At 45.2% G+C, this 83,544-nt stretch carries 51 protein-coding genes and 2 pseudogenes; 25 read left to right on the top strand and 28 right to left on the bottom strand.

All coding sequences use genetic code 11. From position 1 onward, the window contains the following. Positions 1–947 precede the first annotated feature (947 nt). From QUA03_RS09040 to QUA03_RS09025, 4 genes are all read left to right on the top strand, one after another. A complete protein-coding gene (locus QUA03_RS09040) occupies positions 948–1,235 on the top strand; it encodes an NfeD family protein (protein ID WP_333101688.1) in 288 nt (95 codons plus the stop codon). Between the two features lie 118 nt (positions 1,236–1,353). Then, positions 1,354–1,641, top strand: a complete 288-nt coding sequence (locus QUA03_RS09035; protein WP_333211416.1) for an NfeD family protein — start codon at positions 1,354–1,356, stop codon at positions 1,639–1,641. A gap of 127 nt (positions 1,642–1,768) precedes the next feature. Further along, on the top strand, positions 1,769–2,647 hold the full coding sequence (gene glyQ / locus QUA03_RS09030; protein WP_333082767.1) for a glycine--tRNA ligase subunit alpha: 879 nt from the start codon (positions 1,769–1,771) through the stop codon (positions 2,645–2,647). Positions 2,648–2,859: 212 nt separating this feature from the next. After that, the gene (locus QUA03_RS09025; protein ID WP_333211418.1) at positions 2,860–3,627 is read left to right on the top strand and encodes an ATP-binding cassette domain-containing protein; all 768 of its coding nucleotides are present in this window, start codon (positions 2,860–2,862) and stop codon (positions 3,625–3,627) included. 207 nt (positions 3,628–3,834) lie between these two features. On the opposite strand, the gene QUA03_RS09020 is transcribed toward QUA03_RS09025, so the two are convergent. Both QUA03_RS09020 and QUA03_RS09015 read right to left on the bottom strand, forming a co-directional pair. After that, positions 3,835–5,106 carry an MFS transporter gene (locus QUA03_RS09020; protein ID WP_333211413.1) on the bottom strand — a complete coding sequence of 424 codons (1,272 nt, stop codon included), beginning with the start codon at positions 5,104–5,106 and terminating at the stop codon, positions 3,835–3,837. Positions 5,107–5,395: 289 nt separating this feature from the next. Further along, positions 5,396–5,908 (bottom strand): DUF2808 domain-containing protein, encoded by a 513-nt coding sequence (locus QUA03_RS09015; protein WP_333211412.1) that lies wholly within the window; start codon positions 5,906–5,908, stop codon positions 5,396–5,398. Between the two features lie 562 nt (positions 5,909–6,470). Between QUA03_RS09015 and QUA03_RS09010 the strand changes: the two genes are divergently transcribed. From QUA03_RS09010 to QUA03_RS09000, 3 genes are all read left to right on the top strand, one after another. After that, positions 6,471–7,619, top strand: coding sequence for a Re/Si-specific NAD(P)(+) transhydrogenase subunit alpha (locus QUA03_RS09010; protein ID WP_333211410.1), 1,149 nt, complete (start codon positions 6,471–6,473; stop codon positions 7,617–7,619). A 352-nt stretch (positions 7,620–7,971) separates the two neighbouring features. Beyond that, the gene (locus QUA03_RS09005; protein WP_106150865.1) at positions 7,972–8,265 is read left to right on the top strand and encodes an NAD(P) transhydrogenase subunit alpha; all 294 of its coding nucleotides are present in this window, start codon (positions 7,972–7,974) and stop codon (positions 8,263–8,265) included. After that, positions 8,262–9,674, top strand: coding sequence for an NAD(P)(+) transhydrogenase (Re/Si-specific) subunit beta (locus QUA03_RS09000; RefSeq protein WP_333211408.1), 1,413 nt, complete (start codon positions 8,262–8,264; stop codon positions 9,672–9,674). The genes QUA03_RS09005 and QUA03_RS09000 overlap by 4 nt, the downstream gene beginning before the upstream one ends. 98 nt (positions 9,675–9,772) lie before the next feature. Here QUA03_RS09000 and QUA03_RS08995 read toward each other — a convergent pair whose 3' ends face one another. Further along, the gene (locus QUA03_RS08995; protein ID WP_333211406.1) at positions 9,773–10,135 is read right to left on the bottom strand and encodes a tetratricopeptide repeat protein; all 363 of its coding nucleotides are present in this window, start codon (positions 10,133–10,135) and stop codon (positions 9,773–9,775) included. A 62-nt stretch (positions 10,136–10,197) separates the two neighbouring features. Here QUA03_RS08995 and QUA03_RS08990 point away from each other — a divergent pair, with 62 nt between their 5' ends. Then, positions 10,198–10,677: a helix-turn-helix domain-containing protein gene (locus QUA03_RS08990; RefSeq protein WP_333211404.1), complete on the top strand. Its 480-nt coding sequence runs from the start codon at positions 10,198–10,200 to the stop codon at positions 10,675–10,677. Between the two features lie 65 nt (positions 10,678–10,742). Here QUA03_RS08990 and QUA03_RS08985 read toward each other — a convergent pair whose 3' ends face one another. Then, a complete protein-coding gene (locus QUA03_RS08985) occupies positions 10,743–10,943 on the bottom strand; it encodes a type II toxin-antitoxin system HicB family antitoxin (protein WP_333211403.1) in 201 nt (66 codons plus the stop codon). Positions 10,944–11,203: 260 nt separating this feature from the next. Here QUA03_RS08985 and QUA03_RS08980 point away from each other — a divergent pair, with 260 nt between their 5' ends. Further along, positions 11,204–11,899 (top strand): hypothetical protein, encoded by a 696-nt coding sequence (locus tag QUA03_RS08980; RefSeq protein ID WP_333211401.1) that lies wholly within the window; start codon positions 11,204–11,206, stop codon positions 11,897–11,899. A 20-nt stretch (positions 11,900–11,919) separates the two neighbouring features. Here QUA03_RS08980 and QUA03_RS08975 read toward each other — a convergent pair whose 3' ends face one another. Continuing rightward, complete coding sequence (locus QUA03_RS08975) at positions 11,920–12,261, bottom strand: hypothetical protein (protein ID WP_333211399.1); 342 nt, start codon at positions 12,259–12,261, stop codon at positions 11,920–11,922. A 219-nt stretch (positions 12,262–12,480) separates the two neighbouring features. On the opposite strand from QUA03_RS08975, the gene QUA03_RS08970 reads away from it, so the two are divergent. The 5 genes from QUA03_RS08970 to QUA03_RS08950 all read left to right on the top strand — a co-directional run bounded on the left by QUA03_RS08970 (position 12,481) and on the right by QUA03_RS08950 (position 19,437). Continuing rightward, the gene (locus QUA03_RS08970; protein WP_333211397.1) at positions 12,481–15,564 is read left to right on the top strand and encodes a type ISP restriction/modification enzyme; all 3,084 of its coding nucleotides are present in this window, start codon (positions 12,481–12,483) and stop codon (positions 15,562–15,564) included. 20 nt (positions 15,565–15,584) lie between these two features. Beyond that, positions 15,585–15,911, top strand: a complete 327-nt coding sequence (locus tag QUA03_RS08965; protein ID WP_333211396.1) for a DUF433 domain-containing protein — start codon at positions 15,585–15,587, stop codon at positions 15,909–15,911. 53 nt (positions 15,912–15,964) lie between these two features. After that, entirely contained in the window at positions 15,965–16,291 is a 327-nt protein-coding gene (locus QUA03_RS08960) for a DUF433 domain-containing protein (RefSeq protein WP_333211394.1), read from the top strand. 3 nt (positions 16,292–16,294) lie between these two features. Next, a complete protein-coding gene (locus tag QUA03_RS08955) occupies positions 16,295–16,636 on the top strand; it encodes a DUF5615 family PIN-like protein (protein WP_333163649.1) in 342 nt (113 codons plus the stop codon). 101 nt (positions 16,637–16,737) lie between these two features. Further along, positions 16,738–19,437, top strand: coding sequence for a protein-arginine deiminase family protein (locus tag QUA03_RS08950; RefSeq protein ID WP_333211392.1), 2,700 nt, complete (start codon positions 16,738–16,740; stop codon positions 19,435–19,437). Positions 19,438–19,569: 132 nt separating this feature from the next. Here the strand turns inward: QUA03_RS08950 and QUA03_RS08945 are convergent, their stop codons facing one another. Both QUA03_RS08945 and QUA03_RS08940 read right to left on the bottom strand, forming a co-directional pair. Continuing rightward, a complete protein-coding gene (locus QUA03_RS08945) occupies positions 19,570–19,749 on the bottom strand; it encodes a hypothetical protein (protein WP_333211391.1) in 180 nt (59 codons plus the stop codon). 19 nt (positions 19,750–19,768) lie between these two features. Continuing rightward, positions 19,769–20,290: pseudogene (locus QUA03_RS08940) on the bottom strand (RNA-guided endonuclease InsQ/TnpB family protein); the annotation flags it as partial. 239 nt (positions 20,291–20,529) lie between these two features. Here QUA03_RS08940 and QUA03_RS08935 point away from each other — a divergent pair. The 4 genes from QUA03_RS08935 (at position 20,530) to QUA03_RS08920 (ending at position 26,972) form a co-directional block, all read left to right on the top strand. Beyond that, positions 20,530–21,453: a hypothetical protein gene (locus tag QUA03_RS08935; RefSeq protein ID WP_333211389.1), complete on the top strand. Its 924-nt coding sequence runs from the start codon at positions 20,530–20,532 to the stop codon at positions 21,451–21,453. A gap of 85 nt (positions 21,454–21,538) precedes the next feature. Beyond that, entirely contained in the window at positions 21,539–24,514 is a 2,976-nt protein-coding gene (gene pruA / locus QUA03_RS08930) for an L-glutamate gamma-semialdehyde dehydrogenase (RefSeq protein WP_333211388.1), read from the top strand. A gap of 132 nt (positions 24,515–24,646) precedes the next feature. Beyond that, positions 24,647–26,317 (top strand): glycosyltransferase family 39 protein, encoded by a 1,671-nt coding sequence (locus tag QUA03_RS08925; protein WP_333211386.1) that lies wholly within the window; start codon positions 24,647–24,649, stop codon positions 26,315–26,317. A 175-nt stretch (positions 26,318–26,492) separates the two neighbouring features. Continuing rightward, the gene (locus QUA03_RS08920; RefSeq protein WP_333211385.1) at positions 26,493–26,972 is read left to right on the top strand and encodes a hypothetical protein; all 480 of its coding nucleotides are present in this window, start codon (positions 26,493–26,495) and stop codon (positions 26,970–26,972) included. A gap of 141 nt (positions 26,973–27,113) precedes the next feature. Here QUA03_RS08920 and QUA03_RS08915 read toward each other — a convergent pair whose 3' ends face one another. After that, positions 27,114–29,159 carry a S8 family serine peptidase gene (locus QUA03_RS08915; RefSeq protein ID WP_333211383.1) on the bottom strand — a complete coding sequence of 682 codons (2,046 nt, stop codon included), beginning with the start codon at positions 29,157–29,159 and terminating at the stop codon, positions 27,114–27,116. 384 nt (positions 29,160–29,543) lie between these two features. On the opposite strand from QUA03_RS08915, the gene QUA03_RS08910 reads away from it, so the two are divergent. Together QUA03_RS08910 and QUA03_RS08905 are read left to right on the top strand one after the other, a co-directional pair. Beyond that, positions 29,544–30,593: a UPF0104 family protein gene (locus tag QUA03_RS08910; RefSeq protein ID WP_333211382.1), complete on the top strand. Its 1,050-nt coding sequence runs from the start codon at positions 29,544–29,546 to the stop codon at positions 30,591–30,593. Positions 30,594–30,924: 331 nt separating this feature from the next. Continuing rightward, positions 30,925–35,439, top strand: a complete 4,515-nt coding sequence (locus QUA03_RS08905) for a DUF4347 domain-containing protein (protein WP_333211380.1) — start codon at positions 30,925–30,927, stop codon at positions 35,437–35,439. 172 nt (positions 35,440–35,611) lie between these two features. Here the strand turns inward: QUA03_RS08905 and QUA03_RS08900 are convergent, their stop codons facing one another. The 4 genes from QUA03_RS08900 to QUA03_RS08885 form a co-directional block, all read right to left on the bottom strand. Next, the gene (locus QUA03_RS08900) at positions 35,612–36,361 is read right to left on the bottom strand and encodes an amino acid ABC transporter ATP-binding protein (RefSeq protein ID WP_333211378.1); all 750 of its coding nucleotides are present in this window, start codon (positions 36,359–36,361) and stop codon (positions 35,612–35,614) included. Continuing rightward, entirely contained in the window at positions 36,327–37,790 is a 1,464-nt protein-coding gene (locus tag QUA03_RS08895; protein ID WP_333211376.1) for an ABC transporter substrate-binding protein/permease, read from the bottom strand. Before QUA03_RS08895 ends, QUA03_RS08900 begins: the two co-directional genes overlap by 35 nt. A gap of 266 nt (positions 37,791–38,056) precedes the next feature. Further along, positions 38,057–38,590 carry a DUF2726 domain-containing protein gene (locus QUA03_RS08890; RefSeq protein ID WP_333211374.1) on the bottom strand — a complete coding sequence of 178 codons (534 nt, stop codon included), beginning with the start codon at positions 38,588–38,590 and terminating at the stop codon, positions 38,057–38,059. Positions 38,591–38,611: 21 nt separating this feature from the next. After that, positions 38,612–38,884, bottom strand: coding sequence for a hypothetical protein (locus tag QUA03_RS08885; protein WP_333211372.1), 273 nt, complete (start codon positions 38,882–38,884; stop codon positions 38,612–38,614). A 361-nt stretch (positions 38,885–39,245) separates the two neighbouring features. Here QUA03_RS08885 and QUA03_RS08880 point away from each other — a divergent pair, with 361 nt between their 5' ends. Beyond that, positions 39,246–42,299 (top strand): NACHT C-terminal alpha/beta 1 domain-containing protein, encoded by a 3,054-nt coding sequence (locus tag QUA03_RS08880; protein WP_333211370.1) that lies wholly within the window; start codon positions 39,246–39,248, stop codon positions 42,297–42,299. A 542-nt stretch (positions 42,300–42,841) separates the two neighbouring features. Here QUA03_RS08880 and QUA03_RS08875 read toward each other — a convergent pair. Together QUA03_RS08875 and QUA03_RS08870 are read right to left on the bottom strand one after the other, a co-directional pair. Next, positions 42,842–43,762 carry a cation diffusion facilitator family transporter gene (locus QUA03_RS08875; RefSeq protein ID WP_333211368.1) on the bottom strand — a complete coding sequence of 307 codons (921 nt, stop codon included), beginning with the start codon at positions 43,760–43,762 and terminating at the stop codon, positions 42,842–42,844. Between the two features lie 155 nt (positions 43,763–43,917). After that, positions 43,918–44,916 carry an IS630 family transposase gene (locus QUA03_RS08870; protein WP_333211366.1) on the bottom strand — a complete coding sequence of 333 codons (999 nt, stop codon included), beginning with the start codon at positions 44,914–44,916 and terminating at the stop codon, positions 43,918–43,920. Between the two features lie 173 nt (positions 44,917–45,089). On the opposite strand from QUA03_RS08870, the gene QUA03_RS08865 reads away from it, so the two are divergent. Further along, complete coding sequence (locus QUA03_RS08865) at positions 45,090–45,437, top strand: hypothetical protein (RefSeq protein ID WP_333211364.1); 348 nt, start codon at positions 45,090–45,092, stop codon at positions 45,435–45,437. A gap of 114 nt (positions 45,438–45,551) precedes the next feature. Here the strand turns inward: QUA03_RS08865 and QUA03_RS08860 are convergent, their stop codons facing one another. Genes QUA03_RS08860 through mtnA form a run of 3 tightly spaced genes read right to left on the bottom strand, consistent with a single transcriptional unit; the run spans position 45,552 to position 48,000 of the window. Beyond that, the gene (locus QUA03_RS08860; RefSeq protein ID WP_333211362.1) at positions 45,552–46,409 is read right to left on the bottom strand and encodes a rhodanese-like domain-containing protein; all 858 of its coding nucleotides are present in this window, start codon (positions 46,407–46,409) and stop codon (positions 45,552–45,554) included. A 3-nt stretch (positions 46,410–46,412) separates the two neighbouring features. Beyond that, positions 46,413–46,889, bottom strand: coding sequence for a type IV pilin-like G/H family protein (locus QUA03_RS08855; RefSeq protein WP_333211360.1), 477 nt, complete (start codon positions 46,887–46,889; stop codon positions 46,413–46,415). Positions 46,890–46,938: 49 nt separating this feature from the next. Next, positions 46,939–48,000, bottom strand: coding sequence for an S-methyl-5-thioribose-1-phosphate isomerase (gene mtnA / locus QUA03_RS08850; protein ID WP_333211358.1), 1,062 nt, complete (start codon positions 47,998–48,000; stop codon positions 46,939–46,941). Between the two features lie 532 nt (positions 48,001–48,532). On the opposite strand from mtnA, the gene QUA03_RS08845 reads away from it, so the two are divergent. Beyond that, positions 48,533–54,052: an SdrD B-like domain-containing protein gene (locus QUA03_RS08845; RefSeq protein ID WP_333211356.1), complete on the top strand. Its 5,520-nt coding sequence runs from the start codon at positions 48,533–48,535 to the stop codon at positions 54,050–54,052. A gap of 558 nt (positions 54,053–54,610) precedes the next feature. On the opposite strand, the gene QUA03_RS08840 is transcribed toward QUA03_RS08845, so the two are convergent. The 9 genes from QUA03_RS08840 to petB all read right to left on the bottom strand — a co-directional run bounded on the left by QUA03_RS08840 (position 54,611) and on the right by petB (position 78,080). Next, a complete protein-coding gene (locus QUA03_RS08840) occupies positions 54,611–55,768 on the bottom strand; it encodes a M12 family metallopeptidase (RefSeq protein ID WP_333211354.1) in 1,158 nt (385 codons plus the stop codon). 613 nt (positions 55,769–56,381) lie between these two features. Beyond that, positions 56,382–56,927: a hypothetical protein gene (locus tag QUA03_RS08835; RefSeq protein WP_333211352.1), complete on the bottom strand. Its 546-nt coding sequence runs from the start codon at positions 56,925–56,927 to the stop codon at positions 56,382–56,384. Between the two features lie 266 nt (positions 56,928–57,193). Further along, positions 57,194–58,555, bottom strand: coding sequence for a cytochrome 450 (locus QUA03_RS08830; RefSeq protein WP_333211351.1), 1,362 nt, complete (start codon positions 58,553–58,555; stop codon positions 57,194–57,196). A 319-nt stretch (positions 58,556–58,874) separates the two neighbouring features. Further along, positions 58,875–65,903: an FG-GAP-like repeat-containing protein gene (locus tag QUA03_RS08825; protein WP_333211350.1), complete on the bottom strand. Its 7,029-nt coding sequence runs from the start codon at positions 65,901–65,903 to the stop codon at positions 58,875–58,877. 71 nt (positions 65,904–65,974) lie between these two features. Further along, positions 65,975–66,472: a hypothetical protein gene (locus QUA03_RS08820; RefSeq protein WP_333164199.1), complete on the bottom strand. Its 498-nt coding sequence runs from the start codon at positions 66,470–66,472 to the stop codon at positions 65,975–65,977. A gap of 260 nt (positions 66,473–66,732) precedes the next feature. Further along, positions 66,733–74,874, bottom strand: a complete 8,142-nt coding sequence (locus QUA03_RS08815) for a DUF7948 domain-containing protein (protein WP_333211348.1) — start codon at positions 74,872–74,874, stop codon at positions 66,733–66,735. A 463-nt stretch (positions 74,875–75,337) separates the two neighbouring features. Next, positions 75,338–76,234, bottom strand: coding sequence for a helix-turn-helix transcriptional regulator (locus QUA03_RS08810; RefSeq protein WP_333211346.1), 897 nt, complete (start codon positions 76,232–76,234; stop codon positions 75,338–75,340). Positions 76,235–76,744: 510 nt separating this feature from the next. Beyond that, the gene (petD, locus tag QUA03_RS08805) at positions 76,745–77,227 is read right to left on the bottom strand and encodes a cytochrome b6-f complex subunit IV (protein WP_333082815.1); all 483 of its coding nucleotides are present in this window, start codon (positions 77,225–77,227) and stop codon (positions 76,745–76,747) included. A 184-nt stretch (positions 77,228–77,411) separates the two neighbouring features. Beyond that, positions 77,412–78,080, bottom strand: a complete 669-nt coding sequence (gene petB, locus QUA03_RS08800) for a cytochrome b6 (RefSeq protein WP_015174799.1) — start codon at positions 78,078–78,080, stop codon at positions 77,412–77,414. Between the two features lie 257 nt (positions 78,081–78,337). On the opposite strand from petB, the gene QUA03_RS08795 reads away from it, so the two are divergent. Further along, positions 78,338–78,499 carry a hypothetical protein gene (locus QUA03_RS08795; RefSeq protein WP_333211344.1) on the top strand — a complete coding sequence of 54 codons (162 nt, stop codon included), beginning with the start codon at positions 78,338–78,340 and terminating at the stop codon, positions 78,497–78,499. A 25-nt stretch (positions 78,500–78,524) separates the two neighbouring features. Here the strand turns inward: QUA03_RS08795 and QUA03_RS08790 are convergent, their stop codons facing one another. Continuing rightward, positions 78,525–81,362 (bottom strand): CHAT domain-containing protein, encoded by a 2,838-nt coding sequence (locus QUA03_RS08790; RefSeq protein ID WP_333211342.1) that lies wholly within the window; start codon positions 81,360–81,362, stop codon positions 78,525–78,527. Between the two features lie 254 nt (positions 81,363–81,616). Here QUA03_RS08790 and QUA03_RS08785 point away from each other — a divergent pair, with 254 nt between their 5' ends. Continuing rightward, the gene (locus QUA03_RS08785; protein WP_333211340.1) at positions 81,617–83,236 is read left to right on the top strand and encodes a leucine-rich repeat domain-containing protein; all 1,620 of its coding nucleotides are present in this window, start codon (positions 81,617–81,619) and stop codon (positions 83,234–83,236) included. A gap of 45 nt (positions 83,237–83,281) precedes the next feature. Here the strand turns inward: QUA03_RS08785 and QUA03_RS08780 are convergent. Then, positions 83,282–83,544: pseudogene (locus tag QUA03_RS08780) on the bottom strand (hypothetical protein); the annotation flags it as partial.

Below are 83,544 nucleotides of genomic sequence, written 5' to 3'. Positions count from 1 at the left end.
CTGCCTCATTGTAGTTTTTTTTCCATGATTATGGGATGTTTGGTTTCACCCTTTTTTAATTCGCCAACAGTCTCTTGGGATGGAAGCTACACTTTTTCGGTTAGCTGGTCAATTGGAGTATGCTAAACCTTGGAGCCATCGCCTACCCATCATCAAGTTAACAAATCGCTGAACCGGAACGGAATGTAGAAAGAGGTAGGTACAAATCAATATCGCATGGAGAGGGCGGGTGAGTTGCCAAGTTTACTTAGCTTGTATCATAGATCCACTTACGGGCCGCTAATGGCGCACAGAGTGTCAGAAACCGGGTTTTTAGAGGTTTGGTGCGTAAGTTACGGACTAGATATTTATGGATATTCCGGATTGGGAGATCGAGACTGCGTAAGTTCATGATTCACCGTTTGCGGTAGTCCAGTTAGCTAAATTGGCACAGCTACAAGCCTGATAGCTAGGCAAAAACCGTTGCAAAACCGTTGTTTGCAGGTTGGAAAGTGTCCTGTGCCAGTACCAGACTCGGAAAGTGGACTGGCGATCGCACCAAAGACATTCGACTCCTGGCAAATTAGTAAGTGTAAAGCAAGTGAGTCACACCCCAATCAAAACATACAACCCAAAAATAAAACATTTTCACAGCAGTAGTAATGCGGAATCAGTCAATCTCTAATGTAGCTAACCACATCTACCCTTAAGGTAAATCCCACCAACGGCTCAACAACGAAATCCGTAATTCAATACCTCGGAATTACTGGATTTATACTCCCCGCAACCGCTTCTGAAATCCCCTCAACATTTCAAAAATTCTTGGGTTTTTATCCTGATAAAACCACGGAAGGCAAGAACAATGAAATATCAAGGTAATCAATCTTAACAGAGGAAATGCAGCCTCTCAAATAGCATAAACAGACAATTACACATCCCTATATTTTAACACCACAGGAGTAAATATCATGTTCAACGTAGTAAAAGCCTTCGGCTCTATTTTCTCTACCCAAGGATACAGCACAGCTAACAATATGCTTATCAAAAATTACGTCAACACCAATTTTAACTACTTCAACGAAGAAGCAGTCGTTGATGAATCGATTTACCCGAATCAAACAGGTCGCGTCCGCTTCCAAGGTAGCTGGTGGCCCGCACGGTGCGATCGCCAAATCACACTCACACCTGGAGACACGGTTTATGTCATCGGCGTTGACAACATCACTTTGTTAGTTTCCCTCGCTCCTGCAGACTAAATCAGAGATTGAAATACAAGGGCAACAAATAAATCTCAATCCGGGAAATGCAACCTCTTAAATAGCATAAATAGGCGATTAAACTTCGATATATATTAACACAAAAGGAGTCAGGAAAATGTTCAACGTAGTAAAAGCTTTCGGTTCTATTTTTTCTACTCACATCTACAGCACAGAAAAGAATATCATAATGGATAACTACATCAATACCAATTTTAACTATTTCAACGAAGAAGCAGTCGTCGATGAATCGATTTACCCGAATCAAACAGGTCGCGTCCGCTTTCAAGGTAGCTGGTGGCCCGCACGGTGCGATCGCCAAATCACCCTCACACCTGGAGACACGGTTTTTGTCATCGGCGTTGACAACATCACTCTGTTAGTTTCCCTCGCTCCTGCAGACTAAATCACAACTCGCTCCAAACTGCCTAACTTTTCACAACCATATCTGATTTCGGCAGGGTTTATGCAAATAAACCCTGCCTTTTATATGCTTAAATAAGTTGAGACACTCGCTAACCATATTTAAACCAGTGAACTTTCAATCAGTCATTGCCACCTTAAACAAATTCTGGAGCGATCGAGGATGCCTGATCGCCCAATCCTACGACACAGAAAAAGGTGCAGGAACCATGAATCCCCACACCTTCCTCAGAGCAATCGGCCCCGAACCTTGGTCAGTCGCCTACATCGAACCCTGTCGCCGCCCCACCGACGGACGCTACGGCGAAAATCCCAACCGCTTCCAACATTACTATCAATATCAAGTTTTAATTAAACCCTCTCCTCCCAACATCCAAGACATCTATTTAGACTCCCTCAGAGCATTAGGAATTAGCCCAGAAGACCACGACATTCGTTTCGTAGAAGATAACTGGGAATCGCCCACCCTCGGAGCTTGGGGCGTCGGCTGGGAAGTCTGGCTCGACGGCATGGAAATCACCCAATTTACCTACTTTCAACAGTGCGGTAGCATTGACTGTCGCCCCGTCTCCATTGAAATTACCTACGGACTAGAACGCCTAGCAATGTATCTCCAAGAAGTCGATGCCATGACGAAAATTCAGTGGAAAGATGGCATCACTTACGGCGACGTTCACCTGCAAGGAGAAATAGAACAGTGTACTTATAACTTTGAAGCTTCCAATCCAGAATTGCTGTTTACTCTATTTGGATTGTACGAGCAAGAAGCTGAACAATTGACCAAAAAAGGATTGGTTTTACCCAGCCTTGATTATGTGTTAAAATGTTCTCACACTTTCAATTTACTCGATGCTAGAGGCGTGATTTCGGTAACGGAAAGAACCCGCTACATCACCAAAATTCGCAACTTGGCGCGGCGAGTTGCTCAGCTTTATTTGGAACAGCGCGAAAAGCTGGGTTTTCCTTTAGAAAAATCTGTAAAAGTGTGAGAAGGAAAAGGATCACGACACGGATACACGGATGAATTTAGTTGCGATCGTCCTCGACTCATACCAATTTTATAGGTCGTTTCAGAGAATTCCGATCCCCCCTAACCCCCCTTAATAAGGGGGGGACAAGATTCCGATCAAAGTCCCCCTTCTTAAGGGGGATTTAGGGGGATCGAAATATGTGCAATTTTTTGGGATTTTTAATGAATTCAATGCCTAATTATTCGGAAAATAATACAGAAATAACTCCTCAACTGCGAATTGACGGTGTAAGTTTGAAAACACCGATCGCCTCAAGCTACTTATTGGAAAATATCTCGTTTCAGGTACACAAGGGATCTCGCGTGGCAATTGTTGGCCCTTCAGGTGCGGGGAAAACAACGCTGTTGCGACTGCTAAATCGGCTCAGCAGTCCTAGCAGCGGCTCCATTTATCTGGAAAATACAGAATATCGCCAAATACCTGCGATCGAACTCCGCAAACAAATCACCCTCATCCTGCAAGAATCCAAGCTTTTGGGAATGTCGGTGCGAGAAGCATTGGCTTATCCTTTGAAGCTGCGGGGCGTAACTTCATCAAACATTGCTGAGAGAATTAGCGGGGCGATCGAACAACTGCACATACCCCAAGAATGGCTCGATCGCACCGAATTGCAGCTTTCCACAGGCCAAAAACAGCTTGTGGCGATCGCCCGCGGCATCATCCTGCAACCAAAAATCTTGCTTTTAGACGAGCCAACATCCGCCCTAGACGCTGGAAAAGCCGCCCACCTTTTGCAAGTATTGACACAGCTAACAAACGGCCAAACCACCATTGTAATGGTAAACCATCAATTAGAATTAGCTGAGCAATTTAGCACGCGAATTCTGCATTTACAGCGCGGAAAGCTCATTGAAGATTTGCCCTCTCATCAAATAAATTGGGTGCAACTGCGGCAAAATTTAATCCAAGCAGAAGCAGAAGCCCAACAAGAATGGTAAACAAGCTCAAAAACACTTTCTGCGACGGGTTGCGTAATTAATTTGGATGTTTTAACCGCAGAGGGCGCAGAGGGCGCAGAGAAAGAGAAGATAAGAGGGAAAGAGAGAAGTTTACCAGTTGTTGAGGATTCCTAGAGAGAGAGACAGTCAGATATTAGCTTTGGGAATCTTGTTTAATGTTGGCATTTGTGATTTGACGCTAAATCGCTAGTGCGGAATTAAACCCATTTTTTGATAAAGTGGTCGGATTAGGTTTTTTAAAGCTGGCAACTGTTTGGTAAAAACTATGGAGCCTAAAATACAAATTATACCTCCAATGATGACTGTATAGGGAGCGCCGATATAATTTGCCAATCCGCCGGCAACTAAATTCCCAAACGGTGTCACTCCAAAAAATGCCATCGTGTATATGCTCATCACTCTTCCGCGTTTGTCGTCTTCCACAATTGTTTGCAAAAATGTGTTTCCTCCTGCAAATTGGATAATGAAACCAAACCCAACGAACAACATCATGATTAATGACAGCCACAAGACGCGGGACAAACCAAAACCTATTAATCCGAATCCCATAATTGCCGGTGAAATCGCAATCCATTTGCCGAGGCCAATTATACTTTTGCGCGAAATCAAATAAATCGCCCCCGCGAAGGCGCCGACTCCCGAAGATGCCATCAAAAAGCCGAGGGTTTGTGCGTCGCCGTGCAGGAGTTTGGTGGCAAAAATTGGGACTAAAACAGTGTGGGACATTCCGGCTAAACTGACTAATGCTAATAGCAGTAAAATTGCTCGAATCGGGGGAAACCCGAAGGCATAAACGAATCCTTCTTTTAATCTTTGTAAGGGTTTGGTATTAGTTGCTGCAATTTTACGGGGTTTGATTTGCATCGCTAATAAGCCTGCAATTACAGCAATGTAGCTGAGTCCGTCAATAAGAAAGCAATAACTTGCACCGACTGTAGCTATCAGCAAACCTGCCATTGCTGGGCCGATTAGTCTGGCTGCGTTGAACATCGAAGCATTAATGGCGATCGCATTTGCTAAATCTTCTTTCTTTTCTACAAGTTCCGGTACAAAAGCTTGCCGTGCCGGCGCGTCAAAGGCGTTAATTGCGCCTTGAAAGAAACTCAGTACCAGGATCTGCCAAATGTTAACGACTCCTGTTAGTGCTAAAAATGCTAGCGCTAAGGATTGAACCATCGCTAATATTTGAGTGGCAATTAGGACTCGGTGGCGGTTCCAGCGATCGATAAAAACTCCTGCAAAAGGCAGTAAAATTAATGTAGGTATTTGACTTGTAAATCCCACCACGCCGAGCATCCAAGGTGAATCGCTCAAATTGTAGACAAGCCAAATAGTAGCGACTTGCGTCATCCAATTCCCAATTAGGGAGATGCCTTGTCCTGCAAAAAACAGGCGATAATTTCTTGATCGCAGCGCTGGAGGAAGTTTTATTGTTTTGATTTTTGCTAGTAGATTCATGCTGCAAGTACGGCTAAAGCAATCCTATTTGATTGGTAAACATTTTTTAGGGTAGCGCCCCTGGGTCTACCCCTAATTAGCGAAGGGCAACCATCGGGAGACTGCCCCTAGACTCATTATTACCAATCATTGAGAATTGCGATATGAGCCGAAGGTTCTATTTTACTACTCCCGAAAACCCAGATTTGAGTATGGTTAAGTTTTTGCTCGAAGGAAAACGATCGCCACATTTAAATTTTTCTGTCGCGATCGCTTGACTAACGAGAAATTCCTTCCCCGAACTCTTCCCTCAATTAATGCTCAACAGCCAAGTACCGAGGTAACGCAGCAAGGGAACGTCCCCAGGGGTGCGGATGCGGACGTTGAAATGGTACATTCCGCCAGGAGATGGGTTTCTGACGTTGGAGAGTACAACCTCAACATTGTTGCCGGCGGCAATTGGTTCTTTGGGATAAATTTCTATGAATCGATTTTCTTTGTCCCAGATTACTTCTTGCAATTCTATTGTTTTGTTTTTGACGCGCACTTTAATGTCTTTTTGGTCAAATTCGCCTTTGTAGTAGTCTGGATAGGATATGTTCAGTTGGGCGATCGCCAAACTTACTTTCTTGGAAGGAATTCGCAGCCGATATCTATCGCCACTCATCCCGGCTGTACCGTAATCCAAGCGATAGCTTAATTGGTTGGCGCGATCGGGGCCTCCGAAAATCGTCAATCCTGGCATGGACTGAGCTAAACTGATGGCGGGTAATCCAGCCACCAAGCAACCTGTAACCGCTAGTGCTGAAAATAATCGTCGCATAACAACTCCTCTAATTAAACTCTTGGTGAACCTTAAATATTGCTCGCCCGAAATTTGCGATCGTGCCTACAATATATCGAATCTCTCAGCAATTTGATGAGGGCGAGGGACCGCCGGCTGAGGTCAATCGATTTTAGATTTTAGATTTTAGATTTTAGATTGACCCCACGGATAAATTCGGATACAGGTTTTTTATTTCTGGACGGATGAATCCGGGGGCTTGTATCCTGGATGCTTTCGGTCACTTTTTTTTGCGTAATTTTTGCGTAATACTGATAACAGACATTCAAACTACAGAATTAGGCGACATAAAATTATATCATAATCGGTGGCAAACTTAACCATTTAGCGAATTTGAATGTATAAGATAAGTTAAAGATACGGGTCGAATTTGGGCGATCGGCTTTAGTATCAACGAGAGAAGTTTAGGGCAACGGCTGCTTCAATGTAAAGCAAGGCATCGGGCGATTAAAAATCGCACTTCAAGAAACCTGCGGAGGCAGGTTTTGTCTGTGTAGGCGCGGTTTCAACCGCCCTGGGAAGGCTTAAATAAGGAGAGTTCATGAAATTAGCGATCGCAAAAGAAATAGCAGCAGGCGAACGCCGGGTGGCATTAGTCCCCGACGCTGTAGCCCGATTAGTCAAACAGGGCGTAGAAGTTTGGGTTGAGGCCGGTGCCGGCGCACAATCCTTTTTCTCGGATCTTGCTTACGAAGAAGCGGGAGCTCAGGTTGTCGCCGATACCGCTAGGGTGTGGGGCGAAGCCGATGTCGTCGTGAAAATCGGAGTCCTGCAAGAATCAGAAGTTCATCAACTCCGGGAAGGAGGCGTTTTCATCGGATTTTTGAATCCTCTGGGAGATCCAGCTTTAGTGCAGCGTTTAGCCGATCGCAAAGTAACTGCATTCAGCATGGAAATGATCCCGCGCACCAGCCGCGCTCAAAGCATGGATGCGCTGTCATCTCAGGGCAACGTTGCCGGTTACAAAGCGGTACTGATCGCAGCCGCAGCTTTGCCAAAGTATTTTCCGATGCTGACAACGGCGGCGGGTACAATTCGCCCCGCGAAAGTATTGGTAATGGGTGTGGGCGTTGCGGGCTTGCAGGCGATCGCCACGGCGCGTCGTTTGGGTGCGGTAGTCGAAGCTTTCGACATCCGCCCGGAAACAAAAGAACAAGTACAAAGTTTGGGCGCTAAATTCCTTGATGTCGAACTCAAGGAAGAAACCGTCGCCGCCGGAGGCTATGCAAAAGAACTATCAGAAGCAGCCAAAGAATACACCCGCCAAGTGCTCACCCAACACGTCAGCGCTTCCGATGCAGTTATTACAACCGCTCAAGTTCCCGGCAGAAAAGCACCTATTTTAGTTACTAGAGAAATGGTTTCTCAAATGAAGCCCGGATCGGTAATTGTTGACCTCGCGGGCGAACAAGGCGGCAATTGCGAATGCACGGAAGCGGGGAAAGATGTTGAATGGAACGGCGTTAATGTCATCGGCCCGATTAATGTGCCCTCGTCTATGCCTGTCCACGCTAGCGAAACTTACTCGAAGAATATCTCCTCTTTACTTCAGTTGATGCTGAAGGATAAGGAACTCAATTTGAATTTTGAAGACGATATCATTGCTGGTGCTTGCGTTGCCCGCGACGGTGAGATTAGTAATCAGCGAGTGCGGGATGCTTTGGCGGCTGAGGCTTCAGCCGTTAGTTAGTTAATAGTCAACAGTCATTAGTCATTAGTAGGAAAATGGGTGGTTTCATTAGTGTCAGCTTAAATCTAAAACCGTTGATAAATCTCGTTGGTAGTCAAGGCCAGATCCCCCTAAATCCCCCTTAAGAAGGGGGACTTTGAATGCTTCTTGTCCCCCCCTTCTTAAGGGGGGCTAGGGGGGATCTGATCTCGGCAGTAAACAGCAGTCTGTGAAGACGTTTGACCTGGTTTGGAAACGGTAAAGCTTTTACAGTTGATGACTAAGGACTAATGACTATTGACTAACAACTAACAACTAATGACTAATGACTAATGACTAATGACTAATAACCAATTACCAATTACCAATTGTCATGGCAGAAGGATTGATTGCAGGTTTAGTGGTGTTTACTCTAGCATCGTTTGTGGGATTTGAAGTAATTAATAAAGTCCCGCCGACGCTGCACACACCTTTGATGTCGGGTTCCAATGCGATTTCGGGAATTGCCGTTTTAGGTGCAATTCTGATTTCTGGCCAAGGCAATGTGACTGTTACTTCGATTTTGGGGACGATCGCGATCGCCCTGGCCACAATTAACGTTGTCGCCGGTTTCTTAGTAACCGATCGAATGCTGCAAATGTTCAAGAAAAAAGAGGTTAAAGCGTGAGCGATTTTCTGCCCAGTGGCATTCAACTAGGTTATTTAGTTGCCGCATCTTTGTTTATTATCGGTTTGAAACAGTTGGGTTCCCCTGCAACTGCGCGTCAAGGGAATGTGTTAGCTGCGATCGGGATGTTAATTGCGATCGTCGGTACGTTGCTGGAAAAGCAAGTAGTCAGCTACGAATTGATTGCTGTCGGAATTATCGTCGGTTCCATTTTGGGAACAATTATGGCGAATACCGTGGCGATGACGGATATGCCGCAGATGGTGGGTTTGCTTAACGGTTTCGGGGGCGCGGCTTCTGCACTCGTTGCTGTGGGCGAATTCTGGCGCTATCTCAGCATCCCGGAATCGCCAACTCCAGACGCGACAATCACTATCCTTTTGGGTGTGCTGATTGGCGGAATTACTTTCACTGGTAGCCTTGTGGCGTTTGCGAAACTGCAAGAATTGCTACCGGGTGCGCCCATGACGTTTCCGCTGCAACAGCCGTTTAATGCCATGCTGGCGATCGCACTTTTAGCCGGCAGCGGTTATATGCTGACGAATCCCGAAAATGTGCCGGTATTCCTCGGTTTGGTGGCGATTTCCAATATTCTGGGAATCATGTTCGTGCTCCCGATTGGGGGCGGCGATATGCCGGTGGTGGTTTCGCTGCTTAATTCTTATTCGGGGATTGCGGCGAGTGTGGCTGGGTTCATTTTGATGAACAATATGCTGATTATCGCTGGTGCATTGGTGGGCGCGTCGGGGATTATTTTGACGCAAATCATGTGCAAGGCGATGAATCGATCGCTTGGTAGTGTGCTGTTTAGCGCGTTTGGTAGCGGTGGCGGTAGTGCTGCGGGTGCTGCTGGGGCTGCTGGTGGTGCGATCGACAAAACTGTTCGCAGCATCAATCTCGAAGAAAGTGCGATGATGTTGGGTTATGCGCGATCGGTTGTAATTATTCCCGGTTACGGGATGGCTGTAGCGCAAGCACAGCACGCTGTGCGCGAGTTAGCCGACGGTTTGGAAAAAATGGGTGTTGACGTGAAATACGCGATTCACCCGGTGGCTGGGCGGATGCCGGGGCACATGAATGTGCTCTTAGCGGAAGCAAACGTGCCTTATCCGCAGTTGTACGATATGGACGATATCAATCCGCAGTTTGAAGAAACGGATGTGGCGTTGGTAATCGGGGCGAATGATGTGGTGAATCCGGCGGCGCGTCACGATACGGCGAGCCCGATTTATGGGATGCCGATTTTGGAGGTTGATAAAGCTAAGCATACGATCGTGATTAAGCGCGGGATGAGTGCTGGTTTTTCCGGTGTAGATAATGAGTTGTTCTACAAGGATAAGACGATGATGTTGTTTGGTAGCGCTAAGGATGTGGTTGCCAAATTGGTTTCTGAGGTGAAGCAGTTGTAGGATTTTGCAACCGCAGATGAACGCGGATTAACGCGGATGATTAAACCCGGTTTCTTGGAGAAACCGGGTTTTTGTTTGGAGTTTGTTTTGGTGTTGTTTTATGCAATGCTAGCTTTGTTCACATATTCACTGGAAATCGGTGTATGTGAAAATCCTTGTTCTCTGGCTTTTTGAAACCATTTTTCTGCTTCAGTGCGATCGGCTGTTACACCATCAGCACCGCATAGATAAATTCCTGCTAAGTTGTTTGAGGCAACACCATAGCCTTGCTCAGCGGATTTGATGTACCATTTAATTGCTTCTAATATCATCCTTTCTCGACCTAATCCTAAATGGTACATACTGGCAATTATGCACTGGGATTCAGCATTTCCTTGTTCTGCTAGTGGTTTTAACAAGGTAAAGGCTTGGGTATAATCTTGGTTATTAAAAGCGGCTAGACCTTTTTCTAAGTCAGGCATTAACGGTCATTAATAAATTCAATATACTATAATAGCATTAAACCAATTCAGGAAACATTACCATGAACAGACAAAAAATACTTCTAGATCCGGTTTTACCAACAGAAGCAGAAACAAAAGCTATCAAATTGTTGGATAAAATGCTATGTCTCAAGACAGAAAGTGGTGATGCTGAGACATCCAAAGTAAAATTGGTGGAAGTTGGCGGGGAAGCGATCGCACTTCCTGAATCACTCTATCAATTGTTGTGTCAAGCTGCACATTTAATGGCGGCTGGTAAAGCAGTATCTTTAGTGCCTATTGAGCAAGATATGACTGTTGAAGAAGCTGCGACTTTGCTCAATGTGTCGCCACAATTTGTAGTCAAATTGCTCGATGATGGGGAAATTGCCTATGGAAAAGTAGGAAACCAGCGGCGGATAAGTTTGGCAAGTGCGATCGCCTATAAACAGCAGCGTACTGTTAAGCGCCGTGAAATTCTCAAGGAATTAGCTCAGTTTAGCCAAGAAGAGGAATTGCATGAAGCCAGAGTATACAGCTAGCAGGTTGATTCCGATTTTTGCAGATAAGATTCAACGTTATTATCAGAATATTTCGTAGGTTGTACTTAAGGGCGATCGCTATGCAGCAAGTTTTTGAATTCAGAAGGATCTGCTGTCTCAAAAAATAGTTCCAACGCTTCGATCAGATTCCGTCGCGCTTCTTCTATATTGTCACCTTGGCTGGCAATATCGATTTCTGGGCAAAGGGATACATATCCGTCGCCTTCTCGTTCAATAATTGCTGTCAACTGTTGTGTTGACTTCATAATTTGAAGTGGCGGACTGCCAAGCTCAAACAATTATAGTTTTACTTGAGATTATATCACATCTTTCGCTGTTCGGTGTATAGGGCGATCGCCCTATACAATGCTAGCTTGGTTTAAATAGTCACGGGCGATCGGTGCTAGTCAAATATACCTGCGATCGGAGATTTTTTAAATATAATGAAATCCTAAAGAATTAATAGAGCTGCAAAAATTGTACTAACATTAGAGCTAACGTCAATTAAATTAAAAAATTTTCAACTATGTCAGATCAACCTTTTAATATCCGCCAACTAAATGGCCTAGATTATGACGAAGCAGAACCACTCCTGGAAGATTATCAGGAAACGCTAATCGAGCTATTTGTCAATTCTCCCGAAGGAGAAGAATACTGTAAAACTTATCCAGACGTTGGATTTTGGATCTCGCAGTTCATTTATTACGGTTTCGGCTATGAAGGTTTTACGCTGCCTAGCATGAAAGTGGAAGATGCGGAAACTGTAGTCGAAGAGTTGTTTCCCAGGAAAGTGAGTTTGCTTTCGCCGGAAGAAGGTGAAAATGCTATCCCGGAATTATTGGCGTTCTGGCAATTTTTGAAGCGAGAATTTAAACTGCGAAATGCCACTTCAATTATCAAATACCTGCGGGATATCGAGTCGGAATTTCAGGAAATTATGGAAGATTCCTCTAATTTTGGATTTGCCAAATCCTTTGTAACGCTAGGTCAGCAAGCAGGGTTTGATATGAGTACGGGGGAAGGTCTAACACAATTTCAGGAGATATATAATGCTAGCATTGCTCCTATAATGGCAGCTAAAAACTCCGATACATCGGGATTTTCCAGCAAACCGATAAGTGGTAGTGCTGTCAATGAATCTAAAGCAAGTAAAGAAAAACAAAAAAAAGCAAAAAATACGGCGGCTGAATCGAGAAAACGCAACCGCACTAAGAAAAAATGAGGTTTAGCAAGTATCTATCCTCACTTCACTCTTCTTCTGATTCTTCTCAGCATCCTGTTAGCTTCTTCCCTCCCGCGAAACTTCCAAACTAACAAATAACATATCAACTGAAACCCGAATATCCCTAATACGATCGCACTTTCTTCCGGTGAGTTGGTAGTTCGATCGAACTTCCCACTCTTCGGACTCGCGGGGATGTTATTCTTAGTTACATCGTCTGTTTGCAGCTTTAAACTAAGTTCTGCGATCGCATTACTATCTTTCAATGTGCGATCAATTTCTCGAAATGACGGCGGTGGCCCGCAGCTTGTTAAGGATAATCCAATAAGGATAAAAATTAAGAAATAACAGCGACATTTCATGATTTTTACCTTTCGGTCAGCGAAAAAGAGAATAAATCCATATAGGGCTTACTTACTCCGACAAAGAAACCGGGTTTTTATCTAATCTGTCGGTAGCCACGAAGTATTTTCCTAAAAAACCCGGTTTCTGGCCCCGTATCTCCAGGACTATTCTATCTACTATAATAGCATTAAACGAATTCAGGAAACATTTCCAAACTAAACCAGGAAACTGATTCAATGCCATCTATATCTTTTGATGCTTACCTCAAGTCGATTCAAAATAACCTGCAAAAAGGTAGCGAGCGCAGCCATTATCCAGCGCTGAAAGATTTGCTGGATGACTCAGACAAGGGCATTGATGCCGTCATTGAAGAAAAAGGAAACAAGGCAGGGATTCCAGACTTTACCGTGCGGCGGCGGGAACTACTGGTGGGTTATGTAGAAGCCAAAGACGTTGGGCTAGATTTGGATCAGATAGAAAAATCGGAGCAATTGCAGCGGTATATAGAAGCGTTTCCGAATCTAGTATTGACTAATTATTTAGAGTTTCGTTGGTATGTGAATGGGAAGCGCAGGCAGAAGGAAATTTTAGCAGATCGTAATGAGAATAAGCTGCAAGTAAGGGCTACAGAAAAGATTGCGGCTCTGCTAGATCAGTTTATCAATTATACAGGCGAGATTATCAGCAGTCCTGAAGACCTGGCGCGACAGATGGCGAGGTTGACGAAGGCAATTAGGTTAGCAACAACAACTGCGCTGGAGGGAGAAAGGAAAGACGGCGAATTGCATCAACTGAAACAGGGCTTTAGTGAGGTGTTGTTGCCCGATTTGAATGATGCTGATTTTGCTGATATGTATGCTCAGACGATTTCTTATGGGTTATTTGCGGCAAGAGTTGGTCATGCTCAAAATCCAGGGTGTGAACCGTTTACTCGGCGCACGGCGGGCACGTATATTCCGGCAACAAACCCATTTTTGAAGCGATTGTTTAATACGATCGTCGAAACGGATGCAGTCAGTCAGATCGATTGGGCGATCGACGATTTGGTGCAATTGCTGTCTCAGGTTGATATGGGTAGCATTCTCGAAAACTTTGGGCAGCGCACTCGGCAAGAAGACCCGGTGGTGCATTTTTATGAAACGTTTTTGGCGGCGTACAATGCAGCTTTGCGAAAGAGTCGAGGGGTTTATTATACACCGGAACCTGTGGTGTCGTTTATTGTGCGATCGGTTGATGCCATTCTCAAAGACCGCTTCGATTTGCCATTGGGATTAGCTGATAACGCCAAAGATCCAGTAACACAAAAGCCGAAAGTACAAATTCTCGACCCTGCAACGGGTACGGGTACGTTTTTGTATGAAGTGGTGAAGCAAATTTACCGCAATTTAGAAGAAATTGGCATGGCGAATCAGTGGGATAGCTATGTGCGAGACAATTTGCTGAATCGGTTGTTTGGATTTGAGTTATTGATGGCTCCCTATGCCATTGCTCACCTCAAGCTAGGGCTAGAACTTGAAGAACTTGGTTACAAATTTAAGGGCAAACAACGATTAGGTATTTACCTCACCAATACGCTAGATGAGGCAATGAAAAAGTCAGAGATTTTGTTTGGTCAGTTTGTGGCACAGGAAGCAAATGAAGCTTCGATGGTAAAACGAGATACACCTGTGATGGTGGTGTTGGGCAATCCGCCCTATTCAGGACATTCGGCAAATAAAAGCGAGTGGATCGCGGGTTTAGTTAAAGATTATTACTATGTGGATGGTGTGCCATTAGGTGAAAAGAATCCTAAATGGTTGCAAGATGATTATGTTAAATTCATTCGCTTTGGACAATGGCGAGTCAGTGAAACTGGTTATGGTGTTTTAGCGTTTGTTACTAATCACAGTTATCTGGATAATCCAACGTTTCGAGGAATGCGCCAGAACTTGATGCAAACCTTTACTGATATCTACATTTTAGATTTACACGGTAATTCTAAGAAGAAAGAAGTTTCTCCCGATGGTTCACCAGATCAAAATGTCTTTGATATTCAACAGGGTGTGAGTATTGGAATTTTTGTTAAAGCACCTGGAAAGGATACACCCGCTAAAGTTCACCATGCAGAGTTATGGGGCGATCGCGCATCTAAATATGAAAGTTTAAATTTGCTAGATATTGATGAAGTTGAATGGGAAATGCTTGAACCTCAGACACCAGAGTATTTTTTCATACAACAAAATTCAAAAGTAAAAGCTGAGTACAACACAGGCTGGCAAATTACTAAAATTCTTCCTGTGAACACTCTGGGTTTTCAAAGTCATCGAGATCATTTCGCGCTCAGCTTTTCAAAGGAGGAAATGAAACAGAGATTGTATGACCTTCAAAATCGCCAACTCACAGACAATGAAATAAAGGTTAAATATCTTATTGAAGATAGTCAGACATGGAACGTGGCAACTGTTAGAACTCAGGTACGTCAAAATCCCACTTGGGAAAGCTCAATTATTGAGTGCTTTTATCGCCCTTTTGATAAAAGATTTTGCTGTTTTAGTTCGATTATAATGGATCGTCCTCGATTGATTTTTCAGCAACATTCAATTTCAGAAAATTATTTTATCAATGTTTGTAGACAAACAAAAGCTGAAGAATGGGCGCATGCAATTATCTCTAACACCCCAACCCCAGCATTGTTTGTTGAGTTGAAAGATGGTAGTAATGCTTTTCCTCTCTATCTTTACCCTGACACTCAAAACAATCAAGGTAATTTATTTGTGGAAAAATCTCCGAATTTGTCATCGGATTTCATTAAAGCAATTCGTGAAAAACTTGGCTACGTCCCCACCCCAGAAGCCATCTTTTACTACATCTACGCCATCTTCCATAGCCCCACCTATCGCCAACGCTACGCCGAATTCCTCAAAATCGACTTTCCCCGTGTGCCTTTGACCAGCAACGACCAGCTATTTAAAGACTTGGGTGCAAAAGGTCAGGCATTGGTAGACCTGCACCTGATGAAATCGAAAAAGCTGAATAAGCTGATTACTAAAATGAGTGGCGATGGTGACAATGCCGTTACCGAAGTTACCTATAAACCCGCAGAACAACGAGTTTATATCAACAAAACCCGCTATTTTGAAGGCATCGCCCCCGAAGTTTGGGAGTTTAAAATTGGCGGTTATCAGGTTTTAGACAAATGGCTCAAAGACCGTAAGAAAGCCAAACGCACCTTATCTTTTGATGATGTACTGCACTATCAAAAAGTGGTAGTTGCGCTCAAAGAAACCATGCAACTGATGGTAGAAATCGATCTACTGATTCCTGGCTTCCCCATAGAGTAAAGTTTATGAGATGGTAAACAATGACACTGAAAGAATTAGAAAAACAACTCCTTGCCTTAACTCCCGCTGAAAAAACTCAGGCAATACAGCTATTAGTTCAAAGTTTAAGCAATACTTGGCAAGGAATAGAAAAAACTCAGGGCGTGTGCGGTGGCGATGCTAGAATTGCCAAGACTCGCATACCTATTTGGTCGCTGGTAAATTATCGCATTCTGGGTGCAAGTGATGTGCGGATTTTGCAAGACTTTCCTCATTTGAGTGCAGCAGATTTGGCGAATGCTTGGGCTTATGCTGAGGCACACCCAGAGGAAATTGAAGCTGCGATCACTAGAAATGAGGCCGCATAAAACATGGCGGGAATTTGCTATAATCTAGATAATATATTCCGGTGATCGCACTTATGACTATACAAGAATTAGAAACTCAAGTCTTAACCTTAAATCTCGCTGATAAAGCTAAACTAATCAGCATCCTAACTCAAAATTTAACTAACGGTTCTTTAGGCATTAAAAAGACTCCCGGTGTCTGTGGAGGGGATGCCTGTGTCGGCAATACTCGCATACAAGTTTGGGTACTGGTGGGTTATCGCCGTCTCGGATGCAGCGATGCGGAACTTTTTAAGTGCTATCCCCATTTGACTGCGGCTGATTTAGTCAATGCTTGGGCTTATGCTGATGCTTACCCAGAAGAAATTGAACAAGCAATCAAAGAAAATGAGGAAGCCTAAAACATGGCGCGACTTTATGCAGACGAACAGTATCCGTTGCCAGTAGTTGAGTTTCTTCGACCTTTAGGTCACGATGTTTTAACAGTTCAAGAAGCCGGAAACGCAGGATTAGGAATTCCTGATGAGGATGTATTGGCTTTTGCAGTGAGTAATGAGCGAGCAGTTTTGACTCTCAATCGAGGGGATTTCATTCGACTGCATCGCTCACAACCCAACCATGCTGGTATTATCATTTGTACTCAAGATAGCAACTGGGAAAGACAGGCGACCCGAATTAATGAGGCTATTTCTGCGATCGATACTTTGAACGGTAAATTGATTCGAGTTAACCGTCCTTCGACATGAAAAAAAGCCGATCGCCCTTCCCGACCCAACAACCTTATAATTAAATCCCCCATTGCTCCCAAGATTAGGTAAAATTATTGGCGTGTCTGAGGATAAACTATATGCGCTGGGTTCGATATATTGCGATCGCCATTATCAATGGTTTCGGTGTCGTCATCGGTATTATTTGGGTTGCAGTCCCCACAACAGTGGCTCAACCTTCCCTAAACTACCAACTCGCACTCTCTGGGCGACAGTCAGAGGGCGAAACTCCGCAATCCCTTTCCGAACTCTACAAATTGCGCGATCGGCTGAAAGTACAATTAGATAACCTTGCCAAAACTTCCGACAGCGCCCCGTTTCCTGGTGAACTTTGGAAATCAGCAATCCACCGTCAGCAATCCCAAACTCTGACGCAGCAACTCCAAAATGTTCAAAGTCAGATTCAAATAGAAGAAAGAGCCAAATATAATTGGGACGATGCTGCTAAATTAGCCGCCAAAGCAGTCGAAATTGGACGCACTTCTAATCCTTCTTCTGCTACTTGGGAACAGTCTCAGCGGCTGTGGGAGTTGGCTATCAATACGCTGCGACTCATTCCTCACGAATCTTTTTTGGCCGATGGGGCGATCGACAAAACCATCGAATACCAAGGAAACCTCAGTGTCGCTACCTATGAAATGCAAGTTGCACGTTCTATTGAGAAAATTAGAGCAGAGGAAGAAGAGATAAGAGAGCGAGCCCGCAAAGAGCAAGAGAAAAAAGAATTTGCTCGTCGAGAAATAGAGAGAAAAGAGCAAGAGAAAAAAGACCGGGCTAGACAAGAACTTGAAAGGCAAGAGTTTGAAAAGCAAGAATTAGCCCGTAAAGAAGTTGAAAGACAAGAATTAGCCCGTAAAGAACTTGAAAGGCAAGAGTTTGAAAGGAAAGAATTAGCCCGTAAAGAAGTTGAAAGGCAAGAATTCCAAAGGCAAGAGTTAGCCAGACAAGAACTTGAAAGGCAAGAATTAGCTCGTAAAGAAGTTGAAAGACAAGAACTTGAAAGGCAAGAGTTAGCCCGTAAAGAAATTGAAAGACAAGAACTTGAAAAGCAAGAATTAGCCCGACAAGAACTTGAAAGGCAAGAGTTAGCCAGACAAGAATTAGCCCGACAAGAACTTGAAAGACAAGAGTTAGAGAGAAATCAGCAAGCAACTCCTCAACCAACTCCTGAATCAACTGTAACACCAACCCCCACCCCAGTTACACCCGCCGCGTCGTCGCCGAACTTTTTCTTTGCGGGAGATACCAACCGAGATGGCCAAATTAACGAGCAAGACGACGCCGGAAAAGAACAATGGTCTTTGTCCAAGGGCGCGCTAATTTTATTTAACGATCGCAATAACGATCGCGGCAAGATACCGACTTGGAAACAAACCAAAGTTAGCGCTCCCCGCCGTGCAGCAATGCTTTCTCAAGTTAACTTGAACCTGTCTGAAAACTTCAAAACCTCTCAGTTATTTATCACGGCTGACAGCATTGCTAGCCCTCACATCAGCGTTTTCCAGAAGACGGGCGACGGCTGGCAACCTGTAGATATATCCGGTGCTAAACCTCTAGTTTTCAGCACGAATATTGTTTTAGGTGTCGAAGCTAAACAATTTGCCGATCGCAACTGGAACGGCACTGTTAATCTTAAAGCAACTGCCCAAAACAACGGTCAAGAAATCGCATCTACAACTATTCAAATGGGCGTTAGTCCTTGGATGATAGCGCCCAATACAGCACCAGTAACTGAAGTTCAGGTCAGCGACAGAGGCGCGGTCAACAGCGAATTTATCTCGCAACTAAAACAAGCAGTAGAACCCACGGGCGCCAAAGTAAAAATTCTCCAGGGCGATCACACTTGGATGCAAGATACCCAGAAAAACGGCTACGTTCAACTCCCCGAACAATCGGAAGTACGCCTGTTTAATGTAGCCCTAAAAACCAATAGCGAGCCAGAGAAAAACCCGCCTATTAAATCAACTCAAAACCGGGATTGGAAAGTAGTAAAAATTGGCAATCCACGTTCTTTAGACCCTGTAAGTCAGTGGTCTGACGGATACGGCAACTTGCAGGTGACACCGCCGATTCCCGGACACCCAATGGGTCGAGTTTATTATGGGAATTCGGGAAATGCTAGTTTTAATCCAGAGGTACTTGATTTCATTCAAGCTCAGAGAATTCAAGGGCCGCCAGTGGATATTGATACTTCTTGGCTTTTGACTCGCCAAGTCGATGAAATTATCAATTTTATTCCCACTCAAACTCCCGGACAATATGTAATGGCGATCGCCAGTCCCGAAGCCGGAGTTAAGCTGTTGGAAGAATTGGAGGGAAGAGGTTACGGCGATGTGGCGATCAATCGTGGTTTGAGCACTCAAACAACAGTCAGCGCCGCCTTGCAAAATCGCGCTTTAATTCAACACAATCTCTATTTGCAAAATCAGAAACTTAATCCGATTATAGAGAAGTTGAAAAGAGAGTTTTTACTCGGAGACGACCAAATTATTCAAGTTCCGGTGATGTTTGGCTACAGCGGTTATGCTTGGTGGCCGAATATGGTCAATTCGGTGCCAGTTAACGGCAAGTTGTTAGTTTCAAATCCGCGCGGGCCAATGATTGACGGTGTAGATTACACTCAGGAAAGATTGCGCCAACTGCTGCTTCCTGCGGGCGTCAGCGTTAGTTTTCTGGATGACAGGTATTATCAAGAATTGAAAGGAAACGTGCAGTCTGCGACGAATACTGTGAGGAAGCCAGAAGAGCGGCCTTTTTGGCAGTCTTTGCCTAATAATTGAGTCCGGTATAGCAATCCTAAATGAGTCGTAAATTTTTTACCCCACCCCAACCCTCCCCTTACCAAGGGGAGGGAGTAAGAAATTCACAAATGATTTAGGATTGCTATAGTAAGTTGCGATCGCAATTTGTGCTCAATATTTACCGAAAATTGGTAAATTGCGATCGCCCCAGCAGAGAGATTTCTCGATCGACACGGACGGCATTTTGTCAATAGCCGTGCCGTATGGGTGCAGTGCAGGCGATCGCACCAGTAACGTAAAATGTCTAAAAGCGGTCTTTCTGACATCCTCCCAACGCTGATGCTGTCGCATACAGCGTGGGGTTCCCAAATCAACCACCAAACTTATCAAGCAAGCTTTCACTTATTTGACAGAGGTTCAAATGTCCTTGAGCGTTAATTCGGGAGTGTCCCCCCCTACTCACAATTTCCAATCCTTTTGCCAAAAGGTTGCGACTAGCATTTTCATCCCGATCCAGAGTCAATCCACATTGACAGACATGAGTTCTTTGGGACAGAGACTTTTTGACAATTCGATGACAAGAACTGCATTCAGAGCTGGTGTATTGAGGAGGCACGGTAATGACAATTTTGCCGAATACTTGCCCATAATATTCCAAGCATTCAAAGAATTGTCTCCAAGCCACATCACTAATACTTTTGGCAAGGCGATGGTTTTTAACCATGTTATGCACCTTCAAGTCTTCAAACACCACCAAATCGCTAGATTTAACCACGCACCTTGCCAATTTCACGGCAAAGTCTTTACGCTGGCGAGAGACTTTCAGGTGTTTTTTTCCCAGTTTGTTAATCGCTTTTTTACGCTTGTTGGAGCCTTTCTTTTTGCGATTAACCCACTGTTTCTGACCAAGCCAGCCGTGCGTATCATCTCGTCGATGATGGCAAACTGTCTTGTCGAACCTCTGAGTTTGGCTTCGAGTACAAACATGACCAAGTGATTAACTTTATGGCTTTATTTTACCATAAGGTTGCGCTCCGCGCGTTTATTTGTTGGTCTCCATTCATCTCAACACCGACCTACGGTACGGTGTGAGCCTTCTTTCGACATTAAAGGTAAAATAAATTTAGCCCCATGAGCGACGAACAGGAAAAAAAACAAATTTTGACTCAGCAACCGGAAACAATTTCCACTGCCAGCGATGAGTTCGAGCGCAGTGAAATTGCCAGTGGCGATTCAACTTCCGCACCGGCAGAAACTCCCGCTGAAATTGCCGCGACCAAAGATATTTCAGCGCCAATCGACGAAACCGAAACAATTCCAATTGCCGCCGATATCGCGCCGGAAACAACTCCACTTGCAAGTTATCCGCCTCCAACAATTCCAACTGCCAACCCTGAACCAAAACTAGCTCGCTCGTGGCAAATATTAGCAGTTTTTCTCAGCGGAATGTTAGTCGGTTCGGTCCTGAGTCTCGGCAGTTTGCTAGCGTGGAGAATGTATCAGGAAAGAGCGAACCTTCAAATCAAACTACCCGCTGACGTACCCCTCCCCGAAAGCCCTCCCCCTGTCGCAACAGCGCCCCTCAACCGCCGGCCCGGACTTCCCCCAGCCCCTGGAAATGGACTCCCCCCCACAATCTCTCCGTCGCCCCGTCCCACTCAAATACCCTCTCTGTCTGGACTTCCGCAACTTGCTTCGCCGTCACCGTCGCCGTTGCCGTTGCCTTCTCCAACTCCAACTCCCGCTGCGGTTGAAACCCCTGTAACTGAGCGAGTTTACTTTCCAGCCGGTGCTACGGGAACTACTCTGAGCAATAGTTTGCGAGCCAACCTATCCAGGCGCTACTTACTGGAGTGCAATAGCGGCCAAAGCATGACAATTAATGTTCAAGAAGGTCAAGTTAGCGCCGCAATTATTGCTCCTAACGGTGAAAACTTAGGTACTGCTAACAGCACAGGTCAGTGGCAAGGTCAACTAGCCAGTAGTGGCGATTATACTATTGAAATTTCAGGCGATCGCCAAGCAAACTACCAAGTTAAGATTGAAGTCAAATAGCAACTATAATTGTATTAGGGGGTAGTTACACAATACATAAACCCGCCCTGGTTGCCAATTACAAATTACCCATTACTAATTACCAATGGTTGCACAAATATCTCCAAGCATCTACGAAGCAAAAACCCAAGAAATTGCCAAAGAAATACTGAAGGCAACTCAAGACAAAAAGCGATCTTTTTTCGGTCAACTGCAAGACCAAATGCGCTGGGACGACAAACTAATGGATTGGGCTATGGCTAGCCCCGGACTGCGGGTGCAGTTGTTTCGATTTATTGACTGTTTGCCGGCCCTCCGCAGCAAGCCGGAAATTGCCCGCCACTTGCAAGAATACCTGACCACTGAAGAGGTAGAATTGCCCGAAGCATTGAAAAAATTGCTCAATTTTACTAACGCTGATTCGATTCCTGGACAATTGGCGGCGACGACGGTTGCCCCGGCGGTGGAAACTTTGGCGCACAAGTATATTTCTGGGGAAAATATCAAGCAGGTAGTTAAAACTTTAGAGCGACTTCGCAAAGATAAAATGGGTTTTACAGTTGACCTTTTGGGGGAAGCTGTCATCACTGAAACTGAGGCGCAAATTTATCTTAACCGCTATTTGGAATTGATGGAGGAACTGGCGAAGGCAGCGAAGAATTGGCCGCAGGTAGATGCAATTGACAAAGCAGACGGCGAAACTCTGCCGCAAGTGCAAGTATCGGTAAAGCTAACGGCTTTTTATTCTCAGTTTGACCCGTTGGATGCTAAAGGTAGTGAGGAGAAAGTAAGCGAGAGAATTCGCATTTTACTGCGCCGCGCGCAGGAATTGGGAGCGGCCGTTCATTTCGATATGGAACAGTATGCTTACAAAAGTTTAACTCTGACAATTCTCAAAGACTTATTGTTAGAGGAAGAGTTTCGGAGTCGCACTGATATTGGAATTACATTGCAAGCATATTTGCGCGACAGTGCTCAAGATTTGCAAAACCTGATTTCCTGGGCAAAAAAACGCGGAAATCCAGTAACAGTGCGGCTGGTAAAAGGCGCTTACTGGGATCAGGAAACTATCAAAGCGATGCAGAAAGATTGGCCACAGCCGGTCTACAATGACAAAGTTGCTACCGATGCCAATTTCGAGCAGATGACGCAGTTGCTGCTCGAAAATCACGAATATTTGTATGCAGCTATTGGCAGTCATAATGTGCGATCGCAAGCCAGGGCGATCGCCATTGCCGAAACTCTCAACATCCCGCGCCGCCGCTTTGAAATGCAAGTGCTGTATGGCATGGGCGACAAATTGGCTAAGCTTTTGGTCGATCGGGGTTATCGCGTCCGAGTCTACTGCCCCTACGGCGATTTGCTGCCGGGAATGGCTTATTTGATCCGCCGTTTGCTGGAAAATACCGCCAACAGTTCTTTCATCCGGCAAAGTTCCGAAGAAATGCCGATCGAACAATTGTTAGCCGCGCCCGTTGCTAATGGAAATGACCAGCTAGTTTACAGCAAAGTATTTCCCAACGTTGCCGATACCGACTACGCTAATACCAAATTGCGGCAACAAGCAGAAACAGCCATCAAATCAGTGCGGGCTAACTTAGGTAAAACCTATTTACCCCTAATCAATGGCGAGTACCAAAATACTGAAGCAACAGTTAATTCCCTCAACCCTTCCAATCCTACAGAAGTAGTTGGCAACATCGGATTGCTTTCCGAAGAACAGGCCAAACAAGCCCTGGAAGCAGCAAAAGCAGCCTCCACCAGTTGGCGAAAAACCCCCGTCCGCCAGCGCGCCGGCGTCCTCCGCAAAGCTGCAGAATTGATGGAACAGCGGCGGCACGAACTATCAGCTTGGATGGTGTTTGAAGTCGGCAAACCTGTCAGAGAATGCGATGCAGAAGTCTCCGAAGCTATTGATTTTTGCCGCTACTACGCCGACGAAATGGAACGGTTAGAACAAGGGAAGAATTACGACATTCCCGGAGAAACTAACCGCTACAGCTATCAGCCGCGCGGCATTTCTTTAATCATTTCACCTTGGAATTTCCCCCTGGCAATTCCCGTCGGCATGACAGTTGCATCGCTGGTAGCTGGTAATTGTACTTTGCTCAAACCAGCGGAAGTTTCCTCAGTAATTGCAGCAAAAATCACAGAGATTTTGCTAGAAGCCGGAATCCCCAAAGGGGTATTTCAATACGTGCCTTGCAAAGGTTCAACCGTCGGCGCTTACATGGTGAAACATCCTGATGTTCACATGATTACTTTCACCGGTTCTCAGGAAGTGGGCTGTCAGATTTATGCCGATGCTGCGATTTTGCAGCCTGGACAAAAACACCTGAAACGAGTAATTGCGGAAATGGGCGGCAAGAATGCAATTATTGTCGATGAAAGTGCGGATTTAGACCAAGCAGTTGCAGGCGTAGTTTATTCGGCATTTGGCTACAGTGGCCAAAAATGTTCCGCTTGTTCGCGAGTAATTGTAGTCGAATCAGTGTACGATAATTTTGTGGCAAGATTGGTAGAAGCGACGCGATCGCTCAATGTCGGCCCAGCAGAAAATCCCGGCACTCAAGTCGGCCCTGTGATCGATGCAAATGCCCATTCGCGCATCCGCGAATACATCGAAAAAGGTCGCGCCGAAGCTAACATAGCTTTAGAAATGCCGGCACCAGAAACCGGTTATTTTGTCGGCCCAGTCATTGTTACCGAAGTATCGCCGACAGCAACTATCGCCCAAGAAGAAATTTTCGGCCCAGTTTTGTCGGTGATTCGGGCAAAAAATTTCAGCGAAGCGATTGTTATTGCTAACGGCACGAATTTTGCTTTAACCGGCGGATTGTATTCTCGCACGCCTTCACATATCGATCGAGCTGCATCCGATTTTGAAGTCGGAAACCTGTACATAAATCGCGGAATTACCGGGGCTGTGGTATCGCGGCAACCCTTCGGAGGATTCAAACTTTCGGGAGTTGGTTCTAAAGCGGGTGGCCCGGATTATTTGCTGCAATTCCTCGAACCCCGCACCATAACCGAAAATATTCAGCGGCAGGGTTTTGCGCCGATTGAAGGAGTGGATGATTAATCATTCCTTTGTTCGCACTAAGGACTGAAGTCCTTTCTCTGGCTGTTAAGCTGTTAAGTTAGTAGGGTGCGCTAGGCGCACCCTACGGGGGGGGTAACAGAAAAAATTTGTGCGAGATTAGCTAGTTATAAAATGGAATCTACCAAAGATCGCGATCGACTAAATTCTCACAACCCTGCACTTGACAAGTGGCTGCGATTTTTAATTATCGCCGCATTAGTCATCGGTATTTTATTTCGCTTCGCCAATCTCGATCGCAAATTTTACTGGATCGACGAAACATATACTTCTTTGAGAGTTTCTGGCTACACCGAAGTCGAAATAATCAAAGAAATTTCGTACCAGAAAATAACCTCGCCTGCGGATTTACAAAAATATCAGCAGATAAATTCAGAACACAATTTAACTGACACGCTACATTCTTTAGCAACAGAAGATCCCCAACACCCCCCTCTGTATTACGTACTAGCGCGATATTGGGCGCAATGGTTCGGCAGTTCCGTTGCAGCAATGAGAAGTTCGGCCGCCGTGATTAGCCTGCTAGTATTTCCCGCAATTTATTGGCTGGCTTGGGAGTTATTTGAATCTTCAGCAGTAGCGTGGATGGCGATCGCAATTTTCGCAATTTCTCCCTACCACATCCTATTTGCCCAAGAAGCAAGACAGTACAGTTTGTGGACATTAACTACTATTTTATCCAGTGCAGCCTTGCTGCGAGCAATGCGCTCTGACCAAAATCAAAATGCTGTCGCCCTCGTTCTTTCCTGGGCGCTTTATGCAGGCACAGCAACACTGGGATTCTACACCCACTTGTTATTTGTCTGCGTCGCTGCCGCCCACGCAATTTACGTCGCAGTTATTGCCAACTGGCGCGATGTGAAAACATTCATTTCCTATTATGTAGCATCTTTAATCGCTTTGATCGGCTTCATGCCTTCCCTGGTAAATACTGTAGAAAACTTCAATCAAGTTAGAAGCACAACAGCATGGGCAGAACAAACAAATTACTTAAGATTAGTCAGCAGGTGGGTTGGTTCCGTAAGCATAGCATTTTTTGATATTGGCATTGATGGAACTGCCAACCCCACAGAACTAGCCTTGCTAATTCCAGTTGGTATCATGATTCTAGCTTTAGTCGGCTATGCCATTTATTATTTATGCCGACAAACACCAAAGCGAGTGTGGTTGATTGTATTGTTATTAATTGCAACAACTGCTTTGTTTTTAGCAGTGCCTGATATAATCAAGGGTGGAAGGCGATCGGCAAATCCGCGATATTTAGTTCCTTGTTATGTGGGAATTCAGCTAGCAGTGGCTTACCTGCTGTCTGCGAAAATTAGTAACAATTTGGAGAACTTCCAACAGAAAAAACTGTGGAAAATTGTTATAGTTACAGTTTTTTCCGCAGGTATTATATCCGGTGGAGTTAGTTCTCAAGCAGATATTTGGTGGAATAAAGGAAGCGGTTGGTTGGGTGCTTTGGAAGTAGCTGGGGTTGTCAATCAAGCCAGCAACCCCCTATTTATCAGCGATGCCAATATCGCATATATTATGCCTTTAAGTTATTACCTAGAACCAAAAGTCAAACTGCTAATAGAACCCCGCTGTTACACATCTTGCTACAAAAATCGAGAATTGGCAAAGAAAAAACCCCAACCCCCGCAAATTCCCAGCGGTTTCAGTGAGTTGTTTTTATACAGACCGTCCTCTACTTTGCGATTGGCAATTCAGCAACAAAACTATCAAATAGATCCGGCTGACACTAATGTTGAGCTTAATCTGTGGAAAATTACCAAAAAATAATCTTAAACATGAAGCAAAAAACACGGGTTTGCTGCCCAGAAATAAATGTCTTATTCACTGCGAAATCTGCCTATAAACGGCATTTATGGAAGTATGTCGCAAGTAGAGTTCGATAGGTTGGCTTTTCGTGGTAAGCTAGAAGTTAAGAATAAAAAAATAACATCAAAAATCTCAAATGACAGTCACTGAAACCTCCAACATTCGTAAACTGCTGTGTGATCCAGACTTAGGGCTGATTCCTCACCTTGAAAAGTGCCTGAAAGATTTGCACTCATCTGCGATCGCCAGTGGAGAGAAATTTAAGGTAGAACCTTACGATATAGAATTCAAAAGCTGCCACACCCAGAAGCATCCCAACGACCAAAAACCCCTCGTCACCCAGTCAGTGTTAATAAAAGTTCCCTTGACTGGGAAAGTTCAAGACAAGATGCACCTATATCTCATCGCAAGTGAGTTACAGAACCAAATCGACTTCAAAATTATCGACTGGAGTGCCTTAGAACGCCGGCAATACGACATTCAGGGCATCCCTTTAAAGCAGCCGATCACCAAAATAGACGGCCAGATGAATTACGAGTTAGTATTCGATCGACCAAGCTACTGCTGCATCACTCTGCTCCGCCAATTTGACTTAACTTACGCCGCCAATTTTTAATACCAATTCTCAAAAGTAGGGACAGGGCAATGCCGTGTCCGGTGCGGGGAGTAGGACACGGCATTGCCCTGTCCCCACGGTTTTCTTTTAATAATTGGTAGAAGATTGAGGATTGTAGATCGCGATCGCACAAAATCCAATTCAAACCGCTCGATTCGCAGTTTCCGCAAGAATCCTTTTAATATCAGCAGGAGTCAGATTCGGATTAGCTTGCAACATCAAAGCTATCACGCCGGATACTTGTGGCACTGCCATTGAAGTACCCGCAAAATATCGATAAGGAATCCCCGGTTGAGAAAGTGGCACAGTTGAATAAATGTCACCAGAATCCGCCGTGCCAGCGTCGCCGCCTGCAGCAACAAAGTAATTAATTGTCTCCGCACCCGCCCGGTTAGAATAATTTGCAAACAAGCCATTTCGGGTAACACCACCGACAGCAATTCCTACCTCATTGGCAAACCGAGCCGGATAATCTGCTTGTGGGCGAGCATCATTTCCCGCCGCCGAAATCACGATCACGCCTTGAGCTTCAGCCACTCGAATCGCATCCAATTCTTGAACATTCAACTGTAGGCCACCCAAACTCACATTAATGATCTTTGCTCCATTTGCCACCGCATAATTAATTGCATTAATTTCATCCCGAATTTTACCCACCCCGGCCCTATCGAGTATTTTTAAAGGCATAATCTTCGCAGTTGGAGCAGTTCCAGTAATCCCAACCCCATCTTTTTTCGCAGCAACTAAACCTGAGATATGAGTGCCGTGATTGTTATCATCCATCGGGTCATTATCGTTGTTGACAAAATCCCATCCCCGGAAATCGTCAATAAAGCCATTGCCATCATCATCAACTCCGTTGCTAGCTTTATTGCGACCGATCGCATCAACACCAGTTTCCCCCACATTGCTCCAAATATTCCCGATCAAATCCGGGTGATTATAGTCAACTCCGCTGTCGATAACTGCCACCACAATTCCGTCTCCAGTCAAGCCTTGGGCCCAAACTTCTGGAGATTTAATTAAATCTCTGCCCCAATCCTCGCCGCCCAAGTCGGGAACATCAGGAAAAGTTGCAGTACCTTGAGCTTTAGCAACTGCTGCCGCTGCATTCACCAAACCGAACCCAAAACGAGAGTCAAAACCCTGCAAGTTGCTCGGATTGTTAGGAGAAACAGTTGCAGGAGTTGCTGACAGATTGAGGGAGAAATCTGTACTGCCTTGGTATTGATAAACTCGGACAAAGTAAGTTCCTGCGGCTAAACCGTTGATGTCGATCGACTCCGGCGATAAATTCGGTTGTTGAGAAGAAGCAATAATATCGGTGAAGTCAATAGAATTGTCGCCGTTAATATCTTTAATTAGAGCAACGTCAACATCCGCCGTCAAACCGCTGACAGTTAATTTAAAGTCGCTAGTTGCAGGCAAAATAAAGCGGTAAAGGCCGTCTGGCCGGGCGTTGCTAAGCGAGTCTGCGATCGTTTGAGTGCCGCCCAAAACGCCTAAATCGCGAGCTTGATCAAGTTGGTTGCCCAATACGGTAGTTGCAGAGATGAATGTATTGGCGAGGTCTTGTGGAGATGCGTTGGCTACCAAGCCTAAAATAGCATTGGATTGACGAATTTTAATTAATGTATTGGAAATACCGGGGGCGATCGATATTTCTTCCAGAATCAAGTCAGCTTCGGTAAGATTGTCAGTCAGTCCGATCGCATCCACAAAACTGTTAAAGTCAGTAATCACGTCTGCAGCCGCCGGATCGGAGACTGCGGAGTTGCTGCGGAGGACAAAGGTATCTGGGCCCAAACCCCCTGTCAACATATCTTTGCCACCATCGCCCACTAAAACGTCACTGCCAGAGTCACCGTTGAGGGCGTCATCTCCCTTACCTCCCTGCAAGGTATCGCTGCCGACATCGCCAAACAGGAAGTCTGCGCCGGCACCGCCGTTAAGCACATCGTTGTCCGCACCCCCGAACAGCGTATCGGAATTGCCACCGCCAAGAATGCGATCGTTACCATTATCACCGCTAATTATTTCGGCATCCGACGAACCGACAATAAAATCGTTGCCGCCGAGGGCAAAAAATCCGTTAGGATAAGGAGTCAAAAAGCCCGGAGTCAAGGCGAAACTATTGGGGCTATCATCTAAAAGATAGGAAAGACCGTCAGGGCTCGGGCCGGGCATAGAAATGTACTCCTAGTGAGGTATATCGATCTAAATTTTAGATTTTAAATTTAAGTTTGTGGTTAAAAATGCCTTAAATAGTCTGTAAGGCGGGCATTACGGACTGTCTGTAGAAGTGTCCATAGGTTAGGTTAAACTGAGATGTTACACCATTCTCAATTACTTGTTTAGGAACAGCCAAGATGCCTGTTCCACAAAAATGTTGAGTTATTGTGGAACGGGCCGGAGAGCTCGTTCTTGACAATGGTGCAACATTTCAGGTCAAACTGATTTATTCCGTCATATCATGCCGTGTAAATCAACCACAATTCTGCCTTGGCTCATCTAAAATATAAAATCTAAAACAGTATAACTTAATCCCAAATTCAAAATCGGGATCAGAAAATGGGAAAACAACACTTGCATCGAATTCAGAATTTTTTCAATCTCGCGAAATCGCATTTAAAACCTTATTTGCGCTATTTGATTTTAGGCGGGACGTTTTTATTTATTGCCAAAGCTTTTTTAACTCACTGGCGAGAAGTCGCGAATATCCAAATTCGAGCCGAAAGTTTTCCGTTGCTGGCGATCGCCCTTGGCGTCACTTTATTTTCTCTAATTTTTGTCGGCTGGGTGTGGATGTTGATTTTGCGGGAATTCCGGCAACCTGTAACTGCGGCCTGGGCGATTCAAGTTTTTCTCAAAACTAATATTGCCAAGTATTTGCCGGGGAATATTTGGCATTTTTGGGGTAGAATATTGGACGCCAAAAAAGCAGGTATTTTCCCGAAAGCTGCTACTCTCAGCGTGTTGCTGGAACCGCTGCTGATGGCTTCTGCGGGCGTTTTGATTGGGTTGATTTGTTTTGACAAATTCAATTGGTTTTTGCGGATTGTTGGTTGTGCTGCTATTTTAACGGCGATTCATCCCCGAATTTTAAATCCGATCGTTCTGTTTGTAGAGCGGTTGAAGTTATCAAAGAATAATAGGGAAAATTCAAATACAGGGGAGGCTGCGGGCGATCCACTGAATTCTCGTGTAGAGTCTACCTCCAATATATCTAAAAAAACATCTAATGTCAAGTCCAGCCGCAAAATTAATTTGCCAATTAAACGCTATCCTTTAGTGCCGTTAATCGGACAAATATGTTTTATCGGGTTGCGGGGCTGCGGTTTTTTGCTAACTGTAACGGCTTTAACTCCGGTGGAATTTAGCAATATTCCCAACTTGTTCGGTGCTTTTTGTTTTGCGTTTGTTGTCGGTTTAGTTGTGCCTGGTGCACCGGGGGGAATGGGAGTATTTGAAGCAACAGCGATCGCCCTGCTTTCCGATCGCTTTTCTACGGGTATAATTCTGGGTGCCGTGGCTTTGTATCGGATAATTAGCATTGTGGCGGATGTTTCGGGTGCATTTTTAGCTAAACTCGATCGCCAGCGCGATCGGCACAGTCGGTGAGTGGGAAAATATATGAGGCCAGCGGACTTGCCTCGATTAGCAGGACTCGAAAATATGTATTTTTATTAAGATTTTTTGTATACGTACGTATACTGGTATAGTTGAGTCAATAAAAAAAATCTCAACTCATTTGTTTAAGCTGCTAAGAAAAAAAGCCACAAACAATAGAGTCTGAATCCATAAATTTAAGACCTGCAAACAAACCGAGTTGCTCTCATAAAATCTACAGTTTTAGGTATTTATACCGTGAAAAAAACGGTTTTTTTAGTTCCGGTGTGCTTGTCCTGGATTTATGAAAAATTGTTAACTTTAGGATATAGGGTACACAGCCATGATGCCAGTTTTATCAGCAAGAGCGATCGAACTTCCGAATCAAATCAACGCGGGCAATGGGAGTTTTGGGGAAAAGAGCGAGATCCCCAATAACCCCAGTACAATAGTATTTATCGATACGGCAGTAGCAGACTATCAAAATCTCCTAGATGGAGTGAAATTTGGAGTAGAAGCAATAGTGATCGACTCGCACAGAGATGGAGTCGAACAAATTAGCGAAGTCTTAGCGAATCGCACTAATATTGACAGCATTCATCTAGTTTCCCACGGCGAACCAGGAAGCTTGCAACTCGGTAAAACCCGACTGTCTGTCGATAACGTCGAAGCTTATAGCCAGCAATTGCAGCAATGGCGACGCGCTTTAACAATTGATGCAGACATCCTGATTTACGGCTGCAATGTAGCAGCAGCATCCCGCGCTTGTCAGAAAGTCCGCCAGGGAATAAATTCCCTGTCTCAAAGCGAAAGTCGGTTGAAACCGACTAAAAACAATTTCATTAAACAGTCCTCTTTAGAGAATTTTTGCTATGAGACGGGGGTTGAAACGAACGGCGGAATCGAGGGCGAACTAGCCTTAGAATACTTTGGTGAAACGAGAATTGAAACCTCCAGCGGACTCGATGAACAAGCCGTAGATGGTAAGCACTTCCTCCACCGCATTGCATCCCTCACTGGTGCAAATATCGCCGCATCCAAGCATCTCACAGGGAGTGCAAAATTAGGTGGCAACTGGGAACTAGAAGAAAAAATCGGCCACATCAAATCGCCCCTAGCATTCGACTCAAAGGCGATGCAAAATTATGCGTCAGTTTTGGCTACCTATACTGTTACCGATACTTTAGATGGCGCTACGGGTTCTCTGCGAAATGCGATCCAACAAGCCAATTCCAATCCCGGATTAGACACAATTAACTTTAACATTCCCGGTACTGGCCCTTATACCATTAACCTTTTCGGTCAAGCCTTACCTGTCATCACCAGCCCAGTTATTATCGATGGCAAATCTCAACCAGGATATGCTGGCAAACCCCTTATCGAACTCAAGGGTAGTTTAGTACAACAACCAGCCTCATCTGCCAATTTTCCTTATATTAATGGTTTAGATTTAGGCAAAAGCCCTTTTGGTGGCGCAGAAGATTCCAGTGGCAGTACCATTCAAGGATTGGTTATTAACGGATTTGGAAAGGGCGGAAATTCCGGCTTAGGTCACGGCATTGGAGTACAGACTAACAACAATACCATCCAAGACAACTACATTGGTACTGATATTAGCGGTACGACTGCTGTAGCCAACACTTTAGCTGGGCTCAGAATCCAAAGTTACACTCAAAACAATCCTCCTAATGTCACCCCCATAACAGGCAATATTATCTCGCGCAACGTCATTTCTGGCAACGAAGGTATTGGAGGTATATTTATTGCTGGACCAGGGTCAGGGGGAGTCACCAACACCAAAATTACTGGCAATTACATCGGGACTGATGCCACGGGGACAATAGCTTTAGGTAACAAGGGTGATGGCATTTTTATCTTAGGCAAAAACTCGAATAATACTATCGGCGGCACTGCACCTGGAGAAGGTAATATCATTGCTAACAATAATCGCAGCGGTATGGAGGTTGCTAGTAAAAATGCCACCAGTAACACTATTCAAGGCAATAGCGTTTTTAACAACAAACGATTAGGAATTGACTTAATCGGTAATAATGGTGTCACTTCCAACGATTTAGGCGACGCCGATACAGGCAGCAACAACCTGCAAAATTACCCGGTTCTGACCTCAGTTAGCGGCAACACAGTTAGCGGCATTCTCAACAGCACTCCTAATGCCAATTTCCGCGTCGAATTCTTTGCAAATACCAGTTATGACCCCGCAGGCGCAGGTCAAGGTCAAACTTTCCTCGGCTTCCAAGACGTTACTACAGATAGCGCTGGCAATGGTAATATCAACTTCGCCTACACTCCAGTAGCAGGCAAACAGGTTCTAGCTGCTACTGCTACTAATAAAACCACAGGCGATACCTCGGAATTTTCTCGTCGCAATCAATCTCCTATTAATTCAATACCGGGAAGAACCACAACCACTACAACTAACCCGAATAACATTACCCTCAACAGCGGAGACTTCGTATATAACGTTTTAGCGACACCCTATCCGTCTGCTATTGACGTTTCAGGTGTAACAGGAAAAGTAGACAGCGTTACCATCACTCTCAACAATGTTCAAACTTCTAACTCTGCCAATGGTGGACCGCAGAACATCAACCTCTTGCTAGTTGGGCCCGAGGGACAAAATGTGGTGTTAATGTCTCACGTTCCATCTGAACCACTCAACAACGTCACGCTGAAGTTGGATGATAATGCAGCCTCTTTTCTTTCTAGTTTTCCTTTTGTTACAGTACCAACTATCGCTTCAGGAACTTACAAACCGACCAACTATTCACTGAGCGGTTTTCTTGATGTTTATCCCTTTTTGTATAACGATACGCCAACGCCAACACCGACAGGGGCACCAGAAGGGCCTTACGGTTCGACTCTTTCTGTTTTTAATAAAACTAACCCCAACGGCACTTGGAAATTGTATGCAGTTGATGCCAACCAAGAGAATAGTAAAGCTTCCAATGCTACTACTCCCGGAAATATTGCCAGTTGGAGTGTAGACATTTCGACCGATATCGGCAAAGAAACGACGAATCAAAATACTCCTCGCATCTTCTCGGCTAGCAACGGCAATAGTATCTCTGTATCGGATGCAGATAGCGAGTCGGTGGAAGTTAATCTCAGCGTTACCAGCGGGACTCTTACACTCAAGTCGCTGACGGGAGTTACCGGATCGGGGAATGGCAGCAACAGCCTGATTTATACGGGAAAACAGGCTGATATTAATGCTGCTTTAGAGGGTTTAACTTATACGCCGAATCCGAATTTTAGCGGAACGGATACGCTGACTTTGACGACAAACGATCGCGGATCGGCAGAATTAGGCGGTGCTCAAACCGATAGCGATCGTGTGGATATTACCGTCAACCCACTAACTCCGACACCAACTCCACCGACGCCAACTCCACCGACACCAACTCCACCGACGCCGACGCCAACTCCAACGCCGACTCCTGGGGAAACTCCGACGCCGACTCCACCGACGCCAACTCCACCGACGCCAACTCCACCGACGCCAACTCCAACGCCGACTCCGACTCCGACGCCGACTCCACCGACGCCAACTCCAACGCCGACTCCTGGGGAAACTCCGACGCCGACTCCACCGACGCCAACTCCGACTCCTGGGGAAACTCCGACGCCGACTCCACCGACGCCAACGCCGACTCCTGGGGAAACTCCGACGCCGACTCCACCGACGCCAACTCCGACTCCTGGGGAAACTCCGACGCCAACACCAACGCCTGCGGAAACTTCTACTCCGACGCCGACTCCAGCAGAAAATCCGACGCCAACACCAACGCCAACGCCTGCGGAAACTCCGACACCGACTCCGGCGCCAACGCCGACGCCTGCGGAAACTCCGACACCGACACCGACTCCGACTCCGACTCCAACTCCGACGCCTGCGGAAACTCCGACGCCAACACCGACCCCAACACCATCAGTACCCGTTGTTACACCAGGAAGTGATACTGATTGCATTTGCCATACTATTGAGTATCCAAAAGTCGATCGCCCAAACCAAGCTGACAACATTATCAACGGCAATGGTAGCGAGGAAATTGAGTTTGGCACGTCAGAAAATGATGCTTTTTACGGCAGTCCAAATCCGAATATTTTTGATGCGGATTTAGGGGATGATAACCTCTACGGCGGTGAAGGAAACGACCTCCTTTACGGCAACCGAGGCCATGATTTTATTGACGGCCACCAGGGAGATGATATCCTTTTTGGCGGCAAGAATAATGACATCATTTTTGGCGGTGAAGGGGAAGATATCATCTTCGGAAATGGCGGCAATGATTCAATAAATGGTAAAGAAGACGACGACTTAATTTTTGGCGGTGAAGGTGATGATTTTATCGACGGTGGCAAAGGCAGCGATCTCGCATTGGGAGGCAAGGGAAATGATATAATCTTCGGCAGCGAAGGCGAGGATTCTCTCTACGGCGATTATGGTAATGATACCCTCTGCGGAGGTGCTGGCAATAATTATCTGAGTGGAGGTGCTGGCAATGATTTGCTAGACGGGTGCGAGGGAAATGATACTTTGATTGGTGGCAAAGGTAATGATACCCTGATTGGCGGTTTGGGGGATGATTGTTTAATCGGAGGTGCTGGGATTGATCGCTTTTTACTGTCTGCCAATTCTGGTATCGATATTATTGCCGATTTTGAAGGTGGAAAAGATTTGCTGATCCTAGCTAATGGCTTGACATTCGAGCAATTAACTCTTACTGAAAATAGCGGTGCAACCTTGATTCAGTTTGGGGAAACAGGAGAAATTATAGCTGCTTTAAACGGAGTTTCTGCTAGCATAATAAGCGCCAGTGATTTCAGTTTCATTTAAACAGGCTCACCACTAATGCAGGTCGGCAACAAAGGGTATCCCGGAACTCGAATTTTTGTGCCGATCAAGCATCTGCAACCTGACGCTGCCTACCGCAACAGTCTCTTTCTCCTCTAACTCTCTCTGTGTCCTCTGTGTCCTCTGCGGTTAAAAACTCTAATTGTTATATGAATTAAAGCATTTTTTCCAGAAATTGCTTGGCGCGATCGCACTTCGGGTTGCTAAAAAACTCCTGCGGCGGCACATCTTCCGCCACCTTTCCGCCATCCAAAAACAAAATCCGGTGGGCGACTTCCCGCGCAAAACCCATTTCGTGAGTTACAATCGCCATCGTAATTCCCGTTTTCGTCAAAGCTTTCATCACATCTAACACTTCTTTAACCATTTCAGGATCGAGTGCAGAAGTCGGTTCGTCCATCAACAAAATTTCCGGTTCCATAGCCAAACAGCGGGCGATCGCCACCCGCTGTTTTTGTCCCCCCGAAAGCTTAGAAGGATAAACCTCCGCCTTATCTGACAAACCCACTTTTTCCAGCAATTCTAACCCCTTCAGACGCGCCTCATCCTTAGCCACCTGCTTCACCTTTACAGGCGCATAGATCACATTTTGCAGCACAGTCATGTGCGGGAACAAGTGGAAATGCTGAAAAACCATCCCCACTTTCTGGCGGATTTTCAGAATATCTGTCTTCGGCCGAGTAATATCCACCCCGTCAATGTATATGTGTCCAGAAGTCGGAATTTCCAGTAAATTTAAACACCGCAAAAAAGTAGACTTGCCGCACCCCGAAGGGCCGATAATGGCAATCACTTCTCCTTTATGAATCTCAGTAGTTATCTCGCGCAAAACCTTCAGATTGCCAAAAGATTTATACAGGCGATCGACCTTAACTGCTAGTTTGGAGTCTACGTTCGAGTACATTTGCCCCCCAAGTTAAACTAAGCACCATCAAATAATAAATTGCGCCGACAAATATCAAAGGTTCAAAGTAAATATACTTTTCTGCTCCCACAATTGTAGCGCGACGCAGCAAGTCTTCTACGCCAATTACTGAAACTAAAGCTGAATCCTTCAGCAAAGCAATACTTTCATTCACCAATGCAGGCAAGATGTTTTTCAACGCTTGCGGCAAGATAATATCGCCCATCATCAGTTTGTAGGGAACGCCAAGGGATTCTGCGGCTTCTTTTTGACCTTTATCTACGGCTTGAATTCCGGCGCGGATTGTTTCGGAAATATAAGCCCCAGAATTCAGGAAAAAAGTAATCACCCCAGCTTGCAGCGCCGATATATTATAGCCCGTAAGCTGGGGCGTTGCAAAATAAACTAAAGTCAACTGCAAAATTAGCGGCGTTCCTCGAAAAATTGATGTGTAAGCAGTGCCAAACCAGAACAGCGGTTTAATGCTAGAAATCTTAAACAGAGACAGGACGATTCCCCAGATAAACCCGAGAAATGCCGACAGCAAGGTAAAAGTTAGCGTTACCCCAAGCCCCGACAAAATATAAGGCAAACTCGGCACGATTTTGCCAAAATCTAACCCGAACTTGGACGCTACCGCAGGCTGATTTGCTTGAGCAGCTTCTTGCGGAATCGGTCGAGAAAACCACTTAGTAGCTAGTTCCTTAATTTGACCGCTGGCTTTCATTTGCTGGAGGACTCGGTTAAATTCTGGAACTAATCTCGAACCTTTCGGAAAGGCGATCGCCGAACCGCTTTCTTCAGTATTCGGGATTGTGTTAAATTCCAAGTCTGGGTTCGCTGCTGCATAACCCGTAGCAACAGTATCCTCGATCACTCCCGCCGCGATGCGGTTCGATTTAATTTCTTGAATGATATCAGGAATCCTATTGAGAGCAGCCAGTTGCACACCGGGCATTTTTTTCACAGCTTCCTGCTGAATGCTTCCGAGTTGAACGCCTACTTTTTTCCCGGATAAATCTTCAGCTTTGGTCAAATTGCTGCCTTTATTGGCGACAATTGTATTTTGAGCTTCGTAGTAAAGGTCAGAAAAATCAACATTTTTTTTTCTTTCTGCTGTGGGCGTCATTCCAGCCATCACAAAATCGGCTCTTCCCGCCTGCAAAGCGGGAATTAAGCCGTTAAAATCCATGCCAACTACTTTGAGTTCGTAGCCTAATTTTTTAGTAATATATTTGGCAATATCGATGTCAAAACCGATGATTTCGTTGCCGCTAACAGCCGTATCTTTAAATTCATAGGGCGGGTAGTCTGGGGAAGTCGCCAGTGTTAATGTCTTGTTGGCTTGGGCGTAGCTGGCGATCGCAATTAAACAAAAGGCGATCGCGATCGCCGCCGCCAGCATTGATTTTAATTTTAAACGTTTCATATCGAACATTGTCCTAAAAAATCCCCTCGCCCAGAAAATATACCACAATTCGGAATCAAGTCACCTTTGTAAAGGAAGATATACTCCTGGACGCACGGGTTTCCAGAAACCGGGTTTGATGGACAAACAAACTGCATAATTAGCCTTTAACAAGGGTAAATAACCCGGTTATAAAGGTATTATGGCGCCCAGGGCTAAAGATAGATAGCCGACTGTAAGTCCTGTGTTAATTACAGGACTTACACAGAAAATTTATAGTCTAAGAGTCAACTGTCAACTGTCAACTGTGTTGAATAGTGTTGCAAAAATGCTTCCAGTTCTGTCCGTCCTTGTTGGGTAATTGAGTTGTAGAAGACTTCTTTTTGTCCATTGGGAGTGTAGAAACGATAGAAGCCTCGATCTCGATCAATTTGTCGCAGGTATACTAAGGGAACGCCAACAGATGCCAGGAGTCGGGCTTTTTTGCGATCGCGCACCTGCACCTCTGGGCGATCGTGCCAATGAGATTGACATTCTATCACCAGTTTGGCTTTGCGACTAGCACCACAGCCGCGTTCCATCAAGGCGATATCGACTCTGGAACTCACCCAAAATTTCCACAGTTCAATGGGAAGACGGGTGAAAGTTTCTGGACGGGAACAGATGATTTCTAGGGGAACTTGGGGACAGTAACGGAAGCGATCGCCTAAAATCATCTCTAGAATATCGATAGCGATCGTTTCTAACTCGTTGATGATTTCTCCGCTTTGAAATTGGGGAAATGAAGACAAAGAATTGTCACAGTCAAAGGCGTATAGCATGAGTTTTATTTCCGATTAGGGTTAGTGGGAATTAAAGGGGTTGTAGATGACTGTCCAAGCGTTTGCACCAATAGCGGTGGCAGTCCAAGCGCCCTTCTGGTAAGGCTTGCCTTCTTTCCGAGCGCGGTAGAGAGTTGTGGTGGATACCTCCAACAGTTGTGCGGATCTATGGGTTGTGCAGGATTGCTCTATTACAGTTGGTTGGGATGGGAGTTTTACCCTTCTCTTTTTGTTAAGGGAGTCGATGGAAGTAGGTGGCTCGTCTGGGAAAAGGCTGAGTTGAAAGGCTGTCATAAGCTGAACCTTTGAGTGTTAATGATTCAAGCCTATTGGAGTCAACTCGATTTCTCCAGAGCAAAACGGTTCAGAAAAAAGTGAACCAATCTGAACTGGTCAAGAAACTTGATGCTGACTATGCTAGGGATAGTTTTGATTGAGATTTTGCGCCTGTGCTGTTGTCCCGCCGTGGACTCAAGTCCACGGCTAATAGCGAAAGTCCACTTAAGTGGACTGAAGAGGGCTTTTTAGGCTCAGCATTTAGTCCTCTTTTAGAGGACTTTCGCTATGAGCCAGGGGTTTAAACCCTTGGCGGGCTATGCAACTGATGCAAAATTCTCAATTTCATCCACTCTAGTTGTTAGGAATGAGTCAAACTATGGCATCTCGCAGTGTTCGGATTGATGGCGCAGGTTTGGATAAAGTTCGTCAACGGATGGCTGAATTGGAGAAGCCACTAAATCCAGATAAACGAGGTTGGTCTCAAGAAGACCTTGAAAGGCAAGCGTATGTGAGTATTAGCACAGTGAAACGCTTTTTAAAGGGAAATCCAGTCGATAGGAACTATGCTATTTCAATTCTTAAAGCATTAGGATTTGAACCCATAAAATTTATTGCAGAACATGACTCAAACTTGCAGAATTCCGATCGAGATCCACAGCGAAACATTACCATTGATTGGCAGCGAGTTTGCCAATCAATGTTAAATGAACAGCAAGAGGAGCAACGCTTTAGGCGGAGAGCGACAGAAATGGGATTTGAAATCAATGTTTTTGTACCGCTAGGATTAATCGAACGGAAACAGCAGCAGCGTCGCAGTGGCAATGTGCCTATGGAACTGTTACATCAATTAGAACCGGAAGTTGTTACCCGAATTTACGAACATGATGAATTCATGACTGACGTTATTGGACAAAACCCTACTGGAAAAAATCAGCATATTGCTATTGTCGGCGAACCAGGAGCAGGAAAGACAACGCTGTTAGATAAAATCGCCACTCACATTCAGGAAAATAATCAAGATTTGCCGATTTGCATTGCGCTGGCAAGTTTGCAAGGAAAGACACTGAAAGACTATATCCTTCAGGAATGGTTACCGGAAGCTATGGCTCTGGTTTATCCTGATATTGATGTAGAAAAGTCTCACAAAACATCTCTACAGAAACGGTTGCGTCACGGTGGGGTGTGGCTGTTACTCGATGGTGTTGATGAAATGGCTGTAGGGGCGAACAGTTGTTTGTCGTTAGAGGAAATCAGAAACCAGCTTACTGATTGGTTGGGTAATGTGCGGGTTGTTTTGACCTGTAGAACCAATGTTTGGGATGCCCGTCTCAACAATCCCCTTACAGGTTTTGATACTTACAAAACTCAAGAATTTAAACCACCGCAAGTAGATGATTTTATTCAGCAGTGGTTTGCTGAAGCGAAAAATATTCAACGGGGACAGGAGTTACAGGAAAAGCTGCAAGAACTGCAAAAAGAACGCATCCGCCAACTCGTAAAAAATCCGCTTCGCTTATCTCTACTCTGTCAAATATTCAGCCAGAATAAGCAAGCCGAATTACCAGAAACAAAAGCAGAACTATATCAACACTTTGTCCGCTATTTCTATGAATGGAAACCAACCCAATCGGTTATTGATTGGGCAACTCAACCAATTTTGCAAGAAGAATTACATCAAGCCCTCGGTCGTTTGTCTATAGCAGGATTGGATAGCGATGCTAGATTTCGGTTGCCGCTGAGTTTAATTGAAAAACAAATGGGCGATAGGCTGTTTAAATTAGCCTGGGATCTCGGTTGGCTGAATTTGGTAGATCGAGAAGCTGCAACAGATGAATCTGTTTACGCATTCTTTCATCCTACATTCCAGGAATATTTTGCTGCCTTGGCGATCGATGATTGGCATTTTTTCCTAAATCACGTTCCTCATAATCCAGATGAAGGTATTTATCGCATTTTTGAACCGCAGTGGAAAGAAGTAATTATATTATGGTTTGGAAACAACCATAAAAACAGAGATAAGTTTATTGACTTGTTAACAGATTTTAATGATAGATGTGGTATTGAGAATTTTTATGGCTACAGAGCTTATTTTTTGGCTGCCTGTGCAATCTCTGAATTTACAACTTATGAGCGAGCAGATGAAATTGTGGAGAGACTGTTTCAAATCGGATTTAGTAACATCCATGAAGAATTGCATTATTGTGTAGAAGATGCCGCTAGAGAAGTATTTGAAAAAACCGATCGCATGAAAGCAATTAATTTATTAACCAAATTAATTTGTGAAGAAAAAGAACATAAATTTATATTGGAAAACCAATTTTTTCGTCTTCGGGGAAATGCGGAGAATACCCATGAAGCTGCTAAGATATTAACTAAGCTTGACCCTGGAAACAAATTAGCAGAAGACCTTCTGGAAAATGTAATCCGTTATTACACTGCAATGAATTGTTCCTGGGGTATGGATCGGCAAGATGCTCTTTCGTCTGCTCATTCATTAGTATATGGTTTACCATCTAAAGCTGAACCTATAAAAGTTCAATTTGAAATCGAAAATGAGAGTCTTAAGGTTATTAAGCTTTTAGATCAATTAACAAAAAGCGACTATAATGAATACACATTTAAAGATCTTTTAAAGTCCTCTCAATATAAGAAGCTTAAATCAAGTAAAGAATTTATTGCAAAATCTCTAGTGAATTTACTTTGTAATAGTGAAGACGATATGGGCTGTTTCGCGGCAACTTTAACATTCACAAAAATGATTCAGTATGAAATGTTCCCATTGGTAGTTGGAGGACTAAGAAATTGTCTATACAGGAAAACTGACAAAGATGATGTCGAGCGATATTTCCATTGCTATGGAGTTATCTGGCACTGCGCCCAAAACATGAGTTATCCAGAGTTTTATAGTGCATGGCACAGTCAACCATTTACTATAAATGCAGAAGCATCCGACAACATCCTAGTTAGCAACTCCAACACTACTCAACTCCTCAACTTTGCCGAATTTCCAGCCGTCCTGCGTTCTGCAATTGTCAGCAACCCAACGCTTGATCGAGGAGTACAACTGATTTGTATTGATGGTAGCGAATTTAATCCTCCAGATAATCCTGCCACTGATATCTATATCCAAATGGTAGAGCAAGGTTGTCCACAACGACAAGAAGGAACACCCACAACTATGCCACTGCTCAAAGCCTATTGGCGACTGAATTTGAGAAACCTAGAAAAACCAGTTGCTTTGGTGTTCTACAACTCTAAAATCGATCACGAATTCAGCGAACCTTTTCTAACTGCACTGAGTGCTTTTGGAGGCACGATCGCAATCATCACCGATCGACCATGCGACAATGTAAAACGCATTTCTCCTAACCATCCGAATCTCATCGATGCAGTTTTGAAATGGCTGCATCGATCGATTTTGGAGGCTTGAATTTTGATTTTGGCAGAAGGCGATCGCTTTTTCACCAACTCAGGCGCGATCGCACTCACAGCCCCAAATCCAACTCGATCGAAACATTTCTTCATCTTTCTCTGAATTAAGAGAATCGTCGGCTAAAACAGAGTAGGAGAATTTCCGCTACGATCGAGAGTAGATAGGCTAGCACCAGATAAAATAAAGTAAAAATTCCATCCGCACTACCCGTTGAGATGGCTGCGAGCTCTCGGTTCAAAAGTGGAGATTTTGCTACCTTGGCATTTGCGGGGGGAAATGGCTACAGAAATTCAAAATACTTGGAATTTATACAAATAGAAAGACAGAAATCGACGACAGCCGATCAATCTATTGTGGAAAACTTGCCCTTTTCTGTGGAAAACCCCCCTTTTCCTGTGGAAAACTGCTACTAAATTAAGTGCGATCGCTCTAACCCGATTGATAGGATTTAAAAAATTGGAGGAATTGCGGTAAGTAAAAATACTTTCCCGCTTCTTCAATTAATCCGTGTATCCGTGTCAAAATCACTGGTTGTTCCTTCATTTTTCAGAATCGTAGGTAATTTGCTCGGATTTGTAAGCCGGCGGCTCAACGTGAATTAAGATGCGTACAGGGCTGAAACGTTCTTCCAAACGGGCTTCTACTTCTTCTGTAATCCGGTGAGCTGTTTCTACATCGACAGCATCCACAATCATGTGCATATCAATAAATACTTGACGCCCTACAACCCCACGGGAGGCGATCGAGTGACAGTTAACAACCCCCGGCACATCGATCGCGATCGCATGAATAACTTCAGGTGCGATCGCCATTTCATCCACCAACCAAGGCAGATTTTCTGTTAAAACTTTCCAACCGCTGCTAAATACCAAAACAGCCACAGGAAAAGACAAAAACACATCCAGGAATTGTAATTGAGGTATATTCCAAACCTCTCCTTGCCAAACGCCGATCAACCCGCCGATGACCATAATTGTCACCCAAACATCGCTCATCGTGTGCTGAGCGTCAGCCACTAAAATCGCGCTACCGAGACGTTGGCCAACTCTGCGCTCGTAAAAAGTGACAAAAATATTAATCCCCAGTACGAGCAACAAAATCCACAATTCATTTGGCGATATTTTGACAACTGTGCCACCTTTGAGCAGCCTTTCGACAGCGCCGCTGAGAATTTCAAAACAGGCAATTCCCAGAAAAACAGCAATTCCCAGAGCTCCGAGAGCGTCAAATTTTTGGTGTCCGTAGGGATGATCGCGATCGGGCTGCGGGTTGGCATAATGATTAGTTACCAATCCTAAAATATTATTAGCGCTGTCCGTGACACTGTGCAAAGCATCTGCCAGCAAACTGAGGGAACCAGTCAGCCATCCCACGGCTGCTTTAATTGCCATCACCAGCAAATTTAGCAATAAGGTAATTATTAAAACCTTGCGGACTTCGGAACGGTTATCGGCAACCATAAAATCTCCTCTATCTGCCGTCAAGTTTTCTGGTTTCTAGTTTAAAGCTTATCAAGTCATAACAGGTTAAAACTCTTGCGGAATCTAGCTTGCGACTAGATTTATATTCATTAATTTAGCCTAGCTTCTTGAGACAAATTTTAATTAATAAGTAGCTAGACAAAATTAATTACATAGTTTTCTCCAAATTCTTTCAGGATTTTTTCCACAGATGTAACAAAAGTTCCCCAATTCTTGTAAGCAGATATCTCAATCCATTCATACTTAATAAACCGCCATAAAATTTCAATTAAATTTAATTCTGGAGAGTAAGAAGGCAACTCAAAGAGAGTAATATTACGTTGTTTCCACTCTTCAAGTTTGTCAACAATAGCATCACTGGTATGAATAGAAGCTTGATCAGTGACAATCACCGTTGGCTTATCTACGGTGGGAAAAAAAGCATCAATACAGGCAATAACCACATCTGAATTAATACTTTGAGATGAAATATAAGTTTCAAGATGGTTATTTCGATTCATAATTCCTAGTACATTCATTCGCTGACTACGACGACTAGGAATTGTTAAATATTCTCCGATTTCCTGCCAGCCATAGGGGACACAAGGAATCAAACAAAACCCCGTTTCATCCAAGTAATATAAATCAATTTTACCCGGCTCATCCAATTGCTTTAATTCTTCTAATTGCGCCTTTTTCTCTTGATATTCCTGGGCTGGAGGCGTTCCTGCAACTCCTTTTCGCATACGATGCCAACTCATATTTAGAGTTTTTAGTATTCTTTTAATTGTTTTTGTACTGGGAGTTATGCCCCAGGTCTCTTGAACTTTTTGGCTAACATTTTTTAATTGCCTTGGTTCTTGTTTAGCCCACTCTTTAATTTGGGCTTTCTGCGAAGAGTTAAATAGTGGCTTAGAACCTCTTCCTGGTTTATTATAAAGTCCTATCATTCCCTCTACTTCCCACCGATTGAACCAGTTATAGAGGGTCTTATAACTTATGCTGAAAATATTCATTAACTCTCCTTTTTTTATTCCTTGCGAAGCTAATATGAGGCAATGTGCTCGTTGACGTACCTGATGATGTCGGCTTTGGCGATAAATTCGCTGTAACAATTTAGACGAAAGAGGGTTTATTTCTCTGATAAACATCATAGGAAACTGTAATTAACTCATAATTTTGCCGGAAATATCATTATACTATGTATTGGTGTAATTAATTCTGTCTAACTACTTACCAGTTTCGCAGTCCAATTGAGCTGGAATGTACTTCTTTTGGGTTACTATATTTTTTATCATTAACAATAGTATGTTAAATTTCATTGCCCATGTCTCTTTCTCCGCTGACACTGAATTTAGTCGAAGGTTCTGTCTCCTTTAGCTTTTCCCCGCAAGCCGCGCGGGATTTGCAAAGCGAAATTGCAGCTTTGATGGAAAGCTTGAAAGCTGTAGCCGTCAAAACCGCTGGCGCTAAAGCTTCTCCCCAGAAACCTATGGAATATCGGTATGCAGGGGATGTATTTTTGGAAGTTTTCTGCAACCCGAATATCTGGCCAACTCCTTTTGCTGCAAAAGTGCTGATTACGGTTAGGGACGATCGCGTGCGCGTTACCACCGAAGCCGAACTCAGCCGCCTGCGCGACGATCTCGCTCAGTATATCGAACAAGTCGGTTAGAGATTCTCAACCTGAAACGCTCTTGTTTTAGATTCCCGACTTCTTGAAGAAGAACAGGCTTTCCGGCCTGTTCCACAAAGAGTTAATTTTTTGTGGGGAGTAGGGGTTGGGCTTCTAGCCCGCCCGTGAAAGGATTACTGACAAAGGATAACTATCTGCTGGCGACGCCGACCATTCCCACATAGAACCTGCATAATTCTTAGCATTAAATCCTGCATTTGTCAACACACAAGTCAACCATGCAGAGCGAATTCCCCCGGAGCAATAACTCACAATTTGAGTTGACTGCGAAACTCCTTTTTGTTGCAAAATAGCGACAATCTCCCCGCGACTCAGCAGTTGTCCCTGTGTGTCCATTAACTGTTTGTAATAGAGGTGAACCGCACCGGGAATGTGGCCGCCCCGCTTTTCTCCGTAAGGCGTTTTACCTGCATATTCTCGCCGCTCTCTGGCATCGATAACTACTAAATTATCATTGCCTAAAATAGCTTTCAATTCATCCCGCTGAATTTCCCAATTCGAGCGGCGAGATATTACAAAATCTCCTGTTTGCGGTGGATTGTTTGCAGCTTTTACTCGATTAATCCCAGCTTTGATTAAAGCCCGATATCCTCCATCTACAAAAACGGCTTTTTCGTGTCCCAAAGTCCGCAACATCCAAACAATTCGCCCATCTTCGCCCCACCCTTTAATCTGATCGGCAACAACTATGACAGGTTTGTCTTGACAAATTCCAATTGCTTGCAGTTTTTGAGTTAAAACTGTATTATTTTCGAGAATTTTTCCCTTTTGGGGAAAGTGCGATTGAGAAAATTCCTGCCAAGTTACGGAAATAGCTGGTGGGAGACGGCAAAACCACTTTAAAATAGGTTGACGAGCATCGAGCAGAGTAGCGCCACCTAAAAGTAATTGCTTAGCTAAATCGGCGCTTACTATCCAATTGTCTGCCAAATTATACAGTAAATTCGACATAATTTATGGATTAATTTTTGCTGTACCAGCAGCGCATTCTAAAACCCCTTTGGTATTAGTTGGATTAGGTGGTTTAGTCTTGCCAGGAGCAGCATTTATACACAAGATTGTTTGGGTCTTATTTGCCACCAAAAAGACTCCTCCCACAAAACTTTTGAGATTAGCTTGCTTCGATACTCCGTAGTTAAATACAGCACCTTTTTTCACCATGCCGATCGAGTAGCTGTAATTGGCTGAGTTAGGTTTAACTTGGAGACCGAGATAAACCAATAGATTGGAAAGAGAACTTGTAAAGCCTGCTTTTTCAGCATAGTAAACTTGCTGAGCTTTATTCATCGAACCCACAAATTTTTTGGCTTGTGATTCCTTAGCTGTAAGCGTTTGTGACACTTGAGCTTCCGAGACAGGACTGAAAACAACTGGCAGAGTTAGAGCTGCGATCGCAACTTTGAGCTGCCAGTTGCGGCTGCTAGGAATCATGCTTAATTTCACAGATAACCGGCGGAATGAGCGGTTGAGCAACATACAATTAAACTAATTGTTTTGCCTGAAACTGTTTCAATGCCCCAGGAGCAACCGTACCGTGTTCTGTTATTATTCCCGATATTAATTCGGCCGGAGTTACGTCAAAAGCGGGATTGTAAAATTCGACTCCCACAGGACAAATCCGCGTAGTTCCAACTTGATACATTTCAACTGGATCGCGTTCTTCAATGGGAATTTGGCTGCCGTCGGAAAGTTCAAAATCTATGGTAGATAGAGGCGCAGCAACAAAAAACGGGACGTTGTGAGCTTTGGCAACAATTGCTAAACTGTAAGTGCCAATTTTATTCGCGGCGTCGCCGTTAGCAGCGATTCTGTCTGCACCGACAACTACTGCGTGAATCATGCCGAGTTTCATGCAGTGAGCGGCCATATTGTCGGCTATTAATGTAACAGGAATTCCTTCTTGTACGCATTCCCAAGTGGTAAGTTTTGCACCTTGGAGACGGGGCCGAGTTTCGTCTGCAAAAACTCTTCCGAGTCTTCCTTCTCGCCAAGCAGAACGAAATACACCTAAAGCAGTACCGTAGCCTGCTGTTGCTAATGCACCGGCATTACAGTGAGTTAGTAAGTTCAATTTTTCGGGTGTAGCTGGCAGAACTTCTAAACCTTTGTCGCCGATATCTTTACAAGTTTGCAAGTCTTCTGCTTGAATGGTTTTGGCCATTTCTAACAAAGTTTTTTGCACTTGTTCGACAGAACCGCTAGTTCTCTCGGCTGTTTTGAGCATTCGCGATATTGCCCAAAACAAGTTAACCGCCGTGGGACGAGTCGATCGCAATAACTCGCCAACTTGTTCTAGTTTAGTTAAAAACTCAGTACGATCGCTGGTTTCGATTTCTCGCGCCCCCAAATACATCCCGTAAGCTGCTGCTACCCCGATCGCCGGAGCACCTCGGACTATCATAGTTTTAATCGCCTCAGCCATATCTTCGTAGCGGCTAATTTCGACTACACCGTATTCTTTCGGGAGTCGGTTTTGGTCAATTAGCAGAACTCGGTCTTCCATCCAAGTGACGGGGGAAACAGGGGAGTTTTGAGCGGTCATCTATTTCTATTATGTGACGGACAAGTTTCTATGATGCCATGAAGGCGACTATTCCTCTATGTTATGAGGGACACGCTGAATTTGCCAAAATCCCAGCCCTGCGGTTTTAGCTTCGAGACTGGAGATTAGAGATTGAAGAATGGCTGGATACCTACCACTCTCTGGGTTTGGAATTTGCGTAGAGTTGGATTTTTTTTCACAAAAGTGTACTTAGTAAAAAACCGTACATTAACTTGTGTAAATTATGCTTACGTTTTTTGAAAAATTTCCGTAATCGGGAACAAGCTAGCTGTACCAGGGGTCTGGTTTTTTTAAGTTGAGAATGAAAAAGTGCGATCGAGCAACTTTCCAAATCCAACAGATTTACAAGAATCACCAAAATAGATAATCGTAAAGCTTTGTCTGTACAAATTGTACTGAGTTAAAGGCAGGTTTTGTGGTAGCCGTATTTGTGGTGGATTGAAGTAGCGACTATCATCGCACGGAAACAACATTTTGAAAACCTAACTAGGTGCATGGGGAAACAGTAATTATGAAAAACCAACAAATAGTATTCGTAGATTCAGCAGTTGAAGATTGGCCAAGTCTGGCGGTTGGTGTTAAAGCGGGGATAGAGGTAATTTTAGTCGATCGGGCGCGGGACGGCATCGAACAAATTGCCGAAGCACTGCAGAGCCGCAAAGGTATAGAAAGCGTTCACATTATTTCTCACGGGGAATCGGGAAGTTTGCAGCTAGGGCAAACTCGGCTGAATTCCGACAATTTAGAAACATATCGCGACTGTTTGAAACGGTGGTTTTCGTCATCTGTCAACTCAATTCAAAATCGATTTGAAATTCTGCTATACGGATGTAACGTAGCAGCAGGTGAAAAAGGAGAGGCTTTTGTACAAAAGCTGAGCAAGTTAACAAAAGCGTCGGTTGCTGCTTCTTCAGATATTACGGGCAGTGCCGAAAAAGGCGGAAACTGGGTACTTGAATATGCTACTGGAGCGATTAAAACAGCATTGGCGATCGAGCCGGAGGTAATGGCAAATTATGCACATACCTTGGCGACGTTTACTGTTACTAATATCAACGATGCTGGGCCGGGTTCGCTCCGAGATGCGATTACTCAAGCCAATGCCGTTACTGGGGCGGATATTATTAACTTTGCCATTCCTGGTGCAGGCGTTCAGACGATCGCGCCCCTCTCGATCCTGCCACCTATTACCGCTCCCGTAATCATCAACGCTACCTCGCAGGCTGGATTTGCAGGCGTCCCACTTATCGAGCTATCTGGCAACAATACTGTTGGAAACGGTCTGATCCTTGCTGCTGGTAGCGGTGGTAGCACCGTGCGGGGATTAATAATCAATGGCTTCACCACCGCAGGCATCTCCGTCGAAAGCAATGGAAACACAGTATCTAGCAATTACATCGGTCTTGATGCAACTGGTACTCTGCCCAGACCCAACGGCGTATTTGGCCTCGTCATTCAGTCCGGTGCGACCGGTAACATAATTGGCGGGCTTAACCCGGGTGATCGCAATGTAATTTCCGGCAATACTACTTTCGGTGTCATCCTTGCTGGCGGGAGCAACTCTGTACTGGGCAACTTTATTGGCACTAATGCAGCCGGTACGGCGGCAGTAGCTAACATCGGTGCCGGAGTAGTTATCCAAGAGGCAGCTAACAATATAGTTGGGGGCAGCACGGAGGCTACCCGCAATATTATTTCTGGTAACGGTACTGGCGCAGTCATTGCTGGCGCGGCAGCCATCAACAACCAACTCCTAGGCAACTACATCGGTACAGATGTCAGCGGTACCAATGCAGTTGCAAATAGTGTGGGCGTAGCTCTCCAGGGAAGCGCAAACAATAATACGATTGGCGGTAGTCTAACAGGTGCGGGCAACGTCATTTCCGGTAATGCTAACAGCGGCATCAGCATTGTTGACAATAGCAGCAGCAACGCTGTCCAAGCCAATTTCATCGGCCTCAATGCCGCTGGAACAGCCTTGAGCAACGGTGCTGGCGTCGTCATAGACAATGGGATCAACAATACGATCGGTGGCAATACAGCAGCGGTTCGGAACATTATTTCTGGCAATGTTGGCAGTGGCATCAGCATATCGGGTGTCGGTGCAACAGGGAACAGTGTGCGGGGCAATTTCATCGGCACCAATACCGCAGGTACGGCAGCCATCGCCAACGGCGCTTTTGGCGTTGCTATAACTGCGAATGCCACCAACAATACAATTGGCGGGGACTCGACTGCCGCTGAGCGCAACGTCATTTCTGGCAATAGCAGTAGCGGTGTCATCATTAATGCCGGAGCTACAGGTAACTTTGTGCGGGGAAACTTCATCGGCGTCGGAACCGACGGCACTACCGCAGTGGCGAATAGCGCTCCTGGGGTATTGGTTGACTCTTCCAATAATGCGATCGGCGGCACAGCACCTGGTCTGGGGAATACTATAGCCAATAACGCTATAGCTGGGGTCACAGTTAATTCCGGTACCGGCAACAGCATCCAAAACAACTCCATCTTCGCCAACCTTGGCTTAGGCATCGACCTCGGTAACAACGGCATCACCGCCAACGATGCGGGCGACGCCGACACCGGTGCAAACAACCTCCAAAACACTCCTGTACTAACTACCGCTACCGCCAGTGCTGGCAGCGTCACGGTCGCGGGTACTTTCAACAGCACTCCAAGTACCACATTCACCCTCCAATTTTTCGCCAACACTCCCCCTGGCACCCAAGGCCAAACCTTCATCGCTTCTATCCCGGTAACTACTGACGCCGCCGGTAACGCTGCCTTCAATCAAACTTTCCCAGCAGCAGTCACCGCAGGTCAATTAATCACCGCGACAGCAACAGACACCACTGGCAACACTTCGGAATTTTCCGCACAGCCTGTTCCCGTTGTCGTACCGCTGAGTACCATCACCGGCATCAAATTTAACGACATTGACGGCAATGGCACGCAAGCAGCCGGAGAACTTGGCGTCGCCGGAGTTACAGTTTTCCTCGACACAAACGGTGACGGCATCCTCGGTGCCGGAGAAACTTCCGCAACGACTGGGGCCAATGGCAGCTTTACTTTCCCCAACTTGCCCGCAGGCACTTACAATGTCCGAGAAGTTGTACCGCCTGGAAGTCAAACAACTACGGCTAACCCGGTTTCAGTGATTCTGACAGCCGGTCAAACTACTCCTGCTACCGTTAATTTTGGCAACCAAGCAATACCAGTACCGCTGAGTACCATCACCGGCATCAAATTTAACGACATTGACGGCAATGGCACTCAAGCAGCCGGAGAACTCGGTGTCGCCGGAGTTACAGTTTTCCTCGACACAAACGGTGACGGCATCCTCGGTGCCGGAGAAACTTCCGCAACGACTGGGGCTAATGGCAGCTTTACTTTCCCCAACTTGCCCGCAGGCACTTACAATGTCCGGGAAGTTGTACCGCCTGGAAGTCAAACAACTACGCTTAACCCGGTTGCAGTGACGCTGGCAGCAGGTCAAACTACTCCTGCTACGGTCAATTTCGGCAACCAAGCAATACCCGCTGTACTGGGCAGCATCACCGGGATTAAATTTAACGACACTGACGGTAACGGTACTCAAGCAGCCGGAGAACTCGGTGTCGCCGGAGTTACAGTTTTCCTTGACACAAACGGTGACGGCATCCTCGGTGCGGGCGAAACTTCCGTTACTACCGGGGCCAATGGCAGCTTTACTTTCCCCAACTTGCCCGCAGGCACTTACAATGTCCGGGAAGTCGTGCCGCCATTCAGCCAGCCAACTACTCCCAATCCGGTTGCAGTGACTCTGGTGGCAGGTCAAACTACTTCTGCTACAGTTAATTTCGGCAATAGCCTCCAGGCCGGCACCATAACTGGCACTAAATTCAACGACACCAACGGTAACGGCACTCAAGATACCGGAGAAATTGGCATCCCTGGCGTCACGATTTTCCTTGACACTAACAACAACGGCACTCCAGACACCGGAGAAACCCAAGTTACTACCGGTACCGAGGGCAGCTACAGCTTCCCCAACCTGCAAACAGGCACCTACAACGTCCGAGAAGTGATACCGACAGGTTTTACGGCAACCACCCCTAACCCCCGAACGGTTCCGTTAGATCCAGGTCAAACTTCCACTGCCAATTTCGGCAACCAACCAGTCCCGCCAACACCAACGCCGACTCCGACTCCAACACCCCCTCCAACTCCGACTCCCACTCCGCCTCCAACTCCGACTCCCACTCCCGTGCAACAAGGCAGCATCAGCGGTCTTAAATTTAACGACGGCAACGGCAACGGTACTCAGGATGCAGAGGAAACTGGTCTTTCGGGATGGCAAATTTTCCTAGATGCTAACGGGAACAACTCTTTAGATTCGGGCGAAACTACTGTTACCACTGACAATTCTGGTAATTACAGTTTCAACAATCTCAATCCCGGCACCTACAATGTGCGGGAAGTCCAGCAGACTGGCTGGACGCAAACTACTGCTAATCCGGCGGCGGTTAATCTGGGTAGTGGCGAAAGTCGTAGTGGAATTAATTTTGGCAATTTCCAAAATATTAGCATCTCCGGTAGCAAGTTTAATGACCTCAATAACAATGGGGTTTTGGATGCTCAAGAACCGCTGTTGCCGAACTGGCAAATCTTCCTTGATGCTAACAGCAATGACTCTTTAGATGCTGGAGAAGTTAACACTTCAACTGATAGTTTGGGCGGCTACAGTTTCGCTAATTTAGTACCGGGAAATTATCGAGTTCGGGAAGTTAATCAACCTGGTTGGACGCAAACTACTGCCAATCCTGCTGATATTATTGCTGTCAGTGGCACTAATGTTAGCAATATTAACTTTGGCAATTCCTTCGTCCAAGTCCCACCAACACCAACACCAACACCACTACCACCGCAAGAAGGACAAGATGCTGACTGCATTTGTTCGCAAATTGTTTTACCCAGCATTAGCAGTATTCGGGGTCCAAATTCTGTCACGAACACCCGCAACGGTACTAACGGCAACGACACTATTCTCGGCACTAATAACGGTGACGAAATAAATGGTTTTGACGGCGATGATTTGTTGGCAGGGTTGCGGGGCAATGATAATATTTACGGGGGACTTAACAGTGCTTTCCCGGTTGGCCCAGATATAGACAGCGACTTGGTGTTTGGCAATGAGGGTAATGATTACCTCAACGGGGTTGCTGGAGATGATTTAATCTTTGCGGGCAAGAACGAGGATGTTGTTTACGGCGGCAAAGATGACGACATTATTTTCGGCGACCAAGAAAGCGATACTTTAATTGGCGACGAGGGTAACGATACTATCTACGGAGGAACTATTAACCCTTTCGACCCGGATTTGACTGGCAACGATTTGGTGTTCGGTTTGGCGGGCGATGACTTCCTCAGCGGGGAGAAAAATCAAGATACGATCGCAGGTGGTGATGGTAATGATACAGTGCGTGCCGGCAAGGGCGATGACTTAGTTGTCGGCGAATTGGGCAACAACCTGCTATTTGGCGATGAAGGAAGTGATACTATCTGTGGCGGCGAGGGGGAAGATACAGTGTACGGGGATATTGGTAGCCCCCTCCCCATTGGTTCTACGGGCGGACAAGACCAAATATGCGGCGGTTTGGGCAACGATTTGCTGTTTGGCAATGAAGGTCAGGATACCGTTAACGGGGAGACTGGGAACGATACTCTTTACGGCGGTAAGGATGAGGATAGTTTGCTCGGCAGTGCTGGGGACGATTTCTTGTTCGGAGATCAAGGGAATGATACTCTGATTGGAGGTACCGGGAACGATCGATTTATCTTGGGTCTTGACCTCGGCAGCGAGACTATTTTAGACTTTCAATACGGCATCGATTCGATCGGCTTAATGGGTGGTCTGGATTTCTCCCAACTGAGCATTGTTGCCGAGAATAGTTCAACTCTCATCCGAGTTACTGGTTCCGGGCAACTTTTGGCAACTCTCAGCAATGTGCCTGCAAGCGTGATTACTGCCACAGATTTTGCTCTCCTGTAGTGCGATCGAGCTAGTTAATTAGGTGAGAATATTGTAGGGACGATGGATTAATAGACGGTTGGCAAATCAAAAAAGGGTGAAACCAAACATCTTACAGCAGATTCCACGTTATTTGTGAAGTACACCCCTGATCCATGAATCCCCGTAGGGAAAAGGCATTGCCTTTTCCCTACTACTTTATGAACCTAGAATACGCTGTATAATCATGGCAAATAAACTCTGATGAGCCAGAAGTAATATCATTTTCGGTTACACAGCGCCGTGTCCTACCTAGGGAGCATCTCACTTTTTCACCCAAGCTAGAAATTGGAGTGTTGAGGCAGGAGACGGGAGGCTCTCTGCCCCCCTAAGTCACCACAAACTGCTGTACCTCGTTTCAGACTCCAATCAGCCCAAACCCGCCTTCCTCGCGCATCACCTGCTGCTTGATGAGCAAATTACCCGCTTTCTATTGGGAGAAAAAAGACAAAATAGAAAATAGCTTGCCCCATATACTCTACGGGTGGCCATGCACTACTTTGAGAAATCGCTTTCCTCTCTAAAATTTTGCGGCAGCCCTTACCAAAGCATCACTGAGGCTTCACCACCAGAAAAGTTAGAGTATAAGCGGATTCTCAACACATACCGCCGACCTTGATAAAGCCGAACATTGATTTGTGCATTCAAGTCTGTGCCACTGTCGTCGTCACCAGCAACATATTTCAGGTCACCACTCTGATCCTCGAAAAGAACCATAACTGTATCTAGTTTTCCGAAGGTTCCAATTGTATAGGTTCGGGTAGCAGAGGGTTTGATCACAAAGTTCTTCTGTTCAGCAGGCGCGAGGGACAGAATCTCGGAATGGAAGGGTTTAAGTTCTGTATAACTTGAGTCATCAAGCGGGGGATAGAATAATCGTACCTGCAACACATCCTGCTCAGAAAGTCCGCCAGCAGGGTTTAATCCGTTCTGATACTCCACAGGTTTCTCAATGAGTCCCGCTGCAAAAGCGTAGTGCATGATTGAGTTGGGGTCCCACTTTGACCCCTCCACTTCTCCTACTGCAAGCTTTTGGAGCACATTATAAAAAGTTGTATCTCGGTCCCACTCGTTAGGAGGAGAACCGAAATATTTATAAACGGCTTCTTCGTCCCATACGATACCTGCAAACGGGTTTTGGTGCTCATGAGGGAAACCTAAAGCGTGGCCTATCTCGTGAACAGGGACATCTACCCCACGGGGATCAGCCCGAAGATCCCATCCGAAGTTCATGGTACGCTCGCCTTGTTTAGGAATATCGATTGTATCGCGGCCAACATATGACCAGGCCCCATCCCCTTCCAAAAAGCCGATTCGTATCTCTGCCTCGCTGATGTTGCGAACTTCCTCAAACTTGATACCAATCCCTACCTTCTTCCACACATCAAACCCCTGCCGCACAATCTCCTTCTGTTCATTCCCGCCTGAATAGGAACCACTCTCAAAAAAGTAATAACGTAACTTTGTACCATTAACCCACTTCTTCCCGAGTAACCGTATTAGACGAGCACGCTCCGGCGACACGCTGGGATCGAAAGTGCGTGGATGAACCTTTGGCAAAGCACAAAAATGTTGTGCTTCTTTACCTGATTCTGCGCCACCTGAGCCAACTTTGATTCCGAGCTTAGCTTCAATTTGTTCGAGGCGTTTTAGTAATTGCTCAAGTTGATAAGAGTCGATTGGTGAAACTTTAGTCATGACAAATTCCTCCAAAGTAAATACCTAGGGACTTTAAGCCCAAAGAACCAGCTATTTTGAGAATGTTTGTGTTCATCTACCTGAATCAAGTGAGAGCACAGTAGATTCAGGAAAGATAAACTGCAACCCTGTCAACAATGACCTAGATAAATGCGAGCTTTCGAGCTTGTGTCAACTGAATAAAATCCTTGTGAAAGCCAGATTTTTTGTTATAATGATGAGTCTGGACGGAGAGGTTTCCTACCCTCAATATCCCATGAGGAGATGGCGATCGCACTTTACAGAGAACTCGTGTTCCCCATTCTAGTTTCAAGCTTTACACTGTCAACGATCAATAGTCAGGAGTGTTTTTAGATCCTAGTCTGAAACCGTTGATTTTCCGTTGGGATATCGATTGTGCAATCGCCCTGAAACCCTTATTCTACAGTTGCCAATCCAACACTACCCGAATTATTGATAGGAAGAATTGACAACAGCCTGCTAAAGCTTGCTGCATAGCCTTTATAGGCTAGCAAATAAAACTGTGTTACTGGGGGTTCTCGGTTAAAATCCGGCCGCTTCGATCAACAAAACCCGCCTAACGAAGCGGGTTTTGTAGTTTTTGTAAAAATTTTCACTCTTTGGCAATGATTAAACAATCACTCTCAACTTTAGACAGCATATCTGGAAAAGCTGATGTGTAGTTGCCATCTTTGTCTACAACCCTACGGAGTATATATCCGCTCTCAGCAGGTCTGCCGAAAAACGAGTTTGTGCGATGCCAGATATCTCCATTCGGAGTGTTCGGATCTCGATCAATCAAAAAATCTACCAGCCACGGCGGCACAGACCATCCAAACACTATCGGCGTGATATGTCCGTGCTGCAAAGTTGCATCAGAGAATCGGAACAAGTAGCTGAAGCGAGAAAATTTGACTAAATAAATTAACATCCGTCCCGCCATTGATGAATGAAAGGTCCAGATAACTGGGTCAAAAACGCGCAGCAATAACGTCCGTTTCTCAGCATTCCAGTCTGAACTGTACATCGTCAGACAATCGTCTGGTAAAACATTCCCGTCCATAAAAAAGATACCTTGCAGGACTTCGGGTAACTCCGCTGGATGTTCTACTTTCATCCAATTAGCGATGTCTTTTAGTTGCTTTTCTTCGATTAACATGGTATTATCCCTCAAAATAGTTGTGCTTTGGTTTCCTCTTAGATACCCCCTTGATTTCTTAGTCGATCGCTCAATAGTTTATGTGGCGTGCGGTTTCAACTCACATCTTGCATCATTCTCAATAAGGCTTTTATGTGCGGGCTTTCCTGCCCAACCCCTACTCCCCACAAGCAATTAATTCTTTGTGGAACAGGCCGGAAAGCCTGTTCTTGAGAATGATATAATATCTCAGTTTCAACCGCTGTCCGATCGAGCTTTTGGATTAATTACCGCTGCAAGTTAGGCTCAGAGCTTCGCCGCACTTTGCCTACCGTACTCACGACATCCACCAGCATCTTGAGTGCGATGTCTTTACCGGGGCAAATCCGTCCCGCACTCCGATCGCCCACGGAATGAAATCCCATATGAAAAGGGCACAGATTCTCCCGCTTAGGGTTGAATTCGTATACCGTAGAGCCCCAGAAACTCTCGTCTAGCAGCCCCAAACTGAGCGGTATCAGTACCTTGGTTCCGGCAGGGAAGGTGCGCTCTTTGCCCGCTACCGTTGCGCTGAAAGGCTCTGTCGCGACTCGGTGGGTGGCGCTGACGGGGGCCCAGAGGCGCGCGCATTCCAAGAGGAACAGTTCGATCGACTGGCGATCGTCCAAATCGAGCTGATCCCAAAAATCAGTCGGGTTAATTTCGGCCGTCTGCTGTCCTTTATAGGCGGGGAGAGGGCGGTATCCCATTGCCGTGTAGCCCAGGTGCAGGGGGCCTTGCATTCCCGCTATGCCCATAATCGATGTCATCAGCTTTGCCAATTCCCGCTTAGTCATGCCGTTATTTTCCGAGCTCTTCTCGAAGTCGGCTAAAGCTGGGGAATTTTCATAGATAGTCGCTGCACGCTCGATAAGAGCGGACAAATCCCCGTGTCCAAAGAGGTTCAGGCTTTGCAGCAGGTTGCCGATGACGGCGAAGTAGTGCAGCGGGCTTTGGCGGGTGTAATGCAATTCGGTGAGAAGTTCGATCGACTCTGAATCGTCTGGATTAATCCCAAAGATGACGTAGTGCAGATATCGGACTAAAAATCCCATCCAACCCCGCTTGACATCGGTAAAAAACGCTCCCCCCGCACCGTGTGGCATTTGGGCATAATCTACAGCTAGCCGATCGAGCAACCGTCGGGCGATTTCGTCTCCCTGGCGATCCGCTGTCGCACTGTTGAACAGATACTTCTGCATACAGCTTCGGAATGCCGCGTGGTTGCTGCTACCGTCAGGTTCGCGATCGGACAAAGACAGCAGGAAAAGGTTCCTACCGCCGACATCTTGGTTGGGCGCGCGATCGGGATCGAGTACAGAAGTACCCAGCCGCCATCCGCGTGCCTGGGGCGATGTGAGTGCTTTTTCCAGCGTGTCAAACTCTCCCATCACGACTTGCCCCGCGCAGCAAAAGTTGGCTCCAAAAGCCAGCCGTTTTATCGGCAAATACGTGGGTTCGTTGGCAATCAAACCCTCAATCAGGGCGATCGGCGGTAGCATCGTTTTGCTGAGACTTTCTTCCGGGTTTTGCAAAGCCCAAACCTGAAACTCGTTCAGTGCCGGGTTCATCAGCGATGAGAAAATAGTATCTAAATTTAGGTTCATCATAATTCCTCCGAGAATCCTTCGCCATAACGCGCTTCGCATTTAGCAGCAAGAGGGTATTGAGCGGCCATTGAGCGGGTATTGAATCCCACTTAATTGCCAAAATCAGTAAGTATAACTATAGCCATCTTTATTTGTGAACACAGTGGCAATATAGATATAGTTTTACTGAATATGTCTGCGCTCCAGTCTAGCCTTTTCCCGGAGATTGAGTGGAATTTTTAACGATTGCTGGTAAGTAGATCTACTTTCTGTATCTAAAGTATTAGCCCCAATCTCTGAGAGTCGGACATAAACCGTAGTTATGTGCGACTACTTGCTATTAGATTGAAGCAAAATCGGCGACATTAATTAGACTGAACGACACCCCATTTAGAGAGACTAAAATTTCTCCGTTTGCTGATAAACGGATGAAAGTTGCATTGTTTTCTTGAGTAATTGACAGTTGGGAGAAAGTAAGATTGTTGCCTAGAGAAAGCAAATCTTTTCCGTCTTCAAAATTCAAGATAATATCGATACCGGAATTGGGAGATAGCAAGAAGCGATCGTTGCCATCACCTCCGATCAAAGTGTCATCTCCATCTTCACCGAATAGGAAGTCGTTGCCATCACCCCCAATAATAGTATCATTTCCCTTGCCTCCGCGCAAAGTATCATTGCCAGTGCTGCCATCTAGCAGATCGTCGCCTCGGTTGCCAAAGATAATATCGTCACCATCGCTACCTGTAATGGTATCAATTCCCTTGCCGCCGTAAAGGGTATCGTTGTCAAAACCGCCATTGATTAAGTCATTGCCTTGATTGGCATTAATCCAGTCATTGCCGTTAAAACCAAAGATCAAATCATTTCCCTTTTTGCCACTTAAAACGTCATCGCTGCTGTCGCCACCTAGAGTATCGTCGCCATCAGTACCGATTTTTTGATTGGGGGAATTGTTGACTAATTCTATGCCGCTGTCGGGGAAAGGTTCCGCAGCAGTGAAGTCACTGTCTATATTCTTGCGAATTGTGGGGTTATTGACGCTTGCCGATTGAATTTGTGCGTCTAAGGATGTGCCTGTATTTTCTGCGATCGCCTCCTGAATTGTTTTATTTCCGGCTGCGACTTGCTGCAAGTCTTTAGCGACTTCACCTTGTTCTACCTGTTGAACTTTGGCTATTTTAGTAGCTGCATCTGAAAGTGGGAGGTTGCGGGATGCGATCGCCCGTACCCGCTGATTCCCTTCAGCAATAATTTTAGCAACTTCCGGTGCAAGATCGGACGCTTTTTGTGCTTGCAGTTGAGTTGCAGCAGACTGAATGATGCTTTGTAACTGTGCGGGATTGGTTAAATCGACAGCCCCGGATTGAATTTGATTGGCAATAGTGGAAACAATGCGATCGGCAATATCGGTTTTAGAGTTAGCCGAAATCCCGCTAATTAAAATTGTCGTCTGAACAACAGCGTTTTGTACCTGAATGTGTGCTGCATAAACCGCCAAACCGTTCGGATCGTTTTGAGTAATTGCCTGTAGCGGATCGTAGCCAGTCAAATCAATTGTTGACGGTACTCCAAATGCTGCTTTAACTTTAGTCTCTGCTTCATTAGGATTGATACCTTGTGCAACCATCTTCTGCATCAGAGTAGTTAAAGGCGTCACAACAGTAGTATCAGGTGTTGCTGTTAGCGCTGTTTGCTGGGGTAAATAAGTAGCGGTATTAATACCGTCAGTAACTACCAGTCTGCCTTCATCCGGTTCGATTTCGCCGCTGTTATTTTTGTCAAATTCTGGAAGAGAGACATCTAAATTAAAACTGCCATCGACGTTAGAAATTGTGAAGGGTTCTTTGTCATCTTGGATACCGTTAAAGTTAGAATCAAAGAAGACTTTAGCTCCCGTTAGGTAACTATTAACACCGCTACCACTCTGTCTTGAACTTTCCCCAGTGCCAAATTTAGCCAACTCAAATGTAGCAAAATTTCTTTTCCAAACTGTTTGTTTTCCTTCCCAAAATTCCCAAGGAACTATAGCTTGAAACTCCAGCCCTAAAAAAGCATTAACTTGACCTGATATATCAAAAAGTTCCCAGGGTTTACTAATGCGGGAGCCAATTTCTGAGCCTCGGATTTTACCATCGCTTTTGCCGTTATTTTCTCCAATATCTACTAAATCAATGCCTATGCTTCCTTGTATTCCAGCCGTTCCATAAAGGCTGGCCACTACTGCATTTACTCCGAGCCCGGCTTTAATACCAGCATTGATTTTAAGTTCATCAACATCCGCACCAGTACCGTCTGGGTTTGCGCGATCGCTCACGTAAAAACCATCTAAAACTTTGTAGGCTGATGACGCATCGAATTCATCGTCTTTCCATTCTTTTAATCCGTAAGTATCGTAGCCAAATGCGAGGTGTGCTGACGCATTAAAGTTGCCTTCAAGTAACCCTGATATCGGCCCAAATATAGGAAACTCTTTCTTAAAATTGAAATCTATTCCCAGTGGAGGCATATCGTAGGTGAAAAGGACAACATCAGGTTTTCCTAAAAGAAGTTGAATTGCTGTTTCTGGCTTGGTTAAAATTGGCAAGTCTATGCCCGGAACGCTCTTGAATTTATTGACAAAATCTTTTTTATTGCCGCCTGTTTTAGAATTAATTTGTTGAGAAATATCGGAGACTGAGTTTTTCAGTGTCGGTGTTTTGTTTTTGAGGCTAGAGTTGGGCTTGGCAACATTAATATTGCCTAAACTGTAGGAACCTAAATCGATGGCAATATTTTTTGAAGAGTTTGACAGGCTATTTGCCAATTGCGATATCTCGTCGATTTTGATAACTGCATTTAAGAAGTCAGTAGCAACATTACCAGTCGATAATTTAGTTGCCAGTTCCAAGATCGAAACTTGGCCATCTCGATTGTTATCAAAGGAATCAGCAACGCCAAGTTCTGACAGTAACTTAGTGTCTGTATTTAGGAAATCGATAATGGGTCTAAAAGGGTCAATAATATCAGAAACAGTGGTGAGTATTGGTTTTGCCAAGTTAGTAATAAAGGTTCCCAAGTCGAGTTTGAGGTTGTTAAATTCGACTTTCGGGTTAGGCAAGCCAGCAAAGGTATTGTTGGTGGTTGGCGAGCCTATATTTACCTGATTATTTGATGGCAACAATGATGATAAATTTGAAGTAGCGCTTGTGTTTGAATTTGAGGAACCTAGCAATTGATTTAACCGTGAAGCCGCTGACAAATTCTGATTGGATGTCAGTGATGAATTGAAATTTGATATACTCGATGAATTTGGAGACGACGGCGAATTATTTAATTGACCGTTTCTATAATTAATCAGCGGCCAATTGACTGCCAAATCCAAGTCAAAAGATGGAAAAGCAGCATTGCCATTAATGCTAGTTTTTCCGTGCAAGCCGAGATTGGCATTACTGGTTAGGCTAGATTGAAATAAGTCTTCTAACTGATAACTCCCGTCCAACTCAGACAAAGTTAAACGATTGCCATCATCAGTACCGCCCAGATTATCTAAGTCATTCAACTTGACTTCAAAGTTGGCATTGAGTTGAGTTGGGTTTTCAGGATCGTCGGTAAATTCAGCTTGTAAAAAAGCGAGATTAGCTTGAACCTTGAAATTCTCAGGAAGTGCTAACTTAAAGTTAGCGTTCAATTTGGTATTGTCCGTATCGATGTAGCAGCCAAAATCTTTGTTGTAACCGACACCAATAGATAATTCATAGTCAAATCCCGATTTTTCAGGGGTCTTGAAAAGACTAGCAACTGGCGAAATCAAACTCTGAGAAGGAACAATCGCACTAGAACGAGAGCCATTACTACTATCTATAACAGGTGCTAATGCGGCTGAATTACTGATAGTCGAATTGAGGCTTGATGCTTCTAAATCATTGGATAAATTGGCAAAGCGAGAGAGATTTGTAGTCGGTGAGAAGGCGACAACTTGATTCGATAGCTTCGGAGGGTTTTTGACTTTCAATCCGAGTGCGGGCAATCCTAAATCTTCAGCAAACTTAATATCATCTAGTTGATATTTTTTGCCAATTTTAATGACTAAGTTACTGTCATTGGGATTTGAACTGCTCTCGACTTTAACATCGAATGCCGACCCAACAACCTCCTGAATGCTATTTTGGAGCTGACTAGGCGTGAAATCTGTTGCATTTTTAATCGTATTGACCAGACTATTTTTGAAATTGCTAATAAAATTCGGAGAAATGTCGCTGAGTCGTCCTAAAATTGGCAGTTTGAAATCATTAAGTTGGTCGTTAACAATGTTTTCTAGTTTGTCTAATCCTTTTTCCAAACCGCACCAAAGGGTTTTGTTATCGCTATTAGTAACGGCGACATCTGCTGATGGCGTTGGCGTTGGCGCAGGAATTGGGGCTGGGGTTGCAGGAGTTGGGGTTGGGGTTGCAGGAGTTGGGGTTGGGGTTGGGGTTGCAGGAGTTGGGGTTGGGGTTGCAGGAATTGGCGCTGGCGCAGGAGTGGGTGTCGGTATCGCAGGAGTTGGGGTTGGGGTTGCAGGAGTTGGGGTTGGGGTTGCAGGAGTTGGGGTTGGGGTTGCAGGAGTTGGGGTTGGTGTCGGCGTATTGTCGTTATCAGTAATGGCGACGCTAACAGGTGAAATTGTGATGCTGTTATAATTAACATCGCTACTGGTAGCAGTATGGTCGATCGCACCCGTATGATTTCCTTCAACTGCATTGTCATCAACAGCAGCCACCGCCACAGTTTGAGCGACATTCCAATTATTAGCGGTAAAAGTAAGTGCGGTAATTGGTTGAATTTGACTGCCTGTAGCCAAGTTAATCGTAACAGGTGCTGTCGGTTGAGTATTTAACTGAACGCTGTAACTTCCAGTTGCACCGCCTTCCGTTGCATTCGCAGCAGTGGGGTTAATAGAAACGCCTGGGAAGTCGTTATCGGTAATGGCGACGCTAACAGCCGGAATTGTGATGCTGTTATAGTTAGTATCGGTACTGGTAGCTGTATGGTCGATCGCACCTGCATGATTTCCTTCAACTGCATTGTCGTCCACAGCAGCCACCGCCACAGTTTGAGCGACATTCCAATTATTCGCTGTAAAAGTAAGTGCGGTAATTGGTTGAATTTGACTGCCTGTAGCCAAGTTAATCGTAACAGGTGCGATCGGTTGACTATTTAACTGAACAGTGTAACTTCCATTTGCACCGCCTTCCGTTGCATTTGTGCTGGCAGGATTAATCGTAATGCCAGGAGTTTCATTATCGCTGTTGCTGGCGCTGACATCATCGGGATTGAGATTGCTGTAATTAATGTCGGTACTGACAGCCGCAGCAGTGACAATATTGTAAGTTTTACTGCCATCAGCAACGCTGTCGTCAACACCTGTCACCGTTACCGTTTGCGGTTGATTCCAGTTCGCAGGCGTGAAAGTTAAACTGTTGCTGGAAACTGTTGCTTCGGCGGGATTGGAACTGCTCAAATCAATGCTAACATTAGCACTGGGTTGACTGTTAAGTTTAACGGTAAATGTAGTGCTGTCGCCTGCTTCTGTCGTCACTAATCCGCTGGCAGGATTGACGGTGACTCCGGCAGTGTCATCATTACCGATCGTAGTTGTAGCGGTAGCAGCGGTAATAGTCGGAGTCGGGCCGGGCGCAACCGGATTTGACAGAGTAACAGTAATAGTTTCATCCGGTTCAATTATCGCATCGCCCAATACATCTAAAGTAATGGTTTTCGATGTCTCGCCCGCCGCAAAATTAACCGTACCAGTAATGCTAGTTCCCCCAGAAGTGCCGCCGATATTGTTGTAATCGCTGCTGTTTGTAGCAGTTCCTCCAATTGCATAATTTACACTGCTGGCAGCATCAATCCCGCCGCTGCGAGTCACGGTAAAAGTAACGGGAGTAGTGCCACTGTTGCCTTCGGCGAGGCTGGCAGTACCGGCAGCAATGGCGTAATCTATGGCGTCATTGGCCGGAATAGTTAGTGTTGTTTCTTTTGTTGTACCTGCAATCCCATCAGTAATCGTACCAAAGCTGAACACCGCTGTTTCGGCGTTCTCTGGGATATTGTCAGCTTTGACAGTGACAGCAACATTCTGAGTGAGGGTGTTGGTACCTGCACTGAATGTGAGAGTGGCAGGTGAAAAAGTGTAGTCTGAATCTTGGGTAGCTGTACTGCTGGGGTCGATAACAATTGGTACAACTAGATCGCTGAAGGGAGTGCCGCCGCTGATGGTGACTGGGACATTAACGATGGTATCTGTTGTTCCTTCTGTGCCGCTGTAAGTGGCTGCGCCGAAATTGACCTCAACGGTGGTATTCAGCAGGATGGAGACATCGTTAGAACCGCTATTGGCGGTGGCGAGATCGGGTTTGTTGTCGGCGTTAAAATCTTTGATGGCGATCGCTTTTGGATTTGTCCCGACTGCGTAGTTAATGGGGTTGCCAAAAGTGCCTTGACCGGTTCCAGTTAGAATAGAAACGTTGTTTGATTGATTGTTAGCCACAGCGATATCGAGTTTGCTGTCGGCGTTTAAGTCGGCAACTGCGATCGATGCCGGACTATCGCCTCCCGCTGAGTAGTTGGTGGCATTGCCAAAGACACCTTGACCAGTTCCAAGTAAAATGGAAATGTTGTTAGAAATGCTGTTGGTGATGGCGATATCTAGAATGTTGTCACCGTTAAAGTCTCCTGCGGCAATGGATGTTGGATTAGTCCCAACTGCATAATTTACCGCGATTGAAAATCGGTCTGCACCAGCGCCTCCCGTGTTCAGTAGGATGGAAACGTTGTTAGAACCGCTGCTAGTGATGGCAAGATCGAGGCGGCCATCGCTGTTAAAGTCTCTCGCTGCAATCGCGGTTGGAGTTGTCCCTACCTGAGATATATTTTCTTCAATAGCAAAACCGTTGCCTTGAGCGTTTTGTAATCCGATGGAAACGCCACCATTAATGTCTGCTACAACTATGTCTGATAAATTGTCTGCGTTAAAATCGCCTACGCCGATCGCACTGGGCGGGTTTGTCCCGGCGCTAAAGCTAGTGGAGTTGCCAAAAGTACCTTGACCAGTACCCGGTAAGATGTAAACGGAACCACTAGGAAATTCTCCACCAGACCAGTTAGTTACGGCTAGGTCTAGGAAATTATCGGTGTTAAAATTACCTGCTACGATGGGAGTACGACTGGATTGATTTACGTTGGCGGGAGTGCCAAATCCTCCTTGGCTGTCCCCTATTAATAGGGAAACAGCGGTTCCGCTGCTGATGGCTAAGTCTGGGATATTGTCGTTATTAAAGTTTTCGGCAGTCAGGGATTGGGGATTTGTGCTGGTTGGAAAGTTGCTAGCGGAACTGAAAGTAGACATGATTAATTTATCGATTAGTTAACAACAGTAATCTTTGATGTTTCGAGTTGTGAAACTGATGCAAATCGCCCCTAAGTTGCTGGCATCAGTGTCCCGACGATCGCAAGTACAAACAGGCTGCCTCCCACAGCGATAGTTACTATATTCCATACCGAAAATCGATCGTTAGGATTGTGGTTTGGGGCTGCTAAACTGTTCAGTTCATTCACAATCTCTTGAACAGGAAGCAAAACTATTACAGATAAAAAACTAACTAGCCAGTATGGGTCTGGCAGTCGGGTACACAGCGCAAGCCCCAACCAAGCCAGAGTCAGCAAGAAGGGACTACAGTTGGCATCAATACCGCGCAATTTAGCCCTATTTCTAATTTTCGTAATCAATGAATAACAAAAAATACCGTTGAAAACAGCTCTCCAAAATGGGCTAATGTCGTCTCCTGTTGCGGCTTTGAATAGCTGCCAGTTTTTGTAAAACCAAAAAATTTGATAGAGGCCCAAGGTTACTAGGGACATCACGAATAACTTCAGCCGAGAAACAGGAAAAAACATTGGTGGTGCATCTTCATTCATATCAAAAACCTCATAGGTGGATAGACTACTACTCGATCGGGACTTATACCCAATGCGGTCGATTATCAGGTCGATGGTAGGGGCGGGTTCACCAACAATATCTGCTAATAGACAATTTCAAAAACCCGCCCCGGCCGCGATCGTACTGTCGAATACCGGGGCGGGTTTACAGAATCTCTCGTTTCTCTTAAAGATATCCGCGAACCCGCCCTACAGGAATTATGGTCGATAAACCGGACATCATATCAGTCCTATTGCTATTAGATTGAGCCAAAATTTGCGACACCGATCGCACTTGCCGTCACCCCATTCAGAGATGCTAAAATCTCTCCGGTTGCTGACAAGCGGATGAATGTTGAACTGTTTTCTTGAGTAATTGAGAATTGCGAGAAAGTCAGACCATTACCCAAAACTAACAAGTCTTTACCAACTTCAAAGTCAGTAATAGTATCAGTACCGGAATTGGTAGATAGCAAGAATTTATCTACCCCATTCCCTCCCGTCAAACTATCACTTCCCAAACCGCCATTCAGCAAATCGTCACCGCGATTGCCAAACAAGACATCATCACCGCTACTTCCGAGTAAAGTATCGTTACCTTTGCCGCCGAAAAGAGTGTCATTCCCCACCGCACCGTCGAGGGAATCATTGCCCCTCAGACCCAGCAAAACATTATTTGGACTGTCGCCAGTCAGGGTATCATCGCCATTTGTACCGAGAATTCGATCGGGGGAATTGCTGCCCAAATCTGCGTCGCCGGTGACAACAGGAGTTGCAATCCCAGCAGGTAATATCACAGCTTGAATTTTGGTATCTAAAGCAGCACCAGTATTCTCAGTAACTACCTGGGAAATTGTCTTAGTTCCCGCACCAACTTCTTTGAAGTCTTGAGTAGTTGGGCCCAAAGCTACTTGTTGGACGCGGGCTACTGATTCAGGAATTGATGTTCCTGTTGGGTTGGAGACAGCAGAATCAATGCGCTGATTTGCTGTTGCCATTACTGTCGCAGCTTGCGAGGTAATTGAGGTAACTTTTTGACTGTTGAAACTGGGGTCAATCTGCTGAATTTTCGCGGCAGCTTGCTGAATTATTGGTTCTAAAGCGAGTGCGTTGCTGAGGTTTAAAACAGTGCCGGATTGAATTTGACTCGTAATTGAACTGACAACAGCTTTGACAATTTCGTTAGTAGCTGCACTGGAAGCACCGTCAATCAAACCCGCAGTTTGAGTGATAACATTTTGGACTTTTACCATTGCAGATAAAGTTGCCACGCCGCCCGGTTCGCTGTCGTTGGTGGCGGCGATCGGATCGAAATCTGCGATGGCAACATCAGCAGGAATGGCAAGAGCAGATTTGATGAGAGATTCTGCCCGATCGCTCTCAATTCCCTTATCTATCAAGTCCACCATCAGAGTAGTTAACAGCGTGACCACAGTAGCGTCAGCAGGTGCAGTAACAGGCGTTTCTAGAGGCAAACCGGTCGCGGTATCAGTGCCTCCAAAAGCCACTAAATTTCCTTCATTTGAATCAATCTCCCCATTGGCGTTTTTGTCGAAAGTTTCAAAGGGAAAATCGAGATTAAATTCACCGCTAGTGTCAGTGTTAGTTGAGGGTTCGCCAGCATCGAGAACACCATTTTTATTGGCATCCAAAAATACCTTGGCACCTGCAATGTAATTATCAATCACCCAGCGACCGTTATATTTTGTTATCTTGAAGGTTTGAGAATTGCTTGCACCTGCAGGGTCAGTGGCGGTTAACTTAACCTTAAACGGTCTTACAAAACTCAATGGTTTTCCATTAATATTAAACACTGGTGGAGTGCCAGTAAATTTGATGGTGTTCTTGTTAGAGTCGAAAGAGAATCCCAGCCAGCTACTGTTGAAACTGCTGGTTAAAGGACTGCCATCCTCTCGAGTTAATTTGTAAGAGATTAAGTCGCCATCCGGGTCGGTGTAGACATTTTGAATGTCTTGATTAAACTCCTTAATGAAATAGTCTAAATGAATCTTTTCTTGTGGCGGACGGTTCTGGACAACACCTCCTCCAGCAATAGCTTCACCCAAAGCCAGCACATCAACACGCTTGAAATTAAGACCTGTATGTTTAACGTTATCCTTTTCATCGTCGCCATCGTTGATAGTGACACCGGTTTGTTTTAAAAGATTAGCGAACTCCTTTGGCGTCAGTTTGCGGCCTAATTCTTGCTGTGCTAACTGTTGTGCTAATACTGCTATGCCGCTAATGTGGGCTGTAGCTTGACTGGTACCGTGATAGGTGCTTCTCTCGTTTATATCGCCATCTTTGCCAGCCCCAGTGATAGGTGCTCCTGGAGCAAAAACTGTGGTTAATGTCCCGTTACGCTGAGAAAAAGGAGCAATACGATCAGCAGCAGTGGTATTTGCTGTTACCAATTTCCCAGTCTCACCAGGCTTATTCGCAAAATAGTTCCCCAAAGAGAAAGAACCAATGTTGGAATTGTATACCGCGCCAATCGACAGCGAATTCGGATCTGCTGAAGGGTAGTTTACACCTGGAGGCTCATTCTGGTACGGGTAGTAACGGTTGCCTGATGAAGAGACAACAATTATATTTTTCGCCGCTAATGCTGCCAGTTCATCTCCTATACCGTAGAGTGAAGTTTGACTGGTGGCAAAATTTTCACCGCTGCCGAATGCCATACAAACGCTGGCAATGTTGTAAGTATCTGCATTTTGCAATACCCACTGCAAAGCTTGTTCAACATAGGGAAACTTATTAATTTCGTCACTAGGCATATTATCCTTATTATCCTTTCTCACTTTGAGACCGATAATATTAGCCTCAGGTGCCATCCCTGTATAGGTTGGGTCTTGAGAAGCAATAATGCTGGCAATGTTCGATCCGTGTCCGTCTTTGTCGCTAGCATCCGCGTCGCCGTCGGCAAAATCGTAGTTATAAACGATGCGATCGCTGATGCCGTTTGAGTCGCGGTCAGGGCCAAAGAATGGGTGGTTTAAGTTGATGCCAGTCTCTAATACCGCTACAGAGAAACCACTGCCGTCAATACCGGAAAAACGTGGTGTGGCGCGGAATTTATCCAGATTTATTTGCGCGCTGGATACACTAGCAGGTTTCTCATTAAATGGGTCGTTGCCGCTGCCGTCAAAACTACCAAAAAAGTCTGCTGGGAGGAAGTTATTAACGAAACTTGAAGCATTACTATTACCACCAACACCACTAAACAACACTGAGTCGAGGAAATTGCTATCAATCAGGGAAGTGGATAGATTGTTAGTGAGTAGATTGTTGTTGATGCCGCGCAAAATGCTGCTGCTAGGTGAATTTGACTGGGGATTTGTGACGGCTGGGCCTTCATAGCCTGTAGTTGTGACACCTGCAAGACGAGGTACAGCCGACAAATTCAAATTGTAGGGAGTCTGGGCACTATTAACTGAAGAAACTCGAATGCTGTAAGTCCCGTGTGCCAAAATGCGGTTAATTAATTTTGAACCAGCGCCAGAACTTATTGCAGTTGAGATGACATTTTGATTGCTGTCAAGCAATTCAAGATTAATATCTCCCGTAAATCCGCTGACTGCCAAGTCGAAGTCATTGTCAGCACCGATCGTGAATTTGTAGTAATCTGGATCGTTACTACTTACTGAATCACTGTAGTTTCTGAGAGCGGAACTTGCATTAATTGTACGGGCTGTAGCTGATGTGTTTCCAGCTAAGTCTTGTGCTGGGATATTGCTGTCATTATCGTTATTGGTGACAGCGACATCGGACGCATTTAATCCGTTAAATCTGTTATCCGTACTGACAGCAGGGCTAGTAACAATGGTGTAAGTTTGATCACCGTCAATAGCAAAGTCGTCAACGCCTGTTACCGTTACTGTTTGCGGCTGATTCCAATTAGTAGAGTTGAAGGTAAGCGATTGCGGAGAAACTGTTCCTTCTGCTGTATTGGAACTTGCTAAATCTATTTTCACATCGCCAGTAGGTGGGATGTTTAAGCTGTTTAGTTGAACGTTAAATGTTGCGGTTTGGCCTGCTTCTGTGGTGATTAATCCACTTGCAGGGCCAACGGTAATTCCAGCAGGTGTGGGAGTTGGTGTTGGAGTTGGTAACGGAGGTGTTGGGGTTGGTGTTGGTGTTGGTAACGGAGGTGTTGGTGTTGGTAACGGAGGTGTTGGGGTTGGTGTTGGTGTTGGTAACGGAGGTGTTGGGGTTGGTGTTGGTGTTGGGGTTGGTGTTGGAGTTGGTAACGGAGGTGTTGGAGTTGGTGTTGGTGTTGGTAACGGAGGTGTTGGAGTTGGTGTTGGTGTTGGTAACGGAGGTGTTGGAGTTGGTGTTGGTGTTGGTAACGGAGGTGTTGGGGTTGGTGTTGGCGCAGTGTCGTTATCAGTAATGGGGACATTAACAGCCGGAATTGCGACGCCGTTATACTTCGTATCGGTACTGCTAGCAGTATGACCGATCGCCCCCGCATGATTTCCTTCCACAGTCGCATCATCTGTAGCCGTTACTGTGACGGGTTTGGCAACATTCCAGTCAGTAGCGTCGAAGGTAATTGCACCGATCGCATTTATTTGATTTCCCGCATCAAAACTGATAGTAACTGGTGCAGTTGGCTGCGAATTTAACTTGAGTGTATAATTGCCTGTGGCACCGCCTTCTGTAGCAGTTGTGATCTCCGGTGAAATACTCACACCCGTCGTGTCGTTGTCAGCAATCGTGGCAGTCACAGGAGAAATCGTCAGGTTGTTATAATTAGTATCTGTACTGACAGACGTGTGAGCGATCGTGCCGCTGCGTGTTCCTTGCGCTATGGTGTCATCGATCGCCGTAACAGTGACATTTTGAGCAACATTCCAATTATTCGGCGTGAAAGTGATAGGTGCGATCGCATTAATTTGACTGCCCGTGTCAAAATTAATCGTGACGTTTGCAGTAGGTGCGGTAGTCAGAAGTACGCCGTAGCTATCGGTTGCACCGCCTTCAGAAATAGCTGTCCCGCCTTCTGATTGGACAAGAGAAATACCGGGACTATCGTTATCTGTAATCGATGCTGTCACATTGGGAATGACTTTCGCATTATAATTGGCATCGGTACTCATAGCTGTGTGAGAAATCGTGCCGCTGTGGGTTCCTTGTGCTACATTGTCGTCGATTGCCGTAACAGTGACAGTTTGAGCAACATTCCAATTAGTGTTGTCAAAAGTAAGAGGTGTGGCGATCGGATTAAGTTGATTGTCAGTATTGAAACTGATAGTAACCGGTGCCTTCGGTTCGGAAGTTAGCTGGATTTTGTAACTGCCATTGGCGCCGCCTTCTGTAGCAGTTATGTTCGTAGGTGCAACGCTGAAACCTGCTATATCGTTATCCGTAATGGCGACGCTAACAGCCGGAATTGTGATGCTGTTATAGTTAGTATCGGTACTGGTAGCAGTATGGGCGATCGCACCTGCATGATTTCCTTCAACTAAATTATCGTCAACTGCTTTCACCGCAACAGTTTGAGCGACATTCCAATTAGTAGTGGTAAAAGTAAGTGCGGTAATTGGTTGAATTTCACTGCCTGTAGCCAAGTTAATCGTAACAGGTGCGATCGGTTGAGTATTTAATTTAACGGTATAAGTTCCAGTTGCACCGCCTTCCGTCGCAGTCGTGTTAGTGGGAGTAATGCTAACGCCTGCCGTGTCATTGTCGGTAATGGCGACGCTAACAGCCGGAATTGTGATGCTGTTATAGTTAGTATCGTTACTGGTAGCTGTATGGGCGATCGCACCTGCATGATTTCCTTCAACTGCATTGTCGTCCACAGCAGCCACCGCCACAGTTTGAGCGACATTCCAATTATTCGCTGTAAAAGTAAGTGCGGTAATTGGTTGAATTTGACTGCCTGTAGCCAAGTTAATCGTAACAGGTGCGATCGGTTGGGTATTTAATTTAACCGTATAACTTCCAGTTGCACCCCCTTCCGTCGCAGTCGTGTTAGCAGGAGTAATGCTAACGCCTGCGGTGTCGTTATCGGTAATATTAGCCTTGACGGTATTGCCAGCAGTACCATTGACCGTAAAACTTGCAGTAGTGCCGTTATAATTAGCATCGGTACTGATAGCAGTGTGAGCGATCGGGCCAGTGTGTGGCGAAGTTTCTGCTAGGCTATCCTCAACTGCACTGACTGTCACTGTTTGCGGTACAAACCAGTTAGTTGGAGTGAAACTAATGCCAGCAATAGGTTGAATTTGACTGTCAGTATTGAGTGCGATCGCCACATTTGCAGTAGGCTGATTAGTTAGCACCACTGTATAAGTATCCGTCGTCCCACTTTCAGCTACATTAGTGCTGCCGCCCGACTCAACAATCTTAACCTGTGGCCCGCCAGGAATTATTTTAGTAATAAAAGCATCAGAAATACCACCCCCATTCGCCGCTTGCAAAGGATTTGCTGTTGGGAAATTAGTAGAAACAGTAGATCCTGCTACATAAACTGCACCAGTAGCATCCACCGCAATACCATTACCGTAGTCGTCAGCGCTGCCACCCAGATAAGTAGAATCAACCAAGGCAGAACCCGATGAATTGATACTTGTGACAAAAGCATCTTTCCCGCCGCCGCTGACACTTTGAATAGCATTCTTAGTCGGAAAATTAGTCGAAGTCGTATCCCCGGTAACATAAACATTATTCGCACTGTCTAGAGTAATGCGATGCCCGTTGTCATCTCCGCTGCCACCCAAATAAGTTGAATAAATCGCAGTGTAACCTAGAGGGCCTAACTTGATGACAAAAGCATCATTTGCACCACCTGCATAAGTCGCTTGAACTGCATTTTTAGTCGGAAACTCAGTTGAAGTGGTAATTCCGACAACATAGGCATTTCCAGTACTATCTACAGCGATATCAGCACCTTTATCTTCGCCAAAGCCACCTAAATAAGTGGAATAAGCACGCGCACCATTGCCGTCAAATTTAGCGACAAAACCATCATAACTACCTGCCAGGGCATTTTGAAAGCCTAAATCTCTCCCCGGCAAGTTAGTCGAATAAGTAAGACCGGTAATGTAGGCATTACCATTATTATCTATTGCAATGGCTTGAGCGTCCTCACGATCGCTACCGCCGAAATAAGTAGAATAAACTAAAGCACTACCAGTTGGATTAACTTTAGTAACAAACGCATCGCCACTTCCCCCTGCGTATAGAGGTTGGGAGGCATTGGCGGTGGTGGGGAAACCGCCGCCTGTCAACCCAGTAACATAAGCATTGCCGTTACTGTCTACAGCAATGCCATTGCCGAGGTTGCCCTGGCTACCGCCTAAAAAAGTAGAATAAACTAACCCATTCCCGGCAGCATTGAGTTTAGTTGCCGCAGCATAGTAACTAGGTGGTGTAGTTGCTGTAGGTTGAAAAGAACCAGGTGTAGTTGGATAACCCGGATCGACTTGTCCGGTTAAATAAGTATTGCCTTGACTGTCTACCGCAATCCCAAAACCGTATTCATTGCCAGCACCGCCGATATAAGTAGAGTAAACTAAGGCAGTTCCTTGGGGGTTAATTTTAGTAACTAAGAAATCAGCTTGACCCCCTGGCGTAGTTTGCAATGCACCAGGAGTAGTCGTAAAATTGTTAAAAGTAGTGCCTATAATGTAAGCCGCACCTGTACTATCTACAGTCATGCGGTTGGCGTAATCATTGCCGTTGCCGCTTATGCCATCACCGCTGCCACCTAGATAAGTGGAGTAAGCTAAAACCGGATCGATAACTAGGGGTTGAGTGGGGTCAAAATATCCCAAACTAAAATTAACTTGACCGTTTCCTAATAAATTGTAAGCGGCGGGAACATTCACCCGCTGTCCGTTGATATCTTGATAAACTATCGGTGCGTTATCAATTAATTCGCCTAGCGGTGTCTCTAATATTAGTGCGCCGTCGTCACGCAACCGGATGTCGTTAACACCAGTATAGTTCATCTTAATTTGACTCGGGTCGGCAAAAGGTGCAACCAAAAACTCGCTCTTAAGTTGTCCTTCTGTGCCTTTGAAAACGCGGTCAATTCCTTGATAGACGTTTTGATAAACAACGCCGTTAAAAGTAGGAACGTCTGTGTGCCATTGACTGGAATCTTCGCTTAAAATAAAGTTAGCAACTCCCGGCAATTGTTCCAACCCGGAAATTGTGGGGTTGGGGTTGCTGTTGGCTAAGCTGCTGCGGACAATTGAAGAATTTGTTGGTTGATTTCCCGGTTCATTAGGTGGCTGGAAAGCGGTAAAGGTGATTTCGTTTGGAGTGAAATAGATACTGTGACCGGCACCTTTTACCTGGAATTTCACATTCGGGTCAGTTTGTCCAGCATTTGCAATAAAACTTAAGGGAATTTGACCGTAAGATGCTTGTTGATTTTGAGAGCTCATAGCTGGTACCCCTGGTTTATGTTTGCAAGCAACTTTACAAAATTACGAACTCTGCTGTATAGTAAATTCTCGCGGAAAAATTGTGAAAAATACAATTTTCTTGCGAAATTTCACTTAATTTGATGAATAATTGTAACAACGCTGACGGGTGCGCTCGGTCAGTAAGTGCGAGAGTCCGACATTCCGCCAGTTCGATATTCCGAGAGTCCGAGAGTCCGCCAGGGGTTAAAAACCCCTGTCTCATAGCTAAAGTCCTCTGAAAGAGGACTGGTGTTGATGATAATTTAATTGGATTTGCCAGTCGGTTTCAACCGACTTTCGCTATGAGACGGGGAATTAATTCACTCCTAGGACTTGTGGGTGAATGCAAAAACTCAAGAATGCCAAAAACTTTGGGTAAGTCCGCGAGTCCGACAGTCCGCTAGGGTTTTTAAGCCCTGCCAGACTGCGGGTGTTACCTTTATTAAAGTTGATCGCGATATTTCTTAGGAGTCAAACCGACGATTTTACAGAAAGTCTTGCTAAAGTGACTTTGGTCGTGAAACCCGACTTGTTGCGAGATATAGATTATTGATAAATCTTGCGTTTTCAATAACTGTTTGGCTTTTTCAATTCGGCACTGAATCACGTAATGATGTGGCGTAACTCCAATTGATTGTTTAAACAAACGACCGAAATAAGAAGGACTCATCTGCACTAAATTAGCAAGTTCACTTAAGTGCAAATCTCGGTGTATATACTCATTAATGTAATTAATAACTATTTGTAATTGGTGAGGGTCTAAACCGCCTTCAAAATCGCGCATATTGGTTTTTTGTGCACAATAGCGGTGCAGTATATGAAGTGAAAGCGCGTTCTTCAGTGCACCGACATAAAGAGTACCGTTTAATCCACCTGATGCGAGTTCGGTTTTGAGGGCCCAACCAATTCCCATAATCAACGGATCGCGGATTTGCCAGTGCGGTATAATTTCAATCTGATTGGAATTTGTCGATTCGTAAACTGTATTGTCGAAGTCGGTAGGTTCAAGAGCGATCGCAATAAATTCATGGTCTTCGACTGCATAGGGGTGGTAATCAGTACCAGCAGCAGCGATAAAAATTTGTCCACTATGGCAGAGTTCGCTACCGTAGTGTTTCCCGTTCAGTTTCGCTCCCCCGATAGTTGAAGAGAGTATCATGCCAATGCTGTGCTGTTGCAGAGAGTGTTCGGGGGATTCGCTTGGCGGCTGATGGTGATATTCGACATGAATTCCCTCCCAGTTTGCCCCGTGACTCGACAGGATTGCGGGATGGGGGAGAATCGATTTCATCGCGTCTGTCTGGGCAAAATCAAGAATTAATGCTTTCTCTGAGGACATAGCTTGCACCTGGGAGAGTTGCTATTATTATATGGGTCTGAAGTCCTTCCAGTTATAGAAAAGATACTCAGGGCTTACGCTAAATATTCTCGGTCTGTTTGTCAAGATTTAGCAATAAAATTTAATGGAATTTGACCCTAGGGTGGTGGAGGATCGATGGATAATCCGCACTTTCATACCAGCCGTTGCGCCTAAACTGCTACGCATCTAAATTGTATTTTTGGGCGGGCGGGACGCCCAACCCCTACTCCCCACAAGAATTTGCTCTAATTTGATTGTCAAATTTAAATGCGCCTCAGCTTACAATTAATTACTGATAATTATTAACTTTTAGAAAGATTAATGTAAAATCTCCAATTCTACAATCCCCAATTCTTCAATCCCCAATTCTTCAATCCCCAATTCTTCAATCTAAAATCTAAAATCAAATGACGCCCGCTAAAGTTTCCCACCAGTACAAAAGCACTTTACAGGAAACCCGCAGGCGTCAAAATCAAGCAAACTTAAATCTTAGAAAAGACCCAGTGTGAAAGATTTGTCGATCGGGAAAATAGCACCAATACCCAACCACAGAGTTACCGCAGTTCCCAACAGGAAAACAGTAGTAGCAACAGGGCGGCGGAACGGATTTTGGAACTTATTAACATTCTCGATGAACGGAATCAAAATCAAGCCAACGGGAACACCGGCCATGCAAGCAATACCCAACAATTTGTTAGGCAAAACGCGCAGGAGTTGGAACACAGGCCACAAATACCATTCCGGCAGAATTTCCAGCGGAGTAGCAAAAGGATTAGCAGGTTCGCCAACCAAAGCCGGGTCTAGTACAGCCAAACCCACGCACAGAGAAATCGTTCCCATGATGACTATAGGGAAAACGTAGAGCAAGTCATTAGGCCAAGCTGGTTCGCCGTAATAGTTGTGACCCATGCCCTTAGCGAGCTTAGCGCGGAGCGCGGGATCGCTCAAATCTGGTTTTTTGATAATAGACATAGTGAGAGTGTTCTCCTTTTAGTTTTACCCGGGCCTGGGATTCCGCTGTATTCGTTAGTCTGAATCAGCGGTGCGATCGCAGGAAGTATTAGCCGTAAATAAATATCATGAGTCATGAATTCTGAATTTTCAACTCACAATTCAGCGGGGGGGCAAAAAAAATACCGCCCCCAAAACTCAAAACTTACAACGGGCCAGAGATACCTTGCTTGCGAATCATCAAGAAGTGAGCCAGCATGAACACTACAATCAGCCAAGGCAACACAAAAGTGTGCAAGCTGTAGTAACGAGTCAAAGTGCCTTGACCGACGCTGACACCGCCGCGCAGCAGTTCAACCATCAAAGAACCAACAAACGGGATAGCTTCGGGGACGCCGGAAACGATTTTAACTGCCCAGTAACCGATTTGATCCCAAGGCAGTGAATAGCCGGTCACGCCGAAAGAAACAGTGATGACTGCCAAGATTACTCCTGTCACCCAGGTTAATTCGCGGGGCTTTTTGAAGCCGCCTGTCAGATAAACCCGGAAGATGTGCAAAATCATCATCAGCACCATCATGCTTGCAGACCAGCGGTGGATGGAGCGGATCAGCCAGCCGAAGTTGACTTCAGTCATCAGGTATTGCACTGAAGAAAAAGCTTCTGCTACCGTGGGACGGTAATAGAAAGTCATGGCGAAGCCGGTGGCAAACTGGATCAGAAAGCAAACTAAAGTAATTCCGCCCAAGCAGTAGAAAATATTGACGTGCGGGGGTACATACTTTGTAGTGATGTCATCGGCGAGCGCCTGAATTTCCAGGCGTTCCTCAAACCACTGGTAGGTTTTTGAGTCGGTGATTTGTTTAGAAAACATGGAGCCAGAATTCCTAAAAGAATATTGCTGTGGTTGAGGTTCAGGGCAGCAGCCACAAGGTTTTTTGTCGCCCCGCGCCGAGCAGCTTGCTTTTACTAGCAAATGCCTGAGGCTATTTTTTAAATTTGGAGCTGACGAAAGGAACTCTCTTGTGCGATCGCCTGCAAGCCCTGGGAAACTAAGCGGTGGCTTGTCCCTACTCGCTGGCGTTGCCCGATCGAATTCCAGACTGTGATAAAAAATGTAACATAATTGCCGTGCAATTTTCACGCGGGCGATCGCTTTTTGGACACTTAAAAGGCTTTTTTCGGAATCTCAACATCCGCCCAAGCTACTATGCGGGGAAGGCTGAGCTACAGCAAGCAGTCCGAGCCGGAAACGGGTTTGCCGGGAGAGGCCAAATTTCATCTCGATCGTAAAACTTTACCTTTTGGGTCGATCGATTCACAAACCATTGCCAATCAGAATAAAAGGTGCCCAGTAGAAGGGGTGGCTCAGGCTGTTACTCTGTTCTGACGGCGCGCTGCTGCTAATGGGTTGTTGTCCTGATGCTACAGAGTTGCCTGTAATCAGGGCAATTTGCGCTTGGCGTAAGGCTTCGGCTTTGGTCATATTCTCTTGCTTCAAGGCGGCATAGAAGGCATCCATCAAGACTTGCGTGCCACCATCGTCTACGTACCACAACGTGGAGATCGCGGCCCTAGCGCCTGTACGCTGCACCTGATAGCCAAACCCCAAAATCTCCTCACCGTTACCTAATCTGCCGCCTACAGCCGTTTGGCAGGCACTCAGGACGATTAAATCCACCTTGGGTAACGACCAGGTTTTGAGCTCTCGTAGCGTCGCGCGATCGCCATTCCCGAACATAATAAAAGAATCTTCCGGTTCACCAACCAAAAAAGCCGCGTGAGTCGCAAGATGAACAATTGAATAATCATTCATCAACAACACAGTATCGCGGTTAAATTGATTGTCCAATAGTTTCGTTGTACCCGGAATTGTCGTCGCTAAATTTTCCACTTCTCGACCCGCAAACGGCAGTCCCGACATTGTGAAATCTCTCGTCCCAACTTTGAACTTATAACTGCCTTGGGTAAAAGCAGCCGCTAGAATTTGCAAATTATTTTGAGGTTTTGTATTAAAATCAGTCAGACTGGCAGCAGTAATATTGTTAATCCTGAAGCGCTCCACTAACCATTGTTTGCCATCATGTAAGGCAGCAAGCGGAATATAGCGCAACTGTCCATCCGGCGCATAAATAAGAGTTTTAGCATCGGCTTGTGCTAAGTCTTTTTCAATCGGTTTAATTAACAATTGGTAAAGCTTTTGACCCGCAACTTCAGCATCAGCCATCTTGCCATTCCGATTTGTTATATTACGACGGAAATCAGCAATCGCACCATTAAGTTCTTCCCGTTTCACAGCCACAGTGCGGCGAATCGGAGGAGAATAAGGGGTAACTAAAATCAGTTCCAATCGCTCATCCAGAACCAAGGGATACAGAATGACAGCGTTTTGTTGCAGCTTTTGGAGGTTGTCTCGTAAACTATTGAAATTAGCAAGATTGAGAGTTTCTCCACCCGTGACTTGCCTCAGTTGCGCCACCAGTGCAGTTACGGTTGGACTTTTGAGGAATTCTTGAAACTGTTGAGAAATTTCTTGCTGATTTTTTCTCAACTCTAGAATACGCTGTTGCTGGGCGCGGGTTCTGTTAGCAGGTGGAATCTTTTCGATGTTGACGAGTTCTTTACCGAGTTGAATTGCTTTATTTAAAAGGGCTTCGTAGCCTTTTTGAATTTGCTGTTCTGAGGGAGTATTGGGAATTCCTTGAGCAGTTTGGTCGTTGCCCCGCACATTGCTGAGATAATCTTCCAGTTCTTGAATTTTGAGTAAATCTATCACTTGTTGGGCTTCGAGAACTCGGTCTTGTTTCAGGAGGAGATCGGCTAAGTGGCGATAATCTTTAGCAATGGTTTCTGTGTAGGATTGCTGGAATTCTTGAGGAAGTCCCTTGATATTCTTGCGAATCACTTCTCTGGCGTTGACTGATTGCTTGAAGAACACAATCGCTAATTCTGGCTGATTCTGTTTCTCTAGCAGATACCCGATGTTTTTGAGAGCGTGTCCTTCATCCGCCTTGTGGCCAAATTCCTGGAGAATTACCAAGGCTTGCTGATAAAAATTCCAGGCTAATTCATACTTTCCTTGCTCAAAGTATACTTGGCCAATATTACTGAGTATTACCCCTTCCGACTTCTTGTCGCCCAGTGGTTTGAGAATAGTTAAAGCTTCCTGCAAGAACTTCAAGGCTAATTCATAGTTTCCTTGTTTGAGGTAAACAACCCCAATATTGCGGAGCGTTCCTGCTTCCAGGTTTTTTTTGTCTGTTTTGTCATCAATTGTTTTGAGGATTGCTAAGGCTTCCTGATAGAACTTTAAGGCTAATTCGTACTTTTCTAGTCGGGAGTGAATGCTTGCGATCGCGTTGAGATTTCTGACTTCACCCCCAATGCTGCCAATCGCGCCCCTGCTGTCAAATACAAGTAGTACACGTTCTCTGGAGATTTCTAAGGATTCCTGATACAACTTCAAAGCCAGTTCGTACTGTCCTAGCGCCTCGTAAAGCCTCCCCGCGTTAAACAGCTTTGACAGCCTATCTTGCGCGAAATAGGGTGGAGGAATAGCTAAGGCTTGCTGATAGAAATCCAAGGCTAATTCATACTCTCCCAGGTTAGTGTAAGCTATCCCAATTAGGTTGAGAGTTAACCCTTCCGCTTCCTTCTGACCAAGTTTTCTCTCAATAACCAGGAGTTGCTGAAATTTCTCTAAAGCTTCTCGATGTTGACTTTGCTTGGCCAGTTGACGACCTTGCTCGTGGTAAATTTTCCCCATCAGGTTGAGGGTTACTAATTCCCCATCGCCATCGCCTACCTCCCGTCGAATAGGCAAAGCTTGCTGGAAGTAATCTAATGCTTGCTCATACTCTTCCTGGCTGTAGTGAGCCTCTCCAATGTAGTAGAGAGTTGATCCAATGCTTGCTTTGTCGCCTATTTCTTGATAAATCGATAAGGCTTCCTGGAATTTCCTGATAGCTGCTGCATAGCTGCGCCCTGCATTCAGATATTCACCTTCTCTGAACAGGCGATCGCCTATAGCTTTCCGATCTTGATTTGTTTGCGCCTGCGCGACTAAAGGCGAGAGACTCAAGGTAGATGGTAACAAGGGAGAGATGAGCGAAAGCAGCAGAGTGGCAAAGCTGACGCTGACTAGATGTAGACGCATGGTTCAATCCTTCATACAAGAGAAGGTACGGATTGCTATCAATTTGACATATTTTGCATCGATTGTGAGGATATCCATTATCTTTTTTAACTATATTGAACATGATATCTGAAATACGTATGGTGCGTTAGCGACAGCGTAACGCACCATTTAACCCGGACGGTGCGTGACGGCAATTCTTCAATGTTACCATTGATTTTAGTCATTTTTAGCCGTCACACACCCTACTTAATCTTATGGGGAGTTGATCTACTATGAAATCGATTAGCACAGTTGCTCTGATAATAAATATGTGGGCGTTCAGTGGCTGGGGATGGGGAATCGCTCAAGCCGCCGAACCTAATAGCGGGAGTTCTTTTAAAGAGTGGTGCCAAAAGCAAGCCAGTTTGTCAGCCGAGGCGAGAATCACTGTAGAGGTGCTGTTAGCAAAAGCAGGTACAAATGATTGCGAACTCGCTGCCAAAAATCTGTTAAGTGTCACTAAACTTTACCTCCACCAGAAAGGGATCAGTGACCTGAGTCCCTTATCAGAATTGACAAACTTGGAAGAGCTTTACCTCCACAGCAACCGAATTATAGCTGTCAGCCCTTTGGCAAGATTAAAAAACCTTAAGGAGCTTTCCCTTGACAACAACCAAATTGCTGATGTTAACCCTCTAGCAGGACTAAAAAACCTTAAGAAGCTTTCCCTTGACAACAACCAAATTGCTGATGTTAACCCTCTAGCAGGACTAAAAAACCTGAAGTCACTTTCCCTTGGTCATAACCAAATTGCTGATGTTAACCCTCTAGCAGGACTCACAAATCTAACTTCGCTTGCCCTCTACAATAACAAAATTACTGATGTCAGCCCGCTAGCAGGAATGACAAAATTAACTGGGCTTAATCTTGACAAAAACCAGATTGCAGATGTTAGAGCTTTGGCGAGGCTAACAAACCTAACTTGGCTCAAGCTGATTGCCAACAAAATCGCAGATATCAGCCCTCTAGCAGGACTGACAAACCTGAAGACGCTTGACCTTGAAAGTAATCAGCTCAAAGATATCAGCCCTCTAGCAGGAATAAACAACCTGAATGAGCTTATCCTCACTCTCAACCAAATCAAAGATGTCAGCCCTCTGGCAGGATTGACATCTTTGATTTGGCTTAATCTTCGCTTCAACCAAGTAGAAGATATCAGCGCTCTGGCAAAACTGGCAAATTTGACTCGCCTTTATCTGCAAGATAACCAAATTAAAGATGTTAGTTCTTTAGCAGGAATGACAAAGCTCAAGCAGCTCGATCTAGAATACAACCAAATCAAAGATGTCAGCTTTTTAGCAGAAATGACAAATTTGGAGCAACTTAACCTTGAAGGTAATCAAATAGATGTCAAATCTCTGGTAGGACTAAAAAACGTAAGTTCGCTTAACCTTGAGAATAACCAAATCAAAGATGTTAGCTCTTTAGCAGGATTAAAAAATCTGAGTTCGCTTGACCTCGACAACAATCAAATCCAAGATGTTAGTCCTCTAGCGGGACTGAAAAACCTGATTTACCTTAACCTTGAAGGCAACCCAATCAAAGATGTCGGCCCTCTGGCGAGGCTGATAAATCTGAAGTTTCTTAACCTTAAGGGCAAGCAAATTGAAGATGTTAGTCCGCTAGCGGAACTGACAAACCTCACTGGGCTCAATCTTGAAGGCAATCAAGTCAAAGATGTTCGCCCTTTGGCAAAACTGATAAATTTGGGATGGCTTAATCTCCGCTTCAATCCAGTTGCAGATTTCAGTCCTCTAGCAGCACTGAAAAATCTGAGTTCGCTTTATCTGGCAGATAATGCGATCGCGCGGCAAAGTTGTCCAGTCAGTGGGTTAGAAGTTTGCAAGTTTTGAGAAAAATGCGTTGCTGAACTTGCAAACCCTCTTTCCGATCGGAATTTATTCAACATCTGGATTGACTCCGAGCGATCGCAACTGTTCCAACAATTGCTGAACCCGTTGACGTTCCTCAGCTAGAGCTCTTTCCATTTGCTCGGCACGTTGGCGTTCCTCCTCGGCACGTTCTGCTGGCGTCGGTATCCAACCAGTCTCATCGTACCAACGCAGCCACAAACCGACTGTTCCCCATTTGTGACAAGTTAAGAAAAAGTGCGAATTGTCAAGGGGGTAGACCAAAAAAGGTAAAATAGGATGAAACCCTT

This window comes from Microcoleus sp. S36b_A4 (genome assembly GCF_036700645.1).
Taxonomy (GTDB): domain Bacteria; phylum Cyanobacteriota; class Cyanobacteriia; order Cyanobacteriales; family Microcoleaceae; genus Microcoleus.
This window is presented reverse-complemented; position numbering and strand designations above follow the sequence as displayed.

Coding starts and splice junctions, on each gene's coding strand:
- QUA03_RS08900 (WP_333211378.1), bottom strand. CDS start 36,361: ATGTACTCGAACGTAGACTCCAAACTAGCAGTTAAGGTCGATCGCCTG.
- QUA03_RS08810 (WP_333211346.1), bottom strand. CDS start 76,234: ATGTCCTCAGAGAAAGCATTAATTCTTGATTTTGCCCAGACAGACGCG.
- QUA03_RS08975 (WP_333211399.1), bottom strand. CDS start 12,261: ATGAAATGTCGCTGTTATTTCTTAATTTTTATCCTTATTGGATTATCC.
- QUA03_RS08860 (WP_333211362.1), bottom strand. CDS start 46,409: ATGTCGAATTTACTGTATAATTTGGCAGACAATTGGATAGTAAGCGCC.
- QUA03_RS08905 (WP_333211380.1), top strand. CDS start 30,925: ATGATGCCAGTTTTATCAGCAAGAGCGATCGAACTTCCGAATCAAATC.
- QUA03_RS08845 (WP_333211356.1), top strand. CDS start 48,533: ATGAAAAACCAACAAATAGTATTCGTAGATTCAGCAGTTGAAGATTGG.
- petB (WP_015174799.1), bottom strand. CDS start 78,080: ATGTTTTCTAAACAAATCACCGACTCAAAAACCTACCAGTGGTTTGAG.
- QUA03_RS08970 (WP_333211397.1), top strand. CDS start 12,481: ATGCCATCTATATCTTTTGATGCTTACCTCAAGTCGATTCAAAATAAC.
- QUA03_RS08950 (WP_333211392.1), top strand. CDS start 16,738: ATGCGCTGGGTTCGATATATTGCGATCGCCATTATCAATGGTTTCGGT.
- QUA03_RS08830 (WP_333211351.1), bottom strand. CDS start 58,555: ATGATGAACCTAAATTTAGATACTATTTTCTCATCGCTGATGAACCCG.
- mtnA (WP_333211358.1), bottom strand. CDS start 48,000: ATGACCGCTCAAAACTCCCCTGTTTCCCCCGTCACTTGGATGGAAGAC.
- QUA03_RS08920 (WP_333211385.1), top strand. CDS start 26,493: ATGACAGTCACTGAAACCTCCAACATTCGTAAACTGCTGTGTGATCCA.
- QUA03_RS08840 (WP_333211354.1), bottom strand. CDS start 55,768: ATGACTAAAGTTTCACCAATCGACTCTTATCAACTTGAGCAATTACTA.
- QUA03_RS08890 (WP_333211374.1), bottom strand. CDS start 38,590: ATGCTATACGCCTTTGACTGTGACAATTCTTTGTCTTCATTTCCCCAA.
- QUA03_RS09005 (WP_106150865.1), top strand. CDS start 7,972: ATGGCAGAAGGATTGATTGCAGGTTTAGTGGTGTTTACTCTAGCATCG.
- QUA03_RS08885 (WP_333211372.1), bottom strand. CDS start 38,884: ATGACAGCCTTTCAACTCAGCCTTTTCCCAGACGAGCCACCTACTTCC.
- QUA03_RS09035 (WP_333211416.1), top strand. CDS start 1,354: ATGTTCAACGTAGTAAAAGCTTTCGGTTCTATTTTTTCTACTCACATC.
- QUA03_RS08995 (WP_333211406.1), bottom strand. CDS start 10,135: ATGCCTGACTTAGAAAAAGGTCTAGCCGCTTTTAATAACCAAGATTAT.
- QUA03_RS08990 (WP_333211404.1), top strand. CDS start 10,198: ATGAACAGACAAAAAATACTTCTAGATCCGGTTTTACCAACAGAAGCA.
- QUA03_RS09015 (WP_333211412.1), bottom strand. CDS start 5,908: ATGCGACGATTATTTTCAGCACTAGCGGTTACAGGTTGCTTGGTGGCT.
- QUA03_RS08980 (WP_333211401.1), top strand. CDS start 11,204: ATGTCAGATCAACCTTTTAATATCCGCCAACTAAATGGCCTAGATTAT.
- QUA03_RS08855 (WP_333211360.1), bottom strand. CDS start 46,889: ATGATTCCTAGCAGCCGCAACTGGCAGCTCAAAGTTGCGATCGCAGCT.
- QUA03_RS08875 (WP_333211368.1), bottom strand. CDS start 43,762: ATGGTTGCCGATAACCGTTCCGAAGTCCGCAAGGTTTTAATAATTACC.
- QUA03_RS08925 (WP_333211386.1), top strand. CDS start 24,647: ATGGAATCTACCAAAGATCGCGATCGACTAAATTCTCACAACCCTGCA.
- QUA03_RS08815 (WP_333211348.1), bottom strand. CDS start 74,874: ATGAGCTCTCAAAATCAACAAGCATCTTACGGTCAAATTCCCTTAAGT.
- QUA03_RS08955 (WP_333163649.1), top strand. CDS start 16,295: ATGGCGCGACTTTATGCAGACGAACAGTATCCGTTGCCAGTAGTTGAG.
- QUA03_RS08835 (WP_333211352.1), bottom strand. CDS start 56,927: ATGTTAATCGAAGAAAAGCAACTAAAAGACATCGCTAATTGGATGAAA.
- QUA03_RS08965 (WP_333211396.1), top strand. CDS start 15,585: ATGACACTGAAAGAATTAGAAAAACAACTCCTTGCCTTAACTCCCGCT.
- QUA03_RS08880 (WP_333211370.1), top strand. CDS start 39,246: ATGGCATCTCGCAGTGTTCGGATTGATGGCGCAGGTTTGGATAAAGTT.
- QUA03_RS08945 (WP_333211391.1), bottom strand. CDS start 19,749: ATGCGACAGCATCAGCGTTGGGAGGATGTCAGAAAGACCGCTTTTAGA.
- QUA03_RS09020 (WP_333211413.1), bottom strand. CDS start 5,106: ATGAATCTACTAGCAAAAATCAAAACAATAAAACTTCCTCCAGCGCTG.
- QUA03_RS08915 (WP_333211383.1), bottom strand. CDS start 29,159: ATGCCCGGCCCGAGCCCTGACGGTCTTTCCTATCTTTTAGATGATAGC.
- petD (WP_333082815.1), bottom strand. CDS start 77,227: ATGTCTATTATCAAAAAACCAGATTTGAGCGATCCCGCGCTCCGCGCT.
- QUA03_RS08865 (WP_333211364.1), top strand. CDS start 45,090: ATGTCTCTTTCTCCGCTGACACTGAATTTAGTCGAAGGTTCTGTCTCC.
- QUA03_RS08870 (WP_333211366.1), bottom strand. CDS start 44,916: ATGATGTTTATCAGAGAAATAAACCCTCTTTCGTCTAAATTGTTACAG.
- QUA03_RS08895 (WP_333211376.1), bottom strand. CDS start 37,790: ATGAAACGTTTAAAATTAAAATCAATGCTGGCGGCGGCGATCGCGATC.
- QUA03_RS08790 (WP_333211342.1), bottom strand. CDS start 81,362: ATGCGTCTACATCTAGTCAGCGTCAGCTTTGCCACTCTGCTGCTTTCG.
- QUA03_RS08985 (WP_333211403.1), bottom strand. CDS start 10,943: ATGAAGTCAACACAACAGTTGACAGCAATTATTGAACGAGAAGGCGAC.
- QUA03_RS08785 (WP_333211340.1), top strand. CDS start 81,617: ATGAAATCGATTAGCACAGTTGCTCTGATAATAAATATGTGGGCGTTC.
- pruA (WP_333211388.1), top strand. CDS start 21,539: ATGGTTGCACAAATATCTCCAAGCATCTACGAAGCAAAAACCCAAGAA.
- QUA03_RS08820 (WP_333164199.1), bottom strand. CDS start 66,472: ATGAATGAAGATGCACCACCAATGTTTTTTCCTGTTTCTCGGCTGAAG.
- QUA03_RS09040 (WP_333101688.1), top strand. CDS start 948: ATGTTCAACGTAGTAAAAGCCTTCGGCTCTATTTTCTCTACCCAAGGA.
- QUA03_RS09010 (WP_333211410.1), top strand. CDS start 6,471: ATGAAATTAGCGATCGCAAAAGAAATAGCAGCAGGCGAACGCCGGGTG.
- QUA03_RS08825 (WP_333211350.1), bottom strand. CDS start 65,903: ATGTCTACTTTCAGTTCCGCTAGCAACTTTCCAACCAGCACAAATCCC.
- QUA03_RS08910 (WP_333211382.1), top strand. CDS start 29,544: ATGGGAAAACAACACTTGCATCGAATTCAGAATTTTTTCAATCTCGCG.
- QUA03_RS09025 (WP_333211418.1), top strand. CDS start 2,860: ATGCCTAATTATTCGGAAAATAATACAGAAATAACTCCTCAACTGCGA.
- QUA03_RS08960 (WP_333211394.1), top strand. CDS start 15,965: ATGACTATACAAGAATTAGAAACTCAAGTCTTAACCTTAAATCTCGCT.
- QUA03_RS08935 (WP_333211389.1), top strand. CDS start 20,530: ATGAGCGACGAACAGGAAAAAAAACAAATTTTGACTCAGCAACCGGAA.